This is a genomic window from Nocardioides sp. WJ219 (assembly GCF_058559815.1).
In genome coordinates this window covers 507,650-619,040 of sequence record NZ_JBZUJV010000001.1, presented here as the reverse complement: position 1 = coordinate 619,040, position 111,391 = coordinate 507,650, and the positions used below count along the sequence as shown (strand labels likewise).

Below are 111,391 nucleotides of genomic sequence, written 5' to 3'. Positions count from 1 at the left end.
GACGGCACGGCGAACGGCTTCACCTCGGTTCCGGACACTTCGGCGAGTGCGTGCCCCCGTCCTCCGACCCCCTCGGGGTCGCGCTGGCTCCGAGCTCGTCCGAAGTCCTGGAGGGGACCTCTCCCCGGGCAGTGACTCGGGCTCGCCGACACCCACTACCACCACACCCGACACCCCAAGGGCGACATCACCTTCCACCGACGCGTCTAGGCTCGCGCCGTGATCCCGGGACCGCGTCGTACGCGCGTCGCCCTGGCGACCGGGCTGACCGCCCTCGCCGCGCTGGCCGCGTGCTCGACGGAGGAGCCCGCTGCGCCGGCGGCGCCGTCACCGTCGACGTCGGAGCCCGCCCCCTCGCCCACGACCACACCCGCCCCCACACCGACCGCGACACCGACCGAGCCACCGCGGCCGGTGACGATCGCGGTGGCGGGTGACGTGCACTTCGAGGGAGCCCTGCGCGACCGCCTCGAGGACCCGGTGACCGCGCTGGCGCCGGCGACCGCGGCGCTCGCCGCCGCCGACGTCGCGGTCGTCAACCTCGAGACGTCGGTGGGCAGCGGCGGCGCCCCCGAGCCGGACAAGCGCTACGTGTTCCAGGCACCGCCGGCGGCGTTCGCCGCCCTGGCCGCTGCCGGGATCGACGTGGCGACGATGGCCAACAACCACGCCCTGGACTTCGGCCGTGACCCGCTGCCGGGCGCGTTCGCCGCCATCGACGCCGCCGCGGACGCCGACCCGCCGCTGGCCGTCGTCGGTCTCGGTCGTGACGCAGCCGACGCGTTCGAGCCGGCGCTCACCGACGTGCGCGGCACGGTCGTCGCCACCCTCGGCGCCACCGTCGCCGGCACCGACCCCACGGCCGACCCGACCGGGCAGTGGGCGGCGACCGACGACCGCGCCGGCACGGCCGACGCCATCGAGCCGCGGCGGCTGCTCCGCGCCGTCGCCGGAGCCGCACGCACCGCCGACGTGGTCGTCGTGCACGTGCACTGGGGCGTGCAGGGTGAGCGCTGCCCCGACGACCGGCAGCGCTCGCTGGCGGCCGACCTGGTCGCTGCCGGCGCCGACGTCGTCGTCGGCAGCCACGCCCACCGCCTGCAGGGCGACGGCCGCCTCGGCGAGGGCTACGTGGCCTACGGCCTGGGCAACTACGCCTGGTACACCCAGACCGCCGACACGTCGACGACCGGCGTCCTGACCCTCACCGTGCGACCGGCGCGCTCGCCGGACGGTCGGGCGCGGGTCACCGGGGCGGAGTGGGCCCCGGCACGGATCGGCTCCGACGGCCTCCCGGCTCCGATGTCGCGGCCCGACACCGTGGCGTTCGAGGCGGAACGCGCCGATCTCCGCGCCTGCTCGGGTCTCACCCCACCCTGACGCAGGCCCCGGTCAGGTCAGGTCGGCTCAGAACGAGTCGGAGGTAGCGCTGCGACGCACCAGGACGTAGCCGGCGGCGGTGGTGAGCACGGTGAGCAGCACCAGCATGAAGACGCCCAGCAGGAAGTGGCCCGCGCCGGAGGAGATGATCGCGTCCCCGGCGAAGCGCGGGTCGTCGATGCGGTCCAGGCCCATGGTGCTGGCGGTCGCGGCGTAGGCCCAGCGCGAGGGCGAGAGCCAGGCGACCTGCTCGAGCAGCACCCGCCCGTGGATCTGGAACAACGAGCCGGAGAGCACCAGCTGCACCATGATCATGCCGACCAGCGCCGGCATGGTCTGCTCGTTGCTGGTGACGACCGCCGACAGCGTCAGCCCGGCGACGACCATCGAGGTGGCCAGCAGCCCGATCACGATCGCGACCCGCAGTCCGCCCAGCCGGCCGTCGGGACCCGGCATCCCCACGGTGGCGATGAACGTGACCGCCAGGCCCTGCACGAAGGCGGCGACACCCAGCACGACGATCTTGCTGGCGAAGTAGACCCCCGGGGACAGCCCGACGGCGTACTCGCGCCGGAAGATCGGGCGCTCCCCCACCAGCTCGCGGATCGCCAGCGCGGTGCCCATCAGGCAGGCGGCGACGATCAGCACGATGAGGCGCTGGGTGGGCTCGCCCCCGGCTCCGGGCTCGATGATCCGGTCGACCACCTCCCCGGCCCGCGGGCCCTGCAGGAGCTGGCACCCGCCGCGGGGCAGCCCCTCGGTGCCCGGCGGACAGACCCGTCCGGCGGAGTCGAGCGACAGCCCGTTGCCGCCGGGCACGATCCGGCTCAGCAGTCCGAGCACCAGCGGGAGCGCGAGCAGCATGGTGAGCAGCAGCCGGTCGGCGACCACCACGGCGGTGTTGCGACGCACGAGCGTCGAGAGCTGCTTGGCGATCGACTGCCGCGGCGCCGTGGGCACCGCCGCCGAGACGGCCTGGAGCCGGCCGGTCTCCGCCGACTGCTGCGGGGGCGCGATCCGCGACCAGAGGTCGGGGTTCTCCAGCATGTCGAAGACCTGGGGGTAGTTCGAGACCCCGAAGTGCTGCAGGACGCCGGCAGGCGGGCCGAAGTAGGCGACGCGGCCGCCGGGCGCCAGCACCATGACGTTGTCGCAGACGTCGAGGGCGAGCACCGAGTGGGTGACCACGACCACCACACGGCCCTCGTCGGCGAGGCCGCGCAGCTGCCGCATCACCTCGAGGTCGAGGCCGGGGTCGAGGCCCGAGGTGGGCTCGTCGAGGAACAGCAGGGGCGGCGCGGTGAGCAGCTCGGTGGCGATCGAGACCCGCTTCTTCTGCCCGCCCGAGAGCTGGCTGCCGATCCGGTTCTCCAGCCGCTCCTGCAGCTGGAGCTGACCGGCCACGGTCTGCACGCGGTGGGCCCGCTCCTGCGCCCCGGTGTCGGGAGGCAGTCGCAGCTCGGCGGCGTAGCCGAGCGCCTGGCGCACCTTGAGCTGCGGGTGCTGGATGTCCTGCTGGGGCACCAGCCCGATCTGGAAGCGCAGCTGGTCGTAGTGGGCGTAGAGGTCGTGCCCCTGCCAGATCACGCGGCCGTGGGTGGCCGGCCGGAGACCGGTCAGCGCACCGAGCAGCGTCGACTTCCCGGCGCCGGAGGGCCCGATCACCGCCGTCAGCGACGACGGGCCGAAGGTGCACGAGAGGTTGTCGAGCAGCCGCTTGCCGCCGCCGACCACGACCGAGAGGCCGTCGGCGTACAGCGTGAACTCGTGCTGGGTGGCCGAGGAGACCAGCTGGCCGCCGTCCCAGCGGAAGGTCTGGTTGCCGAGGATCACCTCGCTGCCCGGCTGCAGCGGCGCCGAGCCGCTGACCCGCTGGCCGTTGACGAAGATCCCGTTGAAGCTGCCGAGGTCGTGGATGACCGCGGGACTGCCGAGCTCGAGACGGCCGTGGAACCGCGAGACGAGGGGGTCGTCGAGCACGATGGCGTTGCTGAGGTCGCGGCCGATCGTCAGCGAGCGGCCCGGGTCGACGTGCGCGGGTCCCATCGTCTGGCCGTGGGCGAGCTGGCCCGGCGGCACGACCTGCTGGGCCACGACCGGGGCCTGCCCCGACGACGGCGGTGGCTGGGGCACGTACGGCGGCGGGCCGCCGTGCTGCGGGGCGGTGGGGACCTGCCCGGACGGCGGGGGCGCGGGCACGTACGGCGGCAGGACCGGAAGGGCCGGCGGCGTCGGCGGCGTCGGCGGGGCGGGCGGGGCGGGCGGGACCGGCACGACCTGCCAGGCCTGCAGCGCCTCGCCGTGCGGGTCGCCGAGCGCGAGCACGGTGGCGCCGGCGTGCAGCGGCACCCGCTGTACCCGCTGCCCGGCGACGTAGGTGCCGCCCGAGCTGGAGTCGACGGCGTACCAGGCCTGGCCCTGGCGCTCGAACGTGAGGTGGTGCCGTGAGGCGCGCGGGTCGCTGATCACGACGTCGCAGGTCTGCTCGCGCCCCACGACGACCAGGTCCTGGTCGAACTCCCGCAGTCCTCGGGTGTCCTGCAGCACCAGGCGGGCACGGCTGTCGTCAGTCATGGCGCGCCCACCCTAGTGGCGCGGTCGCCCCGCCGCGGACCAAGCACGCCCGGCGGCGCCGGTCCTCAGCTGCGACGGAACGACCGGAGCGCGACGAGCGCGCGCAACCGGCGACGCCGCGGCACGGACTCGGACATCGCGCGGCGCTCGGCGTCGACCAGCCCCCAGAACTGCGCGGCCACGGCCTCGTCGGGGACGCGGGGGCCGAAGACCAGGCCGTCGGCGCGGCGTGCCAGGTCGACGGCGTGGGGGGCCTCGACGTGCGGGGCCTGGTCGCGGCGCGTGAGACCCGACCCCACCGGCACCGGCTGGCCGAGGTCGCGGGCGTGGTCGACGAGCTCGCGCCAGCCGCCGACGACGCGCGCCGACGCGCGCGCCGCGGCCCGGCGGCGGCGCCGGCGCCACGCCTTGAGGCCGGCGATGGTGCCGACGGCGAGCGCGACCAGCAGCGCCGGTCCGCCGGCACCGACCAGCACCCAGCGCCACCAGCCCGAGCCCGACGCGGACGGGTCGCCGTCGTCGTCGCGGTCGACCTTGCGGGACTCGAGCTCGGCGTCGTTCTGCTCGGCCAGGGTGGACGGCGGGGGGATGGGCGCCGGCGGCGGGACGACGGTGCCGCTCATCTCCTGCTCGGCGACCGGCGGCTGCTCGGCCGGCCGGTCGAGGTCCATGAACCGCTCGGTGGGCAGCGTGCGCCAGGTCCCGTCGACCAGCTGCAGCTCGACCCACGCCGAGACGTCCTCGCCGCGGACGACGCCGTCGTCGGGGACGACGGCACCCATCACGACCCGCGCGGGCACACCGGCCTTGGTGGCCAGCAGCGCCATGATCGCGGCGTACTGCTCGTCGTTGCCGACCGGGATGGGTGCACTGGCGAACTCGTCGCCGAGCCGCTTCTCGTGGTGGCCGGGGTGGTGGATGCGCTCGGCCTGGTCGACCCCGTCGGAGTACTTGCCCTCGGCCTTGAGGTAGTCGGCGATCGCGAGGACGCGCTCCATCGGCTCCGACGCCCCGGCCGACCACTGCGTGGCCTGGGTGTCGAGGAACGACGCCGCGAAGAAGTTGTCGTTGACGGTGGTGGCGGGGGCGTCGGTCGGCTCGACGACGTCGTCGGCCTCGTCGCGCCGCAGCGACGTGAACCGGTAGACGTCGCCGGGCTCGACGCCGGTCGGCACCACCGCGGTGGCCGAGGCCAGGTTGTAGCGCCACGACTCGCGCTTGGACTCCGGGTCGCCCTCGGCGAACTCCATGGTCTGCAGCGCGCCGATCGTCGGCAGCCAGACGGCGGAGTAGCCCGGCCCGACGGTGACGGTGACGTCGACCCGGTCGGCCGGGCCGTCGACGGGGTTGTCGATCGTGCTCGACACCCGCTGGTAGGCGTCGGCGGTGGTGGCCGGGTCGGTGTCCTCGGCCGCTCCCCACACGATGCCGTCGTAGGCGTCGAGGGCGGCGATCCGCAGCCGGGTGCCCGCCGGTGCCCCCTCGACGGTCAGCAGGGTCTCATCGTAGAGGTTCTGCGGGCTCGGCTCGGCCTCGCCCTGGCTCTCGTCGACGTAGCGCCGGAACGACGCGAGCGGCGAGGGGTACTGCCCGATGTCGAACGGCGGCAGCACCTGGGTGCGCAGCACCACCCGGCCGTCGTCGCCGCCGACCGCGGCCGAGGTCACGGGCATCGCGAGGAGCCCGGCCCCCGCGACCAGCACGACACCGGTGGCCGCCCGGCGGACCTGGCCGGCGCGGTCACCCTCGACCGGGCGCTGCCGACGGGTCTCGCGCACCGCGACCCACCCGACGGCCAGCACCGCGAACGCGACGCCCTGCAGCCACAGCGACTGCGGGCGTGTCACCCCGAGCAGGATCACCGCGCCCAGCAGCAGCAGCGGCGCGAGCAGCACCACCGCCGAGCGCAGCCAGGGCGGACCCGAGCGGAGGTCGCGGGTCAGGCCGCCCAGCAACCCCGCCACGAGGCCCAGCGTCCAGGGCAGCACCAGCACCAGGCCGGAGCCCTCGACCGGCGGGAGCGTGGTGAGGAGCTCCTTCCACCCGCCGACGACCTGGTCGAGGACGTCGCCCAGCGCTCCGCCGAGCAGCGCGCCGACGCCGAGCCACAGCGGCAGCGCGAGGGTGACCGCGGCGATGGCCGGCCAGCGCAGCACCCGCACCAGACCGGTCAGCAGCAGCCCGGCGCCCACGCCGAGCAGGGAGACGACCAGGAACCCGATCCCGGTGAAGGTGGTCGAGAGTCCCAGCAGCGCGACGACGCACAGCGCGACCAGGAACCCGGCGTCGACCAGCGCGGGGCGGGTGGGCCTCCAGCGGCTCATCGCACGGCCCACCGCAGCAGCCCGGCCAGCTGGTCCTTGTCGCCGAGCCGCAGCACGGTCAGCCTGCCGACCTCGCTCACCCCCGGCTCGGCGCCGTCGGCGACGAGCAGGGCCAGGCGGCGTACCTCGGGCGGGAAGGTGGCCGAGGCGCGCAGCACCGACTCCAGGCCCGCGCCGGCGTCGGCCCGACCGCTGAACAGGAACAGCAGGCTGGTGTCGGGGGCGAGGTCGAGCGCCCGCCGGGCCGAGCCGACCAGCCCGTGCGATCCCGGGACCGCACGGCAGACCGCGTCGAGCGCGACGTTGCCGTCGATGCCGGACGACGCCGAGGCGCCGCACACGAACGTCGTGTCGAACTCGTCGACGACCGCGCGCACCAGGATGGAGGCGGCTGCCGACATGGCGGTCTCGAAGGCGTCCTCGCTGCTCCACGACGCCGGCTCGTCGTCGACGACGACGGTGGCGTGGCTGCGGCGGGTGTCGAGGTACTGGCGCACCAGCAGCTGCGACTCCCCCGCCGCGGCCATCGCCTTGGCCGAGGAGCGCCAGTGCACGTGGCGCAGGTCGTCGCCGGGCACGTACTCGCGCAGCGTGTGGAAGGCGAGGTCGCTCTGCGAGATCGCGTCGGTCGCGACGCCCTCGAGGTCGCGCAGCAGCCCCGCGCCCATCTCCTCCAGCGGCACCAGCGGCGGGCGGACCAGGATCTCCTGGCGGTCGGCCCACACCGAGTCGCGCGAGAAGAGCCCGAGCGCGTCGCCGCGGCGGGTCAGCGCCGGCCCGACCCCGACCACCCCGCGGCGGTCGGTGCGGACGGTGAAGGACTCCTCGTTGGTGGCGCCCGCGGCGAGGGCGGGTACGCCGTAGCGGTGCACCGCCGCGCCGACCGGCAGCTCCAGCAGCGTCGGCAGCATCCGTCGTCCCGAGACGTTGGTGACGTCGACGCCGCCGGCCACCGACCCGCCCGCGACCACGCGCGACGGCTGGAGCGACACCAGGACCCGGACCCGGGTGCGCCCGAGCAGGAACGGCAGGCACAGCGCGACCAGCACCAGGCAGGTCACGCCCAGCACCACCAGCTCGCGCCAGTGGGTCTCGCGCGCCGCCACCAGCGCGACCACGCCGAGACCCAGGAGCAGCCAGCCCAGCGGCCGGACCACCCCCGCGGCCGCGCGCAACCGCTCGATCACCTCGGCACCGCCCCCGGCCGGCTCATGCCGTAGCGACGCGGTCGGTGGGCGGGGCGACGGCGTCGAGCAGCCGGGAGATGACGGTGTCGACCGTGACGCCGGTGAACTGGGCCTCGGCGTCGAGCAGGATGCGGTGGCACAGCACCGGCTCGGCGAGGATGCGGACGTCGTCGGGGACGACGTGGTCGCGGCCCTCGGCGGCCGCCCACGTCTTGGCGACCCGGATGAACGCCAGGCAGCCGCGGGCGGAGAGCCCGAGCTTGACGTGGGGCTGGCGGCGCGACTCCTCGGCGAGCTCGGCGACGTAGCCGATGACGGCGGGGTCGACGTACACCTCGTCGGCCAGGCCGCTCATCTGGGCGATGGTCTCGGAGGTGATCACCGGGGTGACCAGCGAGGCGCGGTCGCGCACCTTGGCGTTGACGAGCAGCTCGATGGTGGCCGCCTTGTCGGGGTAGCCGACCGAGCTCTTCATCAGGAACCGGTCGAGCTGGGCCTCGGGGAGGCGGTAGGTGCCGGCCTGCTCGATGGGGTTCTGGGTGGCGATGACCATGAACGGCCGGCCGACCTCGTGCGGGTGGCCGTCGACGGTCACCCGGCCCTCCTCCATCACCTCGAGCAGCGCCGACTGGGTCTTGGGCGAGGCGCGGTTGATCTCGTCGGCCAGCACGATCGTGTGGAAGATCGGGCCGGGGTGGAACTCGAAGGAGCCCTGGTGCTGGTCGTAGACGGTGACACCGGTGACGTCGGAGGGCAGCAGGTCGGGGGTGAACTGGATCCGGGCGTGGCTGCCCTGCACCGTGTTGGCCAGCGCCCGCGCCAGCATCGTCTTGCCGGTGCCGGGGAAGTCCTCGAGGAGCATGTGCCCCTCGGACAGCAGGCAGGTCAGCGCCAGCCGGACGACGTGCCGCTTGCCCAGCACCGCCTTCTCGATGTTGGTGGTGAGCCGGTCGAACGTGGAGCTGAACCACGCGGCCTGCTCATGGGTGATCGTCACGTGTGCGGAGGTCCTTCGTCTCGTTGTTCGGCCTGGTCGTACGGCCTGGTCGTCCTGCCTGGTCGTCGGGCCTAGCTGTTCGGCCAGTCGAACCGGTCACTGGTGACGCCGTCACACGTCGCGGTGACCCACCCGTTCGGGAACCCGAAGTAGGCCGAGGTGCGGTGGCTCCCGTCGCCGAACGGCCCGTAGGTGTTCCGGTAGCCGCCGTCGTTGCTGTCGAGGCGGCAGGTGGCAGACCGGGTGAAGTTGCTCAGGCGGACGCCGATCCGTCCGCACGAGGCGTGGACGCAGTCCTGCGCGGTGGGGTCGTTGGTGCAGGCGTTGGCCGACCCCCGCGGCCCGCAGCGCTCGTGCCGGTAGACCTCGACGTCCGGCTGAGGGGCGGCGCCCGTGCTGTAGGACGCCGTCCGCGTCCCCGTGCCACGTGAGGGCGCCGCGTCCGTGATCGTCACCGTGACGTCCTCGGTCGTCGAGTACCCGATGTTGCGCTCCTGGCTCACGAAGCTCTGCACGTCGACGCTGGTCGTGGTGAACGTCTGATCCCGGAAACGGCTGCGGATGCGCACCTGCGCGGGGTCTCCGTTGGAGTCGACCGTGATGCGCCACGCCAGGGCCGGGTCGGGAACGCCGTTGACGACGGCGTCGCTCGGGATCGGCTGGACGCTGATGACGTGGCCGTCGTTGAGCGGCCCGTAGGTCTGGACGGACTTGGGTCCCGACGGCACGCACCGCTCCTTCTCGTTGCACACGTCGAGCGTCACGGTGTGCGGCCCGTCGTTGTTCGGCACGCCGACGGTGCGCGACTGCCGGCCGACCCCCTCGAACGAGTCGACCTCGGCGGTGTCGACGAAGATCCGCACCCGCGACCGGGCGCCGTTGGCGTCGGGGACGTCCAGGTCCACGCGGGCCTGGTTGTCCTGACCGGTCGGCGTGACGGTGTAGTCGCCCCAGGGTTCGGGGTCGCCGACCGCGGTGAACGTCGCCGGCGCGCTCGGCCGCGACGTCTTGCCCGACCCGCCCTCGTTGGTGGCGCGGACGGCGTAGGAGTAGGTGCGGCCGTCGTACTGGATGCCGCCGTTGTCGCACCGGGTCGCCGGGATGTTGGTGCACGACGGCAGGGGCTGCCCGTCGCGGAGCACCGTGTAGCGCACCGGGCCTGGTCCGTTGGGCGGGTCGACCGGCGCCCAGGTCACCACCACGACGGTCTCGTCGCTGCTCGAGCGGTTCTCGGTGACGTCCGGTGGCCGCGGCGTCGCCGGGGTGCCGATCGACTGGAACTCCTGCGAGGGCCGCGGCGAGCCGGGGAAGGTCTGGTTCACGGCCTGGACCTGGAAGCGGTAGGCCTGGTTGTTGTCGAGCCCGGGCACCGTGAGCTCGGGACGGGTGGTGGTGTCGGTGCCGCCGCCGGTCCAGGAGACGTTGTACTGCTTGATCTTCGAGGTCTGGTTGGTCGGCGGCGTCCACCGGATCGTGAGGAAGCCGTCGCCCCGCTTGGTCATCGTGATCGGACCCACCAGCCCGGGGCGGGCGTCGGGGACCGCCGCGGCCGACCGGGAGCTCCAGTCCGACCAGCCGACCCGGTTGTGGGCGCGCACCTCGAACCGGTACTGCTCGCCGTTGACCAGGCCGCCGACCTCGCAGGTGGTGCTGCCGCAGGTCCGCCTCGTCCCGTTGGTGCGCACCTCGTAGCGGTCGATCGGTGCGCCGTTGGCCTCGGGTGCCGGCCAGGTCAGGAGCACCTCCTGGTCGCGCACGGCGTTGCCGGGCACCGGGGCGACGGGACGGTCGGGCACGTCGAGCACCTCGATCACCAGCCGTCCCTCGACGCGACGCTCGGGGCCCGTGGAGTCGGCGACGTCGCTCATCACGACCGCGAACTCGGCGCGCCCGTCGACCTCGGGCCCGGTGCGCAGCTGCACCGTCGACCCCTCGTAGGAGGCCTCGACGTCGAGCTCGGTCAGCGGATCGACCGAGACCACCGTGGGCTCGGGGCTCTCCACGCCGGCGCGCAGGTAGGGCGCGAGGTCGACCGTGCGCTGCTCCCCCGCCTCCATGTCGTCGAGGCGGATCGGCGCCAGCGACGGCGGCGGGGCCTTGACCACCACGATGTCGATCCGCCCCTCGTCGCTGTCGCCGGAGGAGACGAGGAGGGTGGCGCGGGCGCCGGGCGTGGCCCCGCCCTCGGCGTTGACCTTGATCGAGGACCCGCGCGGCTCGACGATCGCCAGCCCGTCGACCGAGGTGTCCCAGTCGGCGTCGAACGACAGGCTGTCGGCGTCGGCGGGGTCGGGGGTCCACACGTGGCACAGCGACGCGATGTCGAGGTCGAGGCTGCGGTCCTGGGCGATCCGCACCGGCTCGGTGGGGCAGCGCAGGATCGGGTCGTCGGCCCCGACCTGCACCGGGATCGAGAGCACCGCCTCGATGCCGTCGGGGTCGTCGACCGAGTCGCCGGTGGTCACCTCAAGGACGACGGCGCCGGGGCCGTTGTAGCGCTCGGCGGCGGCGACCTCGAACCGCTGCTCGCCGGTGATCCGTGGCTGCACGACGGCCGCCGGCGATCCGGAGATGCGGTCCTGCAGCGTGAGCTCGACCCGACCGCCGGCCGGGTCGACGACGTAGTCGGTGAGGTCGACCGTCTCGGTGGTGCCCGGGTCGACCTCGATGACCGCACCCGGGACGACGTACGGCGCCCCACCGGCGAGCGGCGGCACGTAGATCGAGGCCGTCGCGGAACCGCCGTCGGCGTCACGCACCCGGAACGGCACGACGCGGGGCTGGTCGCCGCGCTCGACGGTCACCCGCGACCCGGACCGGCTGGCGCTCACCCCGGCCGGGGCCAGCACCTCGACGACCCGGAGGTCCTCGGGCGGGCCGTCGGGGTCGTAGGCGGTCTCGAGCACGTCGACGGTGACGGTCGACCCGTCGCCCTCGCCGTCGACCTCGCCGCCGTCGACCGCCGTCGCGTCGACGGACCCGGCGACGGCGGGCGTGCCGTAGGCGTCGAAGACGACCGGGGGGTTGTTGTACGGCGTGGCGAGCCGCAGCGTCGCGGTGGCCTGGGAGGAGTCGATGCCGTTGCTGACGGTGTAGACGACCTCGACGTTGCGACGGGTGTCACCCGTGGGCGCCTCGACCACCAGCGGGCCCTGGGGCGTCTCGAGGCGGACGCCGTCGACCGGCACGGCCAAGCCCAGCTCGACCCGGTCGCCGGCGGCCACGTGGTCGTTGGCGAGGACGTCGATCCGCGCCGCGCGGCCGGGCTCGGTGGTCAGCGTGTCGGCGACGGCGAGCGGCGGCTGCGGCGTGCCCGGCGCGGTGACGGCCACCCGGACCGTGCCGGAGGCCTGCGCGCCCAGGCCGTCGGTGACGGTGTAGCCGAACTCGTCGGTGCCGACGCTGCCGGGGTAGGCCTGGTAGACCAGCGAGGTCGCGCCGTAGCGGACGATCCGGCCGAGCGTGGGCGCCGAGCCGATCCCCGTGAGCGTCACCGGGTCGCCGTCGGGGTCGACCCCGGAGCCGGGCAGTCGCAGCTTGATCGTGTCGCCGGCCACCGCGCGCCCCTCGAGCACCGGAGGCTCGGGCGGCTCGTTGCGGCGCTCGGCGGGCACCACCTGCACCTCGAGGGTGCCGGGCGCGCGGTCGCCCTCGGCGTTGGCGGCGAGGTAGCGGATCGTGAAGGTCTCGGCGTCGTCGAGCCCCTCGGGGGCGACGTAGCGCACGAACCGGTCGGTGACGAACGCCTGTCCGGTTGGCAGCTCCCCGTCGTCGCCGGGCGGCCGGACCTCGAGGACGCCGGCGTCCTGGTCGGGGACGTGGGCGACCAGGTCGAGCTCGTCGCCGGCGGGGCTGTAGTCGTTGTCGAGGACCGGCACCGACACCGCTCCCCCGGCACGGACGACGACCCGGTCGGTCTCGGTGACCGGGGTGTTGTCGGCGGGCGGCGGGCGCCAGGTCACCACGACCTCGCCGCGCACGCCGGTGCGGCTGCCGTTGCTGATCGTGTAGCGGACCAGCTGGGGGTTGGGCGAGAGCTGGCCCTGGCGGGCCGCGATCCGCAGCCACCGGCCCTCGACGACCGCGACGTCGAGCTGGTTGTCGCGGTCGGCGGTGGCGCCCTGCACCACCAGGATCCCGCCGGCCGGGTCGATGTCGTTGGCCACGACGTCGACCAGCGTGGCCGCCTGGCCGTGCAGCGTCAGGCTGTCGGGCATCGCCACCGGCGCCTTGGGGGGCTTGTCCGGTGCCTCGACGTCGACCCGGATCCGGCCGGCGTCGAAGGGCGCGTTGCCGTAGCGCAGGTCGTAGTCGAGGAAGTAGGTGCGCGGCTGCTCGGCGGTGAAGCTGATCGTGCCGTCGACCAGGTCGGTCCTGACCTCCGCGCCGCCGACCTGGGCGACCTTGCCGGCCAGCTCGGCGACCGCGGTCGGGTTGACGGGGTCGGAGCCGGGCAGGTCGTTGCCCAGCGGGCGGATCGTCACGGTCTTGCCGGCCTCGCCGGAGACCACGTCGGGCTCGGCGGTGCCGGGGTGGGCCAGCCGGTCGTCGCGGCGCTGGACCTGGACCCGGATCTCGGAGTCGACCGGGTCGCCGATGCCGTCGGTGACGGCGTACTCGATGGTGACCGGGCCGGGGCGTGCGGGCGCGGTGAACCGCACCCGGCCCGCCGACGTCGTGCGCGCCACGGCGCCCGTGCCGTCGCCGTCGACCGCGGTGGCCGACTCGAGGGAGAGCGGGTCGCCGTCCTGCTTGTCGCGCCAGTCGGGCAGCACCGGGATGTCGAGGGTGCCGCCGGACGGCACGATCCAGCTGCGGTCCTCGAACCCCTCGCGCAGGTGGGGGGAGGCGTCGGCACCGTCGCCGCGCGGGGTGACCCGGACCGTCGCGGTGTCGCTCAGCCCGCTGCGGCCGTCGTCGATGGTGTAGTCGAACGACGTGGGGCCGGCCTGGGCCGGCATCGCGATCTGCACCGTCTGGCCGTCGGGGCTGATCGTGACCTCGGCGTCGGTGCCGGAGGTGTCGACGCCGGCGATGGCCAGCAGCCGCCCGGCGGGAGCGGTGTCGTTGTCGAGCGGGTGCAGCACCGAGGTGCGGCCGACCCGGGCACCGAGGTCGTCGTCCTTGGCCTGCGGCGGACGCCGGTCGCCCTGGTCCTCGTTCTCGTTCTCGTTGTCGTCGTCCTTCTTCGACGGCTTGAGCTGGAAGGCGTCCCAGTTGTCCAGGCGGGTCGGCTGGTCGGAGTCGATGTTCCACACCGCGCCGCTGGCGCGGTCGTTGAGCACGATCTCGCCGCGGTTGACCCGGAACACCAGGTCGGTGGTCTCGGTGCCGAGGTCGGAGACCCGCGGGTCGGCGCCCTCGCAGGCGGTCGCGACCGCCCCGAAACCGCCGGACCAGGCGGCGTAGGAGCACGCCCCCAGGCGGACCGGCTGCGTGGGACGACCGGAGCCCTCGACCACCTCGGTCTCCTCGCCGGAGGCCAGGTCGATCGAGACCAGCGCGTCGGGGGTCGAGACGAGCACCGCGTCGGCCTCGGGGCCCGGCACCTGCAGCTGCGACCCGGGCGGCAGGTCGGCGTCGGGCCCGCCGAGGACCCGCAGCGCGCCCGACTCGACGTCGAGGACGACGGCCCGGTCGCCCACGGCGGTGACCGTCGTGCCCGCGCCGAGGTCGGCCCCGAGCGGCTCCTGGGTGGGCGCGCCGAACCCGCCGTCGGTGGCCGCGAACCGGCGGAGCACGTCGTCGGCGGCCGAGGCGACCAGCACCTCGCCCTCGGTGGTGACCGCGAGCCCGGCGTCGGCCGCGGTGGTGGCGGTGGGATCGGCCTCGGAGTCCAGCGGCGCGATCGGAGGCCGGCCCCGGCGGGTGTCGACCCGTTGTGCCCACAGGGTTCCCTCGGCGGGGTCGAGCACCGCCACGGTGCCGCCCGCCAGCCGTACCTGGGCCGACGACGGCAGCTGCGCGGTGTCGCCCTCGGGCAGCTCGACCGTGCCGGGGTCGATGCTGGTGATCGCACCGGCCGAGACGTTGATGCCCAGCACCGCAGCGCCGTCCTGGACGACGTCGAGCTGGGCGTCCTGCTGGGCGAAGGCGACGCCGTCGAGCTGGGCGATCGGCTTGTTGATCCGCCCGTGGAAGCCGTCGCGGCCGTTGGTCACCCAGATGCCGCCGTCGTGCAGCTGCGCGTCGTGCTTGCGGTAGCCGTCGGCCTGGGTGGCGACCACGACGATCCCGGCGGCGGCCACCAGGAGGGCCAGGTTGGACGCGACGGCGACGCGGTGGCGCCGGATCGTCCCCGAGAAGGGCACGAGGCCTCCCTCGGTGGCAAGTCTGGTGGAGGGCAAGCGTACGAGCGGACGACCGGGCTGCGCCAACCCGGTGCCCCCGGTGGACAATGCCGGGGTGCAGGCGACGTACACCCCCGGCGGCGGTCTCGTCGTCGGCGCGGGAGCACGTTGGCTGCTGCTCGACCACGATCCCGGGCCCGAGGCGGTGGCCGGCCTGTGGGCGCTGCTCACCGGGCCCCGCCCCGACGGCGCCGCGATCCTCGCCGCCGCGACGGCCGCGTGCGGCGCCGACGCCGCGCTGGTGCTGGTCGACCTGACCCTGGGCGCCGAGACGTCGGTGGCCCGCGGCGGCGGTCGCCACACGTCGTTGGACGGCGTCCACACGCTGACGCTCGACGGCTCCGAGCCCGCCGCCGAGACCGGCCGGCCGCTGGTCGGCGGGGTCGTCCCCGCCTCGGCGGTGCGGCTGCGCCCTGCGGTGGCCGCCGCACCCGCCGTTCCCGCTGCCCCCGCCCGCGGCGTGACGCCGGCGCCGGCGACCGGGCTGATCGACGGCATCCCGCCCGAACTCCTGGCCGCGAGGCCGTCGGCCCCGCCGGCCCCGCCGGCCCCGCCGGCCCCGCCGACCCCGCCGGCCGCGCCGGCTCTCCCGCCGGCCCCCGCTCCCCCGGGCGGTGGGTCCGACCACGACGGCCACACGACCTACCGCCCCACGCCCGCGCAGGTCGCCCCGGCCGGTCCCCCGCCGCCGGACGCGCCGCCGCAGCCGCCGGAGGCCCTCGTCGACCCGCACGCCGGACCGCCGTCCGCGGCGCACCTGCAGCACCCGACCAGCGACACGGTGCTGGCCGTGCACTGCCCGGCCGGCCACGTCACCGCCGCCTACAGCCCGCGGTGCCGGGTCTGCGACGAGCCGGTCGCCGCCCAGGAGCCGCACCGGATGCCACGTCCCCGGCTCGGCACCCTGCACCTGCCCGACGGCGAGCGGGTGCCGCTCGACCGCGGCGTCGTCCTCGGCCGCCAGCCGGCCGCCGTGCCGGGTGGGTCGTCGTGGCCGCACCTGGTGCGCCTGCCCCCCGACGCGACGTACGTCTCGCGCTCCCACCTGGCCATCGAGCTCGACGGGTGGCTCGTGCTGGCCACCGACCTCGGCTCGCGCGGCGGTACGACGCTGCGCGTCGCCGGCCGGCCGCCGCAGCGGATCCGGGGCCACGAGGCCTACGTCTGGGAACCCGGGCAGGTGCTCGACCTGGCCGACAGCTACGAGATCGTCTACGAGGTCGACCGATGAGCGGGGCTCCGCAGATCCCGGGCTACACGTTCCTGCAGCACCTGGGCAGCGGCGGGTTCGCCGACGTGTTCCTCTACGAGCAGCAGTGGCCGCAGCAGCGGGTGGCGGTCAAGGTGGTGCGCCCCGACGTCGCCCTGACCGAGCGTGAGAAGGGCCTGTTCGCCGCCGAGGCCAACGCCATGGCCACGCTGGCCGACCACCCCTACATCGTCTCGGTGATCACGGCCGGGATGACGCCCGGCGCCGGGGGCCGCGACGGCGCGCGTCCCTACCTGGTGATGCGCTACTGCCCACCGCCCGACCTCGGGGTGCGGGTCCGCCAGTCGCCGATGGCCGTCGCCGACGCCGTGAGCACCGGCATCAAGCTCGCGAGCGCGGTCGAGACCGCCCACCGGGCCGGCATCGTGCACCGCGACATCAAGCCCAGCAACGTCCTGGTGACGACCTACCACGAGCCGGCACTGACCGACTTCGGAATCGCCGGCTACCTGCACGAGGTCGGCTCCGACGACGAGGTCCGCATCTCCTACCCGTGGTCACCGCCCGAGCTGCTCGACGGGCGGTCCAACGGGTCGGTCGTCAGCGACGTCTACTCCCTCGGCGCCACCATCTGGAACCTGCTCACCGGGCGGTCGCCGTTCGCCGTCCTGCACGGCGACAACACGCCCCGGGCGCTCACCGCGCGGATCCTGCACTCCCCCGCCCCGCCCACGGGCCGGCCCGACGTGCCGCCCGCCCTCGAGGCGCTGCTCGCGCAGTGCCTGGCCAAGCGCCCCGAGCACCGGCCGGGCTCGGCCATCGAGCTCGCCCGGGCGCTGCAGCGGATCGAGAGCCAGGCCGGCTACGCGCGGACGCCGATCGCGGTCGAGGGCGACCGACCGGTGGTCGCCGACGACGGCGCCGGTGGTGGTGCCGGTGGTGGTGCCGCCCTCGACACGGACGCGACGTACGTCAAGCCGGCCACCGTGATCCCGGCGTCCGGTCCGCGCGCGGCCCGGATCGAGTCGGAGGTGACGTCGGGCCGGACGCCGGAGCGGACCTCCCGCACGGCGGCGGTCGTGTGGGCGCTGCTCGGCGCGCTCGCCGTGGCCGCCGTGGTGGTGGTGCTCGCCGTCCGCGGTGGCGGCGAGGAGGAGCCGCCGCCCGCCGTCGACTCCTCCACCCGGACACCCGCGCCGGTCGAGCAGGGCGGGCCCCAGCTCCCGCCCGAGGTCCAGGGCCGTCGGCAGGGTGACCGCGTCACCTTCACCTGGCGCTCGGCAGACCGCGTGCGACCCGGCGACTCGTGGGAGTGGCGGCGTACCGACACCGGCGAGGGCGACCGCATCACCGACGCACGGGTGGTCGTCCGGGCACCCGGGCGGGTGTGCGTGCAGGTGCGGTTGATCCGCGGCTCCGACGCGTCGCCGTACACCGAGGACTGCGTCGACTGACGCACCCGCGACGATCCGGAAGTCTCCGGCACGCGGGGCAGTGACGCGCGGCCCGGCGCCGCCCTAGCGTGCTGCCACGTCGCAGCAGGCCGCGTGCGACCGGGACAGCAGGAGGGGCCATGGCCGGACTCATCGGCGCCGACGTCGAGGCGCTCGAGCGGCTCGCCGCCGACTTCGACAACGGCGCACAGGAGCTGCGCGACCTGAGCGCCCAGCTCGCCGCCTCGATCGAGGCCGCACGCGACTGGCAGGGGCCCGACGCCGAGCGCTGCAAGACCGAGTGGGGCACGTTCGCCCAGGAGCGCATGGTCGGCGTCAGCGACGCGCTGGCCACCGCCGGCCGGCTGCTCTCCCAGAACGCCCAGGAGCAGGAGCAGGCCAGCGGGAGCGGCGGGGCGGCCGGTGCGGCCGCGGGCTACGGGCTGCTGCGGTTCCTCGCCGACGCCAACACGATCAAGAACTTCCTGATGAAGCCGGTCACCGCCGCCCTCAAGGCCAAGGCGCTCGTCGACTTCCTGCGGCTGCTCCACGCGCGGCACCTCGGGCAGACGCTCAGCTACGTCAAGGTCGCCCAGGCGCTCAAGGTCTTCATGCAGGGCACCAAGGCCGGGGGCTTCCTGGGCAAGCTGGGGCTGCCCGCGGTCGGGAGGCTGGCCGGGCGCGCCTTCCTGCCGCTGACCGCCCTGACCGGTGTCGTCGACGTCTTCACCGGCGGCGGGTACGACGGGTGGCGCGGGTGGGCGACCCGGGGCTTCGGCCTGGCCGGCGCCGCCGGGGCGGCGACCCTGCTCCTCGGCGGTGCGGCGCTGGTCGCCTCGGCCCCCGTGACCGCGACGGTCGCGGCCGTCGCGGTGGCCGGCTACGCCGTGTGGAGCGCCGGCAACTACGTCTACGACAACTGGGGCACCATCCGCGACACCGCGTCGCGGGTCACCACCGCGATCGGCGACACCGCCGGGCGCGCGTGGGAGGGCATCGGCAACGGCTACGAGTCGGCGATCGGGTGGGCCCGCGGCCTGCTCGGCGGCGCACGACCGGCAGGAGCAGGAGCATGAGCACGCAGATCGGCTACGACGACCACAAGGGCACCCGCGAGCCGGCCGGCGAGGTGCAGACCATCGCGCTCGAGGTCCTCACCGACGAGGAGGTCTCCGTGCTGGTGCCGAGCCAGGGTGTCGTCGTGGCACCGGTGCTCGACGCCGTGCCGGCGGCCGAGCGCGACGTCGTACGACGCACGGCGTTCCGCAGCCTGGTGGCGCGCGGCATCGTCGACCCACCCGAGCCGGAGGCCGTCGCCCGGGCGCTGGAGGCCACCGCGGCCGGCGACGTCGGCGTCGACCTGCGGGTCCGCAACGACGTCCTGTCCGCGCTCACGCTGCGCCAGAGCGCCTCGGCGGTGGTCGCGGTCGGGCGGACGACGTCGTCGGCGCAGGACTTCTGGTACGCCCACGTCGTCGAGGACGTCGTCCTGCTCGAGGAGGTCGGCACCGACGGGCTGCACCGGTTCGCCCTCGGCCACGCCCGTGACCTGCCCGACCTGCTGGTCGCAGCCGTCGTCCACCCCGAGGCCGCCGACGGCGCCGGCGACGACGTCGAGCTGGCCGTCGCCCCCGACTCCGAGGCGCCGAGCGAGCTGGTCGAGCGGCTCGGGCAGGCCTACGTGCGCGCCGACGTGCTCGTGGTGACGCGCGAGCCCGGGACACCCGTCGAGCGGCCCGACCTGACCGGGCTGTTCAGCGGCCCGCTCGGGTCGTGGTCGGTGCGCTCGAGTCCCGGCTCGCAACGGGCCTGGGCCACGGCCGAGACGGTCGACTCCCTCACCGAGCGGGTCCGCGCCCTCGCCGCGTCCGCCACCGGGCAGGAGGTGGCGTCGTGATCCGCGGGATGGACACCGAGAGCGTGATGGCCCTCGCCGGCCGGATGGCCGACGTCGCCGACCGGGTCCGGGCCCTCGAGGCGCGGCTGACCAGCGGCCTCTCCGCCACCGAGTGGGTCGGCCAGGACCGCAACCGCTTCGAGAGCGAGTGGTCGGCCCTGCACGTCGTCGCGCTCCGTCAGGCCGCCGAGGCCCTCGACGACGCCGCCCGCACCGCCGCCGCCCAGGTCCAGGAGCAGGACCGCGCCTCCGCCTGACGCTGACCCGTCGCATCGTTGCGACGGGTCACCGCCGATCCGACGCTGACCCGTCGCATGGATGCGACGGGTGAGCGCGCGCTCACTCGGAGCGGGGGGTCAGTCGCCGCCGTAGCGGACGCCGAGCGACTCCAGGACCGAGCGGCCGCCGTCGAGGGCGGTCAGCACCCAGGTGCCGCCGTCGGGGGTCAGGGTGAAGGTGTGCTCGGAGTGGGCGGCCCAGGCGCCGTCGCGGGTGACGACGGTCCAGTCGTCGGCCAGCACGTCGGTCTCGGGGCTGCCGAGGGTGACCATCGGTTCGACGGCGAGCGCGAGACCGGGCACCAGCCGCGGGCCGCGACCCGGCTTGCCGTAGTTGGGCACGTCGGGCGGCAGGTGCATCTCGGTACCGATGCCATGCCCGGTGTAGTCCTCGACGACCCCGTAGGCGCCGGTGGCCCGCACGTGGGTCTCAACGGCGTGGGAGATGTCGGTGACCCGGCCGTCGGGGGCCGCGGCCGCGATCCCGCGCCACATCGCCTCCTCCGTGACCGTCATCAGGCCGCGGACATCGTCGGGCACGTCGCCGAGGGCGATCGTCGTCGCCGCGTCACCGTGCCAGCCCTGCCCGGCCTCGTCGGCGACGATCGCGCCGCAGTCGATCGAGACCAGGTCGCCCTCGGCGAGCACCCGGGACCCGGGCATGCCGTGGACGACCTCCTCGTTGACCGAGACGCAGATCGAGCCGGTGAAGCCGTGGTAGCCGAGGAACGACGGCACGGCGCCGAGATGGCGGATGTGCTTCTCGGCGGCGGCGTCGAGCTCAGCGGTGGTCAGGCCCGGCCGGGCGAGGTCGGTGAGCAGCTCGAGGGTGCGCCCGACCACGAGCCCGGCGCGGCGCATCGCCGCGACCTGCTCGGGGGTCTTGACCTCGAGCCCACGGTCGCGCCACCCCACCGGGTCAGCTCTGGGGCCAGATGTCGAGCGCGGCGAAGATGCGCGCGGTGACCTCGTCGACCGTGCCCATCCCGTCGACCTCGACCAGGATGCCGCGGGCGCGGTAGAGGTCGATCAGCGGCTCGGTCTGCTCGACGTAGAGGTCCTGGCGCTTGCGGATGACGTCCTCGGTGTCGTCGGCGCGACCCTCGGTCTGGGCCCGCTGCAGCAGGCGCGCGACCAGCTCGTCGGAGTCGACGGTGAGCACCACGGCCGCGTCGAGCTTGTGACCGGTGAAGGAGATCATCCCGTCGAGCTCGGAGACCTGGGCCGGCGTGCGCGGGTAGCCGTCGAGCAGGAAGCCGGGCTCGGCGTCCGGCTCGTCGATGCGGTTGCGCACCATCTTGTTGGTGATCTCGTCGGGCACGTAGTCACCGGCGTCCATGAAGCGCTTGGCCTCGAGGCCGAGCTCGGTGCCCTGCGACACGTTGGCCCGGAAGATGTCACCGGTGGAGATGGCGGGGATGCCGAAGTGCTCGGCCACCGTGGTGGCCTGGGTCCCCTTGCCGGCGCCCGGAGGGCCCATCAGGATGAGGCGCATTAACGGAGGAATCCTTCGTAGTTGCGCTGCTGGAGCTGGCTCTCGATCTGCTTCACCGTGTCCAGCGCGACGCCGACCATGATCAGGATCGACGTGCCACCGAACGGGAAGCTCTGGTTGGCGTCGATCAGCACGATCGCGATCAGCGGGATCAGGGAGATGATGCCGAGGTAGAGGGCGCCGGGCAGCGTGATGCGGGACAGGACGTAGGACAGGTAGTCCTCGGTCGGCTTGCCCGCCCGGATCCCGGGGATGAAGCCGCCGTACTTCTTCATGTTGTCGGCCACCTCTTGGGGGTTGAAGGTGATCGAGACGTAGAAGTAGGTGAAGAAGATGATCAGCGCGAAGTACGTCGCCATGTAGAACGGGTGGTCGCCCGTGACGAAGTAGTCGTTGAGGAGGTTCACCCAGCCCGGCGGGTTGGTGTTGCCCTGGTTGAACTGGACCGCCATCGCCGGCAGGTAGAGCAGCGAGGAGGCGAAGATGACCGGGATGATGCCGGCCTGGTTGACCTTGAGCGGGATGTAGGTCGAGCTGCCGCCGAACATCTTGCGGCCGACCATGCGGCGGGCGTACTGCACCGGGATGCGTCGCTGCGCCTGCTCGATGAAGATGACGGCGGCGACGATGACCATGCCGACCGCGATCACCACGGCGAAGGTCCACCAGCCCTGGGTCTTGCCGACGGCCCACAGGGCGGTCGGGAAGGTCGCCACGACCTGGCAGAAGATCAGGATCGACATGCCGTTGCCGACGCCGCGCTCGGTGATCAGCTCGCCGAACCACATGATCACGGCGGTGCCGGCGGTCATCGTGACCACCATGACGATGAAGGTGGCCAGACCTGCCTCGCTGCCGTCGCCCTGGGCGTGCAGCAGGGGCAGCTCGCACTGCAGCAGGTTGCCCGAGCGCGCCAGCGCGACGATGCCCGTGGCCTGGAGGACCGCGAGGCCCAGCGTCAGGTAGCGGGTGTACTGCGTGATCTTGGTCTGGCCTGCCTGGCCCTCCTTCTTCAGCGCCTCGAGCCGTGGGATGACCACGACGAGCAGCTGCAGGATGATGCTGGCGGTGATGTACGGCATGATCCCCAGCGCGAAGATCGTCAGCTGGAGCAGCGCGCCACCGGAGAACAGGTTGATGAGCTGGTAGACGCCCTGATCATTGCTGCCGTTGTCGAGGCACTGCTGGACGTTGCTGACGTTGACGCCCGGGGCGGGGATCTGCGACCCGGCACGGAAGATCACGATGATCGCCAGGACGAAGAGCAGCTTCTTGCGCAGGTCCGGGGTTCGGAAGGCGTTCGCGAACGCGGTGAGCACGTGTCCTCTTTCTCCAGCAGATGAGGGCCCAGAACGGCGGCCGTGACTGGGCACGCCCGAGCAGGAGCACAGGGCCTGGGGAAGCCTAACAGGCGACGAAGGGGCGTTCCCTATTCGACGGGAACGCCCCTTCGCACGACGTACGGATGGGTCAGGCGACGGTGACCGAGCCGCCGGCGGCCTCGATCTTCTCCTTGGCCGAGGCCGAGAACGCCTGGGCGGTGACCGTGACGGGCACCGAGACGGTGCCCTGGCCGAGCACCTTGACCGGGTGACCGGCACGAACGGCGCCCTTGGCGACCAGGGCGTCGACGGTGACCTCGCCGCCCTCGGGGAAGAGCGCGCCGAGCTTGTCGAGGTTGACGACCTGGAACTCGACCTTGAACGGGTTCTTGAAGCCCTTGAGCTTCGGGAGCCGCATGTGGATCGGGGTCTGGCCACCCTCGAAGCCGACGGACACCTGGTAGCGGGCCTTGGTGCCCTTGGTGCCGCGACCCGCGGTCTTGCCCTTGGAGCCCTCGCCGCGTCCGACGCGGGTCTTGGCCTTCTTGGCGCCCGGTGCGGGGCGCAGGTGGTGCAGCTTGAGCGTCATGTCACTCGACCTCCTCGACCGTCACCAGGTGACGGACGGTGTGGACCATGCCCCGGATCTCCGGGCGGTCCTCCTTGACGACCACGTCACCGATGCGCTTGAGACCGAGCGAACGCATGGTGTCGCGCTGGTTGGCCTTGCGACCGATGGTGGACTTCATCTGCTGGACCTTGAGCTGCGCCATCAGTGGTTCCCCCCCGCGGCAGCGGCCTCGGCCGCCTCGACGCGACCCTCGGCCTGGGCCTTGAGCAGCGCCGCCGGGGCGACGTGCTCGACGGGCAGACCGCGGCGGGCGGCCACGGCCTCCGGCTGCTCGAGCATCCGCAGCGCCTCGACGGTCGCGTGCACGATGTTGATCTGGTTGGACGAGCCGAGCGACTTGCTCAGCACGTCGTGGATGCCGGCGCACTCCAGGACCGCTCGCACCGGGCCACCGGCGATGACGCCGGTACCGGGCGAGGCGGGCCGCAGGAACACGACGCCGGCCGCCTTCTCGCCCTGCACGGGGTGCGGGATGGTGCCCTGGATCCGGGGGACCCGGAAGAAGGCCTTCTTGGCCTCCTCGACACCCTTGGCGATCGCCGCGGGCACCTCCTTGGCCTTGCCGTAGCCGACGCCGACCATCCCGTCGCCGTCGCCGACGACCACCAGGGCGGTGAAGCTGAAGCGCCGACCACCCTTGACGACCTTGGCGACGCGGTTGATCGCGACGACGCGCTCGAGGTACTGGCTCTTCTCGGCGCCCTGACCACGACCGCCGTCGCGGCCGCGGCCCTGACGGTCGCCGCCGCCACGCTGTCCGCGCTGGGGTCCACTCATGAGTCTCTACTCCCTGTTCGTGTTGGTCGCTGGCCTAGAACACGAGCCCGCCGGAGCGGGCCCCGTCCGCCAGGGCCGCGATCCGGCCGTGGTACTTGTTGCCGGCGCGGTCGAAGACCACGGAATCGACGCCCTGGGCCTTGGCGCGCTCGGCCACGAGCTCACCGACCCGGGTCGCCTTGGCGCTCTTGTCACCCTCGAGGCCGCGCAGGTCGGCCTCCATGGTCGAGGCCGAGGCCAGCGTCTTGCCGACCAGGTCGTCGACGACCTGGACGAAGATGTGCTTGCTGGAGCGGGTGACCACCAGGCGCGGACGCTCGGCGGTGCCGCTCAGCTTCTTGCGGCCACGCACCTGGCGCTTGAGCCGCGACTGAAGACGCTTGGAGGCGTGCTTCTGCTGCTTGATCTTGACGGCCATGGACTACTTACCAGCCTTTCCGACCTTGCGGCGGATGTGCTCGCCGGAGTACCGGACGCCCTTGCCCTTGTACGGCTCGGGCTTGCGAAGCTTGCGGATGTTGGCGGCGGTCTCGCCGACCAGCTGCTTGTCGATGCCGGCCACGCCGAGGCGGGTCGGACCGTCGACGGTGAAGGTGATGCCCTCAGGGGCGTCGAAGACGATCGAGTGCGAGTAGCCGAGCTGGAACTCCAGCTGGGTCGGCCCCTTGGACAGCACGCGGTAGCCGACGCCGACGATCTCGAGCTTCTTCTCGTAGCCGTCGGTGACGCCGACGACCATGTTGTTGATGAGCGTGCGGCTCAGGCCGTGGAGCGACTTGCTGATGCGGTGCTCGTCGGGACGCTTGACGTCGAGGACGTCGTCGTTCCGCTCGACCGTGATGGGCTCGGCGACGGTGTGGCTCAGGGTCCCCTTGGGGCCCTTCACGGTCACCAGCTGGCCGTCGATCGCCACCTCGACCCCGGACGGGACCGTGACGGGGAGCTTGCCAATGCGCGACATGTTGTCAGTTCTCCTTGTCTCGGTCTCGGGTCACCAGACGTAGGCGAGGACTTCTCCGCCCACGCCCTTCTGGTTGGCCTGGCGGTCGGTGAGCAGGCCCTGGCTGGTCGAGATGATCGCCACGCCGAGTCCGCCGAGCACCTTGGGCAGGCCCGTGTGCTTGGCGTAGACCCGCAGACCGGGCTTGCTGATGCGGCGCAGGCCGGCGAGCGAGCGCTCGCGGTTGCGGCCGTACTTGAGCGTGAGGGTGAGCGTCTGGCCCACGCCCTCGTTGTCGGTCACCTCGAAGCCGGCGATGTAGCCCTCCTGCTTGAGGATCTCGGCGACGCCCTGCTTGAGCTTGCTGTAAGGCATGGAGACGTCGTCGTGGAACGCCTGGTTGGCGTTGCGCAGACGGGTCAGCATGTCTGCGATCGGGTCGGTCATCGTCATGGAAGGTTGTTCTCTCTCTTCTGTGGTTTCGCCCGTCCCGCAGGACCGACGACCTTCAGCGGTTGTGGATGGTGGTGCTCACCAGGAGGACTTGGTCACGCCGGGCAGCTCACCGCGGTGGGCCATCTCGCGCAGGCAGATCCGGCACAGGCCGAACTTGCGGTAGACGGCCTTGGGACGGCCGCAGCGCTGGCACCGGGTGTAGCCCCGGACCGCGAACTTCGGCTTGCGGGCCGCCTTGACTCGAAGGGCAGTCTTCGCCATGGCTCAGTTCTCCTTGAAGGGGAAGCCGAGCTGCTTGAGCAGCGCGCGTCCCTGGTCGTTGTCGGTGGCGGTCGTCACGATGGTGATGTCCATGCCTCGCTGGCGGTCGACCTTGTCCTGGTCGATCTCGTGGAACATGACCTGCTCGTTGAGGCCGAAGGTGTAGTTGCCGTTGCCGTCGAACTGGCCCGGGTTGAGACCACGGAAGTCGCGGATGCGGGGCAGGGCGATCGACAGGAGGCGGTCGAGGAACTCCCACATCCGGTCGCCGCGCAGGGTGACGTGGGTGCCGATCGGCATGCCCTCGCGCAGCTTGAACTGGGCGATGGACTTGCGGGCCTTGGTCACGGCCGGCTTCTGGCCGGTGATCGCGGTGAGGTCGCGGATCGCGCCGTCGATGAGCTTGGAGTCGCGTGCGGCCTCGCCGACACCCATGTTGACCACGATCTTGGTCAGGCCGGGCACCTGCATGACGTTGGCGATGTCGAACTCGGCGACGAGCGCCGGCACGATCTCCTCGCGGTAGCGGGTCTTCAGGCGCGGGGTGACCTTCTCGGCCACGGTCGCCTCGGCGGTGTCGGTGGTCATCAGATCTCCTTGCCGGTCTTGCGCGAGATACGCACGCTGCGCGTGCCGAGGTAGGTCGAGCCGTCGGGACGGCGCTTGGTGACCTCTTCGCGGCGGAAGCCGATGCGGGTCACACCGTCGCCCTCGACGAGCATCACGTTGGACACGTGGATCGGGGCCTCGGTGGTGATGATGCCGCCGGTGTTGCCGGCGCGGCCGCCCTGGTTGACGACCTTGGTGTGCCGCTTGATCCGGTTGACGCCCTCGACGATCACGCGCTGCTCCTCGCGGAGCACCTTGATGACCTTGCCCTCGGCGCCCTTGTCCTTGCCGGCGATCACCTTGACGGTGTCACCCTTCTTGATGTCGACCTTGGGGGCCTTCTTGTCCGCCATCACAGCACCTCCGGGGCGAGCGAGATGATCTTCATGAAGCGCTTCTCGCGCAGCTCGCGACCCACCGGGCCGAAGATGCGGGTGCCGCGCGGCTCGCCGTCTGCCTTGAGGATGACGGCGGCGTTCTCGTCGAAGCGGATGTAGGACCCGTCGGCGCGACGGCGCTCCTTGACGGTCCGCACGATGACGGCCTTGACGACGTCGCCCTTCTTGACGTTGCCGCCCGGGATGGCGTCCTTGACCGTGGCCACGATGACGTCACCGATGCCGGCGTAGCGCCGACCCGAGCCGCCGAGCACGCGGATGCAGAGGATCTCCTTGGCACCCGTGTTGTCGGCGACCTTGAGTCGCGACTCCTGCTGAATCACTTTTCTCTCCTTGTCGAGCTGGTTCTCGATCCGCTCCGCCGGGGGCGGGGGTCGAGCCTTGCCGAACCGATGTGGTTGATCTCGCCGCGCGGGCGAGGGGTCACTTGGCCTTCTCGAGGACCTGGACGAGACGCCAACGCTTGGTGGCCGACAGCGGACGGGTCTCCATGATCAGGACCCGGTCGCCGGTGCCGCACTCGTTGTTCTCGTCGTGGGCCTTGAGCCGGCTGGTGCGGCGCATGACCTTGCCGTAGAGCGCGTGCTTGACGCGGTCCTCGACCTCGACCACGACGGTCTTGTCCATCTTGTCGCTGACGACCAGGCCCTCACGGGTCTTGCGGGCGTTGCGCGCGGTGCCGTTGGTGGTGCCGGTGGTGGTGCCGGCCGTGTTGTCGGTGCTCATGCGGTTGCCTCGTCCTTCGTGCCCGGCGCGGTCCGGATGCCGAGCTCGCGCTCACGCACCACGGTGTAGATCCGGGCGATGTCCTTCTTGACCGACCGCAAGCGGCCGTGGCTCTCGAGCTGGCCGGTCGCGGCCTGGAAGCGCAGGTTGAACAGCTCCTCCTTGGACTCGCGCAGCTTGGCCTCGAGGTCGATGTCGTTGAGCTCGTCGAGCTCGTGGGCCTGGGTCTCGCGGGCCATCAGAACTCACCGGCCTCTCGGGTGATGAAGCGGCACTTCATGGGGAGCTTGTGGATGGCCCGACGCATCGCCTCGCGGGCGACCTCCTCGGTGACACCGGACAGCTCGAACATGACGCGGCCGGGCTTGACGTTGGCGACCCACCACTCGGGCGAGCCCTTGCCGGAACCCATGCGGGTCTCGGCGGGCTTCTTGGTCAGCGGGCGGTCGGGGTAGATGTTGATCCACACCTTGCCGCCACGCTTGATGTGCCGGGTCATGGCGATACGAGCGGACTCGATCTGCCGGTTGGTCACGTAGTGACCCTCCAGCGCCTGGATCCCGAAGTCACCGAAGGCCAGGGTGGTGCCGCCCTTGGCGGCGCCGCGGCGGGTGGGGTGGTGCTGCTTGCGGTGCTTGACGCGACGAGGCATCAACATGGGTCAGCCCTCCTGACCGGGGGTCTCGGCCGACGGCGTCGCCAGGGCGGTGTTGCCGCCGGCGGGCGCCTCGGTCTCGCTGGGTGCGTCGGTGCGGTCGCCACGGGTCGGGCGCGAGCCACGGCTCGGGCGCTCGCCGCCGCGCTGCGGGCGGTTGCTGCCGCCGCGGCCGGGGACACCGGCGCGGGCAGCGGCCTGGGCCTGACGCTCGGCACGGGTGCCGGCGACCTCGCCCTTGTAGATCCAGACCTTGACGCCGATCCGGCCGAAGGTCGTCTTGGCCTCGTAGAAGCCGTAGTCGATGTCGGCACGCAGCGTGTGCAGCGGGACGCGGCCCTCGCGGTAGAACTCGGTGCGCGACATCTCGGCGCCGTTGAGCCGGCCCGAGCACTGGATCCGGATGCCCTTGGCACCCGAGCGCATCGTGGTCTGCATCGCCTTGCGCATCGCGCGACGGAACTGCACGCGGCCGGCGAGCTGCTCGGCGACACCCTGGGCGACCAGCTGGGCGTCCATCTCGGGCGCCTTCACCTCGAGGATGTTGAGCTGGACCTGCTTGCCGGTGAGCTTCTCGAGCTCGCCGCGGATGCGGTCGGCCTCGGCGCCGCGGCGACCGATGACGATGCCGGGGCGGGCGGTGTGGATGTCGACCCGCACGCGGTCACGGGTGCGCTCGATCTCCACCTTGGAGATGCCGGCGCGCTCCATGCCCTTGGAGAGCAGCTTGCGGATGGCGACGTCCTCGCCGACGTAGCTCTTGTAGAGCTTGTCGGCGTACCAACGCGACTTGTGGTCGGTGCTGATCCCCAGGCGGAAGCCGTTGGGGTTGATCTTCTGGCCCATCAGGCACCCTTCCTAGAGTTGGCAGAGCCGTTGGCGACGTCAGCCGGCTGCACGACGAGCGTGATGTGGCTGGTCCGCTTGTTGATGCGGGTGGCCCGGCCCTGGGCGCGGGGGCGCCAGCGCTTCATCGTGGGTCCCTCGTCGACCAGCGCCTGCGAGACGACCAGGTTGCCCGCGTCGAGCCCCTCGGTGGTCTCGGCGTTGGCGATCGCGCTCTCGAGGACCTTGTAGACGGTCTCGGAGGCGGCCTGCGGCGCGAACTGGAGCAGTGCCAGCGCGTCGTCGACGGGGAGGCCGCGGACCAGGTCGACGACCCGGCGAGCCTTCATCGGGGTGATCCGCTGGAAGCGGGCCGACGCGAAGGCACCCGGCTGGTCGCCCAGCAGGGAATCGCGACGGGCGCTGATGCGGTGACGCTCGGTGGTAGACATCAGCGACGACGCCCCTTCCGGTCTTCCTTGACGTGCCCGCGGTAGGTGCGGGTCGGGGCGAACTCGCCCAGCTTGTGGCCGACCATCGAGTCGGTGACGAAGACCGGGACGTGCTTGCGCCCGTCGTGGACCGCGACCGTGTGCCCGATGAAGTCGGGGGTGATCATGGAACGGCGCGACCAGGTCTTGATGACGTTGTGGGTGCCCTTCTCGTTCTCGGCGTCCACCTTCTTCTGGAGGTGGTCGTCGACGAAGGGGCCCTTCTTCAGGCTGCGAGGCATCTCGGTTACTTCCTACCCTTGCCGGACTTGCGACGACGGATGATCTGGGAGTCGGAGGCCTTGCGCTTGCGCGTGCGGCCCTCGGGCTTGCCCCACGGGGAGACCGGGTGACGACCACCGGAGGTCTTCCCCTCGCCACCGCCGTGCGGGTGGTCGACCGGGTTCATGACGACACCGCGGACGGTCGGGCGCTTGCCCTTCCAGCGCATGCGGCCGGCCTTGCCCCAGTTGATGTTGGACTGCTCGGCGTTGCCGACCTCGCCGACCGTGGCGCGGCAGCGCACGTCGACGAAGCGCATCTCACCGGACGGCATGCGCAGCGTGGCGCGCGAGCCCTCACGGGCGACGAGCTGGGCGCTGATGCCGGCGGACCGGGCGATCTTGGCGCCGCCGCCGGGGCGGAGCTCGACGCAGTGGATCGTCGTACCGACCGGGATGTTGCGCAGCGGCAGGTTGTTGCCCGGCTTGATGTCGGCCGTGGGGCCGGACTCGATCCGGGTGCCCTGCGTGAGGTCCTTGGGCGCGATGATGTAGCGCTTCTCGCCGTCGGCGTAGTGCAGCAGCGCGATCCGGGCCGTGCGGTTGGGGTCGTACTCGATGTGGGCGACCTTGGCCGGGACGCCGTCCTTGTCGTAGCGACGGAAGTCGACGATCCGGTAGGCGCGCTTGTGGCCACCGCCCTGGTGCCGGGTGGTGATCCGGCCCTGGTTGTTGCGGCCGCCCTTCTTGGGCAGCGGCCGGGTCAGGGACTTCTCGGGCGTCGTGCGGGTGATCTCGACGAAGTCGGCCACCGAGGAGCCACGACGGCCCGGGGTGGTCGGCTTGTACTTGCGGATTGCCATGAGTTTCTACCTCTCGCCGATCAGGACGCCGGGCCGGCGAAGATATCGATGCGGTGGCCCTCGGCGAGGCTGACGATCGCGCGCTTGGTGTCCTTGCGCTTGCCGGTCCCGGTGCGGGTACGGCGCGTCTTGCCCGGACGGTTGAGCGTGTTCACCGAGGTGACCTTGACGTCGAAGATCTTCTCGACCGCGATCTTGATCTCGGTCTTGTTGGCGTCGGGGTGCACCAGGAAGGTGTACTTGTTGGCGTCGAGGAGGCCGTAGCTCTTCTCCGACACCACCGGCGCGATCAGGACGTCGCGGTGGTCCTTGTGGATGGTGCTCACTTGTCGTCCTCCTCGGTCTTGTCGAGGCCGACGGCCGGGGCCTGCTCGGCGCGGGTCTGGTGGGCCACGAACGCGTCGTAGGCGCCCCGGGTGAAGACGACGTCGTCGGCGTCGATGACGTCGTAGGTGTTGAGCTGGTCGACGGCGACGATGTGGACCTCGGGCGCGTTGCGCAGCGAGAGCCAGGTGACGGCGTCGGCCCGCTCGAGCACGACCAGGAACCGGGTGCGCGAGGCGAGCCCGGCCAGGGCCTTGAGGGCGCTGCGGGTCGAGGGCGCCTCACCCTCGACGAGCGCGTCCACGACGTGGATGCGGTCGTTGCGGGCCCGGTCGGAGAGGGCACCGCGCAGGGCGGCGGCCTTCATCTTCTTGGGGGTGCGCTGGTCGTAGCTGCGCGGCTGCGGGCCGTGGACGACGCCGCCGCCGACGAACTGCGGCGCGCGGGTCGAGCCCTGGCGGGCGCGGCCGGTGCCCTTCTGCTTGTAGGGCTTGCGTCCACCACCGCGCACCTCGGCGCGCGTCTTGGTGGAGTGGGTGCCCTGGCGGGCCGCGGCGCGCTGGGCGACGACGACCTGGTGGATCAGCGGGACGTTGACCTTGGCGTCGAAGATCTCGGCGGGGAGGTCGACCTTGACCGTAGCCATCTCAGGCCTCCTGCTTCTTCGCAGCCGAACGGAGCACGATGAGGCCGCCCTTGGGTCCGGGCACGGCGCCCTTGACCAGGATCAGGCCCTTCTCGGCATCCACGGCGTGGACGGTGACGTTCTGGGTGGTGACGGTGTCGGTACCCATGTGGCCGGCCATCCGCATGCCCTTGAAGACGCGGCCCGGCGTGGCGCAGGCGCCGATCGAACCGGGCTTGCGGTGGTTGCGGTGGGCACCGTGCGAGGCGCCGACACCGTGGAACCCGTGGCGCTTCATGACGCCCGCGAAGCCCTTGCCCTTGCTGGTGCCGGTGACGTCGATGACGTCGCCCGCGACAAAGGTGTCGGCGGCGATCTCCTGGCCCACGGTGTAGGTGGAGGCGTCGGCGGTGCGGATCTCCACGACGTGGCGGCGCGGCGTGGTGCCGGCCTTGTCGAAGTGCCCGGCCTGCGGCTTGGTGATCTTGCGGCCCTCGATCTCGCCGTAGCCGACCTGGATGGCGTTGTAGCCGTCCGGCTCGGGCAGGCGGACCTGGGTGACGACGTTCGTGGACGCCGCGATCACGGTGACGGGGACGATCCGGTTGTTCTCGTCCCACAGCTGGGTCATGCCGAGCTTGGTGCCCAGCAGTCCCTTGACGTTGCGTTCGGTGGTCATGGCTCTCCTGACCTCAGAGCTTGATCTCGATGTCGACGCCCGCCGGCAGGTCGAGCCGCATCAGCGAGTCGACGGTCTTCGGCGTGGGGTCGATGATGTCGATGAGACGCTTGTGCGTACGCATCTCGAAGTGCTCGCGCGAGTCCTTGTACTTGTGGGGCGAGCGGATGACGCAGTACACGTTCTTCTCGGTCGGCAGCGGCACGGGGCCGGCGACCTTGGCACCCGTGCGGGTGACGGTGTCCACGATCTTGCGCGCCGAGGTGTCGATCACCTCGTGGTCATAGGCTTTGAGCCTGATGCGGATCTTCTGTCCCGCCATAGGTAGCTCGTCCTTACTCGCTCGTCTGCGTCATGGCTGTGTCGTCGGTGCGGGCTCCCCGCCCACCCCCGCGGTCGGGCGTGTCGCCATGTTCCTGCCATGGCGATCCGCACGGGATCGCTGCCGAACCTGGGTCCCGGAGGATCCTGGTCAAGCTGGTGGTGTGCTGATCGGGTCTCCAGGTGCGGTGCGGCTGCTGCCACGACCACGTCACGGCGCGACCCTGGGGGGCCGTGCTGGAGACGCGATTCAGTAGTCAAGACCTGCCGCACCCCGGCAACCCGCCGGAGCAACCTGGACATCTTGTCAGAGACCGGCGCGGGGAGCCAATTCGGCGAGGACCTGTCTGGTAACCGGGGGTCCTGGGGCTGGTCTCGGGCTGGTCCCGGGTCTGGTCTCGGGGGTCTCGGGGGGTGCGGGCGGGCGGCGGTGGTTGCGGGGTGCGCGGGGGATTGCCTGGGAAGTTCAGACTTCCCCGGTCCACCGGTGAAATCTCGACCTCGGCCCACCGGCCGATCTCTCGCCGTCCCCCGGTCGCGGAACGTCGTCGGACGGCACCCCTGGCCGGCCTGACAGGATGGGCCACCCGCGACCGCTACGGAGAGCCATGTCGGACTTCCCGCCCCCCGGTGCCCCGCCGCCGCCCGGCGCGCCGCCGCCCGCCGAGCCCTCCGCGCCCCGGTGGAGCGCTCCTCCCCCGCCGCTGTACCCCGGCCACCCCGGCCAGCCCGGGTTCGGCGCACCGCCACCGCCGCCGGGGTGGACGCCGCAGCGCGGGATGCTCGGGGCGGCGCACAAGCCGGGGGCGATGCCGCTGCGTCCCCTGACCCTCGGGGAGATCTACGACGCCGCGTTCCGGATCATCCGGTTCAACCCCAAGGCGACGGTCGGGTCGGCGGTGCTGGTCGCGGCGGTGGCGATGGCGATCCCGGTCCTGATCACCGGCGTCCTGACCTGGACCGTCGGCCTGACCTACGACCCGGCCTCCTCCGGGCTCGACGACGGCGACGCCGTCGGGCTGGTGGCCGCCTACGGCTCCTACCTGCTCGGGGCGGTGCTGCAGAGCCTCGGGCTGATCCTGGTCACCGGCATGGTGGTCCACGTGACGGCCGCGGCGGCCGTCGGCAAGCGGCTCAGCCTCGGCGAGGCGTGGGAGGCGACGCGCGGCCGACGGTGGCCGCTCGTCGGGCTGGCCCTGCTCCTGGGGCTGGCGACGTCGTTGATCATCGCGGTCTACGTGGTGGCCTGCGTGCTGGTGGCGGTGACGGCCGACGTCGTCGTCGCGATCATCGTGATCGTGGTGTCGGTGCCGCTGTTCATCGCGTTGATGGCCTGGTTCTGGATCCGCGTCTACTACCTGCCGGTCCCCGCCCTGATGCTCGAGGACCACGGCGTCCTCGCCAGCATCGGCCGCGGCTACCGGCTGACCCTCGGCGGCTTCTGGCGGATCCTCGGCATCGGGCTGCTCACCATGCTCATCGCCGGCTTCGCCGGTCAGCTGCTCGGCGCGCCGTTCTCGATCCTCTCGACGTTCGGGTCGCTGGCCGTGAGCCCCGACCTCGCCCTGTTCGTCACCATCCTCGGCAGCGCGCTCGCGCAGGTCGCCGCGACGGCGTTCGTCGCGCCGTTCTCCTCGACCGTCACCTCCCTGCAGTACCTCGACCAGCGGATGCGCAAGGAGGCCTACGACGTCGAGCTGATGCGGCAGGCCGGGGTCCTCGACCGGTGAGGCTCGACCCACCGCTCGACCCGTCCGGTGAGGAGGCGCGGGAGAGGCTCGCCCGCGAACTGGCCGACCCGGCGTACCACCAGGACGACCCCGTCCAGCGGATCCTCGACTGGATCGGCCGCCGCATCGACGGCAGCGTCGAGGGTGCCCGCGGGATCCCGTCGCTGTCGTGGTTCGCCGTCACCCTGATCGCGGTCCTGCTCGTCGGCGGCCTGGCCTACCTCGCCTCCCGCGCCCGCGGTACGGCGCGCGCCCGGGCCGCGACCACCGGCCACGTCCTGACCGACGAGGTCGTCACCGCCGCCCAGCTGCGTAGCCGCGCCGAGCAGGCGCTGGCGCAGGGCCGGTACGCCGAGGCCGTCGTCGACGGGTTCCGCGCGCTCGCCCGGCGCCAGGTCGAGCGCGGCCGTCTCGAGGACTCCCCTGGCGTCACCGCCCACGAGGTGGCCGCCACCCTGGCCGCGGAGTACCCCGAGCACCGCGACCGCACGGCCTCCGGCGCCGACCTCTTCGACGCCGTCATGTACGGCGAGCGTCCGGCGACGCGCGACCAGGCCGTCGCCGTGCTCGACCTCGACCTCGAGCTGACGAGCGCGCGATGACCGACGTCCTGCCGGCGACCCCCGCGACCGTCCCGCCCGCCGTACGCCGCGGTCCGTGGGGCTGGGTGCTGCGGCACCGCGCCGCCCTGGTGGTCGCGGCGTTCCTGCTGCTCGCGATCCTGGTGGCGCTGCTCACCCGCAGCGAGGCCGGCAACGACACGCCGTACGACCCCGCCAACGCCGGCGCCGACGGGGCGCGGGCGGTGGCGCGGGTCCTCGAGGACGAGGGGGTCGAGCTCGACGTCGTCCGGTCGGCCGACGACCTCGCCGACGCCGACGCCGACGAGGGCACGACCGTCGTGGTCACCTCCACCGAGCGGCTCGGCGAGAGCAGCGTCGAGCAGCTCCGGCGCGACGCGGGCGGTGCCCGGATCGTGCTGGTCGACCCCGGGTCCAAGCTGCTCCGGTTGCTCGACCGCCCCGGCCCCACCGGCTCGGTCGACACCGCCGACCCCCTCGAGGCCGACTGCGACGACGCGCGCTACGACGGCCTCGAGGTCGAGGTCGACGACGCCAGCGGCATGCCCGGCACGGGCTGCTTCGCCGACACCCTCGTCACCAGCGGCGACCTCGACCTCCTCGGCGCACCCCAGCTGCTCACCAACGACCAGGTGCTGCGCGCCGACAACGCCGCGGTGGCACTGCGGCTGCTGGGGCAGGACGAGCGCCTGGTCTGGTACGTCGCGTCGTACGACGACCTGGTCGCCGACGACGGCGTCGACTTCTGGTCGCTCGTGCCCGACTGGACCGGCCCCGGCCTCGGCCTGCTGTTCCTGACCAGCATCGCGCTGATGGTCTGGCGCGGACGCCGGCTCGGCCCGCTGGCGGTCGAGCCGCTGCCCGTGGTGGTCAAGGCCATCGAGACGACCCGCAGCCGCGGTCGGCTCTACCGCCGCTCGGGCGACCGCCCCCACGCCGCCGAGATCCTGCGCGCCGCCACCCGGGCCCGGATCAGGTCGCGGATGCGTCTGGGGGCGACGAGCGACGAGGCCACCCTGGTGCGCGACGTGGCGCGCCACGTCGGCCGTGCCGAGGCCGAGGTCGGCGACCTGCTCGGCACGTGGGGCCGGACCCCTGGCAGCGACCGTGATCTGATCAGCCTGGCCAGCGCCCTGGCCGCACTCGAGGAAGAGGTACGCCGCACATGAGCACCCCCACGACCCACACCTCGCTCGGCAAGCCCGCCGACGACGGGGCCGCCCGGGAGCGGCTGACCGCCGTGCGCCACGAGGTCGCCAAGGCCGTCGTCGGCCAGGACGCCGCGGTCTCGGGCCTGCTGGTCGCGATGCTGTGCGGCGGGCACGTGCTGATGGAGGGCGTGCCCGGCACGGCCAAGACGCTGCTGGTGCGCACGCTGGCGGCGTCGCTGTCGGTCGAGACGCGTCGGGTGCAGTTCACCCCCGACCTGATGCCCGGTGACATCACCGGGTCGATGGTGATCGACTCCCACGCCGGCGAGCTGTCGTTCCGCGAGGGCCCGGTCTTCACCAACCTGCTGCTCGCCGACGAGATCAACCGGACCCCGCCCAAGACCCAGTCGGCGCTGCTGGAGGCGATGGAGGAGGGTCAGGTCTCCGTCGACGGCGTGACGCACCTGCTGCCGCGGCCGTTCCTGGTGGCCGCGACCCAGAACCCCGTCGAGTACGAGGGCACCTACCCCCTCCCCGAGGCCCAGCTCGACCGGTTCCTGCTCAAGGTGGTGCTGCCGATCCCCGAGCGGGCCGCCGAGATCGAGATCCTCAACCGGCACGCGGGCGGCTTCGACCCGCGTGACGTCCGGGCCGCCGGCGTCACCGCGGTCGCCTCGGGCGCCGACGTCGAGGCCGGCCAGCGGGCGGTCCGCAGCGTGCAGGTCAGCCCCGAGGTGGCGGCGTACATCGTCGACATCGCGCGCGCCACCCGCGAGTCGCCGTCGCTGTCCCTGGGCGTCAGCCCCCGCGGCGCGACCGCGCTGCTGCGGGCGGCGCGGGCCTGGGCGTGGCTCTCGGGACGCGACTTCGTCACCCCCGACGACGTCAAGTCGCTGGGCCACGCGACCCTGGTGCACCGGCTCGGGCTGCGCCCCGAGGCCGAGCTCGAGGGCGTCGACGTCGCCCAGGTGCTGGCCTCGGCGCTGGGTTCCGTCCCGGTCCCCCGCTGACCATGGCGATCACGGGGCGCGTGCCGCTCTTGGTGCTGCTGGGCTTCGTCGCGGTGCTGCTGCGCCCGACCGGCGGCACCGTGTGGCTGTGGCTGCTGCTCGTGCTGGTCCTCTGCGGCGCCGATATCCTGCTCGCCCCCACGCCGTCGGCGCTCGCCGTCTCGCGCCGCCCCACCGGCACCGTGCGCCAGGGCCACCCCACCGCGTCGGTGCTGCTCGTGGCCAACACGTCCGGCCGCGCCGTGCGGGGCGTCGTACGCGACTCCTGGCAGCCGACCGCCGGGGCGACGGCCAACCGCCACCGCGTCCGGCTCGCCCCCGGCGACCGCGCCGCGCTGACGACCCCGCTGCTCCCCCGCCGCCGCGGCGACCTGCGCGCGCTCGGCGTGACGGTGCGGCTGCCCGGCCCGCTCGGCCTGGTGGCGCGCCAGCGCACGGCCGAGGTGCCGGGGTCGGTGCGCTCGCTCCCGCCGTTCGACTCCCGCAAGCACCTGCCGTCGCGGCTCACCCGGCTGCGCGACCTCGACGGTCGCTCCGCGGTGCGGGTGCGGGGGCAGGGCACCGAGTTCGACTCGCTGCGCGAGTACGTGCGCGGCGACGACGTCCGCTCGATCGACTGGCGGGCCTCTGCCCGCACGTCCAACGTCGTCGTCCGCACCTGGCAGCCCGAGCGCGACCGCCGGGTCGTGCTCGTCCTCGACACCTCGCGCACCTCGGCCGGGCGCGTCGACGACGTGCCCCGGCTCGACTCCGCGATGGACGCCGCCCTCCTCCTGGCCGCGCTGGCCGCCCGGGCCGGCGACCGGATCGACTTCGTCGCCGGCGACAGACGCGTCCGGGCCCGACGCCGCTCGGCCGGGGCGCGCGAGGTCTCGGCCGACCTGCAGGAGGCGATGGCCGACCTCGAGCCCGTCATCGCCGAGGCCGACTGGGACGCGCTGGCCGGCGCGGTGCAGGGCCTCGGTCGGCAGCGCGCGCTCGTGGTGCTGCTGACCCCGCTCGAGCCGAGCGCCGTCGAGGAGGGCCTGCTCGCCGTGCTGCCCACGCTGACCCGCCACCACCGCGTCGTCCTGGCCTCGGTGCGCGACCCCGCCCTCGACCGGCTCGCCGCTGCCCGCACCACGGTCGACGAGGTGTACGACGCCGCCGCCGCCGAGCAGGCCGTCGCCCGGCGCCGTCGTACCGGCGAGCTGTTGACCCGCCTCGGCGTCGACGTGGTCGACGCCGACGCCGAGCAGCTGCCGCCCGCGCTGGCCGACCACTACCTCAGCCTCAAGGCCCAGGGGCTGCTCTGACGCAGACTGGCCCGCGCGACTACGCCTGGGTCGCGACCTTGTCCTCGAGCAGGTCGTCGGAGAGGTCACCGGTCTCGCCCTCGTGGAACGCGCGGCGGCCGAGCACGAACACGTAGGCCAGGAAGACGACCTCGGCGAGGACGCCGATGCCGATCCGGGCCCAGGTCGGCAGCGGGGAGGGCGTCACGAACGCCTCGATGAGGCCGCTGATGAGCAGCACGACACCGAGACCCATCGCGACGGTGACGGCGGTGCGTCCCTCACGGGCGAGGGAGGCCGCGCGGGTGAGGCCGCGCGGCTCGATCCACGACCAGAACAACCGGAGCCCGACGCCGCCGGCGACGAAGATCGCGGTCAGCTCGAGCAGGCCGTGGGGCAGGATCAGGCCGAAGAACACCTGGCCGCGGTCGGCGCGGATCATGATCGAGCCGATCACCGCGACGTTGAGCACGTTGTTGAACAGCAGCCAGACCACCGGGAACCCGAGCACCCCCAGCGCGATGCAGAGCGCCGCAACGCGCGTGTTGTTGAGCCAGACCAGGGTCGCGAAGCTCTGGGCCGGGTTCTCGCTGTAGTAGGACTCGAAGTCGCTGTTGACGAGCTGGTCGACCTCCTCGGGCGACAGCAGGCTCTGCTCGACGTTGGGGTTGTCGAGCAGCCAGAGCATGATCACCGCGGCCACCACGACGTTGGCGATGGTGCAGGCGATCCACCACCACCGCAGCCGGTAGAGCGCGGCCGGGAAGCGGTGGGTGAAGAACCGCCCGAACGCCCGCCACGTGCTCGTGCGGGTGCCGACCAGCTTGATCCGCGCGCGGGCCAGCAGCGAGGACAGGTAGGAGATCAGGTGGCTGTCGGGCGCCGACGTCCGCACGACCGACAGGTGGGTCGCCACCTGCTGGTAACGCTCGACCAGCTCGTCGCTCTGCGCGCCGTCGAGGCGGCTCGACCCGACCAGCTCCTCGAGCCGCCGCCACTCGTCGGCGTGCGCGAGCACGTAGGCGTCGAGGTCCACGCGCCCACCCTAATCGGCTCGCCCTGCGCGGCACGCTGACAGACTGGCGCCATGGCCGGGCACGAGTTCGCGACGATCACCACCGACGACCTCGTCACCGGCGAGGCCGTCGCGCTCGACCTCCCGCCGGCGAGCCTCGGCACCCGGATGGCCTCCGGCCTGATCGACGTCGTGGTGACCGTCGTCGCCCTCGTCGTGGTGCTGATCGTCTTCGCGATCGCGGCCGTCGACACCGATCCCGCGCTCGCGCAGGCGGCCGTCATCGCGGTCACCCTGGTCGTGCTGGTGATCGCCCCGACCGCGCTCGAGACACTGACCCGCGGCCGGTCGGTCGGCAAGCTCGCCCTGGGCCTGCGCTCGGTGCGCGACGACGCCGGGCCCATCTCCTTCCAGCACGCGCTGGTGCGCACCCTCATCGGTGTCGTGGAGATCTACGTCTTCCTCGGCGTGCCGGCGTTCTTCTCGATGCTGGTCAGCAGCCGGGGCAAGCGGCTGGGCGACCACACCGCCGGCACGTACGTCGTCCGCACCCGCGTGCCGCTCTCCCTCCCGATGCCGCCGCTGGTGCCGCACCACCTCACCGACTGGGCCCGGCGTGCCGACATCACCTCGCTGCCCACCGGCCTGGCCCTCGCCGTGCGTCAGTACCTCGGCCGCGCCGCCTCGCTCGACCCGGCCTCGCGCGCCGCCGTCGGCGGCCGCCTGGCCGAGGAGGTCAGCGCCCACGTCGCCCCGCTGCCACCCGCCGGCACCACCCCCGAGGACTTCCTGGCCGCGGTGATCGGCGCGCGCCGCGAGCGCGACCTCGCCCGCCTCCGGCGCCAGCACGAAGTCCGCAGGCGCCTGGCCGGTCAGAGCTGACTCACATCGAGTCCGTCGGCTGGGCGGCCCCCACGACCGCCGGTTCGCGGACCCGCGGGATCAGGAGCACGGCCCCGGCGGCCGCGAGGCACAGCAGGCCCGCCGTCATCCAGGCGGCGTAGTAGTCGCCGGTGCTCTGGCGCACGAGCCCGGCGTAGCTGGCGGCGACGCCGGCGCCGACCATGTGGGCGGCGAAGACCCACCCGAACACGACCCCGGCCCGCTCGGGTCCGAAGTGGGCACGGCACAGGGCGACCGTCGGCGGCACGGTGGCGACCCAGTCGAGCCCGTAGAAGACGATAAAGACGAACAGGCTCGGGTGCACGACGTCGGCGAGCAGGTAGGGCACGGCGAGCAGCGACAGCCCGCGGAGCAGGTAGTAGACGAACAGCAGGTAGCGGCTGTCGACGCGGTCGGTCAACCAGCCGCTGGCGACGGTGCCGATGATGTCGAAGATCCCGATCAGCGCGAGCAGCGACGCCGCGGTGGTCTGCGGCAGCCCGTGGTCGTGCGAGGCCGCGATGAAGTGGGTCCCGATCAGGCCGTTGGTCGACCAGCCGCAGATCCAGAACGTCGCGAACAGGATCCAGAACGTCTTGGACCGGGAGCTCTCCCGCAGCGAGTCGATCGCCACCCGGGCGGCACCCTTGGTGACGACCGGCGCGGACGGCGGTGGCTCCCCCGGGGCGGCGCCGTACGCCGTGGTGCCGACGGCGGCCGGCGAGTCGGCCAGGAGCAGCAGCACCAGCGGGACCAGCAGGAGCGCGAAGAGCGCGACCAGGCCCGCCGCCCACCGCCACCCCGGTCCGTCGGCGAGGTGGGCGATCGCGGGCAGGAAGACCAGCTGGCCGGTCGAGCTCGCCGCGGAGAAGATGCCGACCACCACGCCGCGGTGCCGCACGAACCAACGGTTGGCCACGATGGCGCCGAAGACGAGCGCCAGCGACCCGGTGCCGACGCCGATCGCGAACCCCCAGAGCAGCCACAGCTGCCACGCCTCGGTCATCACCAGCGTCAGGCCCGAGCCGACCGCGACGAGCAGCAGCGACAGCGCGACGACGCGACGCAGGCCGAACCGCTCCATCAGCGCCGCGGCGAACGGCGCCGTGAGCCCGTAGACGACGAGGTTGAGGCTGACCGCGCCGGACGTCGTCCCGCGTGACCAGCCGAAGTCCTCCTCGAGCGGCTCGAGCAGCGCGCCGGTGGACGACCGGAAGCCGGCGGCGGCGATCAGCGCGCCCATGGTGATCGCCGCGACCCACCAGGCCCGGTGCACCCGCGGACCGTCCGGGCGCTTGCGGGGCAGGACCTCCGTGCTCACCGGCCAAGCCTAGGAGCGACCGGTGCCCCGGCGCGCGCGATCAACAGCCAGCGGACGGCGATCGTCCGCCACTCCGCCGCGCCCGGTCAGTCGCCGGATGCGTCGTCGCGCCGGCGGTAGGCCAGGTCGGTCGCCGCCCGGCCGGCCGCCAGCCCCTTGCGCTCGAACTTGGTGAGCGGACGCTCGGGCCACCGCTCGACCACCCCGCCCTCGAGCAGCGGTTCGGCGTCGAGGACCTCGACCATCTGCTCGGCGTACTCGGCCCAGTCGGTGGCCAGCCGCCACCAGGCCCCGGGACGCAGCCGCGCGGCGGCGACGGCCGCGAAGGACGGCGCCACCAGGCGGCGCTTGTGGTGCTTGGTCTTGTGCCACGGGTCGGGGAAGAAGGTCCACAGCTCCTCGAGCGTGCCCGGCGCGACGCGGTGCTCCAGCAACCAGACCGCGTCGACGCCGCACAGGCGCACGTTGGTCAGCCCGGCCTCGGCCACCCGGCCCAGGGTCTCGGCCACGCCCGGAAGCCACACCTCGAGGGCCAGGACGTCGACGTCGGGACGCGCGGCCGCGAGGGCCACCGTGGACTCGCCGATCCCCGACCCGATCTCCACCGCCAGGGGCGCCTCCCGGCCGAAGACCTCGGCCCAGGAGAGGTCCGGGGCGTCGACGGCGTCGTCGGGCACCACCCAGTGCTCGTGGTGCGCCTGCCAGGCCGCAGCCTGGCGCCGGGTGAATCGGCTGCCGCGGCGGCTGTAGGTGAGCACCTCGCGCACGCGGCGTCCGTCACCGGTGAGCTTGTGGTGCGGGCGCGCGGGGGCGTCCTGGTCGCGGGACTCGGGCACCTCAGCCGTCGTAGGGGCCGTAGGAGTCGTACGGCTCATAGGGCTCGTACGGGTCGTACGGGTCGTACGGGTCGTCGCGGTCGTCGTCGAAGACCCCGGGAGCCGAGAGGGCCACGACGATGACCGCCACGACCGCGACCACCGACAGGGCCAGGATCACGGTGCCGACGATCCCGCAGATGCGTCCGGCGTTGACGTTGCTGCGGCCGCCGATGCGACCGCCCGACCCGTCGATCTCGCGCAGTGCGCGGTTGCCCATGACCCAGGCGATCGGCGAGAGCACCTGGCAGGCGACGATCCCCAGGATGCCGAGCACCAGGACGACGGTCGTCTGGGGGTGGTCGGGCGCCGCGCCGGGGTAGCGCCCGCCGGGCGGGTAGTGGCCGTAGGGGTTCTGGCCGTAGGGGTCGTCGTCCACGGCGTGATTCTCGCACCCGCGGCCCGCACCCGCGACGCCCCCGGACGCACCGAGGCCCCCCGCCTCACGGCGGGGGGCCTCGGTGGTGTGACCGGTGGTCCGGTCGGTCAGGTCACTTGGTGATCTTGGTGACCCGGCCGGCGCCGACGGTGCGGCCACCCTCGCGGATGGCGAAGCGCAGACCCTCGTCCATGGCGATCGGCTGGATCAGCTCGACCGTCATCTCGGTGTTGTCGCCCGGCATGACCATCTCGGTGCCCTCGGGCAGCGTGACGACGCCGGTGACGTCGGTGGTCCGGAAGTAGAACTGCGGGCGGTAGTTGTTGAAGAACGGCGTGTGACGGCCGCCCTCCTCCTTCGAGAGGATGTAGACCGAGGCCTCGAAGTTGGTGTGCGGGGTCGTCGTGCCCGGCTTGATCACGACCATGCCGCGCTCGATGTCCTCGCGCTTGGTACCGCGCAGGAGCAGCCCGACGTTCTCGCCGGCCTGGCCCTCGTCGAGGAGCTTGCGGAACATCTCGACACCGGTGACGGTCGACTTCTGGGCGGTCTCGCGGATGCCGATGATCTCGACCTCCTCGTTGACCTTGACGATCCCGCGCTCGATGCGGCCGGTGATGACCGTGCCGCGACCGGTGATCGTGAAGACGTCCTCGACGGGCATGAGGAACGGCTTGTCGGTCTCGCGCTCGGGGGTCGGGATGCCCTCGTCGACGGCGTTCATCAGCTCGACGATGGACTCGGACCACTTGGCGTCACCCTGCAGGGCGGGGTGAGCGGCCACGCGGACGACCGGGATGTCGTCGCCCGGGAACTCGTAGTCGCTGAGGAGCTCGCGCACCTCCATCTCGACGAGCTCGATGAGCTCCTCGTCGTCGACCATGTCGCACTTGTTCAGCGCCACGACGATCGCGGGGACGCCGACCTGGCGAGCCAGGAGGACGTGCTCCTTGGTCTGCGGCATGGGGCCGTCGGTGGCCGCCACGACCAGGATCGCGCCGTCCATCTGGGCGGCACCCGTGATCATGTTCTTGATGTAGTCAGCGTGACCCGGGCAGTCGACGTGCGCGTAGTGGCGCGCCTCGGTCTGGTACTCGACGTGCGCGATCGAGATCGTGATGCCGCGCTGGCGCTCCTCCGGAGCCTTGTCGATGTCCTCGAACGCCGAAGCGGCGTTGAGGTCGGGGTGCTGGTCGTGCAGGACCTTGGTGATCGCCGCGGTCAACGTGGTCTTGCCGTGGTCGATGTGACCGATCGTGCCGATGTTGACGTGCGGCTTGGTCCGCTCGAACTTCGCCTTAGCCACTGTGGGCTCCTCCTGGGATTGGTTGTGACGTGACTCGTGCTGATGTGGTGCGTGCCGAGGGCCGGCCGACGATCACTCGCCGCGGACCTTCTTGACGATCTCGTCGGCGATGTTCGTGGGAACCTCGGCGTACGAGTCGAACTCCATCGAGTACGAAGCCTGGCCCGAGGTCTTGGACCTCAGGTCGCCAACGTACCCGAACATCTCGGACAGGGGCACGATGGCGTCGATGACCATGTCACCGTGACGCTCCTCCTGGGCCCTGATCTGGCCCCGGCGCGAGTTGATGTCGCCGATGACCGTGCCGAGGAAGCTCTCCGGCGTGATCACCTCCACGGCGAACATCGGCTCGAGCAGGACCGGCTTCGCCTGGCGGGCGGCCTCCTTGAAGGCCTGGTTGCCGGCGATCTTGAACGCGAGCTCGGAGGAGTCGACGTCGTGGTAGGCGCCGTCCTCGAGCGAGAACTTCACGTCGACCATCGGGTAGCCGGCGAGGACGCCGAACTCGAGGGCCTCCTGGCCACCCTGGTCGACCGAGGGGATGTACTCCTTGGGGATGCGGCCACCGCTGACGTTGTTGACGAACTCGTAGCCGGCACCGGTACCCGTCTCGGGGTCGATGTTGGGGCCGAGCGAGACGACGACCTTGGCGAACTGGCCGGAGCCACCCGTCTGCTTCTTGTGGGTGTAGGAGTGCTTGGCGACCAGCTTCTTCAGGGTCTCGCGGTAGGCGACCTGCGGCTTGCCGACGGTGGCCTCCACGCGGAACTCGCGCTTCATCCGGTCGACGAGGATCTCGAGGTGGAGCTCGCCCATGCCGGCGATGATCGTCTGCCCGGTCTCCTCGTCGGCCTTGACCGTGAAGGTGGGGTCCTCGTCGGAGAGCCGCTGGATCGCGGTGCCGAGCTTCTCCTGGTCGCTCTTGGTCTTGGGCTCGATCGCGACCTCGATCACCGGGGCCGGGAACGTCATCGACTCGAGGATGACCTGGTTGCCGGGGTCGCTGAGCGTGTGACCGGTCTTGGTGTCCTTCAGACCCATGACGGCGACGATCTGGCCGGCGCCGACCGACGCGATCTCCTCACGCTTGTTGGCGTGCATCTGGTAGACCTTGCCGATCCGCTCCTTGCGGCCGTTGACCGAGTTGACCACGGTCGCGCCGGCCTCGAGCTTGCCGGAGTAGACCCGGACGTAGATCAGCTTGCCGAGGTGCGGGTCAGTGGCGATCTTGTAGGCCAGGCCCGAGAACGGCTCGCCGTCCGACGGCAGGCGCCGGATCTCCTTGGTCTCGTCGCGGGGGTCGTGGCCGATGATCGCGTCGATGTCGAGCGGGCTCGGGAGGTACTTCACGACGGCGTCGAGCAGGGGCTGCACGCCCTTGTTCTTGAACGCCGTGCCGCACAGGACCGGGTTGAGCTTGTCGGCCAGCGTGGCGGTGCGGATCGCGGCCTCGAGCTCCTCGACGGTGAAGACGTCGCCGTCGTCGAGGTAGCGCTCCATGATGGCGTCGTCGGTCTCGGCGACGGTCTCGACGAGCTTCTCGCGGTACTCCGCGGCCTGCTCGGCGAGCTCGGCCGGGATCTCCTCGACCTCGTAGTCCTCACCGATCTTGGTCTCGCCGCGCCACACGAGCGCGCGCATGCCGACCAGGTCGACCACGCCGAGGAAGTCGGACTCGGCACCGATGGGCAGCTGCAGCACCAGCGGGGTGGAGTTGAGGCGCTCGACCATCATGTCGACGCAGCGGAAGAAGTCGGCACCGGTGCGGTCGAGCTTGTTGACGAAGCACATGCGGGGCACGGAGTACTTGTTGGCCTGGCGCCACACCGTCATGGTCTGCGGCTCGACGCCGGCGACACCGTCGAAGACGGCGACGGCGCCGTCGAGGACGCGCAGCGAGCGCTCGACCTCGGCGGTGAAGTCGACGTGCCCGGGGGTGTCGATGATGTTGATCTGGTGGTCCTTCCACCAGCAGGTCGTCGCGGCGGACGTGATCGTGATGCCGCGCTCCTGCTCCTGCTCCATCCAGTCCATCGTGGCTGCGCCCTCGTGGACCTCACCGATCTTGTAGCTGATACCGGTGTAGAAGAGGATGCGCTCGGTGGTGGTGGTCTTGCCGGCGTCGATGTGGGCCATGATGCCGATGTTGCGGACGACATTGAGGTCGGTCGTGATGTTGACAGCCACTGTTGACAGCGTTCCTTAGAGGTCTGAGATGGACTGGTGTGCGGCGAGGGCGTCGTGTCGACGCCCCCGCCCCGAGATCACCAGCGGTAGTGGGCGAAGGCCTTGTTCGACTCGGCCATCTTGTGGGTGTCCTCGCGCTTCTTCACCGCGGCACCGAGGCCGTTGGAGGCGTCGAGGATCTCGTTCATCAGCCGCTCGTGCATGGTCTTCTCGCGGCGGTCGGCGGCGTAGCCGACGAGCCAGCGCAGCGCCAGCGTGGTGCCGCGCGTGCCCTTGACCTCGATCGGGACCTGGTAGGTCGCGCCACCGACACGGCGGGACTTGACCTCGATGGCCGGCTTGACGTTCTCCAGCGCGCGCTTGAGCGTGACGACCGGGTCGGTGCCGTTCTTCTCGCGGCACCCCTCCAGCGCGGTGTAGACGATGCGCTGGGCGACCTGCTTCTTGCCGTCCTGCAGCACCTTGGAGACCAGCTGGGAGACGAGCTGCGACCCGTAGATCGGGTCGATGTCGATGGGCCGCTTCGGGGCGGGACCCTTGCGGGGCATTAGCTCTTCTCCTTCTTGGCGCCGTACTTGCTGCGGCCCTGCTTGCGGTTCTTGACACCCTGGGTGTCGAGCGAGCCGCGGATGATCTTGTAGCGGACGCCGGGGAGGTCCTTCACCCGGCCGCCGCGGACGAGCACGATGGAGTGCTCCTGGAGGTTGTGGCCCACACCCGGGATGTACGCCGTGACCTCGACGCCGCTGGACAGGCGCACGCGGGCGACCTTGCGCAGGGCGGAGTTCGGCTTCTTCGGGGTGGTGGTGTAGACGCGGGTGCACACACCGCGCCGCTGGGGTGATTCCTTCAGGGCGGGCGTCTTGTTCTTCGACACCTTGTCCTGGCGGCCCTTGCGGACCAACTGCTGAATGGTGGGCACCTGGTGGTTCCCTTTCGGTCTACTCTCAGTGCCCGGCACCTTGCCGGGCACGCAGATGTTGCGATGTAGCGCGTGCCCCGTGAGCCCTGGCCCGGGTCGGGCACTGACGGGCGAACGAGAGTGCCCGGAACGCCAGGCACACGAGGGTCGAGGCTACCGGCCGCCAGATGGGCGGGCAAATCCCCTCGCTCCGGCCCTCAGCGGGTCCGGGCCAGTGCGGGGACGGCGTCGTCGGCGTGGTCGTCCGCGGACGGCCGGGTCCGCTCCCGCAGCGACCGCCACCCGCCGGTCATCCGGGCGTAGACCGCGACCGCCAGGACGGCGCCGAGCAGGGTGAGGACACCGCCGGCGACGAGGGTCCACCGGGCACCGAGGTGCTCCCCCACCGCGCCGATGATCGGCGAGCCGATCGGCGTACCGCCCATCACGATCGTCATGTACAGCGCCATCACCCGGCCCCGCAGCTCGGGGGCGGCGGTCAGCTGCAGGGTGGAGTTGGCGGCGTTGAGCATGGTCAGGGTGCAGAACCCGATGACCGGCGCGAACAGCACGAACGAGGTGTAGGTGGGCAGCGCCGAGGCGACGAGCAGCGCGACCCCGAAGCCGACCCCGGCGAGGACCAGCAACCGCAGCCGGAAGCGCTGGCGGCGGGCGGAGAGGATCGCGCCGGTCAGGGACCCGACGGCCAGCGCCGAGCCGAGCACGCCGAACTCGCCCGCGCCCTTGCCGAAGACCTGGGTGGCCATCAGGGCCGAGGTGATCATGAAGTTCATCCCGAAGGTGCCGGCGAAGAAGACCAGCACCAGGATCATCACCATCCGGGGCTGGCTGCGCACGTAGCGCACGCCCTCGAGCAGGGCACCGGGACGTCGTCCGGTCGGCTCGGGCGAGTGCAGCTGGGCCAGGTCCATCCGCTGCAGCTGGCCGATGATGGCGGCGTAGGACGCGGCGTTGATCAGGATCACCCAGCCGGTGGCCGAGGTGCCGTCGCCGAGCGCGTGGATCATCAGCCCGGCGAGCGCCGGGCCGAGGATGCGGGCCAGGTTGAAGCTGGCGGAGTTGAGGCCGACCGCGTTGGTGAGGTCGTCGGGCTCGACCATCTCCGAGACGAACGACTGCCGCGCGGGGGCGTCGAAGGCCGAGCCGATGCCGAAGGCGAAGGCGATCGCGTAGACGTGCCAGGTCTGGGCCACCTCGGTCACGGCGAGCACGCCGAGCAGGAGGCTGGCCAGCGCCATCGTGCCCTGGGTGACCTGGAGGAGCCGCCGCTTGGGGAAGCGGTCGGCGATCACGCCGGCGTACGGCGAGAGCAGCAGGACCGGCAGGAACTGCAGACCGGTGGTGATGCCGAGGGCGGTGCCGCCGCCGCCGAGGGTGAGCACCAGCCAGTCCTGGGCGATCCGCTGCATCCAGGTGCCGGTGTTGGACACCAGGGTGCCGGCGACGTACAGCCGGTAGTTGTGGTTGCGCAGGGCGCGGAAGGTGGGGCTCATCGGGGGGTCATTCGGAGTCGGCGAGTCCTTCGAGGATGGGGGCGGCCGCGCGGAGGACGGCGCGCTCGGCGGGGGTGAGGTCGCGCAGGCGGCGCGCCAGCCACTCGTCGCGGCGGCGACGGTCGGCGAGCAGGGTCTCGCGGCCGAGGTCGGTCAGGACGACGACGACCTGCCGGCCGTCGGTCTCGTGGGCGCGGCGGACGACGTAGCCGTCGCGCTCGAGGCAGGTCACGGTGCGGGTCATGCTCGGGGGCTGCACCCGCTCCCGGGCCGCGAGCTGGCCGACGCCCAGGTCGCCGTGGCGGTAGAGGCCCGCGAGCACGGCCATGGCGTTGAGGCTCAGGTCGTTGTCGGGGTGCCGCTCGGCCGCGAGCCGGCGGCGCAGCCGCATGACCGACATCCGGAGCTCGGAGGCGAGTCCGGTGTCGGTGCGCGAGGCCTTCTGCACGGTGGGCATGTCGTTAGCCTAACTCATTACCCTTGCTAAGCATTCCGCCGTGCGGCGTCCCGGACGCCGGGTGGCGTCCGGGACCGGCCGTCAGGTGAGCAGGTCGGTCAGCGGCCTGATCATGAAGTAGAGGACGAACAGCGCGGAGACCACCCACATCAGCGGCTCCACCTGGGCCACCTTGCCGCGCACCACCTTGATCAGGACGTAGGCGAGGAAGCCGGCGCCGATGCCGACCGAGATCGAGTAGGTGAACGGCATCAGCACGATCGTGAGGAACGCCGGGATGGCGATCTCGACGTCGTCCCAGTCGATCTCGCCGACGCGCTGCATCATCAGGAAGCCGACCAGCACCAGCGCGGGCACCGCGGCCTCGGACGGGATCATCTCGACGAGTGGCGCGAGGAAGATCGTCAGCAGGAAGCAGGTGCCGGTGACGACGGAGGCCAGGCCGGTGCGGGCGCCCTCGCCGACCCCCGAGGCCGACTCGATGTAGGAGGTGTTGGACGAGACGCCCCCGGCGCCGCCCGCGACCGCGGCGAGGGAGTCGACGACGAGGATCTTGCGGGTCTCGGGCGGGACGCCGTCCTCGTCGAGCAGGTCGGCCTCGGCACCGACGGCGGTCATCGTGCCCATCGTGTCGAAGAAGTCGGCGAGCATCAGCGTGAACACGAACAGCAGGGCCACGACGACGCCGGCGCGGTCGAAGCCGCCGAGCAGGTTGAACTCGCCCAGGGTGCCGAAGTCGGGTCCGTCCCACGAGTCGGGCAGCGCCGGGACGGTGAGCGCCCAGTCGGTGTCGCTGTCGGGACCGGCGCCGAACTCGCCCACCGCCTCGACCACGATCGCGACGGCCGTGGTGACCAGGATCGAGATGAGGATGGCGCCGGGCACCCGGCGCACCCACAGCGCCACGAGGAGCACCAGGCCGAGCGCGAAGACGAGCACGGGCCACCCGGAGAGCTGACCGCTCTGACCGAGCTGGACCGGCACCGTCGTCTGCGCGACGTCGGGGATGCGGCGCACGAAGCCCGCGTCGACGAAGCCGATGAGGGCGATGAACAGGCCGATGCCGACCGAGATCGCGACCTTGAGCTGCACCGGGACGGCGTGGAAGACCGCCTGCCGGAACCCGGTCAGCACCAGCACCAGGATGACCAGGCCCTCGAGGACCACCAGGCCCATCGCGTCGGCCCAGGTCATCTGCGAGGCGACGGCCACCGCGACGAACGCGTTGAGGCCGAGGCCGGTGGCGATCGCGAGGGGGAAGTTGGCCACCGCGCCCATCAGGATCGTCAGGACGCCGGCGACCAGGGCGGTGCCGGCGGCGATCGCGGCCAGGTTGGGCGGCCCGCCCGGCTCGGCGCCCAGGAGGTTGCCGTCGATGTCGGGTGCGAACCCCAGGATCAGCGGGTTGAGCACCACGATGTAGGCCATCGTGAAGAACGTGACGAGGCCACCGCGGACCTCCCGCCCCACCGTCGAGCCGCGGGCGCTGATCTTGAAGTAGCCGTCGAGCCCGGATGTCGTCTTGGTCGTGTCCACTGCCATGGGGAGAACCCTGGCACCTCGAGCGGCCGGGTGGTCACACGCGTGTTCCACGTGGGCAACGCGACCACTACGGTGGGTCCGTGGAGCTCCGCGACGACCAGCCGATGCAGCACGAGTTCGGCAACCGGACCTACGTGCTGGCCGACGTCGAGCCGCTCGACGTCGACGGGGTCCGCACCGTCGAGGTCGGCACGGCGGTGTTCTTCCTCGGGTTCCTGGGCCTGCTGCCGTTCTACGGCCGCCTGCAGGAGAACGGCGACACCTGGTGGCTGTGGATGTGCCTGGCCGGGGTGGGCCTGGGGCTCTTCGGGCTCGAGTACTGCCGCCGGCGGCGCCGGGCCCGGCACGAGCGCGACGTCGAGCGCGCCGCGGGCTGACCGACGCCGACCGGGTGGGTCAGAAGGTCTCGTAGTCGTCGGTGCCGAGCGTGTCGAAGACGTGCTCCGGCAGCGGCTGGGGCTCGTGCTTCTTGGCGAGCCGGACCTCGGAGTGGGCGCCGCAGCCGTGCTGGACGTGCACGATCCGGCCGTCGTCGTTGGCGTCGCGGTTGGCGCAGACCCCGAAGGTCTCGGCCAGCGAGCCCGCGATCCGCAGCAGGAAGCCGCAGCTGGAGCACGGCTGGGGCGCCGACTGGGCCAGCAGCGACTCGGGGCCGCCCTCGCCGTCGTACCAGCGCTGGGCGGCGAGGTCGACGCCCTCACGCGAGAGGGTGCGGACCCGGCCGAGCCCGAGGTCCTTGGCGACGGTGCGGACCTGCGCCTTGTCGTCGGGGTCGAGCGGGTCGTCGCCGAACATGTACGTCGGCACCAGGCGCGGGTCGTCGTCGTCGACGGGCAGCAGGTCGCCGGGCGACATGTCGCCGGGCCGGATCCGCTCGCGGTAGGGCACCCACGGCGGCGCCGTGATCGACGTCGGGCCCGGCAGCAGCACGACCTCGGTCGCCGTGACCGACTTCTGCCGGTAGGCGCGGACGACCGTGACGGCCCAGCGCCAGTCGGTGTAGCCCGGACGGCGGCACTCGAAGTGGTGGGTGACGGTGCGCTCGGCCTCGATCTCGGCCTCGACGCCGAGGTGGTCGCCGACCTCGCCGGCCGGCACCTCCTCGAGGAGCGCGGACCGGGCGACGTCGACGGCGCGAGCCGCGACGCTGTCGGGGTGGGATCGCGCGAGGGTGGCGGAGGTCGTCACGCCACCAGCATGACCGATCGGCGCAGCCGGTGTCAGGTCGGGGCGGGTCACGGGGCGTCTGCGTCGGTGTCTCGGGGCAGGATGGGACCCATGACTTCCGGCCCCGGCGACGCCCCACCGCCACCTGGCCGAGCCGACGCCGGCCCCGACCAGCCGTACGACCACCGCCAGGACGAGCACCACGACACCCAGCACTCCCACACCCAGCCCTCCCCGACCCAGCCCTCCCCCACCGAGCCCTTCGCCACCGGGCCCTCGGGCGGCGACCGCGCCCGGGCCGTCGGCCAGGGCCTCGGCACCGGCGCCAAGGTCACCGCCCGCGGGATCGGGGCGACGGCCCGGGTGACCGGGCGCGCCGGCAAGTACGCCGTCCGGCAGGCCAAGCGCGCCGCCGGAGCGCAGGGTGCCGAGCAGTCCGGCCTCAACCGGCTGATCTACCTGCACGCGGCCAACGCCGCCGGCGACGCGGCCGTCGCCATCTCGCTGGCGACCACCGTGTTCTTCGCCGGGGCCACCAGCGAGGCGCGCGGCCAGGTCGCGCTCTTCCTCGGCCTCACCATGCTCCCGTTCGCGGTGGTCGCGCCGCTGATCGGGCCGTTCCTCGACAAGTTCAGCCACGGCCGCCGCTGGGCGATCGGGGCGACGTTCGCGATCCGCGGCTTCCTGTGCTGGGTGCTGGCCGGCGCGGTGGCGGCCGACTCGGCGCTGCTCTACCCCGCGGCGCTCGGCGTGCTCGTCGCGTCCAAGGCCTACGGCGTGACCCGTGCGGCCGCCGTGCCCCGGCTGCTGCCGGCCGACTTCACCCTGGTCAAGGCCAACGGCCGGGTCTCCCTCGCCGGCCTGGTCGGCGGCGCGATCTCGGCGCCCCTGGCCGGTGGCGCCGCCGTCCTCGGCGCCCAGTGGTCACTGCGCTACGCGTTCCTGGTCTTCGTCGCCGGCACGGTCGCGGCGATCCTGCTGCCGGCCGCCGTCGACTCCTCCGAGGGCGAGCAGCAGGTCTCGCTGCGCAAGGCCCCCGAGGGGCAGCGGCGCGGCACCCACATCCCGTCGCAGGTGGCCTACGCGCTGCGCGCCAACTGCGGACCGCGGTGGCTCTCGGGGTTCCTGCTGATGTACATGGCGTTCCTGCTGCGCGACAAGCCGCTCGAGGGCTGGGAGGACCGGCAGGCCCTGCTCGTCGGCATCGTCATCGGCGGCGCCGCGGCCGGCAACGCGCTCGGCATCTTCCTGGCCTCGGTCCTGCGCCGCATCAACCCCGCCGTCACCGTCACCTTCGCCCTGCTCGCCGACGTGGCCATCGTGCTGGCCGGCACCCTGTTCTACGGGCTGTTCCTGCTCGCCGGCCTCGGGCTCGTCGCGGGGCTCGCCCAGTCGCTGGCCAAGCTGTCGCTCGACGCGACGATCCAGGGCGGCGTACCCGTCCACGTGCAGGCCAGCGCGTTCGCCCGCAGCGACACCACGCTGCAGCTGGCCTGGGTGATCGGCGGGTTCGTCGGCATCGCCCTGCCGCAGGTGCCGCGGCTCGGGCTCGGCGTCGCGCTCGCCGTCCTGGTGGCGTGGACCCTGTTCGTGCTGTCGTCACGACCGGGTCGCGGAAGCCAGCCGGCAGACCACCCGCCGCCCGCGGCGGCGTACGGAAAGGACTAGGCGGGGCCAGGCGGCCGCGACCTACAGCTCGAGCTCGTCGGCGAGCGCGTGCAGGAGCTTGGCGACCGGGCGCGCGGCCTTGGCGTCGGGGTGCCGACCGTGCCGGTAGGCCTCTCCGACGCCGTCGAGGACGCGGATCAGGTCCTCCACGATCGGGGCCATCTCGTCGGGACGCTTGCGGCGGGCCTGCGACTGGTTGCGGCTCACCGACGCCGGGGCGTCGAGGACCCGCACCTGGAGGGCCTGGTCACCCTTGCGGCCCTGCGCGATGCCGAACTCGACCCGGGTGCCGGGCTTGAGGTCGGTGAGGCCCTGGGGAAGCGCATCGGCGTGCACGTAGACGTCGGGTCCGCCGTCCTGGGACAGGAACCCGAAGCCCTTCGCGACGTCGAACCACTTCACCTTGCCGTTCGGCACTGCCTCGCCCCTCACGCACGGCGTCCACGGGCCGATCCCGTGGACGCAGGGTCAGCCTAGGCCACCGGGTCGACCCGACCGGAACGAGTTTCCCCGACGTGCCCGTCGAGCCAGGCCGGGAAGTCGTCGAGGCTCCCGAGCACCACGTGGGTGCCGGCCTCGACCAGCTGCTCACGCGTGCAGCCCCCGGTCAGCACCGAGACGCTGAGCACGTCGGCGGCCAGCGCGCCCTCGACGTCGTGCACGTGGTCGCCGACGTAGACCGACGCCCCCTCGCGGCGCAGCACGTCGGCCTTGCCCACGCCCCACACCCAGCCCTCGAGCAGGTCGACCTCGAGGCCGAGGTGGTCGAGGTGGAGCCGGGCGTTGGGGGCGTACTTGCCGGTGACCACGACGACGCGGCCACCGTGCCGTCGTACGGCGTCGAGCGCGGCGGCCGCGCCCGGCAGCAGCGGCACGGACGCGACGGCGTGCTCGGGGTAGATCGCGCGGAACCGGTCGCCGGCCGCGGGGATGTCGGCGGCGGGCAGGTGGGGGGCGAGCAGCAGCTCGAGCGGCGGTCCCAGCGCCGCGGTCATCTCCTCGACCGGGAAGTCCACCTCGAGCTCCTCGCCGAGGGCGCGCAGCACGGCACCGAACCCCGGGACGGTGTCGATGAGGGTCATGTCGAGGTCGAACCCGACGACCAGGGGATCGCTCACCCGACCAGCCTAGGCACCTCCACAGGTGCGCCGCCTGGGACAGGTGAGCAAGAATGGGCGTTTCGGCCAGGGAGGTGACGATGAGGCGACGACCAGCGGCGACACCGTCGACGCTCCCCACGACGCGCCTCCGCGGCCGGGCGTGCGCCTCCGGGCTCGCGCTCGCGCTGGTGGCCACCGCCGGTCCGCTGGCGACGGCGAGCGCCGCCACACCCCCTCCGCACGCGGCCCCGGCCGTCACCGACCACGACCTCTACCTGGTCACCCTCACCACCCCCGGCACCGCGGCGGGGTCGAGCCCCATGCCCCACTCGGTGCGCTCGATCGCGCTGCTCCAGGAGCAGGACGACGTGCTGGCCGCCCTCGGCGCCGGCGAACCGGTCTACCGCTGGACGACGGCGCTCAACGGCTTCGCGGTCCGCCTCGACCCCGAGCAGGCCGCGACGCTGGCAGCGCTCCCGGAGGTGCTCGACGTCGAGGCCGACACCGTGCGGCCGCTCGCCACCACCCGCGCCCGCGACGGCCGTGACGCCGCCCCCGACGCGGTCCTGCCCGGGCCGGGGCGAGGCGGACGCGGGGTCGTGGTCGGTGTCGTCGACACCGGCCTGGCGCCCGACAGCCCGGTCTTCGCCCAGCGCAGCAGCACCGGCGCTCCCCCGGCCTTCGCCGGCGACTGCGAGCCCGGCTCCGACTGGTCGGCGGCCGAGTGCACCGGCAAGCTCGTCGGCGCGCGGTCCTACGTCGAGGGCTTCGGCGTCGACGACCTGCGCGCGGCCAGCACGGTCTCCCCCCGCGACGCCGACGGCCACGGCACCCGCACGGCCTCCCTCGCCGTCGGCAACGCCGGCGTCCCGGTGCAGGTCGGCGGCGAGCGGCTCGGCCGCATCGGCGGCCAGGCTCCCGACGCCCACCTCGCGGTCTACAAGGCGTGCTGGAGCGCGCCCGACCCGCGCGACGACGGCTGCTCGACCGCCGACCTCGTCTCCGCGGTCGACGACGCGACCCGCGACGGCGTCGACGTGCTCACGCTCGCCGTCGGCGGCCCCGCCGGGGTCGACGTGCTCGAGCGGGCGCTCCTCGGCGCCACCGAGGCCGGGGTCGTGGTCGTGGCCGCGGCCGGCAACGACGGCGACCGCGGCGCGGCCCACACCTCGCCGTGGGTGGTCACGGTCGGCGGCACCGTCGGCGGCGTACGTCGGGGCGGCGTCGTGCTGCCCGGCGGGCGGCTCCTGCCCGGCGCGATGCTGTCGCGGCGCGCCGTCGGGCGCACCCGGGTCGTGCCGGCGGCGCGGGCCGCCACGCCCGGCACACCCGTCAGCGACGCCCGGGTCTGCAGCCCGGGCAGCCTCGACGCGGCCCTCGTCGGCGGCGCTGTGGTGGTCTGCGAGCGCGGGCGGGTCGGCCGCGTCGACAAGTCCCGCGCGGTCGACCTCGCCGACGGCGTCGCGATGGTGCTGGTCAACCGGGCCCGCGGCTCCGTCGACGCCGACGTCCACAGCGTCCCGACGGTGCACCTCGCCGCGGGGCCGGGGCGCGCCCTGCTCCGCTGGATCGCCCGCACCGACCGGCCGCGGGTCGCGCTGCGGCCGAGCGGCGACCGGCAGCGCCGGGTCGCGGTGGCGCCGTTCTCGGGGTCCGGCGACGTCGACACCGGCACGGCCAAGCCCGACCTGGTCGCGCCGTCCACCAACGTCCTGGCCGCGGAGCCCCAGCAGCTGGGCACCTGGGGCGTCGCCAGCGGCACGTCGGCCGCGACCGCGCGGGTCGCCGGCGTGGCGGCGACGCTGCTCGGCCGTGGCCTGAGCCCGGCCGAGGTGCGCTCGGCGCTGGTGACCTCGGCCCGACCGTTGCCGGGCGCGTCGGTGCTGCGCGCCGGCGGCGGCCTGCTGCGGCCGCGCGCCGCCCAGCGTCCCGGCCTCGCCTACCTGGTCGACGACCGCTCCTTCCGCGGCTGGCTCGACCGCGGCCGCGACCAGCTCAACCTCCCGTCGGTGCTGCTCACCGGCGGGCAGCGCTCCACGCGCCGCCGGATCACCAACGTCACCGGCCGCCGTCTGTACTTCTCCTCGGCCGCCAAGGGCTTCCGCCGCGACGTCGTGGTGACCCCGGCCGCGGTGCGGCTCGGGCCGGGTGAGACCGCGACGTACCGGATCCGGGTGTCCCCCCGCGACGCCGCCCGCCTCGACGACGGCTACGTCGTGTGGCGCGGGGCCACCGGCACCGTCACCTCGATCCCCGTGGTGCTCGCCCGGTGAGCGACGTCCGGTCGGCGCTCCCGCTGCGCACCGAGCGGCTCGTCCTGCGCGAGGCGCTCGACACCGACGTCGACGCCGTGCTCGCCTACTGCGGCGACGACGACGTCACCCGCCACCTGCCGTTCGGCACCCTCGACCGCGAGGGCGTCCTCGCGCGGATGGGGCGGTGGCGGGCCGAGCTCGCCCGCGAGCCCGACGACGACCCCGACCGCGACTGGGCGATGACCCTCGTCGCCGACCTCGACGGCGTCGTCGTCGGCGACGTGATGCTGCGGCTGCGGGCCGGCGCGGAGCGCAGCGTCGCGGAGGTCGGCTACGTCTTCGCCCCGGCCCACGGCGGCCGCGGCCTCGCCACCGAGGCGGCCCGCGCCGTCGTCGACCTCGCCTTCGGCGTGCTCGGCTGCCACCGGGTCTTCGCCAACCTCGACCCCCGCAACACCGCCTCCGCCCGCCTGTGCGAGCGCCTCGGGATGACCCACGAGGCCCACCTGCGCCAGGACTGGTGGGGCAAGGGCGAGTGGACCGACACCGCGATCTACGGCCTGCTCCGCGACGAGTGGCAGGTCTGATCCCCCCTGCTCCGCAACGGGTGGCCCCGAGCAGCAGCCCAGCGCCGCGCGGAGCGCGGCACGTCGTCCGGCGGGCGGTACTTCTTACGGCCGGTGTCGGCCGCCCGCATCGTGAGCGGCACCCACGTCGTCGCCGGCGCCGGACGTGATCCGCCCGTCCGGACGACCGAGGAGATCTGCCGACTTCTCGCGCATCTCCACCTTGCGGACCTTGCCGGTGACGGTCATCGGGAACTCGTCGACGACGAGCACGTAGCGCGGGATCTTGTAGTGGGCGAGGCGGCCGGTGGCGTAGGCACGGACGGCGTCGGCGTCGAGGGGGGCGGCGCCGGCGCGCATCCGGACCCAGGCGCACAGCTCCTCGCCGTACCTCTCGTCGGGGACGCCGACCACCTGGACGTCCTCGATGTCGGGGTGGGCGTGCAGGAACTCCTCGATCTCGCGTGGGTAGATGTTCTCGCCGCCGCGGATCACCATGTCCTTGATCCGGCCGACGATGTTGCAGTAGCCGTCCTCGCGCATCACCGCCAGGTCGCCGGTGTGCATCCAACCGTCGGCGTCGATCGCCTCCGCGGTCTTCTCCGGGTCGTCCCAGTAGCCGAGCATCACCGAGTAGCCGCGGGTGCACAGCTCACCGGTCTCGCCGCGCTCGACCGCGACGCCGGTGACCGGGTCGACGACCTTGACCTCCACGTGCGGGTGCACCCGGCCGATCGTCGCCGTACGACGGTCGAGGTCGTCGTCGGCGCGGGTCTGGCACGAGACGGGTGAGGTCTCGGTCATCCCGTAGGCGATCGACACCTCCGCCATGTGCATGTCGGTGACGCAGCGCCTCATCACCTCGACCGGGCAGATCGAGCCCGCCATGATCCCGGTGCGCAGCGACGTGAGGTCGCGGTCGGCGAACGACGGGTCGTGCTGCATCGCGATGAACATCGTCGGGACGCCGTACACGGCGGTGCAGCGCTCGTCCTCGATCGTCCGCAGCGTCACGGCCGGGTCGAACGCGGGACCCGGGATGACCATGGTCGCGCCGTGGGTGGTGCACCCGAGGTTGGCCATCACCATCCCGAAGCAGTGGTAGAAGGGCACCGGGATGCACAACCGGTCCTCGTGCGTCAGCCGGATGGTCTCGGTGGTGAACCAGCCGTTGTTGAGGATGTTGCGGTGGCTCAGCGTCGCGCCCTTGGGGAAGCCGGTGGTGCCCGAGGTGTACTGGATGTTGATGGGGTCGTCCGGACCCAGCCCGGCGGCGCGGACGGCGAGCGCGTCGGCCGGCAGGTCGGTCCCGGCCGCCGCGAGCCGGGCCCAGTCGTCGGTGTCGAGGTGGACGGTGCGCTCGAGGGTGCCGCACTGCGGCGCAACCTCCTCGACCATCGCCCGGTAGTCGCTGGTCTTGAAGCGTGAGGCGGCCAGCAACCAGCGCAGCCCGCTCTGGTTGACGGCGTACGCCAGCTCGTGGGTGCGGTAGGCGGGGTTGACGTTGACCAGGACGACGCCGGCCTTCGCCGTGGCGTACTGCGCGATCGTCCACTCGGCGCAGTTGGGTGCCCAGATGCCGACGCGGTCCCCGGCCTCGAGGCCGCTGGCGACCAGGCCCCGGGCGACGTCGTCGACGTCGCGGCCCAGCTCGGCCCAGGTCCAGCGCCGCCCGGTGGCCACCTCGACCATCGCCTCGCGGTCGGGCCAGGTCGCGACGGTGCGGTCGAACGCCGCCCCGATCGTGTCCTCGAGGAGCGGCTGGTCGGTCTCACCCCGGGCGTAGGACTCCATGACCCGAGCCAACCACGGCCGCCCCGAGGGGGGAACGGTGACGCCGGGTGGCCTCGCGTAGATTCTCACCGTGCCCGATGACGACGCGCCGAGGCGGCCCACCCTGGACAAGCAGCCTCGCGGCGAGGCGGGCGACGACGTGCCGCTCGCCGGCGACCCCGAACCGACGGGTGCGACGGTCCCCGCGGCCGAGGAGGACGAGAAGAAGGCCCCCAAGGGCGGCGTCTCCGTGCTCGTCGAGGCCGTCGTGCTGCTCGCGGTCGCGCTCGGCATGGCGCTGCTGATCAAGACCTTCCTGGTGCAGGCGTTCTACATCCCCTCGGCCTCGATGGAGCCCGGCCTGGTCGAGAACGACCGGATCCTGGTGCAGAAGGTGTCCTACTGGTTCGGCGGGTCGCCCGACCGCGGCGACGTGATCGTCTTCGAGGACCCCGGCACCGAGACCCCCGAGCCCGGGGACGACTGGCTGGGCGGGCCCGAGGTCGGCCCGCAGACGTTCCTGGCCGAGGGCCTGGCCAAGGTCGGCCTCTACCCGACCGGCGGCCACCTGGTGAAGCGGGTGATCGGCATCCCCGGTGACACCGTGATGTGCTGCGACGACGCCGGCCAGCTGGTGATCAACGGGGTCGCCATCGACGAGGACGACTTCATCGCCGACCAGCCCAAGTGCGACGGTCCGATGGTCAACGGCTGCGACCGCGACTGGGAGGTCACGGTGCCCGAGGACCGCCTCTTCGTGATGGGCGACAACCGGGCCGCCTCCGCCGACTCCTCCGACCGGCTCTGCGGCGGCCAGCCCGCCCGGTGCGACCCCGACCAGCCGTTCCTGCCCCGCAAGAACCCCGACAAGCCGTTCGTGCCGGTCGACAACGTCGTCGGCAAGGTGTTCTCGCTGGTCTGGCCGCTCTCGCACGCCGAGCTGATCGGCCGTCCCGACGTGTTCGACGACGTCCCGGATCCTGACTGACGCTGGTCGGTGGGGTCGGCCGCCTACCGCCCCTCGGCCGCCGCGGTCAGGGCGGCCAGCGCGACGGGCGCCTCGGCGGTGACGATGGGGCCGATGTCGTCGGCACCGGGGCCCTCGATCGTGGTCGAGACCGTGATCTCGCTGCCGCCGTCGGCCAGGGGCCTCACGACGTGGTCGATGCGGATGACGAGGTCGCCCATCGTCAGCTCGTCGACGTAGCGGGCTCCGGGCTCGACGCCCGCGAGCACGACCGGCACCTCGACCGGACCGGCCAGCGTCATCGTGCCGGTGGTGCCCTGCTCGAAGGGCCCGTCGAGGGTGACGCCCACGACCGAGGGGTCCCACGACGGCCAGGTCGTCGGGTCGCTCCACAGCGCCCACACGGCACCGGGTGCCGCGGTGGTCGTCACGGTGCGGGAGTGCCGGAAGCTCACCGGTCGGTCTCCTTGGCCACGGTCATGGTGCGGTCGCCGAACCTGACGGTGTCGCCCTCCAGCAGGGTCGAGGGCCGCCCGGCCGTGAGCGACTTCGAGATGCCCTGGCGGACGACGACCGACCCGTTGGTCGACCCGCGGTCCATCACCACCAGGGCGCCGTCGGGCACGACCTGGAACTGCGCGTGCGTCTTGGACAGCGACATGTCGGAGGACCGGAGGGGCACCAGGTGGGCGACCTCCTCCCCTGCCCGTGCCTCGGGACGCCGGCCGACGAGCGCCAGCCCGACGACCACGAAGCTCTCGCCGGTGTCGAAGCTGACCCGCCAGTGCGAGGTGCCGGCCAGGCCGGGCGGCCGGCGCTTGACCGTCGCCCCGGACGGGTCGGGGTCGGACGCCGGCACCGGCACGTGCTCGGTGACCGGGGGCGCGGGCGGCGGCGCCGGGATCGGCACGGTGGTCGGCGCCGTGGCGGGAGCCGGCGGGGGTGGCGGCGGGGTGGTCGCCGGCGTGGTCACGGCCGCGCCGGCGGGTGGCCCCGGCAGCAGCCGCATCGCGGTCAGGTTGACGATGGCGGCCGGGCGCGGCTCCTCCTCGACGACCGCCGGAGCGGGACGGACGTCGACGACGACGGCGTCGCTGATCCGGTCGTGACCGCCGCGACGGCGTCCCTCGGGGTCCATGACCGCGGTCCAGGCCAGCGTGGCCAGCCCGATGCCGGCGGTGGGGACGGTGAGGACGCCGAGCACGGCGGTGCGGATGAGGGCCCTGCCCACGCCGATCGGGCGGCCGTCGTCGTACCGGACGACCCGCAGGCCGGCCAGGGCCTTGCCCGGCGAGACCCCCGCCGTGCCGATCAGGACGGCCTGCACCAGCCAGACCAGGACCACGGTGGCGAGGACGACCCCGACCCCCGCCGCCGTCCGGCCGTCATCGAGGAGGAACCGCCAGCAGAGGAACCCGACCCCGGCGACGATGCCCCACCCGACGAGCCGGTCGACCGCGAAGGCGTAGAACCGGCGGTCGAGCTCGGCGGCCGGGTACGTCGTGGGGTCGCGGGGTGGCGCGGCGGTGGTCATGCGCGCTGCGTCAGGGATGGGTGACCTGGATGGTGACGCCGTCGCCGAGGTTGATGGTGGCGCCCGGGATCAGCTGCACGGCGATGCCGGGCTTGAGCTCCTCGGGCGAGAGGCCCGGCTGGACGAGGACGGTGCCGTTGGTCGAGCCCATGTCGGTGACGACGGCCGTGCCGTGGTCGGCCCCGGACCCGGGCCGGATCTCCACGTGGGTCGAGGAGATCTCGTGCAGGGGGCTGGGGACGGTGACGAGCCGCGGCTGGTCGGTGGTGGTGAACCGCCGGGCCTCGGGGGCGCGACCGACCAGGACGACGCGGTCGACGTCGACGGTCTCGCCGTTGGAGATCACCAGGGTCGCCACCGACGGCCCGACGCTGGGCGCCATCGGCTGCCCGGCGATGCCGGGCTGCGGGCGCGCGAACTCGTCGGCGTCGACGCCGGCCTGGGTGAGCCCGTCGTGGTCGTGGTCGCCGGGGATGCCCGCGTCGGACGGGCCGGTCGGCGGCGGGGGCAGCGTCTCGACGTCGGTGACGGGCGGGTAGGGCGGGAACGAGGAGGAGTCGGTCGGCGGCGGGAACGGGGGCGGCGGGGGCGGCGGGGTGGCCGACGGCCAGGCGGGCGGCGCGGGCGGCACCGGCGCGGACGGCGGCGCCGGGGGCAGCCCGTCCTCGACCACGGCCGGGGCGAGGGGCTGGACCGGCTCGCCGGGCTCGACCACGTCGACGGCCTCGGCCATGTCGAGCAGCTCGGTGTCCAGGGACTCCTGGTCGACCGGCTCGGTCTCGACCGGCTCCTCGACCACGGGCTCCTCGACCACGGGCTCCTCGACCACGGGCTCCTCGATCACCGGCTCCTCGGCCACCGGCTCGGGGGCGACCGGCTCGGGCTCGGGCTCGGGCTCGAGCGCTGCGTGCTGCGGCGCGGGGTGGTCTGGCGCGACCGGCTCGGGCGCGGCGTGGTCGACGGCTCCGACGGTCACCGGCGGCAGGCCGGGCGCGGCGGTGCCGCCCGCGGCGGCGTACGGCGGGTGGTCGACGCGGCTGACGCGCACCAGGCCGCCGTGGATCGGCAGGTCGCCGGCGTCGGGGTCGCCGCCGTCGACGGAGACGCGCAGCGAGGTCACGTCGGGCACGGTGCGCTCGACCCAGGTGGTGGCGCTGGCGCCGTCGAGCTCGACGCTGCCGTCACGGGAGGTCACGGTGGCGCGGACCGAGGCGCCGCGCACCAGGATGCGCGTGGGCCCCTCGCCGAGCTCGACCAGCACGAAGCCCGGCAGCGAGCCCAGGCCCGAGCGCAGGAGCGCGTCGAGGACGGCGTCGAAGCCGGCGCCGTCGTCGACCTGCGACCACAGCTCGGCGACGCGGGCCTTCTCGGAGTCCGGCAGCAGGAGCGTGGTGGTCGCGCCGAAGACGCCGAACCACCCGCCGGGACGGTAGGACCAGGTGCCGGTGGGCACACCGGCGGGCTGCTCGGTCATGGCAGTGCTCCCAGCTTCTGCTCGAGACTCACCCGCTGCGCGTCGGAGTCGTAGGGTCGGTCGTCGGCCAATCCCACCACATCGACGACCACGGCGGTCGCGTTGTCACGACCACCGGCCGCGACGGCAGCGGCCACCAGCTGGTCGGCGGCGTCGCGGGGGTCGGAGGCCGAGGCCAGGATCGCGCCGATCGCGCCGTCGTCGATCATCTCGCTGACGCCGTCGGAGCAGAGCAGCAGCCGCTCGGCGCCGGAGAGCGGGAGCACGAAGTAGTCGGCCTCCGCACTGCCCTGCCCGCCGAGCGCGCGGGTCACGACGTGGCGCTCGGGGTGGACCGCGGCGTCGTCCTCGGTGATGGCGCCGGCCTCGACGAGCTCCTGGACCACGCTGTGGTCGACGCTGACCTGTTCCAGGACGCCGTCGACGACCCGGTAGATCCGCGAGTCGCCCAGGTTGGCCAGCAGCCACTTCGGCTCGGTGGACTGCTCGATGAGGAGCGCCACCACGGCCGTGGTGCCCGCGGCGAAGTCGACGGCGCCGGCGGCCCGCTGCTGCGCGTCGTAGTCGGCGATCCGCGCCTGCGCGGTGCGCAGCGTCGCGGCGACGGTCTCCGGGCCCCGGCCGGGGTCGTAGCCGGCGTCGGCGAGTCGTCCGAACTCCTCGACCACGATCCGGCTGGCGACGTCGCCCCGGTCGTGCCCACCCATGCCGTCGGCGACGACGAAGACCGGGGGCGCGACGAGGAAGGCGTCCTCGTTGACCTCGCGCACCAGGCCGACGTCGGTCGCGGATCCGTGGTGCAGCTCGACGCCGGTCACGCGGTCCTCGCTAGCGTTGGTCCGATGGGCACCAGGGACGACGCCGGCTTCCGGTCGCTCGCAGACCAGCTGCGCAGCTGGAGCGACGACCGGCTCGCCGGCCTGCTCTCGGCCCGACCTGACCTCACCACACCCGCCCCTCACGACTTCGGTCAGCTCGCGTCGCGGGCCACGGTGCGGGCGTCGCTGGCGCGCGCGCTCGACACGCTGACTCGTCTCGAGCTCTCGGTCCTTGATGCCCTGGTCGTCGCGGGCCAAACCACGCCGGCCGATGTGTGCCGCATCACCTCCGCCGAGACCGCGGCGGCCGAGGCCACCCTGACCCGCCTGCTCGACCTGGCCCTGGTCTGGGAGGCCCGTGGCGGGCTGCGCGTCGTGTCCGGGGTCGCCGACGTGCTCGGCGCCGGACCGGGCGCCTCTGGCCTGCGCCCGCGGTCGCCCGACGCGCCGCCGGCCGAGCAGGTGGCGGCCCGGCTGGCCGAGGTCTCCCCCGCCGCCCGGGCGCTCCTCGAGCACGTCGCCGAGCACGGCGGCGAGGCCACCACCGGCGCGGTCCGACTGACCGTGCTGCCCCAGGACGCCACCACCCCGGCCGAGGAGCTGGTCTCGCGGCGCCTCCTGCTGCCGAAGGCCGGCTCGCCCGGGGTGGTGCAGCTGCCCGGCGAGGTCGGGCTCGCGCTGCGCGGCGGCCGGACGACGACCGAACCGGTCGACGCGGTCCCCCCGATCGCCACCGGCGAACGGTCCCCCGGCCTCGTCGACCGCGCCGCGGCCGGCGCGGCGTTCGAGCTGGTCCGCCGGGTCGAGCTGCTCCTCGACCACTGGGGCGCCCACCCGCCCGGGGTGCTGCGCAGCGGCGGGCTCGCGGTGCGCGACCTTAAGGCGGTGACGACGCTGCTCGCGGTCGACCAGGCGACCGCGTCGCTGGTGGTCGAGACGTGCGCGACAGCCGGCCTGCTGGCCTCGCGGGCGGACGCGACCGGCGAGCCGGTCTGGGTGCCGACCGACGCCTTCGACGACTGGCTCGAGGAGCCGCCCGCCGCGCGCTGGACCCAGCTGGTGCGCGGCTGGCTGGGCAGCGCGCGGCTGCCGGGACTGGTGGGCACCCGCGACGAGGCCGGCAAGACCTGGAACGCGCTGGCGCCCGAGCTGGCGTCGTACTCGATGGCCGAGACGCGGGCCGGCACCCTGACCGCCCTGGCCGGCCTGGCGCCCGGTGCCGTGCTCGCCGCCTCGACCGGGCTGCCGTCGCTGGTCGAGCAGGTGGCCTGGCACCGGCCGCGGCGGCCGCGCTCGCGCTCCCAGCAGGTCGCCTGGACGATCACCGAGGCCGCGGCGCTGGGGGTCACCGGCCTGGACGGCATGGCGTCCTACGCCCGCGCCCTGGTCACCGGTGGCGACCCCGAGCCGGGGCTGGCCGCGCTGCTGCCCGAGCCGGTCGACCACGTGCTCCTCCAGGCCGACCTGACCGCGGTGGCACCCGGCCCCCTGGAGTCGGCGCTGGCGAGGTCGCTCCAACTGGTCGCCGACGTCGAGTCGCGCGGCGGCGCCACCGTCTACCGCTTCTCCCCGACGTCCGTGCGCCGCGCGCTCGACGTCGGCTGGACCGCCGTCGACATCCACGGCTTCCTGGCCTCGGTCTCGCGCACGCCGGTGCCGCAGCCGCTGACCTACCTCGTCGACGACACCGTGCGCACGTTCGGCACCGTGCGCGTCGGGACGGCCGAGTCGTTCCTGCGCGCCGACGACGAGGCCGCGCTCAGCGAGCTGCTCCACCACCCCCGGGCGCGCGGCCTCGGGCTGCGCCGGCTGGCGCCGACCGTGCTGATCAGCGACACCCCCGTCGACGTCCTGCTCCCCCGGCTGCGCGAGCTCGGCGCCGCGCCCGTCGTCGAGGCCGCCGACGGCACCGTGCAGGTGACCCGCGCCGACGTCCTCCGCTCCCGCACCCCCCGCGACCGGGGGGCCGGGGCCCGGTCGGTGCGCGAGTCCGCCCGGGTCTCCGCGGTCGTCGCCGCCGTCCGCTCCGGCGACCGCGCCGCCGCGTCCCGCCCCCTGTCCCCCGCCACCCCGCTCACGCCCTCGGGCGCGCTGGCCGCCCTGCGCGAGGCCGCCGAGGCCGGCGCCACCGTCCTCATCGGCTACGTCGACAACCAGGGCGTCTCCTCCGACCGCGTCGTCGACCCCGTCTCCGTCGAGGGCGGCTCCCTGACCGCCCACGACCACCGCGCCGACGACCTCCGGGCGTTCGCGGTGCACCGGATCACCACCGTGCGGGTGCTGCCGGCGACGTGACGCCCCGCGGCGGTCGGTCTGGCGGGTGTCGTTGCCGTTCGATCGCGCGGGAACGACACATCCGCAGGCCCCAGATCTGCCGTTGCCGCGCGATCGCGCGGGAACGACACATCCGCAGGCCCCGAACCTGCCGTTCCCGTTCGATCGCGCGGGAACGGCACCCCCGGGCGACCGGCGTACCCGGGTTCGCGGGCCTCCGTAGACTCGGCCGGTGACCGACGGACCCCTGATCGTGCAGTCCGACAAGACGTTGCTCCTCGAGGTCGACCACCCGCGGGCGTCGGACTGCCGCAAGGCGATCGCGCCGTTCGCCGAGCTGGAGCGCTCGCCCGAGCACGTGCACACCTACCGGCTCACCCCGCTCGGCCTGTGGAACGCCCGGGCGGCCGGGCACGACGCCGAGCAGGTCGTCGACACGCTGCTGGAGTACAGCCGGTACGCCGTCCCGCACGCGCTGCTGGTTGACGTCGCCGAGACGATGGCGCGCTACGGGCGGCTCCGGCTCGAGAAGCACCCGGTGCACGGGCTGGTGCTGGTCAGCACCGACCGCCCGGTGCTCGAGGAGGTGCTGCGCGCCAAGAAGATCGCCGGGATGATCGGGCAGCGCCTCGACGACGACACGGTGGCCGTGCACGGGTCCGAGCGCGGCAACCTCAAGCAGGCGCTGCTCAAGCTGGGCTGGCCGGCCGAGGACTACGCCGGCTACGTCGACGGCGAGGCGCACAAGATCGACCTCGACGAGTCCGAGTGGTCGCTGCGCACCTACCAGCGCGAGGCGGCCGAGTCGTTCTGGCACGGCGGGTCGGGCGTCGTCGTCCTCCCCTGCGGCGCCGGCAAGACGCTGGTCGGCGCGGCCGCGATGGCGCACGCCCAGGCCACGACGCTGATCCTGGTCACCAACACCGTCAGCGCGCGGCAGTGGAAGGACGAGCTGATGCGTCGTACGTCGCTGACCGAGGAGGAGATCGGCGAGTACTCCGGCTCGGTCAAGGAGATCCGGCCGGTCACCATCGCGACGTACCAGGTGATGACCACCAAGCGCGGCGGCGTCTACCGCCACCTCGAGCTGCTCGACGCCCGCGACTGGGGCCTCATCGTCTACGACGAGGTCCACCTGCTGCCGGCGCCGATCTTCCGGATGACCGCCGACCTCCAGGCCCGCCGCCGGATCGGCCTGACCGCGACGCTGGTGCGCGAGGACGGGCGCGAGGGCGACGTGTTCTCGCTGATCGGCCCCAAGCGCTACGACGCGCCGTGGAAGGACATCGAGGCGCAGGGGTGGATCGCGCCGGCCGACTGCGTCGAGGTCCGGGTGACGCTGCCGACGTCGGAGCGGCTGACGTACGCCGTCGCCGAGCCCGAGGAGCGCTACCGGCTCGCGTCCTGCACCCACGAGAAGGTGCGGGTGGTGCGCGACCTCGTCGCCCAGCACGTCGACCAGCCGACCCTGGTGATCGGGCAGTACATCGACCAGCTCGACGAGCTCGCCGAGCAGCTCGGCGCCCCGGTCATCAAGGGCGAGACACCGGTGCGCGAGCGGCAGCGGCTCTTCGAGGCGTTCCGCTCCGGAGAGCTCGGGCTGCTGGTGGTCTCCAAGGTCGCCAACTTCTCCATCGACCTGCCCTCCGCGGAGGTCGCGATCCAGGTCTCGGGGTCGTTCGGCTCGCGCCAGGAGGAGGCCCAGCGCCTCGGTCGCCTGCTGCGCCCCAAGGAGGACGGCAAGACCGCGCACTTCTACACGATCGTCAGCCGCGACACCGTCGACGCCGACTTCGCCCAGAACCGGCAGCGCTTCCTGGCCGAGCAGGGCTACGCCTACCGGATCATGGACGCCGAGGACCTGCCGGCCTGACGGGGGGCGTCACCGGCGGCGCCGTGGGTAGGGTCCGGCCGTGACCCAGCCACCCGTCCCGACCGGACCCCCGCCGCCCGAGGCGCCGCCCGGCTTCCTCGCCCTCACCCTCCAGGGCAGCGCGCTGACCAGCAACATGATCACGCCGACGGTGCTGCTCAACGGCTACCCCGTGCCGTCGTCGTACGGCGAGAACCGGCTGCCGGTGCGGCCCGGCCGCCTGCGCGTCGAGGTGCAGAACCAGTGGATGCGCACCTACGGGCAGGCGTCGACCGAGGTCGACGTGCGGCCGGGCGAGGTCGTCCGGCTCTGGTACGCCGCACCCTGGCACCAGTTCACGACCGGGTCGATCGGTCCGGAGAAGCAGAAGCGCAAGGGCGTCGGTGCGTTCGTCGGGATCATGGCCGTGGTGGTGGTGCTCCCCGTCCTCGTCCTGGTGCTCGCGCTGCTCTGACCCGCTCGGCCCCCAGGTGGCGGTACCGGGCGTCAGCCCGCGTCGACCACCCGGACCGTCCGGCGCACGTGGTGCTCGCCGGCGTCGACGCGCACCGTGACGGTCTCGGGCCCCTCGCGAACGCCGTCACGGACGGTGGGGATCACCATCCGGCCGGTGGTGCGACCCGCGGGGATCTCGTCGAAGCCGCCGACGTAGAGCCGGTGCAGGGGCTTGTCGACGTCGAGGTCGTCGCCGCCGATCTGCTCGAGGAAGGCGCGCGGGACGTCGCTGCCGCGCAGCAGGTTGCCCGGACCCTTCACCGTCCGCATGGAGGCGTAGAGGTCGTAGCCGACCGGTCCCGCCAGCTCGACCCGGACCACGATCGGCTGCCCCTCACGCACCGTCCGGGGCACGACCACCCGTGTGCGCGGGGTGGGGTCGTCGTCGAGGACCCGGACGTCACCGAGGTAGTCGTCGGTGGCCAGGCCCCGCAGCGGCCACGCGCTGAGGGAGGTGTAGCGGTCGGGGTCGTCGAGCCGGTCGGCGGTGTAGCGGACCGGGATCGTGCCCGAGGTCTGGCCGGGGGCGACGTCGACGATGAAGCGCTGCTGCGACCCGCGCTCCTCGCCGGCGGTGAGCACCACGAATCGGCCCGGGCGGGTCACCGTGCCGACGACCTTGAAGGGCACCCGGGCGGTCCGGACCTCCTCGCGGCCCGCCGGGCCACCGGTCGGGTCGCCCTCGTCGAGCCGCAGCGCGCCGAGGTTGACCTGCGGGAGCCGCACGTCGGGCACGGCGGCCAGCGTGGCGGGGGCGGCGGCCAGGTCGGCGACCCACACACGACCCTGCCCGCTGGTGCCGACCAGCTCGACCGAGACGACGTCGGTCGGGTCGATGCCAGGGACGGCCGAGGCGTCGACGAGCACCGGCTGCGCCCACAGCTTGCTCAGGTACCGCCCCCGCAGCAGCGGCCGCACGACCGGGCCGCCCTGCGGCGTCACGGTGGCCGTGGCGCCGGTGCCGTCGGTCAGCCGCACCTGCAGCCGGACGGGCCCGCGGCGCGGGTCGACGATGGTGCGCAGCTCGAGGCGGTCGCTGCTGAGGTCGAGCCCCTCGTCGTAGCGCAACCCGCCGACGGCTCCGGCCTCGGTCCACGCGAGCTCGAGGAACTGCCGCGTCGGCTGGCCCTGTCCGGCGCCCTTCCAGTGCGGGGTGATCAGGCCGTCGACCCCCTGCCCGCAGGCCGAGACCGACCGGTCGTCGTAGGAGGCGACACCGGCGCAGAGGCGGGCGTCGGCGCCTCCGCCGGGCGCGGTCGGGGTGGCCTCGGAGCCCGGCCGACGGTGGTCGCGGCCGCCGCCCAGCGCGTGGGTGCGGACGTCGGCGCCGCCGGCCGACGGCGCCTCGACGGGCGAGCCGTCGAACAGCGGCAGGTAGCCGTCGTCACCGGTGAACAGCCGCACCGCGCCGGCGACGTAGGCCTTGCCGACCGCCCGCTGCTGGCCCGCCTTGAGCCGGCCCGGGTGGCGGCGCCCGCAGGCCTGGTCGGGGTCGCCGCCCCAGTCGTCGAACGACGGCGCCACGGCCGCGCCCGGCGTCCACTCGGTGTTGAAGAAGTTGTGGTTGGCGCCCATCACCAGCACCGAGCTCTTCAGCGAGGTGTCGTCGGCGACCAGGTCGCGGCCGGTGTCGGTGAACTGCTGACCCTGGATGTCGGAGACGTCGCCGTCGCAGTAGGGCAGCACCGTCGCGGTCGGCACGTAGGGCGAGGAGTGGGAGGCGAAGTCGGTGGGGGCCAGCAGCACCTGGCCCGCGATCCGGTACGGCGCCGAGAGCGGGGTCTCGATCGACGCCCGGGCGACCCCCTCCCCACCGCGGCTGTGGCCGACCAGCACCACCTGCGACAGGTCGACCTGGTGGCCGGCGGCCAGCGTCGTCCAGTGGTCGAGGTGCTCGGCGACGATCCGGGCGCGGGCGTCGGCACCGCCGTCGTCGAGGCGGTGGTCCTGGGCGTTGATGCCGTTGACCCGCACCGAGACGGTGGCGTAGCCCTGGGAGGCGAGCAGCCGCTGCACGTAGACGTAGCCGAGGTGGCTCGGGATCTCCTCGAACCGGCCCCGGCACGGCCACGAATCGGTGTAGCCGTCGCTGCCGTCGGGGCGGTAGCAGTAGTCGTGGCGGCCGTGGAGGAAGACCACCAGGGGACGCGGGCCGGTGACCTGGTCGGGAGCCGGCTCGACGACGTGCCCGACCATCTCGATCGGCTCGGGCATCCCGCGGACCTTGACACCGGGCAGCTCGTAGTCGCTCGCCACCGTGGTGAAGGGACCGGCGACGCCGGGGTCGGGAGCCGCCAGCGGCTCCCGCGCCGGGGCCGGCGTGACCTCGGCCGTGGTGCCGGCGGCGGGGTCGGAACCGCGCTCGTCGAGGCGGTCGCCGGACAGCACGACGTCGAGGTCGGCGGTGTCGGGCGCGGTCGCGGCGGTGACCACGGCCCGGACCGTGCGGCCGTCGTCCGCGACGGTGGAGGGACCGAACAGGAGACCGTCACCCGCGATCGTGGGACGGTCGGAGTTGGTCGGCAGGGCCGTCGGCGACGTCCAGCTGACCTCGTAGCGACCCGCGCCGGCCGCCTCGACGAGCCAACGGCCGCGGTCCTGGGGATCGTCGGGCGCGCGTCCGGCCGCGGCGGGCGCCGTCGGTCGGGTCGGGTCCGCGCCCGCGGGGGCCGCGACCGCGCCGACCGCGAGGGCCGCGGTGAGCGGGGCGACCAGGGCGAGGGCGAGCCGGCGGCGGGTGGTCACGGACGGACGATAGGTGCGCACGTCCCTGCAGACGCGGCGAACGGCCGAAAGGTTGCCACCCGGGCCGGATTACCGTGGCGCAACCCATTTCGGGCTACCTACGGTGGCCGGCGGCCCCGCACCCGCGGGGCACGACCCGGAGCACGGAAGGACCATGGAGCACATCACCGAGACGCTGCTCAGCTGGGCGTCCATCCTCGAGGACCAGACGCGCCAGCAGGCGGTCATGACGGCCACGATGCCGTTCGTGTTCCCGCACGTGGCGCTGATGCCCGACGCGCACCTCGGCCTGGGCGCCACCGTGGGGTCGGTCATCCCGACCCTCGGCGCGATCATGCCGGCCGCGGTCGGCGTCGACATCGGCTGCGGCATGATCGCCGTCCGCACGACGTGGACCGTCGACCGCCTGCCGTCCGAGCGGCGGGCGCTGCGCGAGGCCATCGAGCGCGCGGTGCCGCTGTCGGCGGGCGCCGCCAACCGGTCGGTCTCGCGCGCCCACACCGAGGCCCGGCTGGAGGTGCTGCGGGCCGAGGCCGCGCAGGCCGGCTTCGACCCCGCGTCGTACGCCGGACGGTGGGAGCTGCAGCTCGGCACCCTCGGCTCCGGCAACCACTTCATCGAGGTGACGGTCGACGAGCGTGACCGGGTCTGGCTGTTCCTCCACTCCGGCTCGCGCGGGGTGGGCAACAAGATCGCCCAGAAGCACATCGCGGTCGCCCGCGACCGGTGCGCGGAGGCGTCGATCCCGCTGCCGCACCGCGACCTGGCCCACCTGACCGAGGGGACGCCGGAGTTCGACGCCTACATCCGGGAGATGCGGTGGGCGCAGCACTACGCGCTGCTCAACCGCGAGGAGATGATGGACCGGGTCGTGGCGTGCTTCGCCGAGTGGCTCGGCCTCGGCTCGGCCGCCGAGGTCGAGCGGGTGGAGGAGATCAACTGCCACCACAACTACACCGAGCAGGAGCACCACTTCGGCAAGGACGTGTGGCTCTCCCGCAAGGGTGCGATCCACGCGGGCCGTGGCGTCCCCGGGCTGATCCCCGGCTCGATGGGGACGGCGTCGTACGTCGTGACCGGCAAGGGTGACCGGCTCTCCCTGGAGTCGGCCCCGCACGGCGCCGGCCGGGAGTACTCCCGGACGGCGGCGCGGAAGCGGTTCACCCGCGACCAGCTGCGCGAGGCGATGGCCGGCATCGAGTACCGCGACACCGACGCCTTCCTCGACGAGATCCCGGCGGCGTACAAGGACGTCGACCGGGTGATGGCCGACGCCGCCGACCTGGTCGAGGTCCGCCACGTGCTGCGGCAGGTCGTCAACGTCAAGGGCGACTGACCGACGCTGGTTGAGGAGGTTGCGCTAGCAACCGTCTCGAAACCGCCGCAGGGTCCGTGCCCACCGTGGGCCGGCACCTCACCGTGGTCTCGAGACGGCCGCGGCCGGCCTCCTCGACCAGCTCGCGTCAGAAGAGGCCGAAGCGCTTGCGGCGGCGGGGCGGCGGGGCGCCGGGGGCGGCGTCGGAGGGGCCGGTCGACAGCACGACGAGCTCGGCCTGCTCGAGCGCCTCGTCGTAGACCAGGCCGCCGGCGCCGAGCAGGTCGAACAGGGCGTCCTCGTCGAGCCGCTCGACCCCGGCCTCGGCCGGGTGCGGCGGCCCCTCGTCGGCGAGCTGCTCGAACATGCTCCAGCGCCAGCTGCGGCGGCCGGCCTCGCCGGCGGTCTCCCAGAAGTAGGTGTCGGTCACCGACTGGAAGAGCCCGCCGTACGCCGCGCCGAGGGCGCCGAGCGCGGGCACGGCCTCGATCAGCTCGAAGCTGCCGCTGGCGAGCACGAGGTCGTCCCCGCGCTCCCAGGCCGCTACGCCGTCGAACATGGAGCTGGTGGCCCCGTCCCAGGCGACGACGGTGTCGGTCGCCGTCCACAGGAGCGGCTCGAGCACGGCGAGCTGGTCGAGGTCGGTGTCCCGGACGACGACGATGGTGCAGTTCCATCCCATGGGACCTGCCCTACCCATCCGGGCGCGGGGTATCCCTCCCGCCGGCCGTCTCGCCCCGGCCACCACCGGCGGGCAGGTCCTCGGGGCATCCGTAGGCTGGTGGCACGTGAAGGCCCTCCTGCTCGAGAACATCCACCCGGTCGCCGTCGACAACCTCGAACGGCGTGGCTTCGAGGTCGAGCTGCGCTCGTCGTCCCTCTCCGAGGACGAGCTGGTCGCGTCGTTGCCCGGCGTGCAGCTGCTCGGCATCCGCTCCAACACCACCATCACCTCGACGGTGCTCGACCACGCGCCCGACCTGGTCTCGATCGGCTGCTTCTGCATCGGCACCAACCAGGTCGACCTCACCTCGGCCGCCGACCGCGGCGTCGCCGTCTTCAACGCGCCGTTCTCCAACACCCGCAGCGTCGTGGAGCTGGTGATCGGCGAGATCATCGCGCTGGCCCGCCGCCTGCCGGAGAAGACCGAGAAGATGCACGCCGGCGTCTGGGACAAGTCGGCCAAGGGCAGCCACGAGATCCGCGGCCGCACGCTCGGCATCGTCGGCTACGGCAACATCGGCACCCAGCTCTCCAACCTCGCCGAGGCGCTCGGGCTCCGGGTGATCTTCTTCGACACCGCCGACCGGCTCGCCCACGGCAACGCCCGCCGGATGCCGACGCTCGACGCCCTGCTCGCCGAGGCCGACGTCGTCTCGCTCCACGTCGACGGCCGTCCCGGCAACGCCGGCTTCTTCGGTGCCGAGCAGTTCGCCAAGATGAAGCCGCGCTCGCTGTTCATCAACGCCGCCCGCGGCATGGTCGTCGACACCGAGGCGCTGCGCGAGGAGATCCTCTCCGGCCACATCGCGGGCGCGGCGATGGACGTCTTCCCGATCGAGCCCAAGGCCCAGGGCGACCCGTTCCAGTCGCCGCTGCGCGGCCTCGACAACGTGATCCTCACCCCCCACGTCGGCGGCTCGACCCAGGAGGCGCAGGAGGAGATCGGCTGGTTCGTCTCCGGCAAGCTCGGCGCCTTCGCGCTCGAGGGCCGCACCGAGCTGTCGGTCAACGTGCCCGCCGTCCACGCACCGCAGCTGACCACCGGCTCGCGGATCGGCTACCTCCACGTCAACGTGCCCGGCGTCCTGGCCGAGCTCAACGCCCGCCTGGCCGAGCAGGGCGTCAACGTGACCGCGCAGTACCTCGCCACCCGCGGCGAGCAGGGGTACGTCGTCTCCGACGTCTCCGAGCCGGTCTCGCCCGAGGTGGCCACGCTGCTCGGCGCCTCCGACCAGACCATCTGGCTGCGGTCCTGGAGCGCCTGACGGCACCGGAGGGGTGAAGGCCCGCTGCGTAGGCTCGAACCGTGATCGGTGACGTGCGCGAGCGACTGGGCCAGGCCCTCTTCCTGCGCGTGGCGGGACCCGACGGACCGGCCAAGAGCCGGCGGATCCACGACACCGAGGGACCGCGCTGGTTCGAGGCCGGCAGCCCGATCACGGTCGTGCACGGCGACGCCTCGATGTTCGTCGGCGGCATCCGCGCGCTGCTGCTCCAGACGCTCCACCCGGCGGCGATGCTGGCGGTCTCGGAGCACTCGGGCTTCCGCGGCGACATGTGGGGCCGGCTCCACCGCACCAGCGAGTTCCTGGCCGTGACCACCTTCGGCACCGCCGACGACGCGCAGCGCTCGGTCGACATCGTCCGGGCGATCCACTGCCGCGTGGTCGGCACCATGCCCGACGGCACGCCGTACGCCGCCTCCGACCCGCACCTGCTGCGCTGGGTGCACGTGGCCGAGGTCGACAGCTTCCTGCGCGCCCACACCGTCTACGGCAAGGAGCCGCTCGACCAGGCCGGCCGCGACGAGTACGTCGCGCAGACCGCCCACGTCGCCGGGCTCCTGGGCGCCGTCGACCTGCCGACGTCCGAGGCCGAGCTGGCCGAGGTGCTGGCGTCCTACCGTCCCGAGCTGCGCGGCACCCCCGAGGCCCGCGAGGCCGTCCGGTTCCTGCTGGTCAAGCCCCCGCTGCCGCTCCCGGTGCGGCCGGCGTACGGCGTGCTGGTCGCCGCCGCGGTCGGCCTGATGCCGGCCTGGACGCGGGTCCCGCTGCGCCTGCCGTGGCTCCCGGTGACCGAGCGGACCGTCGTGCGCGGCCTCGGGTCGGCCGCCACCGGCACCATCAGGTGGGCCATGTCACCCGGGGCCTGATCCTGACCGATCGGCCGATGCCCCGCCGGGGTCGGGTTCCTACCGTCGGACCATGTCCCCGTCCTCGCTCGCTGCCACGTCGTCGCCGTGGGCGCGCGTGAGCGCGGCGCATGCCGACGGTGAGCACGTCGTCGTGCGCGCCGACGGCCACGGGCACGCACTGCTCGCCGGACTGCGGTCCGGCGCGTGGACCCTCGTCGCCCACGACGTCCGCCGCGACCGCTGCTCCGAGGCCGTCGTCGTCGTCCTGACCGGCGCCGAGCGCGACCGGGTCGACCACCTCGCCGTCGTCCTGCCGGCGACCACGGCCCGATGCCGGCTGGTCGTGCGGGTGCGCGGCTCCGACCGGCGCCCGGTGCGGGCGCGCGAGGTGGTCGTCACCGACGCCACCGGCCGCACCACCACCGCGCCGGTGGTCGGCGGGCTGGCCGACGTCCGGGGGCTGCGTCCCGGGCTGCTGCGGGTGGTCGTGCCGGCCTCGGTCGGTCACCGCGGCGTGTCGCTCGAGGTCGAGGCCGCGCCCGGCTCCCTCGTCGCCGTCGACGCCGTCGTCCCCGTGGGCGCGAGCCTCTGCGGCCGGGTCGTGCAGGGCGGCCTCGCCCAGCACGCCGCCGCGGTGGCGCTGCTCGACGAGGAGGGCGTCGAGGTCGAGCGCGTCCGCACCGACGTCGAGGGCCGGTTCGAGATCGGTGCCGGCCTCGGCACGCGGGCCGGACTGACCCTCGTCGCGACGAGCGGGCCCGAGACGCTGCGCGTCACCCGGGCCGCGGTCGCCGACGTGTGCGTGCTCGCGGGTGTGCGGCACGACCTCGGCGACGTCGTGCTGCCGGTCGCCGGACGACCCGCCGTCTGGACCGCCCGCACGCCTGCGACGGCCGGCATGCGACTGCCCTCCACGCACGTCTGAGGCCCCCGGCGCCGATCTGGGTGAAGATAGGGCGGTGCCCCCGCCTGCCGCCTCCTGGCCCCTGACCGACGGCGCCGACGTGCGCGACGAGCTGCTGGCGGCGTACGCCGACCCGACGCGCGGCTACCACGACACGGTGCACCTGACCGAGGTGCTGGCCCGCGTCGAGGAGCTCGCGGGCGCGGGCGTCGAGTTCGACCGGGTCCCGGTGGTCCTGGCGGCGTGGTTCCACGACGCGGTCTACGACGGCGAGCGCGACGCCGAGGAGCGCTCGGCCGCGTGGGCCGAGCAGGCGCTGCCCGGGCTCGTCGCCGACGACGTCGTCGCCGAGGTGGTCCGGCTGGTCCGGCTCACCGAGGGCCACCGGCCCGACGACGACGACCACAACGGCTGCGTGCTCTCCGACGCCGACCTCGGCATCCTGGCCGCGCCGCCCGAGCGCTACGCCGCCTACGTGACCGCGGTCCGCGCGGAGTACGCCCACCTCGACGAGGAGACCTTCACCGCGGGTCGCCGGACGGTCCTCGACGGGCTGCTGGGCAAGCCGCGGCTGTTCCACACGGCGTACGCGCTGGAGCGGTGGGAGGACGCCGCCCGCGCCAACGTGGCGGCCGAGCTGTCAGGTCGCTGAGCGGCGCCGCCGCAGGCCCGACGTGACCAGGCGGGCGACGAGCTCGCGCGAGCTGATCGGGGTGGCGCCGGCGGCGACCACGTCGTCGTACCACTCCGAGGGGACGTCGTAGTGGTCGCGGTCGAAGCCGCGCTCGGGGATGCCGACGGTGCGGGCGAAGGCGTGCAGCTCGTCGTAGGAGGTGTCGCTGGCGAGGTGGGACCACAACCGGCCGTGCCCCGCCGCGTTGGGCGGGTCGATGAGGATCATCGGTGCGCGGCGCGGGCGACGGCGGGGCCGTCGAGCAGCAGCCGCCAGGAGCGGACCAGCCCCGCGTCGACGTAGGCGCGGGCGGAGCCGCCGGGACGGACCTGGTCGCCGACCCGGAACTGGTGCACGCCGACGCCGGCCAGCCACGGCACCTGCTCGGGCTGGAGGCCGCCGGTGGGCATCAGCAGCCGGGCCACCTCGGGGTCGCGGGTGGCCAGGGCGAGCAGGTCGTCGTAGCCGTGGGCGAGGCCCTGCGGCGAGCCCGCCGAGGCGACCGCGGTGAGGCCGGGCAGGCGCACGAGCCGCCGCCAGGTGCGGTGGAGGTCGAGGGTGGCGTCGACCGCGCGGTGGAAGGTCCACGGGACGCCGGGCAGCGACCGCGCCAGCGCGGTCGTGGTCTCGACGTCGACCTCGAGGTCGGCGTCGAGGAACCCGAGCACGACGCCCTCGGCCCCCAGCCCCAGGTACTCCTCGGCGAGGCCGACCATCCGGGTCAGGTCGGCGCCGGTGGTGGTGAAGGTGTCGTCGAGCCGCAGCATCACCCGGACCGGCACGTCGCTGGCCCGCAGCACCGCCGAGGCCGTCGGGACGTCGGGCGAGCGGCCGTCGACGTCGAGCGAGAGCCGGTCGGCGCCGCCCTCGACCGCACCCGCGACGTCGTCGACGCGACGTACGGCGACCTCCAGCAGCAGGCTCACAGCGCCAGGCTAGTGCGCTCCACGACCGGATCGGGGAGGCGCCGTGCGCGCCGGTGGGGGCGGCCCTTGATCGCCACGCACAATGGACCCCGTGGAAGACCGCCTGCTGCTCGACGCCCGAGCTCGCGTGCTGGCCGACCTCACGGCTCGACAGCTCGCCACCGCGGCCGCCGTCTCGGCCCTCGAGGAGGCCTGCGCCAGTCGCCAGTGGTGGGCCGAGCAGTGGCCCCAGGGCGCCGAGTACGTCGCCGGGCTGGTCGCCCAGGACGTCCAGGACGCGCTCTTCGAGGCCGCCGGCCGCTGGCCCCTGTGCCTGGAGTGCCCCGAGGCCCCCGTGCACGCGCTCTACATCCAGCCCGACCTCGGTGGCCCCGACCCGGTCTGGGTGTGCGAGGAGACCGGCGAGGTCGCGGCGCCGTTGGGGTTCCTGAGCCGGAGCTAGGACGGGTTGGCGGGTTGGCGGTTCGAGCGGGGTTTTGCCCGGGAAGTTCAGATTTCCCCGGTGAACCGGTGAAGTCTCAACCCCCCGCCCCAGCCGCCTCCCAGACCCAAAGCCCGAGCGACTGCGCCACCGGGAACCGCGGGGCGGACGCCCAGCGCCGTGGTGGTCTCAAGACGGTTCCTAGCGAAAGCTCCTCGCCCAGCGTCGGCGCGCCGTCCGTCAGGCGTCGTTGCCCAGCTGGATCCACAGCGTGAACCGGTCGGCCCGGTAGACGCTGCGGGAGACGTTGACGATCTTGTCGCCGACCATGCCGCGGCGGGAGTGCCGCAGCACCACGGAGCCGGGGTCGACGTCGAGCAGGGCGCCCTCCTCGTCGCCGGCGACGTCGGCGGCGATGGAGTCCTCGGCCCAGGTCGGGCGCAGGCCGCGGGCGTCGAGGGCGTCGTACAGGCTGGTGGGCATGCCGGTCTGCAGGAAGCCGGGCAGCAGGACCTCGTTGAGGTAGTTGTCCTCGATGCACACCACGGCGCCGTCGCCGCGGCGCAGCCGGCGCCAGTGGATGACGGCGTCACCCTCGGTGAGGTTGAGGGCGCGGGCGACGCCGGGGCCGGCCTGCTCGCGGCGGGCCAACAGCGTCTGCGACTCGGCCAGCAGGCCGCGGCGGGCCATCTCCTCGGTGTAGCCGGTGATCGGGGTGGCGACGCGACGGGGGCGGGCCACGAAGGTGCCGCGACCGGGGATGCGCTCGAGGAGGCCCTCGGTGACCAGGGCGTCGAGCGCCTGGCGGACCGTCATCCGGGCCACGCCGAACCGGTGCACCAGCTCACGCTCGGACGGGGCCGGTGATCCCGGGGCGTTGCCGGCCACCAGGCCGCGCACGTACTCCCGGACCACGACGTGCTTCAACGACCGACCGTCGCTGACCATCACGTCCTCCACCCTTGGAAGGGTAGGCAACCCGCGACCGCCACGTCAGCGGAATCGCGGGTTTGCCCCACCCTTTACCTTCGCTTCACCGGCCGGTCAGTCGGTCGAGATCGCCCGCAGCACGTCGAGCCGGGCGGCCCGGCGGGCCGGGAGGATCGCGGCCAGCACGCCGATCACGACCGCCAGGGCGAAGAAGACCACGAGCTGGTCGAACGGCACGCTGATCACGTCGAGGCCCTCGTCGCGCAGGGCGTACATCAGCGCGAGGCCGAACCCGATCCCCTGGACCACGCCCAGGACGGCGCCGAGCAGGGCGATCACGATGGACTCCAGCGTGATCATCCGCCGCAGCTGGCGCCGGGTGACGCCGATCGCTCGCAGCAGCCCGACCTCGCGGGTGCGCTCGATGACCGACAGCGCGAGGGTGTTGACGATGCCGAGCACCGCGATCAGCAGGGCGAGGCCGAGCAGGGCGTAGATGATGAGCACGAACTGGTCGACCTGGGCGCGCTGCTCCTCCCCGAACGCCGCCTGGTCCTTGGCCGTGACCGTCGGCTGGTCCTCGAGAGCGTCGTCGAGACCCTGCTGCAGCGCGTCGGTCGCGCCGTCGTCGCCGAAGACGACGAGCAGCTGGTCCTGCGTCTCGTAGCCAGCCTCCTCGAAGGTCTGGATCGAGCTCACCACGTTGCCCTGCAGGAGTGCGTTGCTCCGGAAGATCCCGCCCACGGTGAACTCCCGGGTGCCGCTGGCCACGACCAGCTCGATCTCGTCGCCGACGGCGAAGCCGTTGCTGGTCGCGAAGTCGTCGGAGAGCAGCACGCTGCCGTCGGGCAGGTCCCCGCTGCCCTGCTCGACGGTGATCTCGAGCCGGTCGAGGTCGTCGGGGTCGGTGGCGACGACGAAGGCGAAGTCGCCGTCGTGACGGGCGACGTCCCCGCGCTGGCGGACCACGTCTGCGACCCCCTCGACCTCGGCGAGGCGGTCGGCGATCCGGGGTGAGAACGGTCCGGCGAAGATGCTGCTGACCACGTAGTCGCCCGCGAAGTCCTGCTCGACCGACTCGTCGATCGTCGCCTTGGCCGAGGCACCGATGATGGCCATCGCGCACCCCAGCGCCAGCCCGATCATCAGGGCCGACGCGGTGGCCGCCGTACGCCGGGGGTTGCGCAGCGAGTTCTGCGCGGCCAGGTTGCCGATGGAGCCGAAGACGCGGGCGTAGACGACCCGGGTGACCCGCAGCAGCGGCGCCGCGAGCACCGGGCTCATCGCGGTGACGCCGAGCAGGATCGCCAGGATGCCGGCCCCGGTCCACCAGGCGCCGTTGCCCAGGTCGACGGCGTCGGTCAGCCCGACCGCGAGGGCCAGGCACCCGAGTGCCGCGACGGCCAGGCCCCCACGGAAGCGCTGTCGCAGCGACGACTCGGGGAGCGCGACGTCGTCGCGCATGGCCTGCACCGGCGCGATCCGCGAGGCCCGGCGGGCGGGGAAGTAGGCCGCCGCCATCGTGACCGGCACCCCCACGGCGTACGCCGCGAGGAACGTGCGCGGACGGAAGACCAGCGGCTGGTCCGACAGGTCGAGCCCGACCAGCGCGAAGCCGGCCCGCAGCAGGATCGCGAGCAGGATGCCGACCCCGATGCCGAGCGTGGAGCCGATCAGCCCGACGACCAGCGCCTCGACCTGCACCGAGCGCACCACCTGCTTCTTGTGCGCGCCGAGCGCCCGCAGCAGCGCCAGCTCGCGGCTGCGCTGGGCCACCAGGATCGAGAAGGTGTTGACGATGATGAAGGTGCCGACGACCAGCGCGATCCCGGCGAAGATGAGCAGGAAGGTGGTCAGGAAGCCGACCGCCTCCAGCAGGTCGCTGGCCTCGTCGTCGGACGCCTGCTCGCCCGTGACGGCCTCGAGGCCGTCGGGGAGGACCTCGGCCACCTGGTCGCGCAGCTCCTCCTGGCTGACGCCGTCGGCGGCGGTCACCCAGATCTCGTTGTAGACGTCCTCGCCGTCGAGGAAGATCCGCTGCGCCTCGGCCGTGGTGAACGCCGAGAACGTCGCGCCGTTGAGCGACCCGCCCTCGGGGAACCCTGCGATGCCCACCAGCGTCGGCGCGAGGTTGGACTCCTCGTCGGAGGTGATGATCTCGACCGTGTCGCCGAGGTCGTAGCCGGACTTCTCGACGGTCTTCTCGTCGAGCACCACCTCGCCGGGCGCGGTGGGCTCCCGGCCCTCGACGACCTGGAGCCCCGCGAGGCCGCCCGCCGCGGGGGCGTCGGACCAGTTGCCGCCCAGCGACGGCGGCCCGAACCCGCCGATGGGCTTGCCGTCCTCGCCGACGACGTAGACGCCGTCGACGCCGATCTGGCCGTCGGCCCGCGCGGCCCCCGGCAGCTCGGCGAGCCGGGCCACCACGTCGCCGGGCACGGTCTCGGTGGACGCGCTGCCCGACAGGGCCGTGCCCTCGGTCTCCGGCTGGACCACGACGTCGCCGACGGTGGCGTCGAAGAGCGCGGTGAAGCTGCGGTTGAGGGTGTCGGAGAACAGCAGCGTGCCGACGACGAAGGCGACGCCGAGGACGATCGCGAACGTGCTGAGCACCAGGCGGAGCTTGCGCCCCAGCAGGCTCTTGAGGGCGGCCCGGATCATGCCGGGGTCACCGGGTCCCGTCAGTCGTGGTGTCGGTGCCGTCGGTGCCGTCGGCCATCGCCACCATCAGCTCGAGCACGGCCTCGCGGTCGGGCTCGCGCAGCTCGCGGACCACCTTGCCGTCGGCCAGGAACACCACCCGGTCGGTGTACGCCGCCGCGACCGGGTCGTGCGTGACCATCACGACCGTCTGGCCGTGGTCGTCGACGGCGGCACGCAGGAGCTTGAGCACCTCGGCGCCGGACCGGGAGTCCAGGTTGCCGGTCGGCTCGTCGGCGAAGACGATCCGCGGCCGGCTCACCAGCGCCCGGGCCACCGCCACCCGCTGCTGCTGGCCGCCGGAGAGCTCGTTGGGCTTGTGGGAGAGCCGGTCGCGGAGCCCGACGGTCTCGATGACCGAGTCGAACCACGCCCGGTCGGGCTTGCGCCCGGCGATCGCGAGCGGGAGCACGATGTTCTCCTCGGCCGTCAGCGTCGGCACCAGGTTGAACGACTGGAAGACGAACCCGATCTCCTCGCGCCGCAGCACCGTGAGGTCGTGGTCCTTGAGCGTCCCGATCGAGCGGTCGCCGATCCACACCTCGCCCGAGTCGGGACGGTCGAGCGCCGCGCAGACGTGCATCAGGGTGGACTTGCCGGAGCCGCTGGGGCCCATCACGGCGGTGAACTCGCCGGCGTGGAGGTCGAGGGTGACCTCGTCGAGGGCGCGGACGACGGCCTCGCCCTTGCCGTAGGTCTTGGTCAGGCCGACGACCCGGGCGGCGACGCTGGGGGTGCTCATGACGCCACTCTGTCGGGAGACCCCGGGGTCGCGCCACGGGGATCACCCCGACCGCCCCCTACGATGCCGTGCATGTACGTCGTGCGCACCGCCGCGGTCCCCGTCCCCCGAGGGCCCGTCCCAGCCCTCCCCGCGTCGTGACCGCGCACCCGGTCGGGGTCGACTTCGGCGGCTCCGGCATCAAGGGCGCACCCGTCGACCTCGACCGCGGCGACTTCGCCGCCGACCGGGTCCGCATCCCGACGCCCCAGCCGTCGACCCCCGACGCGGTGGCTGAGGTGCTGGCCGAGCTGCTCTCCTCCTTCGACGGGGGCGCGCCGGTCGGCGTGACCGTGCCGGGCGTCGTCCGCTCGGGCGTGGTGAGCACGGCCGCCAACATCGACCCGTCGTGGATCGGCGTCGACGCCGCCGCGCTGTTCGGGCGCGCGTCCGGGCGGGCGGTGTTCGTGCTCAACGACGCCGACGCAGCCGGCCTCGCCGAGGCGCGCTACGGCGCCGCCCGCGGCCAGCGCGGCCTGGTGATCGTGACGACGCTCGGCACCGGCATCGGGTCGGCGCTCCTCCACGACGGCGTCCTGGTCCCCAACGCCGAGCTCGGTCACGTCGAGATCGACGGCCACGTCGGCGAGCAGCGCGCCGCCAACAGCATCCGCGAGAACGAGGACCTGTCCTGGGACGAGTGGGCCGCGCGGCTCACGACGTACTACCGGATGCTCGAACGATTGTTCTCGCCCGAGATGTTCGTGGTCGGCGGCGGCGTCAGCAAGCACGCCGACCAGTTCCTGCCGATTATCGACATCACGACGCCGATGGTGCCCGCGGTGCTGCGCAACAAGGCCGGCATCGTCGGCGCGGCCGCCTACGCCGCCACCTCCTGACCCGGACCCGCCCAGATCGGGGTCGAACAGACGTTCGATCGTGGCGTACCCTGGGGCCATGGACTTCCAGGGGAGCCTGTTCGAGGCGCCACCCACCGGGCTGGCCGACCTGTCCGGCACCGAGCGCCGCGTCCTGACCCGCGGTGCCTGGCTCGACGTACGACGCAGCTGGGTGCCCGACAGCGACGAGGTCCTCGAGACCCTCGTCCGTGACGTGCCGTGGCGGGCCGAGCGGCGCCAGATGTACGACCGGCTCGTCGACGTGCCCCGGCTGCTGCACACCTACATGATCGGCGAGGAGCTGCCGCACCCGCTGCTCACCGAGGCCCGCGAGGCGCTCTCGACGCACTACGCCGACGAGCTCGGCGAGCCGTTCCGCACCGCCGGGTGCTGCTACTACCGCGACGGGCGCGACTCGGTGGCCTGGCACGGCGACACCATCGGCCGCGGGTCCACCACCGACACGATGGTCGCGATCGTCTCCTTCGGCGACCCGCGCCGGCTGTGCCTGCGCCCGCGTGGCGGCGGCGACTCGATCGCCGTCGAGATGGGCCACGGCGACCTGGTGGTGATGGGCGGGTCCTGCCAGCGCACCTGGGAGCACGCCGTCCCCAAGGTCGCCCACGCCGGCCCGCGGGTCTCGGTGCAGTTCCGCCCGTTCAACGTCTTCTGAACGCCGGGGCCGCCGTGCCGCCCCTGCCCGGTGCCCCACCCACGGGTGGACCGCCGGACCACCGACCGGCCTAGCGTCGAGACCATGAGCCAGGCCCCGCCTCCCCCGCCCGCCGCCGACGAGCCGATCCCGACGCGCGACACCGAGGCGCACCACGACGACCCGCTGCGGGGGTCACGCACCAGCGGGGCGTACGCCGCGGTGGTCGCGGCCGCGCTGCTCCTGGTGCTGCTGGTGGTCTTCGTGATCCAGAACACCGAGAAGACCCGCATCGAGTTCCTGTGGCTCGACGGGCAGTTCCCGCTCGCCGCGGCGCTGCTGATCGCCACCGTCGTCGGGATGGCCGTGGTCGCCGCCGTCAGCAGCCTGCGCATCCTCCAGCTGCGCCGCCGGGTCAAGCGCGAGCGCCGGTGACTCCCCACCTGACCACCCATCTGCAAGGGTCGGACCCGTGACTGACGCACGCGCCACCATCGGCCTGACCGGACTCGCGGTCATGGGCCGCAACCTCGCCCGCAACATCGCCCGCCACGGCCACACCATCGCCGTGCACAACCGCACCGCCGCCCGCACGCAGGCGCTCCTCGACGAGCACGGCGACGAGGGCGACTTCATCGGCACCGAGAACCTCGAGGAGTTCGTCGCTGCGATCGAGCGGCCCCGCGTGGTCCTGGTGATGGTCCAGGCCGGGCCCGGCACCGACGCCGTCATCGACGACCTCGTGCCGCTGCTCGAGGAGGGCGACATCGTCGTCGACTGCGGCAACGCCCACTACGCCGACACGATCCGCCGCGAGGAGCAGCTGCGCGAGCACGGCCTGCACTTCGTCGGCGCCGGCGTCAGCGGTGGGGAGGTCGGCGCGCTGAACGGCCCGTCGATCATGGTCGGCGGCACCGACGAGGCCTACGAGCGGCTCGGGCCGATCCTGGAGTCGATCGCCGCCCAGGTCGACGGCGAGCCCTGCTGCGCCCACGTCGGGGTCGGCGGGGCCGGCCACTTCGTCAAGATGGTCCACAACGGCATCGAGTACGCCGACATGCAGCTGATCGCGGAGTCCTACGACCTGCTCCGCTCGATCGGCCACCTCGACCCGCCCCAGATCGCCGACGTGTTCGCCCGGTGGAACGAGGGCGAGCTCGAGTCGTTCCTGATCCAGATGACCGCCGACGTGCTGCGCCACACCGACGCCGGCGGCCAGCCGTTCGTCGACGTCGTCCAGGACGCCGCGGAGCAGAAGGGCACCGGACGCTGGACCGTGCAGAGCGCGCTCGACCTCGGCGTCCCGATCACCGGCATCGCCGAGGCGACGTTCGCCCGGAGCCTGTCGGGCCACACCGAGCAGCGCGCGGCGGCTCGCAAGGTCTTCTCGACCTCGCCGGAGGACCAGACCGTCGACGTCGACCGCGACACGTTCGTCGACGACGTCCAGGCCGCGCTGTACGCCTCCAAGGTCGTCGCCTACGCCCAGGGGTTCGACCAGATCGCCGCCGGCGCCGAGGAGCACGGCTGGGACGTCGACCTCGGCCAGGTCGCCAAGATCTGGCGCGACGGCTGCATCATCCGGGCCCGCTTCCTCGGCCGGATCACCGAGGCCTACGCCGCCGAGCCCGACCTGACCACCCTGCTGACCACCGAGTTCTTCGCCGACGCGGTCAAGGAGGGCGTGCACTCGTGGCGCCACGTGGTCGCGACCGCCGCCCAGGGCGGCGTCCCGGTGCCGGCGTTCGGCTCGTCGCTGTCCTACTTCGACGGGCTGCGCCGCGAGCGGCTCCCCGCGTCGCTGATCCAGGCGCTGCGCGACAACTTCGGTGCCCACACCTACCGACGCATCGACCGCGAGGGCACGTTCCACACGGCCTGGGCGGGCGACCTGAGCGAGAGCGAGATCTGAGATGGCCACCGCGCCCACCGACGTGACCGCAGCACCGTCCGGCACCTACGAGATCGGCGGCGACCTGCCCGTCGTCCGGCTGGGCTACGGCACCATGCAGCTCACCGGCGACGGCGTCTGGGGCTGGCCGGCCGACCGCGACACCGCGGTCGCGGTGCTGCGACGGGCCGTCGAGCTCGGCATCACGTTCTTCGACACCGCCGACTCCTACGGCCCGGTCGTGGCGGAGGCGCTGCTCAAGGAGGCGCTGCACCCCTACGCCGACGACGTCGTCATCGCGACCAAGGCCGGCCTGACCCGCCAGGGCCCGGGCGTCTGGACGCCGGTCGGCGTGCCGGCGTACCTGCGTCAGCAGTGCGAGCTGTCGCTGCGCAACCTCGGCGTCGACCGCATCGACCTGTTCCAGCTGCACCGCATCGACCCCGCGGTCCCGCTCGAGGACCAGGTGGGCGAGCTGTCGGACCTGCGCGACGAGGGCAAGATCCGCCACATCGGGCTGTCGGAGGTCTCGGTCGACCAGCTCCAGATGGCGCAGTCGCTGACCCCGATCGCCACCGTGCAGAACCTGTACAACCTGGCCAACCGGGACGCCGAGGAGCTCGTCGACTTCTGCGCCGAGCACGGCATCGGGTTCATCCCGTGGTTCCCGCTGGCGACGGGTGAGCTGTCCGGCGAGGACGGCGTGCTCGGCGACGCGGCCAAGGAGCACGGTGCGACGCCGTCCCAGCTGGCCCTGGCGTGGCTGCTCCGCCGTTCGCCGGTGATGCTGCCGATCCCCGGCACGTCGTCGGTGGCCCACCTCGAGGACAACACCGCGGCCGCCGCCATCGAGCTGACCGACGAGGAGTACGACGCCCTGACCGCGCTCGGCAGCTGACGAGGGTCGCGGAGGCCCGCGTCTGAGGTGCCTCAGACGCTCCGCGGGGGTGCCTTACCGAGTCGTGCGCGACGACGGCCGCTGCGAGACTCGGCGGACCATGACCGCGCACCTCTGGCACGACCTCCCGCGGGAGGGACGGCTGCTGCTCTCGATCGTGGCGATCGAGTTCATCGGCACCGGCCTGGTGCTGCCGTTCCACGTCGTCTACCTCAACGAGGTCCGCGGCTTCGCGCTCAGCGACGTCGGCCTGATGCTCGCGCTGCCGCCGCTGGCCGGGTTCGTGATGACCGGGCCGGCGGGGGCCGCGATCGACCGCCTCGGGGCCCGGGTGGTGCTGCTGGTGACGCTGCTGCTGATGCTGAGCGGCAACGTCGTGCTCGCGTTCGCCGACACGATCACGGTGGCGCTGGTCGGGCTGGCGCTGACGGGCGTGGCGTTCGGGATCTCGTGGCCGGCCACACAGAGCCTGATCGCGGCGGTGGTGCCGCAGGCGCTGCGCCAGCGCTACTTCGGCGTCAACTTCGCGTTGCTCAACCTCGGCATCGGGGTGGGCGGCGTCGTCGGCGGCTTCGTCGTCGACGTCGAGCGCACCCCGACGTTCCAGGCGATCTACCTCGGCGACGCCGTCAGCTACCTGCCGGCTCTGGCGCTCCTGCTGGGGCCGCTGCGCCACGTCGCCGGCCGCCCGGTGCCCGACCCCGCCACCGACGGCGAGGTGGTCGGCTACCTCGCCGTGCTGCGCCGTCCGGCGGTCCGCCCGCTGCTCCTGCTCTCCTTCGTCGGCGCCTTCGTGGGCTACGCCCAGCTCAACACCGGCATGCCGGCCTTCGCCCGCGCCGTCGGCGAGGTGTCGACGCGCGGCCTCGGGTTCGCCTTCGCCGCCAACACCGCCGTGATCGTCGTCCTGCAGCTGTTCGTGCTGCGCCGCATCGAGGGGCTGCGCCGTACCCGGGTGATCGCCGTCATGGGCGTGGTGTGGGCCGGCGCCTGGCTGGTGCTCGGTTCGGCCGGCCTGGTGCCCGGCACGCTCGGGGCGACGCTGCTGGTAGCGGCGTTCGCGTCGGTGTTCGCGTTCGGCGAGACGCTGCTCCAGCCGACGATCCCGGCGCTGGTCAACGACCTGGCCCCCGACCACCTGCGCGGGCGCTACAACGCGCTGAGCTCGGCGTCGTTCAACCTCCCCTCGATCGTCGCGCCGCCGTTCGCGGGGTTCCTCATCGACCACGGGCTGTCGGAGGCCTACATCGGCCTGCTCGTCGTCGGGTCCGTCGCGGTGGCCGTCGTCTCCGTGGTGGTGGTCGAGCCGCGGCTGCCCGCCGGCGTCAACGGCGTCCCGGTGCCCGAGAAGGTCGGCTGACCGCCGGGGTGAGGTGACCCGCCCTTCGGCGCGGCAGCCTGGACGCATGCCGCCCGAGCCCAAGACCTGCGTGGCCTGCGGGCGCACCATCGAGTGGCGCAAGAAGTGGGAGCGCGACTGGGACGACGTCCGCTACTGCTCGACCGCCTGCCGTCGGCACAAGGTCGACCCGACCGACCGCGCGCTCGAGGCGTCGATCCTCGGCCTGCTCGACGAGCGCGCGGCGGGCAAGACCATCTGCCCCTCCGAGGCGGCCCGCGCGGTGTCGGCCGAGCAGGGCGGCCGCGACGACGACTGGCGCGCGCTGATGGAGCCCGCCCGCCGCGCCGCCCGACGCCTGGTGGCCGCCGGCGACGTGGAGATCACCCAGGGCGGGCACGTCGTCGACCCGTCCACCGTCAAGGGCCCGATCCGCATCCGTCGTACCCGGCAGGGCTGAGGGCTCAGCCGGTCTTGGGGCGCAGGACGCCGGCCTCGGCCAGCAGGTAGGACAGCGCGACGAAGGCGTCCGCCTCGACCGTGACCTGCCAGCGCTTGACCTGGGGGCCGGGCTGCCAGCCCACCCAGGTCTTGCGCACGGTCCCGCCCGAGCGGCACCGCACGGTGATCGGCCTCCCGTCGCCGCGGACGAGGAGGTAGGCGCCCGAGCGCTCCGTGTAGAAGGCGATGTCGCTGCCCCCGTCGCCTCCGCTCGCGGAGCCGCCGCGCGTCGTCACCGTGGTGCCGGCGACGACCGCGCTGATCCGGCCGACCGAGCGCCGGCGCAGCCCGGTGCGGCTGCGCCAGCGCAGCACGCCGTCGTCCCAGGACAGGGAGCCGCCCTTCCACCCGCGGCCGCGCCACGACGTACCGGCGTCGTCCCGGCCGGGGTGCACCTTGCCGAGGTGCCGCTCGAGGTTGTCGGCCCCGAGCGCGACGCCGCAGACCGGGCAGGCGATCCGGGCCGCAGGCACGGCCGCGGCCACCCGCCGCGCGATGTCGACGATCTCGGTCACCGGGTCCTCCGCTCCGTGGGGTCCTTGCGGCCCGGGCGGGACAGCCCCGGACGTCCTGGCCCCACAAGACGCCTCTCAGGGGCCATTCCGTCCGGGACTATCCCACGTCCGACCTCACCGCCGCAGCAACCGCCACACCACCAGGAGCACCGCGAGCGCGCCGAGACCCTGCTTCCAGTAGCCCTTGAGGAGCACCGGCAGGACGGCGGCGCCGAGGTCGAGGGAGTCGTCCTGGGCGGGTCTGGGTGCCGGGGCGGGCTTTGCCGGCGCGGGCGCCGGCTCGGGCACGGGCGGCGGTGCGGACGCCGTCGCGGCTGCGGCGGCGTCGGCCAGGGGCGTCGGCTCGACGTCCGGCTCGGGCGGGGCCGCCGCGGCGGCCACCTCCGGTTCCGGGTCGGCCCGCAGCCGCTGCTCGAGGCAGTCGACGAACTGGCCGAGCAGCTTGTCGGAGACGTCCTGCATCACCCCGCGCCCGAACTGCGCCGGCTTGCCGGTGATGTTGAGGTCGGTGAGCACCTCGACGTCGGTGCCACCGTCGGCGCCGGAGGCCATGCTCAGCGTGACCTGCGCGCCGGCGGTGCCGTTGCCGCGCTTGTCCTTGCCCTTGGCGTCGACGCGGAACGAGTGCGCGGCGTCGTCCTTGTCCACGAACGTGCCGGAGCCGGTGTAGACGAGCGCGATCGGGCCGAGCTTGACCTTGACCGTGCCGGCGAACGAGTCCTCGTCGGCCGAGGTCAGCTGGGCCCCCGGGAAGCACTCCGCCAGCGCCGCGATGTCCTGGAAGTGCGCCCAGGTCTCCTCGACCGGGGTGGCCACGGTGAAGCGGTGCGCGAGGTCCATCAGGTGCCCGCCGCCGCCTGCACCGCACGGCGGGTGAGCACCTTGGACAGGTGCCGGCGGTAGGACGCCTCGCCGTTGAGGTCGGACGGCGGGTTGGTCCCCTGGTCGGCGAGCTCGGCCGCGGCGGCGAGGTCCTGGCCCGAGCGCAGGGCGTCCTCGACGGCCCGCGCGCGCAGCGGGGTCGACCCCATGTTGGTCAGCCCGATCCGGACCTCCTGCATCGAGCCCCCACCCTGCACCGTCGCGGCGATCGCGACGATCGGCCACTGGTGGGCCACCCGCACGAACTTCTCGTAGTGCGCACCCCACCCGGTGTGCTTGGGGATGCGCACCTCGGTGAGGATCTCGTCCTCGCCGATCGCGGTCTCGAAGAGGTCGACGAAGAACTCCGTCGCGGGCACCGTGCGCGTGCCGCCCGGGCCGGCGACCACGAACTCGGCGTCGAGCGCGAGCACCGGCGCCCCGAGGTCGCCGGCCGGGTCGGCGTGCGCGAGCGCGCCGCCGAAAGTGCCCCGGTTGCGGATCTGCGCGTCGGCGAGGTGCTGGACCGCCTTGTGCACCAGCAGGGCGTGCTGCTCGACCAGCGGGTGCGACCCGACCACGGCGTGCGGCGTCATCGCCCCGATGACGATCGCGTCGCCGTCGTCGCGGACGCCGCGCAGCGACTCGATCCGGCCCAGGTCGATGACGACCTCCGGTGCGTTGAGCCGCATCCGCAGCACCGGCAGCAGGCTCTGCCCGCCGGCCATGATCTTGGCGTCGTCGCCGTGGGTGGCCAGCGCCGACAGGGCGTCCTCGACGGAGGTGGGGGCGACGTAGTCGAACATGGCGGGGATCATGAACCGGCTCCTTCCGTGCTGCTCGTGCCGGGCTCGGCATCGGGCTCGAAGTGCGGCATCGCGGCGGGCTCGGTCGCGCCGCCCGCTCCCCCGCGGTGGATGGCGTTCCAGACCCGCTCGGGCGTGCACGGCATCTGGACGTCGCGGACACCGAGGTGGCGCACCGCGTCGACGATCGCGTTGACCACGGCCGGCGTCGAGGCGATGGTGCCGGCCTCGCCGACGCCCTTGGTGCCGAGGGAGTTGGTGGTCGCCGGGGTGGTGGTGTGGTCGACCTCGAAGCTGATCGTGTCGGCGGCGGTGGGCAGCAGGTAGTCGACGAACGACCCGGAGACCAGCGTGCCCGACTCGTCGTACACCGCCTCCTCCCACAGCGCCTGGGCGATGCCCTGCACCAGGCCGCCGTGCACCTGCCCGGAGACGATCAGCGGGTTGATGATGTTGCCGATGTCGTCGACGCAGGCGTACTTGCGCATCGTCACCGCACCGGTCTCGGTGTCGACCTCCATGGCGCACAGGTGCGTGCCGTGGGGGTAGTTGAAGTTCACCGGGTCGAAGGTCGCGTCGGCGTCGATCGACGGCTCGGTGCCGTCGGGCAGGTTGTGCGCGGCGAACGTCGCCGTGGCGACCTCGGTCAGCGCGATGCCGGCGTCGGTGCCGACGACCTGGAAGCGGCCCTCGTGGAACTTCACGTCGTCGACGCTGGCCTCGAGCAGGTGCGCCGCGATCGGCAGCGCCTTGTCGATGACCTTGTCGGCGGCGCGCACCAGGGCCTCGCCGCCGACGACGAGCGAGCGCGAGCCGTAGGTGTCGAGGCCCTTGGAGGCGATCTGCGTGTCGCCGTGCAGCACCTCGACGGCGTCGAAGGGGACGCCGAGCCGGTCGGCGACGATCTGGCTGAACGCCGTCTCGTGGCCCTGCCCGTGGGCGCTGGCGCCGGTGACGACCTCGACCGTGCCGGTGGCGAGCATCCGCACGCTCGCGTGCTCCCAGCCGCCCGCGCCGTAGTCGAGCGAGCCGAGCACGCGGCTCGGCGCGAGCCCGCACATCTCGGTGAACGTCGAGACACCGATGCCGAGCTGCACGGTGTCGCCGCTGTCGCGGCGGCGCTGCTGCTCGGCGCGCAGCTCGTCGTACCCGAAGAGCTCGCGGGCCTTCGCGGTCGCGATCTCGTAGTGGCCCGAGTCGTACTCCAGGCCGGCGACCGTGGTGAACGGGAACTCCTCGTGCGTGATCCAGTTCTTCTCCCGGATCTCGAGCGGGTCGACGCCGACCTCGGCGGCCAGCTCGTCCATCAGCCGCTCGATCGCGAACGTCGCCTCGGGGCGCCCGGCGCCGCGGTAGGCGTCGGTCCAAGCGGTGTTGGTGAGCACCGTCTGGCAGCTGAAGTGGTAGGCCGGGAACTTGTAGATGGCGTTGAACATGAACGCGCCGAGCACCGGCACGCCACCGCCGACGATGGCGACGTAGGCGCCGAGGTCGGCCTCCAGCTCGACCTTGAGCCCGGTGACGGTGCCGTCCTTCTCGGCCGCCAGCGTCAGCTTCTGCCACTGGTCGCGGCCGTGGTGGGCGGCGACCAGGCTCTCGCTGCGGGTCTCGGTGTACTTGACCGGCCGGCCGAGCCGGCGCGCGACGGCGAAGGTGATCATCTCCTCCGGCGTCTGCTGCAGCTTGCCGCCGAACCCGCCGCCGACGTCGGGCGCGATGACCCGGATCTTCGACTCCGGGACACCGGTGGTCGCGGCGAGGGCGAAGCGCAGGATGTGCGGGATCTGGGTGGAGGACCAGATGGTGATCTGCTCGCCGGTCGGGTCGACCACGGTCGAGCGCGGCTCCATGAACGCCGGGATCAACCGCTGCTGCCGGTACTCGCGCTCGATGACGATGCCGTCGGCGCGCGCCCGGCTGATGGCGTCCTCGACGTTGCCGCCGGTGCCGGCCTCCGCGGAGTCGAAGACCCAGAGCGCGGACTTGTTGGTGCCGAGGTCGGGGTGGGCGAGCACCTCGTCCTTGACGGCCTCCTTGATGCCGATGACGGCCGGCAGCTCGTCGTACTCGACGTCGACGAGCTCGGCCGCGTCGCGGGCCTCCGCGGCGGTGCGGGCGATGACGACGGCGACGATCTCGCCGGCGAAGGCGACCCGGTCCTGGGCCATCGGCAGGTGCGTCGGCGTGACCTGGTCGGGGGTGATCGGCCAGGCGTTGATGCAGACGCCCTGGCTCTCGCCGAGGTCGGCGGAGGTGAGGACGTCGACCACGTTGGTGGACTGCTTGGCCTCGGTCACGTCGATCGAGGTGATCCGGGCGTGGGCGAACGGGCTGCGCACCATGGCGAGGTGCAGGACACCCGGGGGCGTGAGGTTGTCGGTCCACCGGGTGCGGCCGGTGATCAGGCGCTGGTCCTCCTTGCGGCGACGCTCGCGACCGATCTCCTTGGCCATCCCCTCCGGGGCGTCGGCGACGGCGGTCATGCCTGCACCTCCGCGGCGGGGGCGCCGACGGTGGCGCCGCTCTGCTGGCCCTGGGCCGCTGCGTGCTGCACGGCCCTGACGATGTTGTGGTAGCCCGTGCAGCGGCACAGGTTGCCCTCGAGCCCGTCGCGGATCTCCTCCTCGCTGGGGCTGGGGTTGCCCTCCAGCAGCGCGACGCTCTGCATGATCATCCCCGGCGTGCAGAACCCGCACTGCAGCCCGTGGCACTCCCGGAACGCCTCCTGCACCGGGTGCAGCTCGCCCCCGTCGTACGTCGCCGCGAGGCCCTCGATCGTGGTCACCGCGCACCCGTCGGCCTGCACGGCGAGCACGTTGCACGACTTCACGCTGGTGCCGTCGAGGTGCACCGTGCAGGCCCCGCAGTTGCTGGTGTCGCAGCCGATGACGGTGCCGGTCTTGCCGAGCTTCTCGCGCAGGTACTGCACGAGCAGCATCCGGGGTTCGACGTCGTCGGCCACCTTCGCGCCGTCGACGGTGAGCTGGATCCGGGTCATGGACTCTCCCTTGGATGGTGCCTGCAGCACGCGGTGGGTGTGACCCGGCTCACGCTATGCCGACCTGGTTGGGGTCAGGTTGGCTGCAGGCGAGGAACGAGCCTGCGGCCAGAGCTGTCCCGGTCGAGCGAGCGCGCGACCGAGCCTGCGAGGTCGCGACCGCGAGTCGAGACCCGGTGAGGCGAGAAGCAGCGGCGAGCCGGACCGGTGGTCTCGAGACGGCCGTGGCCGGCCTCCTCGACCAGCGTGGGTCACCGGTGGTCTCGAGACGGCCGTGGCCGGCCTCCTCGACCAGCGTCGGTCACCGGTGGTCTCGAGACGGCCGTGGCCGGCCTCCTCGACCAGCGTGGGTCACCGGTGGTCTCGAGACGGCCGTGGCCGGCCTCCTCGACCAGCGTGCTCGCCGGCGTCAGCCCGACGCCGCAGCCAACCGACCCTTGAGCAGCGGCTTGGCGGGGTGGGCGGCGTCGCCGAGGACGGCGAGGCAGCGCTCCAGCACCGCGGTGTCGTACGGCGCCCGCTCGACGTAGTGGAGCACCGCGTCGGGGTCGGGGTCGGCGAGGAGGGCCTCGCGCACGGCGACGGCGACGTACTCGCCGAGCTCGGCGAGGGCCGGCGAGTTGGTGCCGGGCAGGAGGTCGCCGCCGTAGGCGTCGACGGCGGCGGCGACGTGGCCGCGGCGCAGCAGCCCGAGCACGTGGTCGACGTCGGTGGCCACCGGCATCATGAGCCGGTAGGGGCGCGAGGAGAGCCGGCCGCCGAGGGCGGCGCGCAGGTGGGAGACCTCGGCCTTGAGCGTGGAGAAGGTGACGGCCTGGTCGCCGTAGACGAGCGCGTGCAGCTGCTCGAGGGAGAGGCCCTCGGGGTGCAGGGCGAGCAGCGCGAGCACCTCGGTCTGGCGGCGGTTGAGCAGCAGCCGCTTGCCGTCGAGCCGGACCTCGGCGGTGCCCAGCAGGGTCAGCACGAGCCCGGGGTCGGTGGTGCCGTCGACGGTGGGGTGGGCCGACCGGGGCAGCGCCGTCTCGATCAGCCGGGCCATCACCCGGGCCGTGGCCAGGCCGATGGGGTGCGTGCGGTCCCAGGTGGTGGAGAGGTCGATGACGCCGAGGTGGCGGCCGCTGACGGGGTCGACGACCGGCGCGGCCCAGCAGACCCAGTTGTGCACGATCGAGGCGTAGTGCTCGGCGCTGAAGACCATCGCCGGCTCGCCGAGCCGGTTGGCCAGGTCGAGGGCGTTGGTGCCGACGGACTGGTCGTCCCAGCGTCCGCCGGGGACGAAGTTGACGGCCTCGGCCTTGCGGCGCATCACGCGGCCGCCGTAGGTCCACAGGACCCGGGTGTCGGGGTCGGTGACGGCCAGCACCAGGTCGCCGTCCTCGGCGGTGCGCCGCAGCTCGGACTCGACCCGCTCGACCGCGACCTGCAGCGGCGAGTCGCGCCACATCGCGGTGGTCTCGGACTCGTCGGCCAGCGGGGCCGCCTCGACGTCGGGCTCGACGGCGGCACCCGACCGGGCCCAGCTGTCGAGGATCTCGGGCCGCACGAGCGGCTCGGCCGCGTCGCCCTGCTCGACGTAGGTCGTCCAGGCGTGCAGGCACGCCTGCTTGCGTGCGTCGAGGTCGGACTCGCCCATGTCGCGCACGCTACCCCGGGGGCGTGAGCCGGGTCACCGCCTTCGTGGGGCCCGAGCCGCCGGCCCGCACGCTCAGCCGTGGATCCGGCCCTCCCGGTCGGCGAGCGGCTGGCCCGTCCCGCCCCAGCGGCCGGCGATGATCTCGGCGGCGATGCTCACCGCGGTCTCCTCGGGGGTGCGGGCGCCGAGGTCGAGACCGATGGGGCTCGAGAGCCGGGCGAGCTCGTCGTCGCTGAGGCCGGCCTCGCGCAGCCGGGCCACCCGGTCGTCGTGCGTACGACGCGAGCCCATCGCGCCGACGTACGCGACCTCGGGCAGGCGCAGCGCCACCTCGAGCAGGGGGACGTCGAACTTGGGGTCGTGGGTGAGCACCGTGACCACCGTGCGGCCGTCGATCGCGCCGGCCTCCTGCTCGGCCCGGAGGTAGCGGTGGGGCCAGTCGACGACCACGCGGTCGGCGTCGGGGAAGCGGCTGGCGGTGGCGAAGACGGGCCGGGCGTCGCAGACGGTGACGTCGTACCCGAGGAACGCGCCGACGCGGGCCACCGCCGCGGCGAAGTCGATCGCGCCGAAGACCAGCATCCGCGGCTTGGGCGCGAACGCCCACACGAACACCCGCATCCCCTCGCCCCGCCGCTCCCCGTCGGGCCCGTAGGTGAGGGTCGCGTTGGTGCCGCTGGCCAGCAGCCCGAGGGCGTCGTCGTGGACGGCGTCGGTGGCACGCTCGGACCACAGCGGGGATAGTCGTGGACCTTTGGCACCGTCGTCTGCGTGCGGAACGTCCACGACTATCCCGGTGTCGGGGCGGACGACGAGGCGCGAGCCGAGGCGGGACGGGTCGGGGTGCTCGATGACGGTGGCGAGGGCGACGGGGCGGCCGGCCTCGACGTCGGCGGCGAGCTCGCCGAGCTCGGGGAAGGTCTCGCGGGAGACCTTCTCGACCCACACGTCGAGGATGCCGCCGCAGGTGAGGCCGACGGCGAAGGCGTCGTCGTCGCTGACGCCGTAGCGCTCGAGCACCGGCTGGCTGGAGCCGACCACCGTCTGCGCGAGCTCGTAGACCGCGCCCTCGACGCAGCCGCCCGAGACCGACCCGACGGCGCTGTCGTCGGGGCCGACCAGCATCGAGGCGCCGGGCGGGCGCGGCGCCGAGCGGAACGTCGCCACCACGGTGCCGACCCCGACGGTCTCGCCGGCCTCCCACCACGCCATCAGCTCACCGAGCACGTCACGCACGGGCCACCACCTCCACGAGCTCCTCGTACGTCGCCAGCGTGTGGCCGGCGACCAGGTCGTCGACGTGCGGCAGGACGGCGACGATGCCCTGCTGCACGGGTTCGTAGCCGGTCTTGCCGCGGTGGGGGTTGACCCACACGAGCCGGTGCGCGACGGCGCGGAGCCGGCGTACCTGGTCGCCCAGCAGCGTCACGTCGCCGCGCTCCCAGCCGTCGCTGAAGACGACGACCACCGCGCCGCGCGCCAGCCCCCGTCGTCCCCAGCGGTCGGTGAACGCCTTGAGGGTCTCGCCCAGGCGGGTGCCCCCCGACCAGTCCGGTACGGCGGCGCCCGCGGCGACCAGCGCCCGCTCGGCGTCGCGGGTGCGCAGCGCGCGCGTCAGGTGGGTCAGCCGGGTGCCGACGGTGAACGTCTCGACCCGACCACCGCGCGCCGCGTGCGCCTGGGTGATGGCGTGGGCGAGCCGGAGCAGGCTGTCGGCGTAGCCGCTCATCGACCCCGACACGTCGACCAGCAGCACCACCCGGCGCGGCTTGAGCCGCCGGTGCCGCCACTCGACCCGCGCCGGCTCGCCGTGCCGGCGCAGCGTCGCGCGCAGGGTGCGGGCGGCGTCGACCTGGCCGCGCCGCCACGGCTCGTGCCGGACCGTACGACGCAGCGGCGGCCGCGGGCGCAGGGTCGCGAGCAGCCCCGCCAGCCGGTGCTTCTCGGCCGCGGTCATGGTCGCGACGTCGCGGTGCCGCAGCACCTCGACGTCGCTGGCCAGGGCGCGCACGACGTCGTCGTGGTCGTCGTCGCCGCCCTCGCCGTCGCCCGACCCGAGCGACAGCTGGGCCGACACCGGTCGCGACGGCGGTGCGGGCCGCTCGCGCGGCAGCCCGGTGCGCGCGTCGAAGTAGGCCTCGAAGACCTGGTCGTAGCGGACCAGGTCGTCGGGGGCGGAGCAGAGCGTCGCCCGCCCCGCGGCGTACGTCGCGGCGCGATCGCCGAGGCCGACCAGGGCGGTGGCCTCGAGGAAGGTGGCGGAGCGGTCGTGGGTGACCGGCACCCCGGCCGCCCGCAGCGCCCGGGTGAAGCCGAGGAGGAAGGTGTCGGGGTCGGTCACGAGGTCACGGCCGCAGCATCTGGTCGAGCGCCTGCTGCACGCGGTCGGCGTCCTCGCGGTACTTCACCAGCGCGCCGAGAGTGCGGGCGGAGGTCTCGAGGTCGAGCTCGGCGGCGCCGAGGTGGTGCAGCGCGCGGGCCCAGTCGAGGGTCTCGGCGACGCCCGGCGGCTTCTCGAGGTCGGTGCCGGTGCGCAGCCGCTGGACGACGCCGACGACCTGCTCGGCCAGCGTCGCCGAGACCTCTGGCGCGCGCGAGCGGACGATCGCGACCTCGCGGTCGAGGCCCGGGTGGTCGATCCAGTGGTAGAGGCAGCGGCGCTTCAGCGCGTCGTGCAGCTCGCGGGTCCGGTTGGAGGTGAGCACCACCACCGGGGGCGTCGCGGCCGCGACGGTGCCGAGCTCGGGGATGCTCACCTGGTAGGTCGAGAGCACCTCCAGCAGGAACGCCTCGAACTCGTCGTCGGCACGGTCGACCTCGTCGACCAGCAGCACCACCGGGCTCTGCTGCAGCGCCGTCAGCACGGGCCGCGCGAGCAGGAACCGCTCGTCGTACAGGCTCTTCTCGGCCTCGCCCGCGTCGACGTCGCCGCCGGCCTCGAGCGCCCGCAGGTGCAGCACCTGGCGCGGGAAATCCCAGTCGTACAGCGCCTGCGTCGCGTCGATCCCCTCGTAGCACTGCAGCCGGACCAGGGGTACGTCGAGCGCCACCGCCAGCGCCTCGGCCAGCGCGGTCTTGCCGGTGCCGGGCTCGCCCTCGAGCAGCAGCGGCCGCTCCATCGCGAGCGCCAGGTAGGCCACCGTGCTGAGGCCCTCGTCGCACAGGTAGCCGGTGGCGCTCAGCCGCGCCGCGATCTCGGCGGGTGACGACGGGGTCTGCACCTCTCGGAGCCTACGAGGGGACGCGTTGGCGGGTGGTTGGGTGCGGGCACGTCGGGTGCGAGGAACGAGCGCCCGGCGTAGGCCGTGCCGGTCGAGCGAGCGTCGCGGGTGAGCCTGCGAACCCGCGACGGCGAGTCGAGACCCCCGCAGCGTGCGCAACCCGCTGGGTCTCGACTCGGCTCGACCAGCGTCAGCTGCCGGGACCGTCGACGTCGCGGCCGGTGGCGAGGTCGCCGCACTCGACGTCGACGCAGCCGTGGTCGCGCAGGTAGTCGCGGGCGCCCTCGTCGCCGTCGACGGCGGCGGCGGCGGGGAACCAGTGGTCGCGGCCCATCAGCACCGGGTGCCCCGGGCGGCCGTCGTACGTCGCCCGCGCCAGGCTGGTGGGGCCGTCGGCGGCGGCGAGCACCCGGCGGGCGGCGTCGGCGCCGACGTCGGGCAGGTCGACGAGGAGGATGAGCGCGACCTCGCCGTCGTCGTGCTGGAGCGCGGCGAGGCCGGTGGAGAGGGAGGCGGCCATGCCGGTCTCCCAGTCGTCGGCGACCACGGTGCGCACGCCCTCGGGCACCAGCGCCCCCGCCTCCTCGGCGGCCGCGCCCAGGACCACCAGGACGTGGTCGCAGCCGGCGTCACGGAGCACCTCGACGCTGCGCTGCAGCCACGACGTGCCGTCGTCGTCGCGGACCAGCGCCTTGGGGCGGCCCATCCGGGACCCGCCGCCCGCGGCGAGGACGAGACCGGCGGTCATCGGGCGAACGCCTCGTCGTAGGCGGCCGCGAGGCGCTCGGACCAGGCGTCGGTGAAGCCGCACAGCGTGACCCGGCCGTCGGTGGCCGAGACCAGGTAGCGCTCGCCCTCGCGGAACGTCACCGCCGCCAGCAGCGCCTCCAGGTCGGTCCCGGGCGCGCGCACCAGCACCAGGTCGGTCGCGTCGCCGGCGTAGAACGTCGTGGGTCGCAGCGTCACGAGGTTGCCGCTGATCGACTCCACCACCCCGTCGAAGGCGACCTCCTGCGCGGCGACCACGTCGACGGCGTCCTCCGGGCGCCGGCAGCGGGCGCCGGCAGGGTCGCCGGCGCTCAGCTCGGTGACCGACTGGTCGGAGTCGGTGTCCGTCGGTGCCGGCGTGCCGTCGGCGGCTCCCGGGCCGGGGTCGTCGTCGCCCTGGGTCACCGCGAGCAGCACGCCGGCCGCGATCAGGACGGCGGCCGCGGCCGCCACGAGCCAGGTGAGCCGGCTGCGGCCCCAGGCGCCGTCGGAGCGGGACTCGTCGGTGAGGGGGTCGGTCACGGTGTCCTCCAGGAGTCGGGCCACCCGGGTCGGGTCGGCCACGGGGAGGGAGGCGGCCGGGTCGGCGCTGCGCAGCAGGGCGCGCAGCCCGTCGTCGCCGTCGTCGTGGGGCTGGCTCACGGCTTCCTCCTCTCCGTCGACTCCTCATGTCCGGCACCCACGCCGGCCTTTCGCAGCTCGGCCCGCAGCTTCTCCCGGGCCCGGTGCAGGCGGATGCTCGCGGCGTTGGCGCTGACGTCGAGGACCACCGCGATCTCGGACGCCGTCAGCTCCTCCCACGCCCACAGGCGCAGCACCTCGGCGTCGTCGGCGCGGAGCCCGGCGAGCGCGGCAGCGACCGCCGCGGTGGCGCGGTCGTCGCCCCCGTCGTCGCCCGGGCCGGCCACGGTCGTGACGGGCCGGTCGAGGGTCGCGGCGCGGGCGGCAGCCCGGCGCTGGCGGCGGCTGCTGCGCTCGGCGTTGGCCAGGCAGCGGCGGGCCACGCCGTACGCCCACGGCAGCGGTTGGTCGGGGACCTCGTCGATGCGACGCCAGCAGACGAGCAGCGTGTCGCCGAGCACGTCGTCGGCGGTGGCCGGGTCGGTACGCCGGGCGAGGAACCGTCGGACGGGCTCGACCACCTCGCGGGCCACCTCCTCGAGGCGCTCTCGGCGGGCCGGGGAGGTCACGTGCCCACCGTGCCAGACGTGGAAGCCGGGCGTCTCGCGGGGTCCGGCGCGTGAGAGAGTGCCGGGCACCGGACCGCGATCTGGAGGTGACGTGTGGCCCGATTCCCCTCCGTCGGCGAGGACTTTGCCGGCTACCGCATCACCGGCCAGCTGGGCCGCGGCGGCATGGGTGTCGTGTTCGCGGCCGAGCACCGCGGGCTCGGTCGCGCGGTCGCGCTCAAGGTCCTCTCCCCCGACCTCGCCACCCAGGCCGACTACCGCACCCGGTTCACCCGCGAGGCCGGCGTGCTGGCCCGGCTCGACTCCCCGCACGTCGTCCAGGTGCTCGACCACGGCGAGCAGGACGGCTGCCTCTACATCGCCACCCAGTACGTCGCCGGCGGCGACCTGGCCGCGGCGCTGCGCCGGCACGGTCGGGTCCCGACCGCACCGGCCGCCCAGGTGGCCGAGCAGATCGCCTGGGCGCTCGGCGACTCCCACGCCGCCGGGGCGGTCCACCGCGACGTCAAGCCGAGCAACGTGCTGCTGCGCGAGGTCAGCTCGGAGGTGTTCGTCTACCTCTGCGACTTCGGCATCGCCCAGGACCGCGACCCGGGCCTGACCGCCCCCGGTGCGGTCGCCGGCACCTTCGCCTACCTCGCTCCTGAGCGGCTGCGCGGCGAGCCCGCCACGGCGTCCTCCGACCTCTACGCGCTGGGGTGCGTGCTGTTCACCTCGCTGGTCGGCGCGGCGCCGTACGCCGGCAGCGACGTCCAGATCGGCATGAGCCACCTCAACGCGCCGGTGCCGCGGATGGTCGAGACGTCGCAGGTCGCCGCGGCCGTCAACGCCGTGCTCCAGCGGTCGATGGCCAAGGATCCCGCCCACCGCTACCCCGACGCCCGGGCGATGCGCGCCGACCTGCGCGAGCTCGGCCGGCTCGCCCAGTCGACGCCGCACCCGCCGCTGACCCCGCAGACCCCGCTGTCGGGTGCCGGCCCCGCCGCACCGCCGCCGTCCCCACTGCCGGCGACCCCGCCGCTGCCGCCCGTGCGTCCGGCTCCGCCGGTGCCCTCGGCGCCGTCGGTGCCGGCACCGTCGGGCTGGGGACAGGCGCCGCCGGTCCACGCCCCGGCCCAGCCACCCTTCCCCCCGCCGGCCCACCCCGCGGCCCCGGGCTACCACCCGCAGCCGCGGCGCCGCCGGCGTACGGCGCTGGTCGTGGCCGCCGCGGTGGCCGCGGTCGTCGCGATCGTGGTCGGCGTGACGGTCGCGGTCGCCACCACGGGCGACGACGGCGAGCCCGAGGCACGCGGCTCGTCGACCGCCGCCACCTCCGGGGCCACGGAGACCACCGGGACCACCGAGACGACCGGGACCACCGAGCCGACGACCGAGCCCACCCCCACCGAGCCGACCACGAGCACCACCCCGACGCCCCCCAAGCCCAAGCCCAAGCCTCGGCCGAAGCCGGTCTACCCCGACGTCCCGCCGGCCACCGGCGTCCGGATCGCGCTGGGCGCGGCGTCGCTCAGCGCACCCGCGGGCTGGGGCACCATCGACCCCGGGGTGGTCGACCAGGGCGTGGGCGCCCGCGACTACGACGACCTCGAGGGCTACTACTCCTCGGTCTTCGTCCGCCGCTCCGTCCCGGCGCTCCGGCTCGACTCGCTCCCGCTGCTCGAGATCGCGGCGCAGGGCTCGGTCGAGGCGCTAGACGAGAACGACGACTCCATCACCCTCGAGGAGAGCGACCCGCTGCCGGCCGGGTGGCTCGACGGCCAGCAGGCGGCCCGCATCCGCGCCGTGTACTACGCGCCGGGCGACGACCTGTACTTCACCGAGGAGACGTGGTTCGTCCAGCGCGGCCGCTTCCTCTACCGGATCACCTTCCAGCACAGCCGGATCGACACCCTCGCCGAGCGGCGCGCGCAGATCGACCCGATGGTCGTCTCGTTCCGCTGGTCCTGAAAACGAGCGTCGACCCGCCGCACCGGAGTGCGACGGGTCGACGTCTGGTTCAGCGGGGGGCGGGACTCAGAAGTCCATGCCGCCCATGCCACCCGAGGGGTCGCCGCCCATGGGCGCGGCCTTCTCGGGCTTGTCGGCCACGACGGCCTCGGTGGTGAGGAAGAGCGCCGCGATGGACGCGGCGTTCTGCAGCGCGCTGCGGGTCACCTTGGCGGGGTCGATGATGCCCTCGGCGATCATGTCGACGTAGTCACCGGTCGCCGCGTTGAGACCATGGCCGGCCTCCAGGTTGGCGACCTTCTCGGCGACGACGCCGCCCTCGAGACCGGCGTTGATCGCGATCTGCTTGAGGGGGGCGGAGGTGGCGACGCGCACGATGTTGACGCCGGTGGCCTCGTCGCCCACGAGCTCGAGCTTGTCGAACGCCGTGGCCGCGGCCTGGACGAGCGCCACGCCACCGCCGGCGACGATGCCCTCCTCGACGGCCGCCTTCGCGTTGCGAACGGCGTCCTCGATGCGGTGCTTGCGCTCCTTGAGCTCGACCTCGGTGGCCGCGCCGACCTTGATCACCGCAACGCCGCCGGCCAGCTTGGCCAGGCGCTCCTGCAGCTTCTCGCGGTCGTAGTCGGAGTCGGACTTCTCGATCTCGGCGCGGATCTGGTTGACCCGGCCCTCGATCTGGCCCTGGTCGCCGGCACCCTCGACGATGGTGGTCTCGTCCTTGGTGATGACGACCTTGCGGGCCTGGCCCAGCAGGTCGATGGTGGCCGACTCGAGCTTGAGGCCGACCTCCTCGGAGATGACCTGGCCGCCGGTCAGGATCGCGATGTCCTGCAGCATGGCCTTGCGACGGTCACCGAAGCCGGGGGCCTTGACGGCGACCGACTTGAAGGTGCCGCGGATCTTGTTGACGACCAGCGTGGAGAGAGCCTCGCCGTCGACGTCCTCGGAGATGATCAGCAGCGGCTTGCCGGACTGCATGACCTTCTCGAGCAGCGGCAGCAGGTCCTTGACGTTGCTGATCTTGGAGTTGGCGAGCAGGACGTAGGGGTCCTCCAGCACGGTCTCCATGCGCTCGGGGTCGGTGACGAAGTAGGCCGAGATGTAGCCCTTGTCGAAACGCATGCCCTCGGTGAGCTCGAGGTCGATGCCGAAGGTGTTCGACTCCTCGACCGTGATCACGCCCTCCTTGCCGACCTTGTCCATCGCCTCGGCGATGGCGTCACCGACGGTGGTGTCGCCACCGGCGGAGATGGTGGCCGTGGCCGCGATCTGCTCGCGGGTCTCGACCTCCTTGGCCATGCTGGACAGCTGCTCCGAGACGGCCTCGACAGCGGCCTCGATGCCGCGCTTGAGACCCATCGGGTTGGCGCCGGCGGCCACGTTGCGCAGGCCCTCGCGGACCATCGCCTGGGCCAGGACCGTGGCGGTCGTCGTACCGTCGCCGGCGACGTCGTCGGTCTTCTTGGCGACCTCCTTGACCAGCTCGGCGCCGATCTTCTCGTAGGGGTCCTCGAGCTCGATCTCCTTGGCGATGGACACGCCGTCGTTGGTGATCGTGGGGGCGCCCCACTTCTTCTCGAGCACGACGTTGCGGCCCTTGGGGCCGAGAGTGACCTTGACGGCGTCGGCGAGCGTGTTCATGCCACGCTCCAGGCCGCGCCGGGCCTCCTCGTTGAATGCGATCAGCTTGGGCATAACTCCTGAGATCCTCACGATCAGAGTTCTGGGGATCCGGGGTGGTGGGCTGCCCGCGACGGACGACCCCGCTCTCCGGCGGAACCCTTCTCCACCGGGAGGGAGCCTCAGCTGGCACCGCTCCGGTTGTCACTCTCTCGTCGAGAGTGCCAGTGTCATGTTTAGCACTCGGGTGGCGAGAGTGACAACCCGGGTACCGACGGCCCGGGGTCCCGCTACGCGCGGTCGAGGAGCGCGCGGACGGCGTCGGCGAACGGCTCGGCGGTGTGCGGGACGACGTCGAGGTAGAGGCCGGGCTCGGTCACCTCGACCTCGCTGACCACCAACCGGCCGTCCAGGCGCAGCAGGTCGACGCGAGCGTAGACGATCTCGGACCCCACGACCGCGGCGGTCGCGGCGACGGCGTCGACCGCGAGCGCCGCGGCCTCGTCGCCGAGCTCGGAGGCGTGCGTCGTGCCGCCGTGCTCCTCGTGGACGCGGATGTCGTCGCCGCCGGCCACCTTGGTGACCTGGCTGACCGGGTGGCCGGCGATGACGAAGACCGACACCTCACCCTCGTCGAAGACCGAGCCGAGGAGGGGCTGCACGATCCACGGCCCGTCGTCGGTGGGGTTCCAGGCCGCGGCGTCGCGGACGACGACGACCCCGCGGCCGCTCGCCCCGACCCGCGGCTTGACCACGCCGGTGCCGAAGCGGCGCACGGCGCTGCGCAACCCGTCGGGTCCGTCGGGCCGGTCGCCCAGCACGGTCGGCACCACCGGCACGCGGCCGGCGAGGTCGAGGAGGTAGCGCTTGTCGGTGTTCCACCGGAACGTCTCGACGCCGTGCAGCAGGGTCGGGCCGACCGATCCCGCCCAGTCCAGGAACTCGGGCAGCCGGGTGTGGTAGTCCCACGTGGAGCGCACGCACACGAGCCGGGCCGCCGACCAGTCGACGGCCGGGTCGTCCCACACGGCCCACTCGCTGGAGACGCCGCGATCGGCGAGGGCCCGGTCGAGGGCCTGGTGCCCGGGCTCACCCTGGCGGTACCCAGACGACGTCGCCAGCAGGACGTCGGTCACCGGCGTCCGAGCCGCCGCCTGACCTGTGCCGGCACCGCGACGACCGCGCGGCCGGCGCGCCACGTCGTGCTCCGCCGGACGGCCTCGAGCTCGGCCTCGGCCGCACGGGCCCGCCGCTCGGCCGCGGCGGCCCGCTTGTCGGCGGCCGCCGCCCGGCGCTCCGCCGCCGCGGCCTGCTTCTCGGCGGCGCGGAGGTCGCGGGAGAGGGTGCGGTGCAGCTGGCGGGTGGACTTCACCGAGAACCGGCGCTCGTCGGCCAGCGCCCGCTCGAGCCGCGCGATCTTGACCTGCGGGCTCTCCTCGAAGTCGGCGGCACGAGCGGTCCGGAGGTCGCGGCGGGGGCGCGGCGTCGTCGTCACGACTTCCTCCAGTACACCCCGGCCCAGTCGACCTGGTGCAGCTCGTCGGTGATGCCGCGGGACTCGCGGAAGTCGTGGATGGCCTGGGCACAGCCCCTGACCGCGCCGTAGTCGTCGACGATCACGTAGCCGCCGACGGCGACCTTGTCGTAGAGCGGCTCGAGCGCGTCGATGGTGGAGGCGTACATGTCGCCGTCGAGGCGGAGCACCGAGATCTGCTCGATCGGGGCGGTGGCGAGCGTCTCGTTGAACCAACCCTCCAGGAACTCGACCTGGTCGTCGAGCAGGTCGTAGCGGCGGAAGTTCTCCTGGACCTTCTCCACCGAGACGGCGAGCTCGATCTTGGTGTGGTGCTGGTCGCCGGCGTCGGCCTCGAACCGGCCGTCGGGCGCGGGCAGGCCCTCGAAGGAGTCGGCCACCCATACCTTGCGGTCGGTGATGCCGTGGGCCTTGAAGATCGCCCGGGCGAAGATGCAGGTGCCGCCGCGCCAGGCGCCGGTCTCGATGAAGTCACCGGGGACGCCGTCGGCGATCACGTTCTCGAGGCACTCGCGCACGTTGCGCAGCCGCTTCATCCCGACCATCGTCTCGGCGTCGGCGGGCCAGTCCTTGCCGATCTCGCGGCGCTCGGCGTCGAACTCGCCGGACTCGACCACCCGGATGTCGCGGTCGCGGGTCGCGATCCGCACCAGGTTCCACAGGTAGCCCTCGTAGGACCGGGGCTCGAACCGCACGGTGACGTTGCGGCCCTCGAACCCGTAGCGGGTCAACATCTTGGCCATCAGGTCGAGGTAGAGGTCGACGGCAGGGCCGGCGGGGGCATCGGGTCCGGGGGTGGCGGTCGCAGGGGTCGTCACGGCGGCACCCTAACGGACCCGCCAGGTCGATCCGGTCCGCCGGGGGCGCCCGAGCCACCGCGGCCGCCGCACGAACCTGCGTCGTGCTGTCGATTCGGGGGCTCCCCGCACGTCATCGCGGTGACAGACTCCCCACCGAGAGAGAAGAGGAACCCGATGACCACCTACGTCGTGCTGCTGCCTGGCGACGAGCAGGGCTGGGAGCAGGCCACCCCCGAGCACCGCGCCGCGGTCTACGCCGTGCACGAGGAGTTCTCCCAGGCACTCGCTGCCCGCGGCCACAAGGTCACCGGCGGCGCCGAGCTGGCCCACTCGCGCGAGACGCGGCAGGTCCGCACCGTCGACGGCGCCGTGCAGGTCACCGAGGGCCCCTACGCCGAGGCCGTCGAGCAGCTCACCGGCTTCTACGTCGTCGACACCGACGACCTCGACGACCTCCTCCAGTGCGTCGCGATCCTCTCCACGTCGGCCGAGGACGTCGTCGAGGTCCGCGCCACGACGGGAGGTGCGGCATGACCAAGTACCTGCTGCTGATGGCCGAGGCCGACCACTTCGCCCACTGGGACTCCGCCGACGACGAGCACCGCGCCCGCGTGTACGCCGACTTCGGCGCCTTCGACGAGGCGGTGCGACAGCGCGGCAGCATCGTGAGCGGCGAGGCCCTGGCCGACCCGTCGACGGCGCGCACGGTGCGCGCCGGGGAGGGCCGTCCGGTCACCGAGGGCCCCTTCGCCGAGACGGTCGAGCAGCTCGGCGGCTTCTACGTCGTCGACGTGCCCGACCTCGACACCGCGCTCGAGCTCGCCGCCCTGCTCCCGCGCGAGTACGACGTGGAGGTCCGCGAGTGCCTCGAGGTCCCGGAGTCGTGACCTGACCGACGACGCCGCGGCCGCGCTCGAGACGGTGCTGCGCGACGAGTGGGGCCGACTGCTGGCCCTGCTCGTCGCGCGGTTCCGACGCCTCGACCTGGCCGAGGACGCGCTCGGCGACGCCGTCGAGGCCGCCGCGCGCACGTGGCCCGCCGACGGCGTCCCCGCCAACCCCGCAGCGTGGCTGCTCACCGCCGCCCGCCGGCGCGTGCTCGACCGGCTGCGCGCCGAGGCGGTCGCGGCGAGGTCCCTGCCCGTGCTGGCCGTGGAGGCCGACCTGACCGAGGAGGCACGACGCGTGATGGCCGACGGCACCGCGCCCGGCCTGGTCGGGGCCGCCGACGAGCGGCTGCGACTGGTGCTGCTCTGCGCGCACCCCGCGCTGGCGCCCGAGGTGGCGGCCGCACTCACCCTGCGGCTGGTCCTCGGCGTCGCCACCGCCGACATCGCCCGGCTGTTCCTCGTGCCGACGGCCACCATGGCGGCGCGGCTGACGCGGGCCCGCAAGCGACTGGCCGGAGAGAGCTTCGCCGTCCCCACCGGGGACGCGCTGGTGGAGCGGCTCGGTGCGGTCGCCGACATCGCCTACCTCGCCTTCACCGCCGGCTACGCACCCGGCTCGGGCGACGACGTCGTGCGCGGCGAGGAGGCCGGCGAGGCGGTCCGGCTGGTGCGGGTGGTGCGCGAGGTCGCGCCGGCCGCGGCGACGGCCGACCTCGACGCGCTGCTGGCCCTGGTGCTGCTGCAGCACTCCCGGCGCGACGCGCGGGTGCGCGACGGCGCGCTCGTGCTGCTGCCCGACCAGGACCGCAGCCGCTGGCGCCTCGACGAGATCGGCGAGGCGCTCGGCCTGCTCGCGCCGCTGGCCGCGGACGCCCCGTCGACGCCGTACCTGCTGCAGGCGCTGATCGCCGCCCAGCACGCGGTCGCACCCACCGCGGCCGACACCGACTGGCCGCGGATCGCCGGGTGGTACGCCGAGCTCGAGGCGCTCACCGGCTCGCCCGTGGTCCGGCTCAACCGGGCCGTCGCGGTGGCCGAGGCCGACGGCCCCGACGCCGGGCTGCGCCTGCTCGACGGGCTCGACCTGCCCGGCCACCGGCTGCCCGCCGTGCGCGCCGAGCTGCTCGCCCGGGCCGGCCGCAGGGCCGAGGCGGTGGCGGCGTACGACGCGGCGCTCGCCGCCTGCGCCAACGGCGCGGAGGTCGCGTGGCTGTCCGGACGCCGGGCGGGCCTCCTCGACGGCTGACAGGATGCGCGCACCGACGAGAGGACGAGGCATGACCGGACGGTTCGAGGGCAAGCGGGCACTGGTCACCGGGGCGGCGGGCGGCATCGGCCGCGCGACGGTCGACCTGCTGGCCGAGGAGGGTGCGCGGGTCGTCGGGGTCGACCTGGTCGCGTCCGAGGAGGTGCTGGCGTGCGACGTGGCCGACGAGGCGTCGGTGCGGGCCGCCGTCGCAGCCGCGACCGGGACGCTCGGCGGGCTCGACGTGCTGGTCAACGTCGCGGGTGTCGACCGCTTCCGGCGCTTCGAGGACCTCGACCTGGCCACCTGGCAGCTGCACCTCGGCGTCAACCTCACCGGCCCGATGCTGATGAGCCACGCCGCGCTCCCCCACCTGCGGGCCAGCCGCGGCAACATCGTCACCATCGCCTCGATCGCCGGGCTGCGGGCCCAGCCCTACCAGGCGGCGTACTGCGCGTCGAAGGGCGGCGTGATCCTGCTGATGAGGTCGCTCGCGCTCGAGCTGGCCGCCGACGGCGTCCGGGTGAACACCGTCTGCCCGGGCGGCGTCCAGACCGACCTGCCGACGCAGGCGGCGGCCGAGCACGCGGGGGCCGACCTCGACTGGGACCTGCTGATGGAGACCGCCGGTGCCCGGTTCGGGTTCATGCCCCCGCGCGACATCTCCGACGCGGTGGCCTACCTGGCCTCCGACGCCGCCGCGTCGGTCACCGGCGCCGTGCTGTCGGTCGACCGCGGGACGGCGTGCTGAGTGCCGGGATGGACGGCCCCGGCGGCGCCGGGGTCCTGCCCCTAGGATGACGCGAATTCGTCTCCCACCGTGAGGTCCACACACATGCGGCTCAGCCCCTCCGCCCCCCACTCGATCCCCCGATCCGGACCGGCGCTGGCCCTGGCAGGAGCAGGCGCGCTCGTCGCGCTCGCCGCCGCGCCGGGCGTGGCAGCCCAGCCCGTCGCCCAGTCCGACGCCACCGCGCTCGTGCTCACCGTGGCCAGCACGCCCACCGACAGCGGCACCGTCAAGGCCACGCACGACGGCGACAGCGAGACGGTCACCGGGACCCGCAACCCGCTGATCACGGTGCTCGGCAACCAGCCGTTCCTCAACGCCGGCACGCTGTCGCAGGACGCGACCGCCACCGTCGTCAACCGCAACGGCCGCTCGGCCGCCTGCGCCGGCCTCGCCGGCGACGGCGCCACCCTGGCGGCGGTCGCCGAGGGCTTCTGCCTCACCCCCCAGGACAATGCCACCATCAACGCCGGCACCTTCGAGCTCGAGGACGTCACCATCGTCCAGGCCGACTTCCTCGCCGGCCTCGACGCCGCCCTGCAGCTCGCACTGCAGCCGCTGCTGGGCCCCATCTTCGGCCTCGACGGTCCCGTGCAGGACGTGCTCGGGGCGCTCGGCGACCCGACCATCGGGCTCGACCTCGGCGCCATCCAGAGCCAGTGCACCGCGACGGTCACCGGCGCCGACGGTGACAGCCAGCTCACCGACGCCTCCCTCTTCATCGACTTCCCCGCACCCATCGGCCGCCTCGACCTCGTGGAGCTGCCGACCAACCCGCCTGCGAACACCAAGGTGCTCACCGACCTCGACGTCGTCCTCGAGACGATCAGCAACGGCGTCGAGACCCAGCTCGAGGTCGGCCTCGGCGGCGTGCTGGGGCAGGCGAGCCCGATCCTGGACGACCTCGTCACCGCCCTGAACGCCAACATCGTGTCCCAGCTCGCCGGCCAGCTCGGCCCGCTGGAGCGGAACATCCTCGACGCCACGCTGAACAAGCAGGTCCGGGGCGACCGGTCGATCGAGGTCACCGCGCTCGACCTCAGCGTCCTGCCGGCCGCCGCCGACTTCGGCGTCGACCTGCTCGCACTCGAGGTCGGCCGGTCCTCCTGCGGCCCCAACAGCCGCGTCGGCGACCCCGACCCCACCCCGGACCCCGACCCGTCGAGCACCCCCGACCCCGGTGGCCCCGGTGGCCCCGGTGGCCCCGGTGGCCCCGGTCCCGACGTGCCGACCTCGGTGCCCGCCGGTGACCTCGACGCCGCCAACGGCTCGAGCGACGGCGCCATCAACGGCCAGGTCGCCACGGGTGCGATCGTCGTGCTGACCCTGCTCGCAGCCGCCGGCGGGGTGCACACCTTCCGCCGGGTGCTCGGGAGCTGACCTGAGCGAGCACCGCAGCGACGTCGACGCCGCCGACGGACCGGGCACCGGTCCTCGGCGGCGTCGCCGCATCCTGCTCGTCGCCGTCCCGGCGGTCGTGGTCGCGCTGGTCTTCACCGGCGGCGTGCTCACCGGGCGGCGCCTCGCCGACCCGCCCGCCCCGCAGGCGGCGCCGCCGGCGCCGACCCAGACGGTGACGGTGACCCCGACGCCCGAGCCGCGCGAGGACGACGCCGAGCCGGTCGCGCCGTCGACACCGACCCGGTTGATCGTGCCGTCGCTCGACATCAAGGCCGACGTCGTCGACATCGCGCTGAGCCCGGACGCCGTCCTCGAGCCGCCGGAGGACCCCGACCTCGTCGGCTGGTGGGACGGCAGCGCCGAGCCCGGCGACGAGGTGGGACGGGTGGTGATCACCGGCCACACCGTGGCCGACGGCGGCGGCGCGCTCGACCTGCTGCCCGACCTCGAGGGCG

General features: G+C 73.4%; 111 protein-coding genes (1 of these 111 only partly in view). 40 read left to right on the top strand and 71 right to left on the bottom strand.

Annotated features, from left to right (window positions below):
- Positions 1 to 219 precede the first annotated feature (219 nt).
- The gene (locus AC4MBH_RS02980; RefSeq protein ID WP_491792846.1) at positions 220 to 1,380 is read left to right on the top strand and encodes a CapA family protein; all 1,161 of its coding nucleotides are present in this window, start codon (positions 220 to 222) and stop codon (positions 1,378 to 1,380) included.
- 27 nt (positions 1,381 to 1,407) lie between these two features.
- Here the strand turns inward: AC4MBH_RS02980 and AC4MBH_RS02975 are convergent, their stop codons facing one another.
- The 5 genes from AC4MBH_RS02975 to AC4MBH_RS02955 all read right to left on the bottom strand — a co-directional run bounded on the left by AC4MBH_RS02975 (position 1,408) and on the right by AC4MBH_RS02955 (position 14,773).
- Complete coding sequence (locus tag AC4MBH_RS02975; protein WP_491792845.1) at positions 1,408 to 3,954, bottom strand: FHA domain-containing protein; 2,547 nt, start codon at positions 3,952 to 3,954, stop codon at positions 1,408 to 1,410.
- Between the two features lie 65 nt (positions 3,955 to 4,019).
- Positions 4,020 to 6,278: a transglutaminase TgpA family protein gene (locus tag AC4MBH_RS02970; RefSeq protein WP_491792844.1), complete on the bottom strand. Its 2,259-nt coding sequence runs from the start codon at positions 6,276 to 6,278 to the stop codon at positions 4,020 to 4,022.
- On the bottom strand, positions 6,275 to 7,465 hold the full coding sequence (locus tag AC4MBH_RS02965) for a DUF58 domain-containing protein (RefSeq protein ID WP_491792843.1): 1,191 nt from the start codon (positions 7,463 to 7,465) through the stop codon (positions 6,275 to 6,277). The genes AC4MBH_RS02970 and AC4MBH_RS02965 overlap by 4 nt, the downstream gene beginning before the upstream one ends.
- Before the next feature lie 22 nt (positions 7,466 to 7,487).
- Positions 7,488 to 8,462 carry an AAA family ATPase gene (locus tag AC4MBH_RS02960; protein ID WP_491792842.1) on the bottom strand — a complete coding sequence of 325 codons (975 nt, stop codon included), beginning with the start codon at positions 8,460 to 8,462 and terminating at the stop codon, positions 7,488 to 7,490.
- Between the two features lie 71 nt (positions 8,463 to 8,533).
- The gene (locus tag AC4MBH_RS02955; RefSeq protein ID WP_491792841.1) at positions 8,534 to 14,773 is read right to left on the bottom strand and encodes an Ig-like domain-containing protein; all 6,240 of its coding nucleotides are present in this window, start codon (positions 14,771 to 14,773) and stop codon (positions 8,534 to 8,536) included.
- A 94-nt stretch (positions 14,774 to 14,867) separates the two neighbouring features.
- On the opposite strand from AC4MBH_RS02955, the gene AC4MBH_RS02950 reads away from it, so the two are divergent.
- The 5 genes from AC4MBH_RS02950 to AC4MBH_RS02930 all read left to right on the top strand — a co-directional run bounded on the left by AC4MBH_RS02950 (position 14,868) and on the right by AC4MBH_RS02930 (position 19,609).
- Positions 14,868 to 16,043 carry an FHA domain-containing protein gene (locus tag AC4MBH_RS02950; RefSeq protein ID WP_491792840.1) on the top strand — a complete coding sequence of 392 codons (1,176 nt, stop codon included), beginning with the start codon at positions 14,868 to 14,870 and terminating at the stop codon, positions 16,041 to 16,043.
- Positions 16,040 to 17,476 carry a serine/threonine-protein kinase gene (locus AC4MBH_RS02945; RefSeq protein WP_491792839.1) on the top strand — a complete coding sequence of 479 codons (1,437 nt, stop codon included), beginning with the start codon at positions 16,040 to 16,042 and terminating at the stop codon, positions 17,474 to 17,476. The genes AC4MBH_RS02950 and AC4MBH_RS02945 overlap by 4 nt, the downstream gene beginning before the upstream one ends.
- Positions 17,477 to 17,595: 119 nt before the next feature.
- Positions 17,596 to 18,531: a WXG100 family type VII secretion target gene (locus tag AC4MBH_RS02940; RefSeq protein WP_491792838.1), complete on the top strand. Its 936-nt coding sequence runs from the start codon at positions 17,596 to 17,598 to the stop codon at positions 18,529 to 18,531.
- Positions 18,528 to 19,352 carry a hypothetical protein gene (locus AC4MBH_RS02935; protein ID WP_491792837.1) on the top strand — a complete coding sequence of 275 codons (825 nt, stop codon included), beginning with the start codon at positions 18,528 to 18,530 and terminating at the stop codon, positions 19,350 to 19,352. The genes AC4MBH_RS02940 and AC4MBH_RS02935 overlap by 4 nt, the downstream gene beginning before the upstream one ends.
- Positions 19,349 to 19,609 (top strand): hypothetical protein, encoded by a 261-nt coding sequence (locus AC4MBH_RS02930; protein ID WP_491792836.1) that lies wholly within the window; start codon positions 19,349 to 19,351, stop codon positions 19,607 to 19,609. Before AC4MBH_RS02935 ends, AC4MBH_RS02930 begins: the two co-directional genes overlap by 4 nt.
- Before the next feature lie 99 nt (positions 19,610 to 19,708).
- Here AC4MBH_RS02930 and map read toward each other — a convergent pair whose 3' ends face one another.
- The 24 genes from map to rpsJ all read right to left on the bottom strand — a co-directional run bounded on the left by map (position 19,709) and on the right by rpsJ (position 32,250).
- Positions 19,709 to 20,545: a type I methionyl aminopeptidase gene (gene map, locus AC4MBH_RS02925; RefSeq protein WP_491792835.1), complete on the bottom strand. Its 837-nt coding sequence runs from the start codon at positions 20,543 to 20,545 to the stop codon at positions 19,709 to 19,711.
- Between the two features lie 4 nt (positions 20,546 to 20,549).
- Entirely contained in the window at positions 20,550 to 21,125 is a 576-nt protein-coding gene (locus AC4MBH_RS02920; protein ID WP_491792834.1) for an adenylate kinase, read from the bottom strand.
- Positions 21,125 to 22,444 carry a preprotein translocase subunit SecY gene (secY, locus tag AC4MBH_RS02915; RefSeq protein ID WP_491792833.1) on the bottom strand — a complete coding sequence of 440 codons (1,320 nt, stop codon included), beginning with the start codon at positions 22,442 to 22,444 and terminating at the stop codon, positions 21,125 to 21,127. Before secY ends, AC4MBH_RS02920 begins: the two co-directional genes overlap by 1 nt.
- Positions 22,445 to 22,595: 151 nt before the next feature.
- Positions 22,596 to 23,036, bottom strand: coding sequence for a 50S ribosomal protein L15 (gene rplO, locus AC4MBH_RS02910; RefSeq protein ID WP_491792832.1), 441 nt, complete (start codon positions 23,034 to 23,036; stop codon positions 22,596 to 22,598).
- A gap of 1 nt (position 23,037) precedes the next feature.
- Positions 23,038 to 23,220, bottom strand: coding sequence for a 50S ribosomal protein L30 (gene rpmD, locus AC4MBH_RS02905; RefSeq protein ID WP_491792831.1), 183 nt, complete (start codon positions 23,218 to 23,220; stop codon positions 23,038 to 23,040).
- Entirely contained in the window at positions 23,220 to 23,855 is a 636-nt protein-coding gene (rpsE, locus tag AC4MBH_RS02900; protein WP_491792830.1) for a 30S ribosomal protein S5, read from the bottom strand. The genes rpmD and rpsE overlap by 1 nt, the downstream gene beginning before the upstream one ends.
- A 34-nt stretch (positions 23,856 to 23,889) precedes the next feature.
- Positions 23,890 to 24,273, bottom strand: a complete 384-nt coding sequence (gene rplR, locus AC4MBH_RS02895) for a 50S ribosomal protein L18 (RefSeq protein ID WP_491792829.1) — start codon at positions 24,271 to 24,273, stop codon at positions 23,890 to 23,892.
- A gap of 3 nt (positions 24,274 to 24,276) precedes the next feature.
- Positions 24,277 to 24,816 (bottom strand): 50S ribosomal protein L6, encoded by a 540-nt coding sequence (rplF, locus tag AC4MBH_RS02890; protein WP_491792828.1) that lies wholly within the window; start codon positions 24,814 to 24,816, stop codon positions 24,277 to 24,279.
- Positions 24,817 to 24,846: 30 nt separating this feature from the next.
- Complete coding sequence (rpsH, locus tag AC4MBH_RS02885; protein ID WP_491792827.1) at positions 24,847 to 25,248, bottom strand: 30S ribosomal protein S8; 402 nt, start codon at positions 25,246 to 25,248, stop codon at positions 24,847 to 24,849.
- A gap of 78 nt (positions 25,249 to 25,326) precedes the next feature.
- On the bottom strand, positions 25,327 to 25,512 hold the full coding sequence (locus tag AC4MBH_RS02880) for a type Z 30S ribosomal protein S14 (protein ID WP_028636399.1): 186 nt from the start codon (positions 25,510 to 25,512) through the stop codon (positions 25,327 to 25,329).
- Positions 25,513 to 25,515: 3 nt separating this feature from the next.
- On the bottom strand, positions 25,516 to 26,100 hold the full coding sequence (gene rplE, locus AC4MBH_RS02875; protein ID WP_491792826.1) for a 50S ribosomal protein L5: 585 nt from the start codon (positions 26,098 to 26,100) through the stop codon (positions 25,516 to 25,518).
- Positions 26,100 to 26,474 carry a 50S ribosomal protein L24 gene (rplX, locus tag AC4MBH_RS02870; protein WP_491792825.1) on the bottom strand — a complete coding sequence of 125 codons (375 nt, stop codon included), beginning with the start codon at positions 26,472 to 26,474 and terminating at the stop codon, positions 26,100 to 26,102. The genes rplE and rplX overlap by 1 nt, the downstream gene beginning before the upstream one ends.
- A complete protein-coding gene (gene rplN, locus AC4MBH_RS02865) occupies positions 26,474 to 26,842 on the bottom strand; it encodes a 50S ribosomal protein L14 (RefSeq protein WP_010831718.1) in 369 nt (122 codons plus the stop codon). The genes rplX and rplN overlap by 1 nt, the downstream gene beginning before the upstream one ends.
- 100 nt (positions 26,843 to 26,942) lie before the next feature.
- A complete protein-coding gene (gene rpsQ, locus AC4MBH_RS02860) occupies positions 26,943 to 27,245 on the bottom strand; it encodes a 30S ribosomal protein S17 (RefSeq protein ID WP_491792824.1) in 303 nt (100 codons plus the stop codon).
- Positions 27,242 to 27,484 carry a 50S ribosomal protein L29 gene (rpmC, locus tag AC4MBH_RS02855; protein WP_491792823.1) on the bottom strand — a complete coding sequence of 81 codons (243 nt, stop codon included), beginning with the start codon at positions 27,482 to 27,484 and terminating at the stop codon, positions 27,242 to 27,244. The genes rpsQ and rpmC overlap by 4 nt, the downstream gene beginning before the upstream one ends.
- Positions 27,484 to 27,903: a 50S ribosomal protein L16 gene (gene rplP / locus AC4MBH_RS02850; RefSeq protein ID WP_491792822.1), complete on the bottom strand. Its 420-nt coding sequence runs from the start codon at positions 27,901 to 27,903 to the stop codon at positions 27,484 to 27,486. The genes rpmC and rplP overlap by 1 nt, the downstream gene beginning before the upstream one ends.
- Positions 27,904 to 27,906: 3 nt before the next feature.
- Positions 27,907 to 28,746: a 30S ribosomal protein S3 gene (rpsC, locus tag AC4MBH_RS02845; RefSeq protein WP_491792821.1), complete on the bottom strand. Its 840-nt coding sequence runs from the start codon at positions 28,744 to 28,746 to the stop codon at positions 27,907 to 27,909.
- Positions 28,746 to 29,177, bottom strand: a complete 432-nt coding sequence (gene rplV, locus AC4MBH_RS02840) for a 50S ribosomal protein L22 (RefSeq protein ID WP_491792820.1) — start codon at positions 29,175 to 29,177, stop codon at positions 28,746 to 28,748. Before rplV ends, rpsC begins: the two co-directional genes overlap by 1 nt.
- Positions 29,177 to 29,458 carry a 30S ribosomal protein S19 gene (gene rpsS, locus AC4MBH_RS02835; RefSeq protein WP_148611388.1) on the bottom strand — a complete coding sequence of 94 codons (282 nt, stop codon included), beginning with the start codon at positions 29,456 to 29,458 and terminating at the stop codon, positions 29,177 to 29,179. The genes rplV and rpsS overlap by 1 nt, the downstream gene beginning before the upstream one ends.
- A 5-nt stretch (positions 29,459 to 29,463) precedes the next feature.
- Positions 29,464 to 30,300, bottom strand: coding sequence for a 50S ribosomal protein L2 (gene rplB, locus AC4MBH_RS02830; protein WP_491792819.1), 837 nt, complete (start codon positions 30,298 to 30,300; stop codon positions 29,464 to 29,466).
- A gap of 20 nt (positions 30,301 to 30,320) precedes the next feature.
- Positions 30,321 to 30,626 (bottom strand): 50S ribosomal protein L23, encoded by a 306-nt coding sequence (gene rplW / locus AC4MBH_RS02825; RefSeq protein ID WP_491792818.1) that lies wholly within the window; start codon positions 30,624 to 30,626, stop codon positions 30,321 to 30,323.
- Positions 30,623 to 31,270 (bottom strand): 50S ribosomal protein L4, encoded by a 648-nt coding sequence (gene rplD, locus AC4MBH_RS02820; RefSeq protein WP_491792817.1) that lies wholly within the window; start codon positions 31,268 to 31,270, stop codon positions 30,623 to 30,625. The genes rplW and rplD overlap by 4 nt, the downstream gene beginning before the upstream one ends.
- 1 nt (position 31,271) lies before the next feature.
- Positions 31,272 to 31,928: a 50S ribosomal protein L3 gene (gene rplC, locus AC4MBH_RS02815; protein ID WP_491792816.1), complete on the bottom strand. Its 657-nt coding sequence runs from the start codon at positions 31,926 to 31,928 to the stop codon at positions 31,272 to 31,274.
- Between the two features lie 13 nt (positions 31,929 to 31,941).
- Entirely contained in the window at positions 31,942 to 32,250 is a 309-nt protein-coding gene (rpsJ, locus tag AC4MBH_RS02810; RefSeq protein ID WP_008360994.1) for a 30S ribosomal protein S10, read from the bottom strand.
- Positions 32,251 to 32,857: 607 nt separating this feature from the next.
- Here rpsJ and AC4MBH_RS02805 point away from each other — a divergent pair.
- The 5 genes from AC4MBH_RS02805 to AC4MBH_RS02785 are packed head-to-tail and all read left to right on the top strand — an operon-like array spanning position 32,858 to position 38,016.
- Positions 32,858 to 33,979, top strand: coding sequence for a hypothetical protein (locus AC4MBH_RS02805; RefSeq protein ID WP_491792815.1), 1,122 nt, complete (start codon positions 32,858 to 32,860; stop codon positions 33,977 to 33,979).
- Positions 33,976 to 34,581: a DUF4129 domain-containing protein gene (locus AC4MBH_RS02800; protein WP_491792814.1), complete on the top strand. Its 606-nt coding sequence runs from the start codon at positions 33,976 to 33,978 to the stop codon at positions 34,579 to 34,581. The genes AC4MBH_RS02805 and AC4MBH_RS02800 overlap by 4 nt, the downstream gene beginning before the upstream one ends.
- Positions 34,578 to 35,729 (top strand): DUF4350 domain-containing protein, encoded by a 1,152-nt coding sequence (locus AC4MBH_RS02795; RefSeq protein ID WP_491792813.1) that lies wholly within the window; start codon positions 34,578 to 34,580, stop codon positions 35,727 to 35,729. Before AC4MBH_RS02800 ends, AC4MBH_RS02795 begins: the two co-directional genes overlap by 4 nt.
- Positions 35,726 to 36,721: an AAA family ATPase gene (locus tag AC4MBH_RS02790; protein WP_491792812.1), complete on the top strand. Its 996-nt coding sequence runs from the start codon at positions 35,726 to 35,728 to the stop codon at positions 36,719 to 36,721. Before AC4MBH_RS02795 ends, AC4MBH_RS02790 begins: the two co-directional genes overlap by 4 nt.
- A gap of 20 nt (positions 36,722 to 36,741) precedes the next feature.
- A complete protein-coding gene (locus AC4MBH_RS02785) occupies positions 36,742 to 38,016 on the top strand; it encodes a DUF58 domain-containing protein (protein WP_491792811.1) in 1,275 nt (424 codons plus the stop codon).
- Positions 38,017 to 38,035: 19 nt separating this feature from the next.
- Here AC4MBH_RS02785 and AC4MBH_RS02780 read toward each other — a convergent pair whose 3' ends face one another.
- On the bottom strand, positions 38,036 to 39,031 hold the full coding sequence (locus AC4MBH_RS02780; protein ID WP_491792810.1) for a stage II sporulation protein M: 996 nt from the start codon (positions 39,029 to 39,031) through the stop codon (positions 38,036 to 38,038).
- 51 nt (positions 39,032 to 39,082) lie between these two features.
- Between AC4MBH_RS02780 and AC4MBH_RS02775 the strand changes: the two genes are divergently transcribed.
- A complete protein-coding gene (locus AC4MBH_RS02775; RefSeq protein WP_491792809.1) occupies positions 39,083 to 39,892 on the top strand; it encodes an RDD family protein in 810 nt (269 codons plus the stop codon).
- 1 nt (position 39,893) lies between these two features.
- Here AC4MBH_RS02775 and AC4MBH_RS02770 read toward each other — a convergent pair whose 3' ends face one another.
- The 10 genes from AC4MBH_RS02770 to AC4MBH_RS02725 form a co-directional block, all read right to left on the bottom strand.
- Complete coding sequence (locus AC4MBH_RS02770) at positions 39,894 to 41,213, bottom strand: MFS transporter (protein ID WP_491792808.1); 1,320 nt, start codon at positions 41,211 to 41,213, stop codon at positions 39,894 to 39,896.
- An 86-nt stretch (positions 41,214 to 41,299) separates the two neighbouring features.
- Complete coding sequence (trmB, locus tag AC4MBH_RS02765; protein ID WP_491792807.1) at positions 41,300 to 42,049, bottom strand: tRNA (guanosine(46)-N7)-methyltransferase TrmB; 750 nt, start codon at positions 42,047 to 42,049, stop codon at positions 41,300 to 41,302.
- Between the two features lies 1 nt (position 42,050).
- The gene (locus AC4MBH_RS02760; protein ID WP_491792806.1) at positions 42,051 to 42,467 is read right to left on the bottom strand and encodes a hypothetical protein; all 417 of its coding nucleotides are present in this window, start codon (positions 42,465 to 42,467) and stop codon (positions 42,051 to 42,053) included.
- A gap of 112 nt (positions 42,468 to 42,579) precedes the next feature.
- Positions 42,580 to 43,773 carry an elongation factor Tu gene (tuf, locus tag AC4MBH_RS02755; protein WP_491792805.1) on the bottom strand — a complete coding sequence of 398 codons (1,194 nt, stop codon included), beginning with the start codon at positions 43,771 to 43,773 and terminating at the stop codon, positions 42,580 to 42,582.
- Between the two features lie 72 nt (positions 43,774 to 43,845).
- The gene (gene fusA / locus AC4MBH_RS02750) at positions 43,846 to 45,909 is read right to left on the bottom strand and encodes an elongation factor G (RefSeq protein ID WP_491793058.1); all 2,064 of its coding nucleotides are present in this window, start codon (positions 45,907 to 45,909) and stop codon (positions 43,846 to 43,848) included.
- 128 nt (positions 45,910 to 46,037) lie between these two features.
- Entirely contained in the window at positions 46,038 to 46,508 is a 471-nt protein-coding gene (gene rpsG, locus AC4MBH_RS02745) for a 30S ribosomal protein S7 (protein ID WP_491792804.1), read from the bottom strand.
- Complete coding sequence (rpsL, locus tag AC4MBH_RS02740) at positions 46,508 to 46,882, bottom strand: 30S ribosomal protein S12 (protein WP_134766928.1); 375 nt, start codon at positions 46,880 to 46,882, stop codon at positions 46,508 to 46,510. The genes rpsG and rpsL overlap by 1 nt, the downstream gene beginning before the upstream one ends.
- A gap of 197 nt (positions 46,883 to 47,079) precedes the next feature.
- Entirely contained in the window at positions 47,080 to 48,375 is a 1,296-nt protein-coding gene (locus tag AC4MBH_RS02735; RefSeq protein ID WP_491792803.1) for an MFS transporter, read from the bottom strand.
- A gap of 7 nt (positions 48,376 to 48,382) precedes the next feature.
- Positions 48,383 to 48,832 (bottom strand): MarR family transcriptional regulator, encoded by a 450-nt coding sequence (locus AC4MBH_RS02730; protein WP_491792802.1) that lies wholly within the window; start codon positions 48,830 to 48,832, stop codon positions 48,383 to 48,385.
- Positions 48,833 to 48,913: 81 nt separating this feature from the next.
- On the bottom strand, positions 48,914 to 50,374 hold the full coding sequence (locus tag AC4MBH_RS02725) for an NCS2 family permease (RefSeq protein ID WP_491792801.1): 1,461 nt from the start codon (positions 50,372 to 50,374) through the stop codon (positions 48,914 to 48,916).
- Between the two features lie 80 nt (positions 50,375 to 50,454).
- Here AC4MBH_RS02725 and AC4MBH_RS02720 point away from each other — a divergent pair, with 80 nt between their 5' ends.
- On the top strand, positions 50,455 to 50,751 hold the full coding sequence (locus tag AC4MBH_RS02720; protein WP_491792800.1) for a DUF2530 domain-containing protein: 297 nt from the start codon (positions 50,455 to 50,457) through the stop codon (positions 50,749 to 50,751).
- Positions 50,752 to 50,770: 19 nt separating this feature from the next.
- Here the strand turns inward: AC4MBH_RS02720 and AC4MBH_RS02715 are convergent, their stop codons facing one another.
- Entirely contained in the window at positions 50,771 to 51,562 is a 792-nt protein-coding gene (locus tag AC4MBH_RS02715) for a DUF3027 domain-containing protein (protein ID WP_491792799.1), read from the bottom strand.
- 90 nt (positions 51,563 to 51,652) lie between these two features.
- Here AC4MBH_RS02715 and AC4MBH_RS02710 point away from each other — a divergent pair, with 90 nt between their 5' ends.
- On the top strand, positions 51,653 to 53,209 hold the full coding sequence (locus AC4MBH_RS02710; protein WP_491792798.1) for an MFS transporter: 1,557 nt from the start codon (positions 51,653 to 51,655) through the stop codon (positions 53,207 to 53,209).
- A gap of 21 nt (positions 53,210 to 53,230) precedes the next feature.
- Here AC4MBH_RS02710 and AC4MBH_RS02705 read toward each other — a convergent pair whose 3' ends face one another.
- Both AC4MBH_RS02705 and AC4MBH_RS02700 read right to left on the bottom strand, forming a co-directional pair.
- Positions 53,231 to 53,626 carry a cold-shock protein gene (locus tag AC4MBH_RS02705; RefSeq protein WP_491793057.1) on the bottom strand — a complete coding sequence of 132 codons (396 nt, stop codon included), beginning with the start codon at positions 53,624 to 53,626 and terminating at the stop codon, positions 53,231 to 53,233.
- A gap of 56 nt (positions 53,627 to 53,682) precedes the next feature.
- The gene (locus AC4MBH_RS02700; RefSeq protein ID WP_491792797.1) at positions 53,683 to 54,327 is read right to left on the bottom strand and encodes an HAD family hydrolase; all 645 of its coding nucleotides are present in this window, start codon (positions 54,325 to 54,327) and stop codon (positions 53,683 to 53,685) included.
- Positions 54,328 to 54,407: 80 nt separating this feature from the next.
- Between AC4MBH_RS02700 and AC4MBH_RS02695 the strand changes: the two genes are divergently transcribed.
- Both AC4MBH_RS02695 and AC4MBH_RS02690 read left to right on the top strand, forming a co-directional pair.
- Positions 54,408 to 56,582 (top strand): S8 family serine peptidase, encoded by a 2,175-nt coding sequence (locus AC4MBH_RS02695; RefSeq protein WP_491792796.1) that lies wholly within the window; start codon positions 54,408 to 54,410, stop codon positions 56,580 to 56,582.
- On the top strand, positions 56,579 to 57,151 hold the full coding sequence (locus tag AC4MBH_RS02690) for a GNAT family N-acetyltransferase (RefSeq protein WP_491792795.1): 573 nt from the start codon (positions 56,579 to 56,581) through the stop codon (positions 57,149 to 57,151). Before AC4MBH_RS02695 ends, AC4MBH_RS02690 begins: the two co-directional genes overlap by 4 nt.
- Before the next feature lie 84 nt (positions 57,152 to 57,235).
- On the opposite strand, the gene AC4MBH_RS02685 is transcribed toward AC4MBH_RS02690, so the two are convergent.
- Positions 57,236 to 58,924 carry an AMP-binding protein gene (locus AC4MBH_RS02685; RefSeq protein ID WP_491792794.1) on the bottom strand — a complete coding sequence of 563 codons (1,689 nt, stop codon included), beginning with the start codon at positions 58,922 to 58,924 and terminating at the stop codon, positions 57,236 to 57,238.
- A gap of 70 nt (positions 58,925 to 58,994) precedes the next feature.
- Between AC4MBH_RS02685 and lepB the strand changes: the two genes are divergently transcribed.
- Positions 58,995 to 59,891: a signal peptidase I gene (lepB, locus tag AC4MBH_RS02680; RefSeq protein WP_491792793.1), complete on the top strand. Its 897-nt coding sequence runs from the start codon at positions 58,995 to 58,997 to the stop codon at positions 59,889 to 59,891.
- Between the two features lie 23 nt (positions 59,892 to 59,914).
- Here lepB and AC4MBH_RS02675 read toward each other — a convergent pair whose 3' ends face one another.
- From AC4MBH_RS02675 to AC4MBH_RS02660, 4 genes are read right to left on the bottom strand one after another with little or no spacing between them, the layout of a single operon-like run.
- Positions 59,915 to 60,325: an SRPBCC family protein gene (locus AC4MBH_RS02675; protein WP_491792792.1), complete on the bottom strand. Its 411-nt coding sequence runs from the start codon at positions 60,323 to 60,325 to the stop codon at positions 59,915 to 59,917.
- Positions 60,322 to 61,404, bottom strand: coding sequence for an RDD family protein (locus tag AC4MBH_RS02670; protein WP_491792791.1), 1,083 nt, complete (start codon positions 61,402 to 61,404; stop codon positions 60,322 to 60,324). Before AC4MBH_RS02670 ends, AC4MBH_RS02675 begins: the two co-directional genes overlap by 4 nt.
- 10 nt (positions 61,405 to 61,414) lie before the next feature.
- Entirely contained in the window at positions 61,415 to 62,878 is a 1,464-nt protein-coding gene (locus AC4MBH_RS02665; protein ID WP_491792790.1) for an FHA domain-containing protein, read from the bottom strand.
- Complete coding sequence (locus AC4MBH_RS02660; RefSeq protein ID WP_491792789.1) at positions 62,875 to 63,696, bottom strand: PP2C family protein-serine/threonine phosphatase; 822 nt, start codon at positions 63,694 to 63,696, stop codon at positions 62,875 to 62,877. The genes AC4MBH_RS02665 and AC4MBH_RS02660 overlap by 4 nt, the downstream gene beginning before the upstream one ends.
- Before the next feature lie 24 nt (positions 63,697 to 63,720).
- Between AC4MBH_RS02660 and AC4MBH_RS02655 the strand changes: the two genes are divergently transcribed.
- From AC4MBH_RS02655 to AC4MBH_RS02645, 3 genes are all read left to right on the top strand, one after another.
- Positions 63,721 to 65,991 carry a helicase-associated domain-containing protein gene (locus AC4MBH_RS02655; RefSeq protein ID WP_491792788.1) on the top strand — a complete coding sequence of 757 codons (2,271 nt, stop codon included), beginning with the start codon at positions 63,721 to 63,723 and terminating at the stop codon, positions 65,989 to 65,991.
- Between the two features lie 211 nt (positions 65,992 to 66,202).
- The gene (locus tag AC4MBH_RS02650; protein WP_491792787.1) at positions 66,203 to 67,843 is read left to right on the top strand and encodes a DNA repair helicase XPB; all 1,641 of its coding nucleotides are present in this window, start codon (positions 66,203 to 66,205) and stop codon (positions 67,841 to 67,843) included.
- A gap of 40 nt (positions 67,844 to 67,883) precedes the next feature.
- Entirely contained in the window at positions 67,884 to 68,297 is a 414-nt protein-coding gene (locus AC4MBH_RS02645) for a hypothetical protein (protein WP_491792786.1), read from the top strand.
- Positions 68,298 to 68,329: 32 nt separating this feature from the next.
- On the opposite strand, the gene AC4MBH_RS02640 is transcribed toward AC4MBH_RS02645, so the two are convergent.
- Positions 68,330 to 71,083 carry an alpha/beta hydrolase gene (locus AC4MBH_RS02640; protein WP_491792785.1) on the bottom strand — a complete coding sequence of 918 codons (2,754 nt, stop codon included), beginning with the start codon at positions 71,081 to 71,083 and terminating at the stop codon, positions 68,330 to 68,332.
- A gap of 154 nt (positions 71,084 to 71,237) precedes the next feature.
- On the opposite strand from AC4MBH_RS02640, the gene AC4MBH_RS02635 reads away from it, so the two are divergent.
- Positions 71,238 to 72,419, top strand: a complete 1,182-nt coding sequence (locus tag AC4MBH_RS02635; RefSeq protein WP_491792784.1) for an RtcB family protein — start codon at positions 71,238 to 71,240, stop codon at positions 72,417 to 72,419.
- Positions 72,420 to 72,546: 127 nt separating this feature from the next.
- Here AC4MBH_RS02635 and AC4MBH_RS02630 read toward each other — a convergent pair whose 3' ends face one another.
- Positions 72,547 to 73,080: a hypothetical protein gene (locus AC4MBH_RS02630; protein ID WP_491792783.1), complete on the bottom strand. Its 534-nt coding sequence runs from the start codon at positions 73,078 to 73,080 to the stop codon at positions 72,547 to 72,549.
- A gap of 106 nt (positions 73,081 to 73,186) precedes the next feature.
- On the opposite strand from AC4MBH_RS02630, the gene serA reads away from it, so the two are divergent.
- From serA to AC4MBH_RS02610, 4 genes are read left to right on the top strand one after another with little or no spacing between them, the layout of a single operon-like run.
- Positions 73,187 to 74,386, top strand: coding sequence for a phosphoglycerate dehydrogenase (gene serA / locus AC4MBH_RS02625; protein ID WP_491792782.1), 1,200 nt, complete (start codon positions 73,187 to 73,189; stop codon positions 74,384 to 74,386).
- A gap of 41 nt (positions 74,387 to 74,427) precedes the next feature.
- The gene (locus AC4MBH_RS02620; protein WP_491792781.1) at positions 74,428 to 75,273 is read left to right on the top strand and encodes an oxygenase MpaB family protein; all 846 of its coding nucleotides are present in this window, start codon (positions 74,428 to 74,430) and stop codon (positions 75,271 to 75,273) included.
- 52 nt (positions 75,274 to 75,325) lie between these two features.
- Entirely contained in the window at positions 75,326 to 76,180 is an 855-nt protein-coding gene (locus AC4MBH_RS02615) for a hypothetical protein (RefSeq protein WP_491792780.1), read from the top strand.
- A 34-nt stretch (positions 76,181 to 76,214) separates the two neighbouring features.
- Positions 76,215 to 76,811 carry an HD domain-containing protein gene (locus tag AC4MBH_RS02610; RefSeq protein ID WP_491792779.1) on the top strand — a complete coding sequence of 199 codons (597 nt, stop codon included), beginning with the start codon at positions 76,215 to 76,217 and terminating at the stop codon, positions 76,809 to 76,811.
- Here the strand turns inward: AC4MBH_RS02610 and AC4MBH_RS02605 are convergent.
- On the bottom strand, positions 76,800 to 77,060 hold the full coding sequence (locus tag AC4MBH_RS02605) for a DUF4031 domain-containing protein (protein ID WP_491792778.1): 261 nt from the start codon (positions 77,058 to 77,060) through the stop codon (positions 76,800 to 76,802). The two genes, AC4MBH_RS02610 and AC4MBH_RS02605, sit on opposite strands and share 12 nt — an antisense overlap.
- Positions 77,057 to 77,758, bottom strand: coding sequence for a copper homeostasis protein CutC (locus AC4MBH_RS02600; RefSeq protein WP_491792777.1), 702 nt, complete (start codon positions 77,756 to 77,758; stop codon positions 77,057 to 77,059). Before AC4MBH_RS02600 ends, AC4MBH_RS02605 begins: the two co-directional genes overlap by 4 nt.
- A gap of 91 nt (positions 77,759 to 77,849) precedes the next feature.
- On the opposite strand from AC4MBH_RS02600, the gene AC4MBH_RS02595 reads away from it, so the two are divergent.
- Entirely contained in the window at positions 77,850 to 78,200 is a 351-nt protein-coding gene (locus tag AC4MBH_RS02595; protein ID WP_491792776.1) for a DUF8819 family protein, read from the top strand.
- Between the two features lie 219 nt (positions 78,201 to 78,419).
- On the opposite strand, the gene AC4MBH_RS02590 is transcribed toward AC4MBH_RS02595, so the two are convergent.
- The 3 genes from AC4MBH_RS02590 to AC4MBH_RS02580 all read right to left on the bottom strand — a co-directional run bounded on the left by AC4MBH_RS02590 (position 78,420) and on the right by AC4MBH_RS02580 (position 82,551).
- A complete protein-coding gene (locus AC4MBH_RS02590; protein ID WP_491792775.1) occupies positions 78,420 to 79,139 on the bottom strand; it encodes a GntR family transcriptional regulator in 720 nt (239 codons plus the stop codon).
- Between the two features lie 84 nt (positions 79,140 to 79,223).
- Entirely contained in the window at positions 79,224 to 81,770 is a 2,547-nt protein-coding gene (locus AC4MBH_RS02585) for an ABC transporter permease (protein ID WP_491792774.1), read from the bottom strand.
- Between the two features lie 7 nt (positions 81,771 to 81,777).
- Positions 81,778 to 82,551, bottom strand: a complete 774-nt coding sequence (locus AC4MBH_RS02580; RefSeq protein WP_491792773.1) for an ABC transporter ATP-binding protein — start codon at positions 82,549 to 82,551, stop codon at positions 81,778 to 81,780.
- Positions 82,552 to 82,688: 137 nt separating this feature from the next.
- Here AC4MBH_RS02580 and ppgK point away from each other — a divergent pair, with 137 nt between their 5' ends.
- The 7 genes from ppgK to AC4MBH_RS02545 all read left to right on the top strand — a co-directional run bounded on the left by ppgK (position 82,689) and on the right by AC4MBH_RS02545 (position 88,669).
- Positions 82,689 to 83,429 carry a polyphosphate--glucose phosphotransferase gene (gene ppgK, locus AC4MBH_RS02575; RefSeq protein ID WP_491792772.1) on the top strand — a complete coding sequence of 247 codons (741 nt, stop codon included), beginning with the start codon at positions 82,689 to 82,691 and terminating at the stop codon, positions 83,427 to 83,429.
- Between the two features lie 58 nt (positions 83,430 to 83,487).
- On the top strand, positions 83,488 to 84,102 hold the full coding sequence (locus AC4MBH_RS02570; RefSeq protein WP_491792771.1) for an alpha-ketoglutarate-dependent dioxygenase AlkB: 615 nt from the start codon (positions 83,488 to 83,490) through the stop codon (positions 84,100 to 84,102).
- 84 nt (positions 84,103 to 84,186) lie between these two features.
- A complete protein-coding gene (locus AC4MBH_RS02565) occupies positions 84,187 to 84,516 on the top strand; it encodes a lipopolysaccharide assembly protein LapA domain-containing protein (RefSeq protein ID WP_491792770.1) in 330 nt (109 codons plus the stop codon).
- 37 nt (positions 84,517 to 84,553) lie between these two features.
- Positions 84,554 to 85,993 carry an NADP-dependent phosphogluconate dehydrogenase gene (gene gnd, locus AC4MBH_RS02560; protein WP_491792769.1) on the top strand — a complete coding sequence of 480 codons (1,440 nt, stop codon included), beginning with the start codon at positions 84,554 to 84,556 and terminating at the stop codon, positions 85,991 to 85,993.
- A gap of 1 nt (position 85,994) precedes the next feature.
- The gene (locus AC4MBH_RS02555; RefSeq protein ID WP_491792768.1) at positions 85,995 to 86,870 is read left to right on the top strand and encodes an aldo/keto reductase; all 876 of its coding nucleotides are present in this window, start codon (positions 85,995 to 85,997) and stop codon (positions 86,868 to 86,870) included.
- A 100-nt stretch (positions 86,871 to 86,970) separates the two neighbouring features.
- Positions 86,971 to 88,230, top strand: coding sequence for an MFS transporter (locus AC4MBH_RS02550; protein ID WP_491792767.1), 1,260 nt, complete (start codon positions 86,971 to 86,973; stop codon positions 88,228 to 88,230).
- A 46-nt stretch (positions 88,231 to 88,276) separates the two neighbouring features.
- A complete protein-coding gene (locus AC4MBH_RS02545) occupies positions 88,277 to 88,669 on the top strand; it encodes a DUF3253 domain-containing protein (RefSeq protein WP_491792766.1) in 393 nt (130 codons plus the stop codon).
- 4 nt (positions 88,670 to 88,673) lie between these two features.
- Here the strand turns inward: AC4MBH_RS02545 and AC4MBH_RS02540 are convergent, their stop codons facing one another.
- From AC4MBH_RS02540 to AC4MBH_RS02485, 12 genes are all read right to left on the bottom strand, one after another.
- The gene (locus AC4MBH_RS02540) at positions 88,674 to 89,225 is read right to left on the bottom strand and encodes a hypothetical protein (protein WP_491792765.1); all 552 of its coding nucleotides are present in this window, start codon (positions 89,223 to 89,225) and stop codon (positions 88,674 to 88,676) included.
- 114 nt (positions 89,226 to 89,339) lie between these two features.
- Positions 89,340 to 90,065 carry an SRPBCC family protein gene (locus AC4MBH_RS02535; RefSeq protein WP_491792764.1) on the bottom strand — a complete coding sequence of 242 codons (726 nt, stop codon included), beginning with the start codon at positions 90,063 to 90,065 and terminating at the stop codon, positions 89,340 to 89,342.
- On the bottom strand, positions 90,065 to 90,904 hold the full coding sequence (locus AC4MBH_RS02530; RefSeq protein WP_491792763.1) for an FAD binding domain-containing protein: 840 nt from the start codon (positions 90,902 to 90,904) through the stop codon (positions 90,065 to 90,067). Before AC4MBH_RS02530 ends, AC4MBH_RS02535 begins: the two co-directional genes overlap by 1 nt.
- Positions 90,901 to 93,375, bottom strand: coding sequence for a xanthine dehydrogenase family protein molybdopterin-binding subunit (locus AC4MBH_RS02525; RefSeq protein ID WP_491792762.1), 2,475 nt, complete (start codon positions 93,373 to 93,375; stop codon positions 90,901 to 90,903). The genes AC4MBH_RS02530 and AC4MBH_RS02525 overlap by 4 nt, the downstream gene beginning before the upstream one ends.
- Positions 93,372 to 93,890, bottom strand: coding sequence for a (2Fe-2S)-binding protein (locus AC4MBH_RS02520; protein ID WP_491792761.1), 519 nt, complete (start codon positions 93,888 to 93,890; stop codon positions 93,372 to 93,374). Before AC4MBH_RS02520 ends, AC4MBH_RS02525 begins: the two co-directional genes overlap by 4 nt.
- A 409-nt stretch (positions 93,891 to 94,299) precedes the next feature.
- A complete protein-coding gene (locus AC4MBH_RS02515; protein ID WP_491792760.1) occupies positions 94,300 to 95,523 on the bottom strand; it encodes a transcriptional regulator in 1,224 nt (407 codons plus the stop codon).
- 72 nt (positions 95,524 to 95,595) lie between these two features.
- Entirely contained in the window at positions 95,596 to 96,759 is a 1,164-nt protein-coding gene (locus AC4MBH_RS02510) for an XdhC family protein (protein WP_491792759.1), read from the bottom strand.
- Positions 96,752 to 97,864: a vWA domain-containing protein gene (locus AC4MBH_RS02505; protein WP_491792758.1), complete on the bottom strand. Its 1,113-nt coding sequence runs from the start codon at positions 97,862 to 97,864 to the stop codon at positions 96,752 to 96,754. The genes AC4MBH_RS02510 and AC4MBH_RS02505 overlap by 8 nt, the downstream gene beginning before the upstream one ends.
- A 4-nt stretch (positions 97,865 to 97,868) precedes the next feature.
- Positions 97,869 to 98,744 carry an AAA family ATPase gene (locus tag AC4MBH_RS02500; protein ID WP_491792757.1) on the bottom strand — a complete coding sequence of 292 codons (876 nt, stop codon included), beginning with the start codon at positions 98,742 to 98,744 and terminating at the stop codon, positions 97,869 to 97,871.
- Positions 98,745 to 98,934: 190 nt separating this feature from the next.
- Complete coding sequence (locus AC4MBH_RS02495; RefSeq protein WP_491792756.1) at positions 98,935 to 99,492, bottom strand: nucleotidyltransferase family protein; 558 nt, start codon at positions 99,490 to 99,492, stop codon at positions 98,935 to 98,937.
- Entirely contained in the window at positions 99,489 to 100,154 is a 666-nt protein-coding gene (locus AC4MBH_RS02490; protein WP_491792755.1) for a hypothetical protein, read from the bottom strand. The genes AC4MBH_RS02495 and AC4MBH_RS02490 overlap by 4 nt, the downstream gene beginning before the upstream one ends.
- Positions 100,151 to 100,702, bottom strand: coding sequence for an RNA polymerase sigma factor (locus AC4MBH_RS02485; RefSeq protein WP_491792754.1), 552 nt, complete (start codon positions 100,700 to 100,702; stop codon positions 100,151 to 100,153). Before AC4MBH_RS02485 ends, AC4MBH_RS02490 begins: the two co-directional genes overlap by 4 nt.
- A gap of 93 nt (positions 100,703 to 100,795) precedes the next feature.
- Between AC4MBH_RS02485 and AC4MBH_RS02480 the strand changes: the two genes are divergently transcribed.
- A complete protein-coding gene (locus AC4MBH_RS02480) occupies positions 100,796 to 102,652 on the top strand; it encodes a serine/threonine-protein kinase (RefSeq protein WP_491792753.1) in 1,857 nt (618 codons plus the stop codon).
- A 66-nt stretch (positions 102,653 to 102,718) separates the two neighbouring features.
- On the opposite strand, the gene groL is transcribed toward AC4MBH_RS02480, so the two are convergent.
- From groL to AC4MBH_RS02460, 4 genes are all read right to left on the bottom strand, one after another.
- Positions 102,719 to 104,350: a chaperonin GroEL gene (gene groL / locus AC4MBH_RS02475; protein ID WP_491792752.1), complete on the bottom strand. Its 1,632-nt coding sequence runs from the start codon at positions 104,348 to 104,350 to the stop codon at positions 102,719 to 102,721.
- Between the two features lie 215 nt (positions 104,351 to 104,565).
- On the bottom strand, positions 104,566 to 105,411 hold the full coding sequence (locus AC4MBH_RS02470) for an ATP-grasp domain-containing protein (protein WP_491792751.1): 846 nt from the start codon (positions 105,409 to 105,411) through the stop codon (positions 104,566 to 104,568).
- On the bottom strand, positions 105,408 to 105,770 hold the full coding sequence (locus tag AC4MBH_RS02465) for a hypothetical protein (RefSeq protein ID WP_491792750.1): 363 nt from the start codon (positions 105,768 to 105,770) through the stop codon (positions 105,408 to 105,410). Before AC4MBH_RS02465 ends, AC4MBH_RS02470 begins: the two co-directional genes overlap by 4 nt.
- Positions 105,767 to 106,627: a TylF/MycF family methyltransferase gene (locus tag AC4MBH_RS02460; RefSeq protein WP_491792749.1), complete on the bottom strand. Its 861-nt coding sequence runs from the start codon at positions 106,625 to 106,627 to the stop codon at positions 105,767 to 105,769. Before AC4MBH_RS02460 ends, AC4MBH_RS02465 begins: the two co-directional genes overlap by 4 nt.
- A 156-nt stretch (positions 106,628 to 106,783) precedes the next feature.
- Between AC4MBH_RS02460 and AC4MBH_RS02455 the strand changes: the two genes are divergently transcribed.
- The 6 genes from AC4MBH_RS02455 to AC4MBH_RS02430 all read left to right on the top strand — a co-directional run.
- Positions 106,784 to 107,143, top strand: coding sequence for a YciI family protein (locus AC4MBH_RS02455; protein ID WP_491792748.1), 360 nt, complete (start codon positions 106,784 to 106,786; stop codon positions 107,141 to 107,143).
- Positions 107,140 to 107,496: a YciI family protein gene (locus AC4MBH_RS02450; protein ID WP_491792747.1), complete on the top strand. Its 357-nt coding sequence runs from the start codon at positions 107,140 to 107,142 to the stop codon at positions 107,494 to 107,496. The genes AC4MBH_RS02455 and AC4MBH_RS02450 overlap by 4 nt, the downstream gene beginning before the upstream one ends.
- 34 nt (positions 107,497 to 107,530) lie before the next feature.
- Positions 107,531 to 108,745: an RNA polymerase sigma factor gene (locus tag AC4MBH_RS02445; RefSeq protein ID WP_491792746.1), complete on the top strand. Its 1,215-nt coding sequence runs from the start codon at positions 107,531 to 107,533 to the stop codon at positions 108,743 to 108,745.
- A gap of 31 nt (positions 108,746 to 108,776) precedes the next feature.
- Positions 108,777 to 109,496 carry an SDR family NAD(P)-dependent oxidoreductase gene (locus AC4MBH_RS02440; protein WP_491792745.1) on the top strand — a complete coding sequence of 240 codons (720 nt, stop codon included), beginning with the start codon at positions 108,777 to 108,779 and terminating at the stop codon, positions 109,494 to 109,496.
- Between the two features lie 69 nt (positions 109,497 to 109,565).
- Positions 109,566 to 110,915: a hypothetical protein gene (locus AC4MBH_RS02435; protein WP_491792744.1), complete on the top strand. Its 1,350-nt coding sequence runs from the start codon at positions 109,566 to 109,568 to the stop codon at positions 110,913 to 110,915.
- A gap of 97 nt (positions 110,916 to 111,012) precedes the next feature.
- Positions 111,013 to 111,391, top strand: the 5' portion of a protein-coding gene (locus AC4MBH_RS02430) for a class F sortase (protein ID WP_491792743.1). 218 nt of this gene lie beyond the right edge of the window; 379 of the gene's 597 nt are visible here — the first part of the coding sequence; its start codon is at positions 111,013 to 111,015; its stop codon lies beyond the right edge, outside the window.

Excerpts from the sequence above, each read along its gene's own strand:
- rplO (WP_491792832.1), bottom strand. The coding sequence starts at position 23,036 with ATGACGCTCAAGCTGCACCACCTGCGCCCCGCACCGGGCGCCAAGAAG.
- AC4MBH_RS02730 (WP_491792802.1), bottom strand. The coding sequence starts at position 48,832 with ATGCCCACCGTGCAGAAGGCCTCGCGCACCGACACCGGACTCGCCTCC.
- AC4MBH_RS02440 (WP_491792745.1), top strand. The coding sequence starts at position 108,777 with ATGACCGGACGGTTCGAGGGCAAGCGGGCACTGGTCACCGGGGCGGCG.
- AC4MBH_RS02935 (WP_491792837.1), top strand. The coding sequence starts at position 18,528 with ATGAGCACGCAGATCGGCTACGACGACCACAAGGGCACCCGCGAGCCG.
- AC4MBH_RS02630 (WP_491792783.1), bottom strand. The coding sequence starts at position 73,080 with ATGGGATGGAACTGCACCATCGTCGTCGTCCGGGACACCGACCTCGAC.
- AC4MBH_RS02530 (WP_491792763.1), bottom strand. The coding sequence starts at position 90,904 with ATGATCCCCGCCATGTTCGACTACGTCGCCCCCACCTCCGTCGAGGAC.
- AC4MBH_RS02710 (WP_491792798.1), top strand. The coding sequence starts at position 51,653 with ATGACTTCCGGCCCCGGCGACGCCCCACCGCCACCTGGCCGAGCCGAC.
- rplB (WP_491792819.1), bottom strand. The coding sequence starts at position 30,300 with ATGGCAATCCGCAAGTACAAGCCGACCACCCCGGGCCGTCGTGGCTCC.
- AC4MBH_RS02940 (WP_491792838.1), top strand. The coding sequence starts at position 17,596 with ATGGCCGGACTCATCGGCGCCGACGTCGAGGCGCTCGAGCGGCTCGCC.
- AC4MBH_RS02970 (WP_491792844.1), bottom strand. The coding sequence starts at position 6,278 with ATGAGCCGCTGGAGGCCCACCCGCCCCGCGCTGGTCGACGCCGGGTTC.
- AC4MBH_RS02795 (WP_491792813.1), top strand. The coding sequence starts at position 34,578 with ATGACCGACGTCCTGCCGGCGACCCCCGCGACCGTCCCGCCCGCCGTA.
- AC4MBH_RS02665 (WP_491792790.1), bottom strand. The coding sequence starts at position 62,878 with ATGACCGAGCAGCCCGCCGGTGTGCCCACCGGCACCTGGTCCTACCGT.
- AC4MBH_RS02695 (WP_491792796.1), top strand. The coding sequence starts at position 54,408 with ATGAGGCGACGACCAGCGGCGACACCGTCGACGCTCCCCACGACGCGC.
- AC4MBH_RS02455 (WP_491792748.1), top strand. The coding sequence starts at position 106,784 with ATGACCACCTACGTCGTGCTGCTGCCTGGCGACGAGCAGGGCTGGGAG.
- rpsG (WP_491792804.1), bottom strand. The coding sequence starts at position 46,508 with ATGCCCCGCAAGGGTCCCGCCCCGAAGCGGCCCATCGACATCGACCCG.
- AC4MBH_RS02450 (WP_491792747.1), top strand. The coding sequence starts at position 107,140 with ATGACCAAGTACCTGCTGCTGATGGCCGAGGCCGACCACTTCGCCCAC.
- AC4MBH_RS02635 (WP_491792784.1), top strand. The coding sequence starts at position 71,238 with ATGGAGCACATCACCGAGACGCTGCTCAGCTGGGCGTCCATCCTCGAG.
- AC4MBH_RS02520 (WP_491792761.1), bottom strand. The coding sequence starts at position 93,890 with ATGACCCGGATCCAGCTCACCGTCGACGGCGCGAAGGTGGCCGACGAC.
- rplP (WP_491792822.1), bottom strand. The coding sequence starts at position 27,903 with ATGTTGATGCCTCGTCGCGTCAAGCACCGCAAGCAGCACCACCCCACC.
- AC4MBH_RS02880 (WP_028636399.1), bottom strand. The coding sequence starts at position 25,512 with ATGGCGAAGACTGCCCTTCGAGTCAAGGCGGCCCGCAAGCCGAAGTTC.
- AC4MBH_RS02580 (WP_491792773.1), bottom strand. The coding sequence starts at position 82,551 with ATGAGCACCCCCAGCGTCGCCGCCCGGGTCGTCGGCCTGACCAAGACC.
- groL (WP_491792752.1), bottom strand. The coding sequence starts at position 104,350 with ATGCCCAAGCTGATCGCATTCAACGAGGAGGCCCGGCGCGGCCTGGAG.
- rpsS (WP_148611388.1), bottom strand. The coding sequence starts at position 29,458 with ATGCCTCGCAGCCTGAAGAAGGGCCCCTTCGTCGACGACCACCTCCAG.
- AC4MBH_RS02565 (WP_491792770.1), top strand. The coding sequence starts at position 84,187 with ATGAGCCAGGCCCCGCCTCCCCCGCCCGCCGCCGACGAGCCGATCCCG.
- AC4MBH_RS02515 (WP_491792760.1), bottom strand. The coding sequence starts at position 95,523 with ATGGGCGAGTCCGACCTCGACGCACGCAAGCAGGCGTGCCTGCACGCC.
- rpsE (WP_491792830.1), bottom strand. The coding sequence starts at position 23,855 with ATGAGTGGACCCCAGCGCGGACAGCGTGGCGGCGGCGACCGTCAGGGC.
- AC4MBH_RS02735 (WP_491792803.1), bottom strand. The coding sequence starts at position 48,375 with ATGAGCCCCACCTTCCGCGCCCTGCGCAACCACAACTACCGGCTGTAC.
- AC4MBH_RS02805 (WP_491792815.1), top strand. The coding sequence starts at position 32,858 with ATGTCGGACTTCCCGCCCCCCGGTGCCCCGCCGCCGCCCGGCGCGCCG.
- AC4MBH_RS02550 (WP_491792767.1), top strand. The coding sequence starts at position 86,971 with ATGACCGCGCACCTCTGGCACGACCTCCCGCGGGAGGGACGGCTGCTG.
- rplD (WP_491792817.1), bottom strand. The coding sequence starts at position 31,270 with ATGGCTACGGTCAAGGTCGACCTCCCCGCCGAGATCTTCGACGCCAAG.
- AC4MBH_RS02655 (WP_491792788.1), top strand. The coding sequence starts at position 63,721 with ATGGGCACCAGGGACGACGCCGGCTTCCGGTCGCTCGCAGACCAGCTG.
- AC4MBH_RS02670 (WP_491792791.1), bottom strand. The coding sequence starts at position 61,404 with ATGACCACCGCCGCGCCACCCCGCGACCCCACGACGTACCCGGCCGCC.
- fusA (WP_491793058.1), bottom strand. The coding sequence starts at position 45,909 with ATGGCCCACATCGACGCCGGCAAGACCACCACCACCGAGCGCATCCTC.
- rplR (WP_491792829.1), bottom strand. The coding sequence starts at position 24,273 with ATGGCCGTCAAGATCAAGCAGCAGAAGCACGCCTCCAAGCGTCTTCAG.
- rpsQ (WP_491792824.1), bottom strand. The coding sequence starts at position 27,245 with ATGAGCACCGACAACACGGCCGGCACCACCACCGGCACCACCAACGGC.
- rpsH (WP_491792827.1), bottom strand. The coding sequence starts at position 25,248 with ATGACGATGACCGACCCGATCGCAGACATGCTGACCCGTCTGCGCAAC.
- AC4MBH_RS02945 (WP_491792839.1), top strand. The coding sequence starts at position 16,040 with ATGAGCGGGGCTCCGCAGATCCCGGGCTACACGTTCCTGCAGCACCTG.
- rplV (WP_491792820.1), bottom strand. The coding sequence starts at position 29,177 with ATGTCTACCACCGAGCGTCACCGCATCAGCGCCCGTCGCGATTCCCTG.
- AC4MBH_RS02555 (WP_491792768.1), top strand. The coding sequence starts at position 85,995 with ATGGCCACCGCGCCCACCGACGTGACCGCAGCACCGTCCGGCACCTAC.
- AC4MBH_RS02525 (WP_491792762.1), bottom strand. The coding sequence starts at position 93,375 with ATGACCGCCGTCGCCGACGCCCCGGAGGGGATGGCCAAGGAGATCGGT.
- AC4MBH_RS02570 (WP_491792771.1), top strand. The coding sequence starts at position 83,488 with ATGGACTTCCAGGGGAGCCTGTTCGAGGCGCCACCCACCGGGCTGGCC.
- AC4MBH_RS02725 (WP_491792801.1), bottom strand. The coding sequence starts at position 50,374 with ATGGCAGTGGACACGACCAAGACGACATCCGGGCTCGACGGCTACTTC.
- AC4MBH_RS02920 (WP_491792834.1), bottom strand. The coding sequence starts at position 21,125 with ATGCGCCTCATCCTGATGGGCCCTCCGGGCGCCGGCAAGGGGACCCAG.
- rplX (WP_491792825.1), bottom strand. The coding sequence starts at position 26,474 with ATGGCGGACAAGAAGGCCCCCAAGGTCGACATCAAGAAGGGTGACACC.
- AC4MBH_RS02545 (WP_491792766.1), top strand. The coding sequence starts at position 88,277 with ATGCCGCCCGAGCCCAAGACCTGCGTGGCCTGCGGGCGCACCATCGAG.
- rpsJ (WP_008360994.1), bottom strand. The coding sequence starts at position 32,250 with ATGGCGGGACAGAAGATCCGCATCAGGCTCAAAGCCTATGACCACGAG.
- rplE (WP_491792826.1), bottom strand. The coding sequence starts at position 26,100 with ATGACCACCGACACCGCCGAGGCGACCGTGGCCGAGAAGGTCACCCCG.
- rpmC (WP_491792823.1), bottom strand. The coding sequence starts at position 27,484 with ATGGCCCGCGAGACCCAGGCCCACGAGCTCGACGAGCTCAACGACATC.
- rpmD (WP_491792831.1), bottom strand. The coding sequence starts at position 23,220 with ATGGCGCAGCTCAAGGTCCAGCAGATGAAGTCCACCATCGGTCGCAAG.
- rplF (WP_491792828.1), bottom strand. The coding sequence starts at position 24,816 with ATGTCGCGCATTGGCAAGCTCCCCGTCACGGTCCCGTCCGGGGTCGAG.
- AC4MBH_RS02535 (WP_491792764.1), bottom strand. The coding sequence starts at position 90,065 with ATGGACCTCGCGCACCGCTTCACCGTGGCCACCCCGGTCGAGGAGACC.
- AC4MBH_RS02615 (WP_491792780.1), top strand. The coding sequence starts at position 75,326 with ATGTCCCCGTCCTCGCTCGCTGCCACGTCGTCGCCGTGGGCGCGCGTG.
- AC4MBH_RS02975 (WP_491792845.1), bottom strand. The coding sequence starts at position 3,954 with ATGACTGACGACAGCCGTGCCCGCCTGGTGCTGCAGGACACCCGAGGA.
- AC4MBH_RS02585 (WP_491792774.1), bottom strand. The coding sequence starts at position 81,770 with ATGATCCGGGCCGCCCTCAAGAGCCTGCTGGGGCGCAAGCTCCGCCTG.
- AC4MBH_RS02495 (WP_491792756.1), bottom strand. The coding sequence starts at position 99,492 with ATGACCGCCGGTCTCGTCCTCGCCGCGGGCGGCGGGTCCCGGATGGGC.
- AC4MBH_RS02775 (WP_491792809.1), top strand. The coding sequence starts at position 39,083 with ATGGCCGGGCACGAGTTCGCGACGATCACCACCGACGACCTCGTCACC.
- AC4MBH_RS02685 (WP_491792794.1), bottom strand. The coding sequence starts at position 58,924 with ATGGAGTCCTACGCCCGGGGTGAGACCGACCAGCCGCTCCTCGAGGAC.
- rplC (WP_491792816.1), bottom strand. The coding sequence starts at position 31,928 with ATGACCACCGAACGCAACGTCAAGGGACTGCTGGGCACCAAGCTCGGC.
- AC4MBH_RS02605 (WP_491792778.1), bottom strand. The coding sequence starts at position 77,060 with ATGATCCTCATCGACCCGCCCAACGCGGCGGGGCACGGCCGGTTGTGG.
- AC4MBH_RS02790 (WP_491792812.1), top strand. The coding sequence starts at position 35,726 with ATGAGCACCCCCACGACCCACACCTCGCTCGGCAAGCCCGCCGACGAC.
- rpsC (WP_491792821.1), bottom strand. The coding sequence starts at position 28,746 with ATGGGCCAGAAGATCAACCCCAACGGCTTCCGCCTGGGGATCAGCACC.